This is a genomic window from Proteus sp. G2626, from assembly GCF_009915985.1.
In the GTDB taxonomy this organism is placed as follows: Bacteria; Pseudomonadota; Gammaproteobacteria; order Enterobacterales; family Enterobacteriaceae; genus Proteus; species Proteus vulgaris.
On sequence record NZ_JAABNH010000029.1, the window covers coordinates 346,029 to 461,371 of the forward strand.

111 protein-coding genes and 1 tRNA gene (2 of these 112 cut by a window edge) are annotated in these 115,343 nt (G+C 36.2%); 69 read left to right on the forward strand and 43 right to left on the reverse strand.

What is annotated here, in order from left to right:
• Window positions 1-340, forward strand: the final stretch of a protein-coding gene (locus GWJ05_RS17795) for an amidohydrolase (RefSeq protein WP_036937976.1). It extends 935 nt beyond the left edge of the window; the window shows 340 of its 1,275 coding nt (coding positions 936-1,275); the start codon falls outside the window, past its left edge; the stop codon is at window positions 338-340.
• Between the two features lie 52 nt (window positions 341-392).
• Here the strand turns inward: GWJ05_RS17795 and GWJ05_RS17800 are convergent, their stop codons facing one another.
• On the reverse strand, window positions 393-1,325 hold the full coding sequence (locus GWJ05_RS17800; RefSeq protein WP_036937975.1) for a LysR family transcriptional regulator: 933 nt from the start codon (window positions 1,323-1,325) through the stop codon (window positions 393-395).
• 445 nt (window positions 1,326-1,770) lie between these two features.
• On the opposite strand from GWJ05_RS17800, the gene GWJ05_RS17805 reads away from it, so the two are divergent.
• A complete protein-coding gene (locus GWJ05_RS17805) occupies window positions 1,771-3,267 on the forward strand; it encodes a C69 family dipeptidase (RefSeq protein ID WP_036937973.1) in 1,497 nt (498 codons plus the stop codon).
• A 75-nt stretch (window positions 3,268-3,342) separates the two neighbouring features.
• Here the strand turns inward: GWJ05_RS17805 and GWJ05_RS17810 are convergent, their stop codons facing one another.
• Window positions 3,343-4,239: an AraC family transcriptional regulator gene (locus GWJ05_RS17810; RefSeq protein WP_036937970.1), complete on the reverse strand. Its 897-nt coding sequence runs from the start codon at window positions 4,237-4,239 to the stop codon at window positions 3,343-3,345.
• A gap of 371 nt (window positions 4,240-4,610) precedes the next feature.
• Between GWJ05_RS17810 and GWJ05_RS17815 the strand changes: the two genes are divergently transcribed.
• The 9 genes from GWJ05_RS17815 to GWJ05_RS18635 all read left to right on the forward strand — a co-directional run bounded on the left by GWJ05_RS17815 (window position 4,611) and on the right by GWJ05_RS18635 (window position 14,570).
• Entirely contained in the window at window positions 4,611-4,943 is a 333-nt protein-coding gene (locus GWJ05_RS17815; RefSeq protein WP_161681534.1) for an MliC family protein, read from the forward strand.
• An 845-nt stretch (window positions 4,944-5,788) separates the two neighbouring features.
• Window positions 5,789-6,646 (forward strand): alpha/beta fold hydrolase, encoded by an 858-nt coding sequence (locus GWJ05_RS17820; protein ID WP_036937964.1) that lies wholly within the window; start codon window positions 5,789-5,791, stop codon window positions 6,644-6,646.
• 425 nt (window positions 6,647-7,071) lie between these two features.
• Window positions 7,072-7,284, forward strand: a complete 213-nt coding sequence (gene cspE, locus GWJ05_RS17825; protein WP_036937961.1) for a transcription antiterminator/RNA stability regulator CspE — start codon at window positions 7,072-7,074, stop codon at window positions 7,282-7,284.
• A gap of 466 nt (window positions 7,285-7,750) precedes the next feature.
• On the forward strand, window positions 7,751-8,680 hold the full coding sequence (gene lpxL / locus GWJ05_RS17830) for an LpxL/LpxP family Kdo(2)-lipid IV(A) lauroyl/palmitoleoyl acyltransferase (RefSeq protein WP_036937959.1): 930 nt from the start codon (window positions 7,751-7,753) through the stop codon (window positions 8,678-8,680).
• Window positions 8,681-9,665: 985 nt separating this feature from the next.
• Window positions 9,666-10,424: a class I SAM-dependent methyltransferase gene (locus tag GWJ05_RS17835; protein ID WP_224215450.1), complete on the forward strand. Its 759-nt coding sequence runs from the start codon at window positions 9,666-9,668 to the stop codon at window positions 10,422-10,424.
• 1,280 nt (window positions 10,425-11,704) lie between these two features.
• On the forward strand, window positions 11,705-12,640 hold the full coding sequence (locus tag GWJ05_RS17840; RefSeq protein ID WP_036937957.1) for a 5'-nucleotidase: 936 nt from the start codon (window positions 11,705-11,707) through the stop codon (window positions 12,638-12,640).
• Window positions 12,641-12,898: 258 nt separating this feature from the next.
• Window positions 12,899-13,078, forward strand: a complete 180-nt coding sequence (locus GWJ05_RS17845; RefSeq protein WP_036937955.1) for a hypothetical protein — start codon at window positions 12,899-12,901, stop codon at window positions 13,076-13,078.
• Window positions 13,079-13,877: 799 nt separating this feature from the next.
• Window positions 13,878-14,057, forward strand: coding sequence for a hypothetical protein (locus tag GWJ05_RS17850; RefSeq protein WP_036937952.1), 180 nt, complete (start codon window positions 13,878-13,880; stop codon window positions 14,055-14,057).
• Between the two features lie 414 nt (window positions 14,058-14,471).
• Window positions 14,472-14,570 (forward strand): hypothetical protein, encoded by a 99-nt coding sequence (locus GWJ05_RS18635; protein ID WP_232798949.1) that lies wholly within the window; start codon window positions 14,472-14,474, stop codon window positions 14,568-14,570.
• Window positions 14,571-14,592: 22 nt separating this feature from the next.
• Here GWJ05_RS18635 and GWJ05_RS17860 read toward each other — a convergent pair whose 3' ends face one another.
• The 4 genes from GWJ05_RS17860 to GWJ05_RS17875 all read right to left on the reverse strand — a co-directional run bounded on the left by GWJ05_RS17860 (window position 14,593) and on the right by GWJ05_RS17875 (window position 17,146).
• Entirely contained in the window at window positions 14,593-14,826 is a 234-nt protein-coding gene (locus GWJ05_RS17860) for a DNA polymerase III subunit theta (protein ID WP_036937950.1), read from the reverse strand.
• Between the two features lie 167 nt (window positions 14,827-14,993).
• Window positions 14,994-15,070, reverse strand: a tRNA-Pro gene (locus GWJ05_RS17865).
• 85 nt (window positions 15,071-15,155) lie between these two features.
• Window positions 15,156-16,892: an LPS biosynthesis-modulating metalloenzyme YejM gene (gene yejM, locus GWJ05_RS17870; RefSeq protein ID WP_161681535.1), complete on the reverse strand. Its 1,737-nt coding sequence runs from the start codon at window positions 16,890-16,892 to the stop codon at window positions 15,156-15,158.
• A gap of 26 nt (window positions 16,893-16,918) precedes the next feature.
• Entirely contained in the window at window positions 16,919-17,146 is a 228-nt protein-coding gene (locus tag GWJ05_RS17875; RefSeq protein WP_004247042.1) for a YejL family protein, read from the reverse strand.
• A 154-nt stretch (window positions 17,147-17,300) separates the two neighbouring features.
• Between GWJ05_RS17875 and yejK the strand changes: the two genes are divergently transcribed.
• Window positions 17,301-18,305, forward strand: a complete 1,005-nt coding sequence (gene yejK / locus GWJ05_RS17880) for a nucleoid-associated protein YejK (RefSeq protein WP_036937835.1) — start codon at window positions 17,301-17,303, stop codon at window positions 18,303-18,305.
• Window positions 18,306-18,388: 83 nt separating this feature from the next.
• On the opposite strand, the gene rplY is transcribed toward yejK, so the two are convergent.
• Both rplY and GWJ05_RS17890 read right to left on the reverse strand, forming a co-directional pair.
• Entirely contained in the window at window positions 18,389-18,673 is a 285-nt protein-coding gene (gene rplY, locus GWJ05_RS17885) for a 50S ribosomal protein L25 (protein WP_006537318.1), read from the reverse strand.
• Between the two features lie 144 nt (window positions 18,674-18,817).
• The gene (locus GWJ05_RS17890; RefSeq protein WP_036937832.1) at window positions 18,818-20,581 is read right to left on the reverse strand and encodes a DEAD/DEAH box helicase; all 1,764 of its coding nucleotides are present in this window, start codon (window positions 20,579-20,581) and stop codon (window positions 18,818-18,820) included.
• 194 nt (window positions 20,582-20,775) lie between these two features.
• Here GWJ05_RS17890 and rsuA point away from each other — a divergent pair, with 194 nt between their 5' ends.
• The 3 genes from rsuA (at window position 20,776) to GWJ05_RS17905 (ending at window position 23,569) form a co-directional block, all read left to right on the forward strand.
• Window positions 20,776-21,480, forward strand: coding sequence for a 16S rRNA pseudouridine(516) synthase RsuA (gene rsuA / locus GWJ05_RS17895; protein ID WP_087803581.1), 705 nt, complete (start codon window positions 20,776-20,778; stop codon window positions 21,478-21,480).
• A 37-nt stretch (window positions 21,481-21,517) separates the two neighbouring features.
• Window positions 21,518-22,702 (forward strand): Bcr/CflA family multidrug efflux MFS transporter, encoded by a 1,185-nt coding sequence (locus tag GWJ05_RS17900; protein WP_036937828.1) that lies wholly within the window; start codon window positions 21,518-21,520, stop codon window positions 22,700-22,702.
• Window positions 22,703-23,221: 519 nt separating this feature from the next.
• Window positions 23,222-23,569: a YejG family protein gene (locus GWJ05_RS17905; protein WP_036937827.1), complete on the forward strand. Its 348-nt coding sequence runs from the start codon at window positions 23,222-23,224 to the stop codon at window positions 23,567-23,569.
• Between the two features lie 120 nt (window positions 23,570-23,689).
• On the opposite strand, the gene mepS is transcribed toward GWJ05_RS17905, so the two are convergent.
• Window positions 23,690-24,304 carry a bifunctional murein DD-endopeptidase/murein LD-carboxypeptidase gene (gene mepS / locus GWJ05_RS17910; protein ID WP_036937826.1) on the reverse strand — a complete coding sequence of 205 codons (615 nt, stop codon included), beginning with the start codon at window positions 24,302-24,304 and terminating at the stop codon, window positions 23,690-23,692.
• Between the two features lie 341 nt (window positions 24,305-24,645).
• Complete coding sequence (locus tag GWJ05_RS17915) at window positions 24,646-25,374, reverse strand: phosphatase PAP2 family protein (protein WP_087803577.1); 729 nt, start codon at window positions 25,372-25,374, stop codon at window positions 24,646-24,648.
• A 347-nt stretch (window positions 25,375-25,721) separates the two neighbouring features.
• Between GWJ05_RS17915 and GWJ05_RS17920 the strand changes: the two genes are divergently transcribed.
• Both GWJ05_RS17920 and GWJ05_RS17925 read left to right on the forward strand, forming a co-directional pair.
• Complete coding sequence (locus GWJ05_RS17920) at window positions 25,722-26,033, forward strand: hypothetical protein (RefSeq protein ID WP_036937822.1); 312 nt, start codon at window positions 25,722-25,724, stop codon at window positions 26,031-26,033.
• Between the two features lie 264 nt (window positions 26,034-26,297).
• Window positions 26,298-26,627, forward strand: coding sequence for a hypothetical protein (locus GWJ05_RS17925; protein ID WP_036937820.1), 330 nt, complete (start codon window positions 26,298-26,300; stop codon window positions 26,625-26,627).
• Between the two features lie 140 nt (window positions 26,628-26,767).
• Here GWJ05_RS17925 and yeiP read toward each other — a convergent pair whose 3' ends face one another.
• From yeiP to GWJ05_RS17940, 3 genes are all read right to left on the reverse strand, one after another.
• A complete protein-coding gene (gene yeiP / locus GWJ05_RS17930) occupies window positions 26,768-27,340 on the reverse strand; it encodes an elongation factor P-like protein YeiP (RefSeq protein WP_036937819.1) in 573 nt (190 codons plus the stop codon).
• A gap of 141 nt (window positions 27,341-27,481) precedes the next feature.
• Window positions 27,482-28,723, reverse strand: coding sequence for a tryptophan permease (gene mtr / locus GWJ05_RS17935; protein WP_161681536.1), 1,242 nt, complete (start codon window positions 28,721-28,723; stop codon window positions 27,482-27,484).
• Between the two features lie 291 nt (window positions 28,724-29,014).
• Window positions 29,015-29,431 (reverse strand): nucleotide triphosphate diphosphatase NUDT15, encoded by a 417-nt coding sequence (locus GWJ05_RS17940; protein ID WP_036937817.1) that lies wholly within the window; start codon window positions 29,429-29,431, stop codon window positions 29,015-29,017.
• A gap of 189 nt (window positions 29,432-29,620) precedes the next feature.
• Here GWJ05_RS17940 and fruK point away from each other — a divergent pair, with 189 nt between their 5' ends.
• A complete protein-coding gene (gene fruK / locus GWJ05_RS17945) occupies window positions 29,621-30,559 on the forward strand; it encodes a 1-phosphofructokinase (RefSeq protein WP_036937816.1) in 939 nt (312 codons plus the stop codon).
• Window positions 30,560-30,605: 46 nt separating this feature from the next.
• Here fruK and nfo read toward each other — a convergent pair whose 3' ends face one another.
• A complete protein-coding gene (gene nfo / locus GWJ05_RS17950) occupies window positions 30,606-31,448 on the reverse strand; it encodes a deoxyribonuclease IV (RefSeq protein WP_036937815.1) in 843 nt (280 codons plus the stop codon).
• A gap of 156 nt (window positions 31,449-31,604) precedes the next feature.
• Window positions 31,605-32,699, reverse strand: coding sequence for a YeiH family protein (locus tag GWJ05_RS17955; protein WP_036937813.1), 1,095 nt, complete (start codon window positions 32,697-32,699; stop codon window positions 31,605-31,607).
• A 184-nt stretch (window positions 32,700-32,883) separates the two neighbouring features.
• Between GWJ05_RS17955 and GWJ05_RS17960 the strand changes: the two genes are divergently transcribed.
• The 15 genes from GWJ05_RS17960 to GWJ05_RS18030 all read left to right on the forward strand — a co-directional run bounded on the left by GWJ05_RS17960 (window position 32,884) and on the right by GWJ05_RS18030 (window position 50,490).
• Window positions 32,884-33,777: a LysR family transcriptional regulator gene (locus tag GWJ05_RS17960; protein ID WP_036937811.1), complete on the forward strand. Its 894-nt coding sequence runs from the start codon at window positions 32,884-32,886 to the stop codon at window positions 33,775-33,777.
• A gap of 118 nt (window positions 33,778-33,895) precedes the next feature.
• Window positions 33,896-35,386: an amino acid permease gene (locus GWJ05_RS17965; RefSeq protein WP_036937808.1), complete on the forward strand. Its 1,491-nt coding sequence runs from the start codon at window positions 33,896-33,898 to the stop codon at window positions 35,384-35,386.
• A gap of 567 nt (window positions 35,387-35,953) precedes the next feature.
• Window positions 35,954-36,961 carry a FecCD family ABC transporter permease gene (locus GWJ05_RS17970; protein ID WP_373364690.1) on the forward strand — a complete coding sequence of 336 codons (1,008 nt, stop codon included), beginning with the start codon at window positions 35,954-35,956 and terminating at the stop codon, window positions 36,959-36,961.
• On the forward strand, window positions 36,961-37,743 hold the full coding sequence (locus tag GWJ05_RS17975; protein ID WP_161681537.1) for an ABC transporter ATP-binding protein: 783 nt from the start codon (window positions 36,961-36,963) through the stop codon (window positions 37,741-37,743). Before GWJ05_RS17970 ends, GWJ05_RS17975 begins: the two co-directional genes overlap by 1 nt.
• Before the next feature lie 172 nt (window positions 37,744-37,915).
• Window positions 37,916-39,898 carry a ligand-gated channel protein gene (locus GWJ05_RS17980; protein ID WP_036937803.1) on the forward strand — a complete coding sequence of 661 codons (1,983 nt, stop codon included), beginning with the start codon at window positions 37,916-37,918 and terminating at the stop codon, window positions 39,896-39,898.
• Window positions 39,899-40,663: 765 nt separating this feature from the next.
• A complete protein-coding gene (locus GWJ05_RS18820; RefSeq protein ID WP_072024210.1) occupies window positions 40,664-40,873 on the forward strand; it encodes a hypothetical protein in 210 nt (69 codons plus the stop codon).
• A complete protein-coding gene (locus GWJ05_RS17990) occupies window positions 40,863-42,242 on the forward strand; it encodes an APC family permease (RefSeq protein ID WP_036937800.1) in 1,380 nt (459 codons plus the stop codon). Before GWJ05_RS18820 ends, GWJ05_RS17990 begins: the two co-directional genes overlap by 11 nt.
• Before the next feature lie 564 nt (window positions 42,243-42,806).
• On the forward strand, window positions 42,807-43,358 hold the full coding sequence (locus GWJ05_RS17995; RefSeq protein WP_036937797.1) for a fimbrial protein: 552 nt from the start codon (window positions 42,807-42,809) through the stop codon (window positions 43,356-43,358).
• 58 nt (window positions 43,359-43,416) lie between these two features.
• Window positions 43,417-44,115, forward strand: coding sequence for a fimbrial biogenesis chaperone (locus GWJ05_RS18000; protein WP_036937795.1), 699 nt, complete (start codon window positions 43,417-43,419; stop codon window positions 44,113-44,115).
• The gene (locus GWJ05_RS18005; protein ID WP_036937793.1) at window positions 44,093-44,647 is read left to right on the forward strand and encodes a fimbrial protein; all 555 of its coding nucleotides are present in this window, start codon (window positions 44,093-44,095) and stop codon (window positions 44,645-44,647) included. Before GWJ05_RS18000 ends, GWJ05_RS18005 begins: the two co-directional genes overlap by 23 nt.
• A 10-nt stretch (window positions 44,648-44,657) precedes the next feature.
• Window positions 44,658-45,200, forward strand: a complete 543-nt coding sequence (locus GWJ05_RS18010) for a fimbrial protein (protein WP_161681538.1) — start codon at window positions 44,658-44,660, stop codon at window positions 45,198-45,200.
• An 8-nt stretch (window positions 45,201-45,208) separates the two neighbouring features.
• The gene (locus GWJ05_RS18015; RefSeq protein ID WP_052038523.1) at window positions 45,209-45,901 is read left to right on the forward strand and encodes a fimbrial biogenesis chaperone; all 693 of its coding nucleotides are present in this window, start codon (window positions 45,209-45,211) and stop codon (window positions 45,899-45,901) included.
• Between the two features lie 4 nt (window positions 45,902-45,905).
• Window positions 45,906-46,652, forward strand: coding sequence for a fimbrial biogenesis chaperone (locus tag GWJ05_RS18020; RefSeq protein ID WP_036937788.1), 747 nt, complete (start codon window positions 45,906-45,908; stop codon window positions 46,650-46,652).
• Between the two features lie 50 nt (window positions 46,653-46,702).
• Window positions 46,703-49,288, forward strand: coding sequence for a fimbria/pilus outer membrane usher protein (locus tag GWJ05_RS18025; RefSeq protein WP_231135549.1), 2,586 nt, complete (start codon window positions 46,703-46,705; stop codon window positions 49,286-49,288).
• Window positions 49,289-49,323: 35 nt separating this feature from the next.
• Entirely contained in the window at window positions 49,324-50,490 is a 1,167-nt protein-coding gene (locus GWJ05_RS18030) for a hypothetical protein (RefSeq protein WP_036937782.1), read from the forward strand.
• Between the two features lie 383 nt (window positions 50,491-50,873).
• Here GWJ05_RS18030 and GWJ05_RS18035 read toward each other — a convergent pair whose 3' ends face one another.
• Together GWJ05_RS18035 and GWJ05_RS18040 are read right to left on the reverse strand one after the other, a co-directional pair.
• Window positions 50,874-53,807 carry an autotransporter domain-containing protein gene (locus GWJ05_RS18035; protein ID WP_161681539.1) on the reverse strand — a complete coding sequence of 978 codons (2,934 nt, stop codon included), beginning with the start codon at window positions 53,805-53,807 and terminating at the stop codon, window positions 50,874-50,876.
• 315 nt (window positions 53,808-54,122) lie between these two features.
• Window positions 54,123-55,772 carry an alpha-keto acid decarboxylase family protein gene (locus tag GWJ05_RS18040; protein WP_103004825.1) on the reverse strand — a complete coding sequence of 550 codons (1,650 nt, stop codon included), beginning with the start codon at window positions 55,770-55,772 and terminating at the stop codon, window positions 54,123-54,125.
• 148 nt (window positions 55,773-55,920) lie between these two features.
• On the opposite strand from GWJ05_RS18040, the gene GWJ05_RS18045 reads away from it, so the two are divergent.
• Window positions 55,921-56,808, forward strand: a complete 888-nt coding sequence (locus tag GWJ05_RS18045) for a LysR family transcriptional regulator (protein WP_036937777.1) — start codon at window positions 55,921-55,923, stop codon at window positions 56,806-56,808.
• A 231-nt stretch (window positions 56,809-57,039) separates the two neighbouring features.
• Window positions 57,040-58,809 (forward strand): D-lactate dehydrogenase, encoded by a 1,770-nt coding sequence (dld, locus tag GWJ05_RS18050; RefSeq protein WP_036937775.1) that lies wholly within the window; start codon window positions 57,040-57,042, stop codon window positions 58,807-58,809.
• Window positions 58,810-58,876: 67 nt separating this feature from the next.
• Here the strand turns inward: dld and sbcB are convergent, their stop codons facing one another.
• Window positions 58,877-60,307 (reverse strand): exodeoxyribonuclease I, encoded by a 1,431-nt coding sequence (sbcB, locus tag GWJ05_RS18055; protein WP_161681540.1) that lies wholly within the window; start codon window positions 60,305-60,307, stop codon window positions 58,877-58,879.
• A 576-nt stretch (window positions 60,308-60,883) separates the two neighbouring features.
• Here sbcB and tmaR point away from each other — a divergent pair.
• Window positions 60,884-61,222, forward strand: coding sequence for a PTS system regulator TmaR (gene tmaR / locus GWJ05_RS18060; protein ID WP_036937771.1), 339 nt, complete (start codon window positions 60,884-60,886; stop codon window positions 61,220-61,222).
• A gap of 174 nt (window positions 61,223-61,396) precedes the next feature.
• Here the strand turns inward: tmaR and rne are convergent, their stop codons facing one another.
• Window positions 61,397-64,888 carry a ribonuclease E gene (rne, locus tag GWJ05_RS18065; RefSeq protein WP_161681541.1) on the reverse strand — a complete coding sequence of 1,164 codons (3,492 nt, stop codon included), beginning with the start codon at window positions 64,886-64,888 and terminating at the stop codon, window positions 61,397-61,399.
• Between the two features lie 532 nt (window positions 64,889-65,420).
• On the opposite strand from rne, the gene rluC reads away from it, so the two are divergent.
• Window positions 65,421-66,374 (forward strand): 23S rRNA pseudouridine(955/2504/2580) synthase RluC, encoded by a 954-nt coding sequence (gene rluC / locus GWJ05_RS18070; RefSeq protein ID WP_036937767.1) that lies wholly within the window; start codon window positions 65,421-65,423, stop codon window positions 66,372-66,374.
• Window positions 66,375-66,470: 96 nt separating this feature from the next.
• Here the strand turns inward: rluC and GWJ05_RS18075 are convergent, their stop codons facing one another.
• Together GWJ05_RS18075 and GWJ05_RS18080 are read right to left on the reverse strand one after the other, a co-directional pair.
• Window positions 66,471-66,866, reverse strand: a complete 396-nt coding sequence (locus GWJ05_RS18075; protein WP_087803566.1) for a hypothetical protein — start codon at window positions 66,864-66,866, stop codon at window positions 66,471-66,473.
• Window positions 66,867-66,911: 45 nt separating this feature from the next.
• Window positions 66,912-67,511 (reverse strand): Maf family protein, encoded by a 600-nt coding sequence (locus GWJ05_RS18080; protein WP_036937761.1) that lies wholly within the window; start codon window positions 67,509-67,511, stop codon window positions 66,912-66,914.
• Between the two features lie 141 nt (window positions 67,512-67,652).
• Between GWJ05_RS18080 and yceD the strand changes: the two genes are divergently transcribed.
• From yceD to umoD, 21 genes are all read left to right on the forward strand, one after another.
• Window positions 67,653-68,186 (forward strand): 23S rRNA accumulation protein YceD, encoded by a 534-nt coding sequence (gene yceD / locus GWJ05_RS18085; protein ID WP_036937758.1) that lies wholly within the window; start codon window positions 67,653-67,655, stop codon window positions 68,184-68,186.
• 5 nt (window positions 68,187-68,191) lie between these two features.
• Window positions 68,192-68,362, forward strand: coding sequence for a 50S ribosomal protein L32 (rpmF, locus tag GWJ05_RS18090; RefSeq protein WP_006537252.1), 171 nt, complete (start codon window positions 68,192-68,194; stop codon window positions 68,360-68,362).
• A 24-nt stretch (window positions 68,363-68,386) separates the two neighbouring features.
• Complete coding sequence (gene plsX, locus GWJ05_RS18095; RefSeq protein WP_072024209.1) at window positions 68,387-69,424, forward strand: phosphate acyltransferase PlsX; 1,038 nt, start codon at window positions 68,387-68,389, stop codon at window positions 69,422-69,424.
• Between the two features lie 4 nt (window positions 69,425-69,428).
• Entirely contained in the window at window positions 69,429-70,382 is a 954-nt protein-coding gene (locus GWJ05_RS18100) for a beta-ketoacyl-ACP synthase III (protein WP_036937752.1), read from the forward strand.
• 19 nt (window positions 70,383-70,401) lie between these two features.
• Entirely contained in the window at window positions 70,402-71,334 is a 933-nt protein-coding gene (fabD, locus tag GWJ05_RS18105) for an ACP S-malonyltransferase (protein WP_036937749.1), read from the forward strand.
• 8 nt (window positions 71,335-71,342) lie between these two features.
• Window positions 71,343-72,077: a 3-oxoacyl-ACP reductase FabG gene (gene fabG, locus GWJ05_RS18110; protein ID WP_036937746.1), complete on the forward strand. Its 735-nt coding sequence runs from the start codon at window positions 71,343-71,345 to the stop codon at window positions 72,075-72,077.
• Between the two features lie 157 nt (window positions 72,078-72,234).
• The gene (gene acpP, locus GWJ05_RS18115) at window positions 72,235-72,471 is read left to right on the forward strand and encodes an acyl carrier protein (protein ID WP_004247087.1); all 237 of its coding nucleotides are present in this window, start codon (window positions 72,235-72,237) and stop codon (window positions 72,469-72,471) included.
• Window positions 72,472-72,545: 74 nt separating this feature from the next.
• Window positions 72,546-73,787 (forward strand): beta-ketoacyl-ACP synthase II, encoded by a 1,242-nt coding sequence (fabF, locus tag GWJ05_RS18120; RefSeq protein ID WP_161681542.1) that lies wholly within the window; start codon window positions 72,546-72,548, stop codon window positions 73,785-73,787.
• A gap of 133 nt (window positions 73,788-73,920) precedes the next feature.
• Window positions 73,921-74,748 carry an aminodeoxychorismate lyase gene (pabC, locus tag GWJ05_RS18125; protein WP_036937740.1) on the forward strand — a complete coding sequence of 276 codons (828 nt, stop codon included), beginning with the start codon at window positions 73,921-73,923 and terminating at the stop codon, window positions 74,746-74,748.
• Between the two features lie 17 nt (window positions 74,749-74,765).
• Window positions 74,766-75,788, forward strand: coding sequence for an endolytic transglycosylase MltG (mltG, locus tag GWJ05_RS18130; RefSeq protein ID WP_036937738.1), 1,023 nt, complete (start codon window positions 74,766-74,768; stop codon window positions 75,786-75,788).
• A gap of 2 nt (window positions 75,789-75,790) precedes the next feature.
• The gene (gene tmk, locus GWJ05_RS18135) at window positions 75,791-76,438 is read left to right on the forward strand and encodes a dTMP kinase (RefSeq protein ID WP_036937735.1); all 648 of its coding nucleotides are present in this window, start codon (window positions 75,791-75,793) and stop codon (window positions 76,436-76,438) included.
• On the forward strand, window positions 76,435-77,418 hold the full coding sequence (holB, locus tag GWJ05_RS18140; protein ID WP_036937733.1) for a DNA polymerase III subunit delta': 984 nt from the start codon (window positions 76,435-76,437) through the stop codon (window positions 77,416-77,418). The genes tmk and holB overlap by 4 nt, the downstream gene beginning before the upstream one ends.
• 76 nt (window positions 77,419-77,494) lie before the next feature.
• Window positions 77,495-78,280, forward strand: a complete 786-nt coding sequence (locus tag GWJ05_RS18145) for a metal-dependent hydrolase (RefSeq protein WP_036937729.1) — start codon at window positions 77,495-77,497, stop codon at window positions 78,278-78,280.
• A 42-nt stretch (window positions 78,281-78,322) separates the two neighbouring features.
• Entirely contained in the window at window positions 78,323-78,673 is a 351-nt protein-coding gene (gene hinT, locus GWJ05_RS18150) for a purine nucleoside phosphoramidase (protein ID WP_036937727.1), read from the forward strand.
• A gap of 39 nt (window positions 78,674-78,712) precedes the next feature.
• The gene (locus GWJ05_RS18155; RefSeq protein WP_036937724.1) at window positions 78,713-79,114 is read left to right on the forward strand and encodes a YcfL family protein; all 402 of its coding nucleotides are present in this window, start codon (window positions 78,713-78,715) and stop codon (window positions 79,112-79,114) included.
• A 17-nt stretch (window positions 79,115-79,131) separates the two neighbouring features.
• Window positions 79,132-79,713 carry a penicillin-binding protein activator LpoB gene (locus GWJ05_RS18160; RefSeq protein ID WP_123822024.1) on the forward strand — a complete coding sequence of 194 codons (582 nt, stop codon included), beginning with the start codon at window positions 79,132-79,134 and terminating at the stop codon, window positions 79,711-79,713.
• Window positions 79,691-80,590 carry a phosphotransferase gene (locus GWJ05_RS18165; RefSeq protein WP_161681543.1) on the forward strand — a complete coding sequence of 300 codons (900 nt, stop codon included), beginning with the start codon at window positions 79,691-79,693 and terminating at the stop codon, window positions 80,588-80,590. The genes GWJ05_RS18160 and GWJ05_RS18165 overlap by 23 nt, the downstream gene beginning before the upstream one ends.
• A gap of 38 nt (window positions 80,591-80,628) precedes the next feature.
• Complete coding sequence (nagZ, locus tag GWJ05_RS18170; RefSeq protein ID WP_036937719.1) at window positions 80,629-81,648, forward strand: beta-N-acetylhexosaminidase; 1,020 nt, start codon at window positions 80,629-80,631, stop codon at window positions 81,646-81,648.
• On the forward strand, window positions 81,645-82,184 hold the full coding sequence (gene ycfP, locus GWJ05_RS18175) for an alpha/beta hydrolase YcfP (protein ID WP_036937716.1): 540 nt from the start codon (window positions 81,645-81,647) through the stop codon (window positions 82,182-82,184). Before nagZ ends, ycfP begins: the two co-directional genes overlap by 4 nt.
• A 447-nt stretch (window positions 82,185-82,631) precedes the next feature.
• Window positions 82,632-83,939: an NAD(P)/FAD-dependent oxidoreductase gene (locus GWJ05_RS18180; RefSeq protein ID WP_161681544.1), complete on the forward strand. Its 1,308-nt coding sequence runs from the start codon at window positions 82,632-82,634 to the stop codon at window positions 83,937-83,939.
• Between the two features lie 841 nt (window positions 83,940-84,780).
• Complete coding sequence (gene umoD / locus GWJ05_RS18185; protein ID WP_036937713.1) at window positions 84,781-85,281, forward strand: flagellar biogenesis regulator UmoD; 501 nt, start codon at window positions 84,781-84,783, stop codon at window positions 85,279-85,281.
• 87 nt (window positions 85,282-85,368) lie between these two features.
• On the opposite strand, the gene mfd is transcribed toward umoD, so the two are convergent.
• Complete coding sequence (gene mfd / locus GWJ05_RS18190) at window positions 85,369-88,812, reverse strand: transcription-repair coupling factor (protein WP_036937710.1); 3,444 nt, start codon at window positions 88,810-88,812, stop codon at window positions 85,369-85,371.
• A gap of 193 nt (window positions 88,813-89,005) precedes the next feature.
• Between mfd and lolC the strand changes: the two genes are divergently transcribed.
• The 5 genes from lolC to pepT all read left to right on the forward strand — a co-directional run bounded on the left by lolC (window position 89,006) and on the right by pepT (window position 94,445).
• Complete coding sequence (gene lolC / locus GWJ05_RS18195) at window positions 89,006-90,208, forward strand: lipoprotein-releasing ABC transporter permease subunit LolC (protein WP_087803560.1); 1,203 nt, start codon at window positions 89,006-89,008, stop codon at window positions 90,206-90,208.
• A 40-nt stretch (window positions 90,209-90,248) separates the two neighbouring features.
• Entirely contained in the window at window positions 90,249-90,959 is a 711-nt protein-coding gene (gene lolD, locus GWJ05_RS18200; RefSeq protein WP_036939053.1) for a lipoprotein-releasing ABC transporter ATP-binding protein LolD, read from the forward strand.
• Complete coding sequence (gene lolE, locus GWJ05_RS18205) at window positions 90,959-92,206, forward strand: lipoprotein-releasing ABC transporter permease subunit LolE (RefSeq protein WP_087803558.1); 1,248 nt, start codon at window positions 90,959-90,961, stop codon at window positions 92,204-92,206. The genes lolD and lolE overlap by 1 nt, the downstream gene beginning before the upstream one ends.
• A gap of 84 nt (window positions 92,207-92,290) precedes the next feature.
• Window positions 92,291-93,148 (forward strand): Sir2 family NAD+-dependent deacetylase, encoded by an 858-nt coding sequence (gene cobB, locus GWJ05_RS18210; protein ID WP_036937704.1) that lies wholly within the window; start codon window positions 92,291-92,293, stop codon window positions 93,146-93,148.
• 52 nt (window positions 93,149-93,200) lie between these two features.
• Entirely contained in the window at window positions 93,201-94,445 is a 1,245-nt protein-coding gene (pepT, locus tag GWJ05_RS18215) for a peptidase T (RefSeq protein WP_036937701.1), read from the forward strand.
• A gap of 99 nt (window positions 94,446-94,544) precedes the next feature.
• Here pepT and GWJ05_RS18220 read toward each other — a convergent pair whose 3' ends face one another.
• Complete coding sequence (locus GWJ05_RS18220) at window positions 94,545-95,267, reverse strand: vWA domain-containing protein (RefSeq protein WP_036937698.1); 723 nt, start codon at window positions 95,265-95,267, stop codon at window positions 94,545-94,547.
• A gap of 273 nt (window positions 95,268-95,540) precedes the next feature.
• Here GWJ05_RS18220 and GWJ05_RS18225 point away from each other — a divergent pair, with 273 nt between their 5' ends.
• Entirely contained in the window at window positions 95,541-95,819 is a 279-nt protein-coding gene (locus tag GWJ05_RS18225; protein ID WP_052038520.1) for a hypothetical protein, read from the forward strand.
• A gap of 98 nt (window positions 95,820-95,917) precedes the next feature.
• On the opposite strand, the gene GWJ05_RS18230 is transcribed toward GWJ05_RS18225, so the two are convergent.
• The 8 genes from GWJ05_RS18230 to rluE all read right to left on the reverse strand — a co-directional run bounded on the left by GWJ05_RS18230 (window position 95,918) and on the right by rluE (window position 103,880).
• Complete coding sequence (locus tag GWJ05_RS18230) at window positions 95,918-97,039, reverse strand: ribosomal protein uL16 3-hydroxylase (protein WP_036937695.1); 1,122 nt, start codon at window positions 97,037-97,039, stop codon at window positions 95,918-95,920.
• Between the two features lie 164 nt (window positions 97,040-97,203).
• Entirely contained in the window at window positions 97,204-98,667 is a 1,464-nt protein-coding gene (gene phoQ / locus GWJ05_RS18235) for a two-component system sensor histidine kinase PhoQ (RefSeq protein ID WP_036937692.1), read from the reverse strand.
• A gap of 1 nt (window position 98,668) precedes the next feature.
• On the reverse strand, window positions 98,669-99,343 hold the full coding sequence (gene phoP / locus GWJ05_RS18240) for a two-component system response regulator PhoP (RefSeq protein WP_036937690.1): 675 nt from the start codon (window positions 99,341-99,343) through the stop codon (window positions 98,669-98,671).
• Window positions 99,344-99,561: 218 nt separating this feature from the next.
• Complete coding sequence (purB, locus tag GWJ05_RS18245; protein ID WP_036937687.1) at window positions 99,562-100,932, reverse strand: adenylosuccinate lyase; 1,371 nt, start codon at window positions 100,930-100,932, stop codon at window positions 99,562-99,564.
• A 31-nt stretch (window positions 100,933-100,963) separates the two neighbouring features.
• Entirely contained in the window at window positions 100,964-101,593 is a 630-nt protein-coding gene (hflD, locus tag GWJ05_RS18250; RefSeq protein WP_036937683.1) for a high frequency lysogenization protein HflD, read from the reverse strand.
• A 2-nt stretch (window positions 101,594-101,595) separates the two neighbouring features.
• Window positions 101,596-102,699, reverse strand: a complete 1,104-nt coding sequence (gene mnmA, locus GWJ05_RS18255) for a tRNA 2-thiouridine(34) synthase MnmA (RefSeq protein WP_036937680.1) — start codon at window positions 102,697-102,699, stop codon at window positions 101,596-101,598.
• Between the two features lie 109 nt (window positions 102,700-102,808).
• Window positions 102,809-103,258 (reverse strand): NUDIX hydrolase, encoded by a 450-nt coding sequence (locus GWJ05_RS18260; RefSeq protein ID WP_036937677.1) that lies wholly within the window; start codon window positions 103,256-103,258, stop codon window positions 102,809-102,811.
• A complete protein-coding gene (gene rluE, locus GWJ05_RS18265) occupies window positions 103,251-103,880 on the reverse strand; it encodes a 23S rRNA pseudouridine(2457) synthase RluE (RefSeq protein ID WP_036937674.1) in 630 nt (209 codons plus the stop codon). Before rluE ends, GWJ05_RS18260 begins: the two co-directional genes overlap by 8 nt.
• A gap of 138 nt (window positions 103,881-104,018) precedes the next feature.
• Between rluE and icd the strand changes: the two genes are divergently transcribed.
• Entirely contained in the window at window positions 104,019-105,272 is a 1,254-nt protein-coding gene (icd, locus tag GWJ05_RS18270; RefSeq protein ID WP_036937671.1) for an NADP-dependent isocitrate dehydrogenase, read from the forward strand.
• 109 nt (window positions 105,273-105,381) lie between these two features.
• On the opposite strand, the gene GWJ05_RS18275 is transcribed toward icd, so the two are convergent.
• The 12 genes from GWJ05_RS18275 to GWJ05_RS18330 all read right to left on the reverse strand — a co-directional run bounded on the left by GWJ05_RS18275 (window position 105,382) and on the right by GWJ05_RS18330 (window position 113,514).
• Window positions 105,382-106,515: a site-specific integrase gene (locus tag GWJ05_RS18275; RefSeq protein ID WP_109402771.1), complete on the reverse strand. Its 1,134-nt coding sequence runs from the start codon at window positions 106,513-106,515 to the stop codon at window positions 105,382-105,384.
• Window positions 106,490-106,741 (reverse strand): excisionase, encoded by a 252-nt coding sequence (locus tag GWJ05_RS18280; RefSeq protein ID WP_109850540.1) that lies wholly within the window; start codon window positions 106,739-106,741, stop codon window positions 106,490-106,492. The genes GWJ05_RS18275 and GWJ05_RS18280 overlap by 26 nt, the downstream gene beginning before the upstream one ends.
• Window positions 106,742-106,994: 253 nt before the next feature.
• Window positions 106,995-107,519: a hypothetical protein gene (locus tag GWJ05_RS18285; protein WP_161681545.1), complete on the reverse strand. Its 525-nt coding sequence runs from the start codon at window positions 107,517-107,519 to the stop codon at window positions 106,995-106,997.
• A 76-nt stretch (window positions 107,520-107,595) separates the two neighbouring features.
• A complete protein-coding gene (locus GWJ05_RS18290) occupies window positions 107,596-108,105 on the reverse strand; it encodes a single-stranded DNA-binding protein (RefSeq protein ID WP_161681546.1) in 510 nt (169 codons plus the stop codon).
• On the reverse strand, window positions 108,105-108,716 hold the full coding sequence (locus GWJ05_RS18295; protein WP_161681547.1) for an ERF family protein: 612 nt from the start codon (window positions 108,714-108,716) through the stop codon (window positions 108,105-108,107). Before GWJ05_RS18295 ends, GWJ05_RS18290 begins: the two co-directional genes overlap by 1 nt.
• Window position 108,717: 1 nt before the next feature.
• Window positions 108,718-109,038: a hypothetical protein gene (locus GWJ05_RS18300; RefSeq protein WP_161681548.1), complete on the reverse strand. Its 321-nt coding sequence runs from the start codon at window positions 109,036-109,038 to the stop codon at window positions 108,718-108,720.
• Between the two features lie 168 nt (window positions 109,039-109,206).
• Window positions 109,207-109,371 carry a hypothetical protein gene (locus tag GWJ05_RS18305; RefSeq protein WP_161681549.1) on the reverse strand — a complete coding sequence of 55 codons (165 nt, stop codon included), beginning with the start codon at window positions 109,369-109,371 and terminating at the stop codon, window positions 109,207-109,209.
• Between the two features lie 221 nt (window positions 109,372-109,592).
• Entirely contained in the window at window positions 109,593-110,276 is a 684-nt protein-coding gene (locus tag GWJ05_RS18310; RefSeq protein ID WP_161681550.1) for a hypothetical protein, read from the reverse strand.
• Window positions 110,277-110,364: 88 nt separating this feature from the next.
• Window positions 110,365-110,688 (reverse strand): transcriptional antitermination N peptide, encoded by a 324-nt coding sequence (locus GWJ05_RS18315; protein WP_161681551.1) that lies wholly within the window; start codon window positions 110,686-110,688, stop codon window positions 110,365-110,367.
• 355 nt (window positions 110,689-111,043) lie between these two features.
• Window positions 111,044-111,565, reverse strand: coding sequence for a DUF4411 family protein (locus tag GWJ05_RS18320; protein ID WP_161681552.1), 522 nt, complete (start codon window positions 111,563-111,565; stop codon window positions 111,044-111,046).
• Window positions 111,565-112,731, reverse strand: a complete 1,167-nt coding sequence (locus tag GWJ05_RS18325; RefSeq protein WP_161681553.1) for an XRE family transcriptional regulator — start codon at window positions 112,729-112,731, stop codon at window positions 111,565-111,567. The genes GWJ05_RS18320 and GWJ05_RS18325 overlap by 1 nt, the downstream gene beginning before the upstream one ends.
• A gap of 141 nt (window positions 112,732-112,872) precedes the next feature.
• Window positions 112,873-113,514, reverse strand: a complete 642-nt coding sequence (locus GWJ05_RS18330; protein WP_161681554.1) for a S24 family peptidase — start codon at window positions 113,512-113,514, stop codon at window positions 112,873-112,875.
• 96 nt (window positions 113,515-113,610) lie between these two features.
• Between GWJ05_RS18330 and GWJ05_RS18335 the strand changes: the two genes are divergently transcribed.
• The 4 genes from GWJ05_RS18335 to GWJ05_RS18345 all read left to right on the forward strand — a co-directional run.
• The gene (locus GWJ05_RS18335) at window positions 113,611-113,838 is read left to right on the forward strand and encodes a transcriptional regulator (RefSeq protein WP_004251796.1); all 228 of its coding nucleotides are present in this window, start codon (window positions 113,611-113,613) and stop codon (window positions 113,836-113,838) included.
• Between the two features lie 142 nt (window positions 113,839-113,980).
• Window positions 113,981-114,328: a hypothetical protein gene (locus GWJ05_RS18340; RefSeq protein WP_004247478.1), complete on the forward strand. Its 348-nt coding sequence runs from the start codon at window positions 113,981-113,983 to the stop codon at window positions 114,326-114,328.
• 95 nt (window positions 114,329-114,423) lie between these two features.
• Window positions 114,424-114,597: a hypothetical protein gene (locus GWJ05_RS18465; protein WP_004251793.1), complete on the forward strand. Its 174-nt coding sequence runs from the start codon at window positions 114,424-114,426 to the stop codon at window positions 114,595-114,597.
• Window positions 114,594-115,343, forward strand: the 5' portion of a protein-coding gene (locus tag GWJ05_RS18345) for a helix-turn-helix domain-containing protein (protein ID WP_161681555.1). 18 nt of this gene lie beyond the right edge of the window; the window shows 750 of its 768 coding nt (coding positions 1-750); its start codon is at window positions 114,594-114,596; its stop codon lies beyond the right edge, outside the window. The genes GWJ05_RS18465 and GWJ05_RS18345 overlap by 4 nt, the downstream gene beginning before the upstream one ends.

Consider the following 115,343-nt stretch of genomic DNA (forward strand, 5'->3'; position numbering starts at 1 on the left):
TGGTATTGCATCTGCTTATCATTTAGAAACAAAAATAGAAGTTACTGGTGAAGCGACAAATTTTAGAAATGATCCTGAAATGATAAACCTCATGCAAGCTATTATCGATACACATCCAGAATTACTAAATGTCACATTACCTTTGGGCGGGAGTGAAGATGTTTCACTGATGGTAAGACGAGTACAAGAGCAAGGCGGGAAAGCGATATTCTTTTTAGTGGGAGCAGACCAAAGTGACGGGCATCATAAAGAAAAATTTGATATTGATGAAGAAGCGCTTTCCATCGGTTTAACGCTTTTTACTGAAGGTATTTTATCTATTCTTAATATACCTAATTAATAGGAAGGTCTCTTCTATTTACTAATGTTAAATAGAAAGAGACCATTACTCACTATTTAATGGGAGTTGAAAGTAACGAGGTTTTTGGTTGATGCTCTTTGATGAACTCAATATAGAGTTGAGTTTCATGCTCAATTTTTTTCGATGTAAAGAAACAGATATTACTCATAATTGTTGGTGTAAATTCTCTATAAATAACACCTTCTGTTTCAATAATAGGAAATGAATTAATTAAACTTATTCCTAAACCATTTTTTACAAATGTCATTGCTGTTTCTTGATCAGAGACTTCAGCAATAATGTTAGGTCTAGATTTTGATTTATGGAGCACTCTGTCAATAACAGTACGGCCAATATTGCTTTTTACTAATGCAATAAAAGATTGCTCATGTAAATCATCAGATGTGATCGTTTTTTTTGTACATAGATCATGCATTTTAGGAATTGCGCAAATAATTTGAGTTTCTCTCATTGGTATTTGTGTCAAATTATAATTGCTATTGATCGTCATATTATCAGTAATGGCGATATCAGCTTGCTCTTTTGCTATTAAAGATAGTAGTTGTTCACTCCTTGATATTTCTAAATGAACATTAATTTGGTATTTTTTGATAAAAAGAGCCGTGACTTGATTTATAAATCCATAGGCTAACGTTGGAGGAACTAAAATACGTAAGCTTCGTTTTTTTTCTTGACGATGGAAATGACTTAATCGGTTGAAAGAGTCCGCTATATTGGTGATTTCTTCGTAAAGCAACAATGCATCAGAGTTAGGCACGAGCTTGTTATTTTCACGAATGAATAATTTTTTACCACAACGCTTTTCTATCTGATTTAATGTTTGACTTACTGCGGGTTGAGATATGCCAAGTCGCTCTGCGGCATTAGTTACACTCCCATGATCGATCACAGTTTGTATAATTTCAAGATCGCGTAACGTAGCCCATCCTCCTGACCAAGAGGTTCTTTTTATATCCATTGCCATTGTGTTTTTACTTTTGTCTGTTTATCTTATATACGATTATAGCGTTAATAAGATAATTATTAAATAATAGTTATGAGGAAAAAAATTAATGTTTTTTTATTAACACTGATCATTATCAGATTTAATGTATTGTTGTTATATTTAATATTAAGAATGTTTTTTATAAAAAATGAGTATTTAGATTACATTTATAAAAACACTTAATAACAAGTGCATTGTTTTATTTATATTTAAAATATATCTTTTAATAAATCCTATTGATATTAATATGATGCATTTAGTTAATATTTTTATTTCAAAATATAATGTCCATTGAGATATAAATCACGGTAATGAACACTTTCTCATTGTTAATATTCCAATTTGGGTTATCTATCTAGATTTTTATTTTTTTAAATATTTAATTGATAAACAAATTATAAATAACAAGCAAATGAGGATTTTTATGTCTTTACTCAAAAAAAGTATTATTGCCTTATCTATTAACCTTGCATTGGTTTCTTCTGTTTTGGCCTGCACCACTTTGTTAGCTGGAAGTGAAGCAACAAATGATGGTTCTTTGATTATCGCTCGTAGTGCAGATAGTGATGCATTAAAAGCACAACATTTTGTTATTCATCCAGCTAAATCAAATCAAACAGGAAATTACAGTACAAAAGAACACAATGGCGCTAATAATTTTACTTATCCATTACCAGAAAATGCATTACGTTATACCACTGTTCCTAATTGGAAAACACAGCTACACGGTGCAACAGGATTTAATGAGTTAGGAGTTGGTGTTAGCGGTACAGAATCGATTTTTGCTTCACCTAAAGCACTTTCTTTTGATCCCTATGTTGAAGACACAGGGATAACGGAAGATGATATTCCGGACGTGCTTCTTTCAAGAGCGAAAACAGCTCGTGAAGCGATTGAAGTACTAGGTAGCATTATTGAAACACAAGGTGCTGGTGAAGGGTTTGGTGTTGCCGTTGTTGATAAAAACGAACTTTGGTATTTAGAAACAGGAACCGGACATCATTGGATTGCACAAAAGTTACCTAAAGATAAATATTTTGCGACAGGTAACCAAGGCAGGTTACAAACTTATGATATTAACAGTAAGGATGTTTTAGGCTCTAAAAATTTAGTGGAGTTTGCGGTTGAAAAAGGACTTTATAATCCTGAAAAAGAGGGGACATTTAATTTTTCTAAAGCGTATACCCGTGATGATGAACGGGATCGCACCTATAACGATCCACGGGTTTGGATCATTCAGCAACAATTTAATCCATCATTAAAACAAGCTGTGGATGATGGACGTAATTTCGCCCCTTTATTAACGCCAGAAAAAAAAGTTTCTATTGAAGAAGCTAAAGCTATGCTACGTAACCACTTTGAAGGAACAGAACACGACCCTTATACCAATGGATTAAATGGTCAAGAGCCATGGCGCCCAATTAGTGTATTTAGAACTTACGAGGCACATGTTATGCAAGTCCGCCCTGAGCTTCCTCAAGAAATAGGTGAAGTCACTTATGTAGGGTTGGGTATGGCAGATCTAACTGCATTTGTTCCGTATTACAGTGGATTAAAAGCTTACCCACAACATTATGGCATAGGTACAAATAAAGCGGACAATGATTCTATTTATTGGAAATATCGTAAATTACAAACATTAGTAATGACAGACTATCCAAAGCTTGCGCCAATAGTGAAAAAAGCTTACCAAGAGTGGGAGGAAAAAACAGCATTAGAGCAAAAAGAAATGGAAGCCAAATATCTTGCTATGATTAAAACGGATAAAATGAGTGCGGATAAAATGCTTAATGAATTTAATTTAGGCGTGATGGCGAGTGCTGAAAAATTAACCGAAAATTTAACAAATGAACTATTTACGCTAAAAACAAAAGATATTCAAGATAATATTTTCTTTGCTAATAAGTCTAAAAAAGACTAATAGAAAAATGTTGTTCTAAATACAATATACACGAAAGATCCCAATTTTTTTGGGATCTTTTTCAATGAAAGATTATTAAATGACAGGGATATAGTAGCTAATTTTTTTTAAATATTTCTCGCTTTGATTAAGTAATTTATCGTAACTTACAGATTCTTTTAATGTATATTGTTCAATATCCGGGCCAGGCCTACGCAGTAAATTCATTTTGGGCAATACTTTTGTATATACTGTATAAATAATGTCATCATAACCCGTTAATGAATCTAAAATATCATCCATATCAAAAGTAATAGCCAAGTAATTACCACTAGGTAATTCTAATTGTGACATTGCTGAGATATTGGATGCCGTTGATAGTTTTTCTTTATCAACAGCCGTGCTGTAAATGTACATTGTATCTTCTAATGTACTCGCAGATGCTCTATGTGTTGCATATAATTCAGTGGGTACTGTGTGTATATCTTTCAAAAATTTACGCCAAAATTCCTTTCTGAATTTTTTCTTGTCTGAATTCCACGTTGAAATGGGTTTGTTATACTGATGAGACATACTCGCTAATTTTAGAGAAGGGAAGGTAACAATTTCATAATTAGCGTTAAGTTCAACAGTTTCAAGTGCTGGAAAAATAAGCTCGCTAATATCCCAACCTGTTTTTTTTCTGTATTCGGAAGGCGTGATATTAAACTGTTTTTTAAATGCTCGACAAAATGTTTGCTGAGAGTCAAATCGATATTTCAACGAAATATCTAATAGGCTACAACGCGTTATTCGTAAGGCGTAAGCACCGCAGGATAAACGTCGGGCGAGTATGTATTTTCCTAAAGATATTCCTGTATATGCTTTAAACAAACGCTGAAAATGCCACTTTGTATAGCCTGATTTTTCAGCAATAATATCTAATGATAAGCGTGAATCAAGATTTTGCTCGATCCAAACAATGATATCTTTAACTACATTCTCTTGAAGCATGAATATTCCTACTATTTTTCTCTATCGATATTTTTCAATTAGATCGACTTAATTTATTGAACTACAATAAATTTATAGGTGCTAGGATAATAGCATATCGTATAGCGATAGTGACATTGAATAAAGTAAAATAGGCTGATATTAATGTAAAGTTATGTATTCCAATTTATTTGAATAAAAATGGGGTTTAAATAAAAAATGACCATTGAAATCATTAATCAATGATTGATAATTTTTATTGGGATTAAGGTTTTATTCAAATAAGATTGAATCTTTTTAATAAAATGAGGAGGTATCCTATTTCTTCTTTAAAATAAAAGGTCTATCTTTATTATATTAGTAAACTCAATTGGTTATTTTAGGAGATATAAATGAATAAGTTATTTTCTATTTCTGCTATTGCTTTAGTGTCTTCGTTAATAACAGCTCCTGCTTTAGCAGTTAAAACGGATACTTATAATTGTGAAGGTCAGAAGATTAGAGTTTCTTTCCCTAATGAACAGCTTGCTGTTATGTACTATAGTGATGAAATTATTGTGCTAAAAGAAGCTGTTGCAGCAAGCGGTGCTCGTTATGTTGGCGAGAATTTTCAAATATGGGGAAAAGGAAAAGATGAATTTAACCTCGCTACCATTTCAGAAGATGATGCAGTTAATGGACGTGTTGCTGAAGATAAAGGTCGCACATGTGAATTAGTAAAATAACGTAGTTATCGTAATAATATTTAAAAATTAGAAAATAAAAGAGGGGATTTATTTCTCCTTTTTTATTTTAAGAAAAAGAATAAGTAAATATAATAAAAAAAGAGAAAAAGATTTCTGTATAATGGTTTAAAGTACGTTTATATTAAAAATAAATACCATATAAAATTAGATGAGTTATAAATAGAGTCATATTATGATGGCTAAATATTTTGTTATAACGGTTAAATACATATCTCCGCTCATTACTAATAAAAAGTAGAATATGTGGCTATTCTTTTAGAAAATATGACGGCTAATAAGAATTAAGTAAGTGTTGGTTATATTAAAGTAATGGCTGTTTTAAATGATTATTGTCGATAAAAGAACAGTGAAAATTTAATGTTCAAAGCGAATGATGTTACTTAATCTTGTTATCAATGTGGGGTGCTTTCTACATCAAAAAAAGGATCACCTGTATATTTTAATGGAATAAATGGGCAAGAAAACACATTAAATTGAACCATAGTGTTTACAAAAAAACTGAAGGTAATAGCGAAGTTATCATAACTTTTAGTCCATAAAAATAGATTTAATCGCATCGCTATATTGTGATTTTCATTGTAGTGAACAGTGATAATAGATACTTAACGAATAGGCATAATTTAGTTATAGTGTCTAAAAGCAACATCAAAAACTAGACGTTTTTATTTTTAATACTACTAACAATATTTATCGTGAGTTTATATGAAATCTTGTCCTTAGCTAGTCTCATATTAGTTTTAAAAAACTAAACTTAGAAAAAGACACATCGCTATTTAGTATGATGAGTGTCATGTCATCAAAAAATTAATAAAAGACAAAATCTAATGAAAGTTAAAAACTCAAGAAAATATAATGTATTATTGCCTGATAATAGAATTTTAACGTGGTATGAATCTGGCCCAGAACAAGGTAAACCTGTGTTATTTTGTACGGGGGCGGGTATGAGTGGTGTATTAGGTGTGGATGTCGAATGCCTAAATAAGCTTAATATCCGATTAATTACCCCAACTCGCCCTGGATTAGGTGATTCAACGTTTGATCCTCATAAAACGTTAAAATCTTTTTCTCAAGATATTTTATTTTTATTTGAACATCTTAATCTCAAAAATCTTAATGTAGTTGGATTTTCTCAAGGGGCTGTATTTGCTATGGCACTTTGTGTTTATTGCCATGTTGATAAATTAGTCATTGTCGCAGGACAAGATCAATTTGATTATCCTGATACTCGAAATCAGCTCACAGAAGACGTTGTTAATATGCAACAACAGGCTGTGAATGCACCCGATGCATTAGCCGATTGGATTAAGAAAAATATATCGGCAAATTGGTTGATGAACTTTATTCTAAATTACAGTGCAGCTGTTGATTTAGCTGTCTATCAATCAGCGAATTTTCTTCCTGTTTATCAAGAATGTATGACAGAAGCTTTTAAACAAGGAAACGAAGGATATACTCAAGATCTGCTTATCGCTATGCAGCCATGGGGCTTTTCACCTGAAGATATCAGAACGCCAACCACATTATGGTATGGTATGAAAGATACGAGTACCGTTCATTCTCCTGATTTTGGGACATTATTGCTTCAACGTTTTCCTAATGCACAACGATATTTATGGCCAGAAGAAGGGGGGGCACTTCTGTGGACAAAAACGGAAGATATTTTCTTCGGATTAGTTGATTAAAACGAAGTACTACATTATTGATAGAGTAGATACTGTTTATTTAAAAAATAACAGTATCTGCTGTTTTAAAGTATATTTTGTCGATTTATTTCAATTTTATTAAATAATTTATATTTAAATAAGGTTTTTGGTTGAATGGATAATTATTCTTATATTATAAATTTGTTTCAAGTTAGTGTTTTAACATTTTTTTTTAAATAAATTTGAAAATAATTTGCTATAAACTGAATTATATGACTTAATAGCGCCACTGGTTTGGAAGTACAGACCTATTTATGTTAGTGCAGTTTTAAGTAGTTCACCGTTTAGCGTTATCCCTGATACCTCTTCGTTGCGAATTCCTTCAAATAGTGACCATAAGTAAAAATCCGAAATCAAACCGCAAACACTGCCTTATGGCAAAATAATTAATTAAAGGAAATCTTATGTCTAATACAATGACTGGTACAGTAAAATGGTTTAACGATGATAAAGGCTTCGGTTTTATCACTCCTAAAGACGGTAGCAAAGACGTATTCGTACACTTTTCAGCGATCCAAAGTGAAAGCTTCAAGTCACTGAAAGAAGGCCAAGAAGTTTCATTTTCTATTGAAAATGGCGCTAAAGGCCCTGCAGCAGCGAACGTAATCGCTCTGTAATATTGAGTCATTATTACGGTACATATTGCTTAACGCAGTATCAGTACTGGAAAGACCAATACAAAAACCTCACTTTGGTGAGGTTTTTTTGTATTAATGAAAGGTATTATTCGTTTTAGTATTTATCTGATAATGTTGATTAAAATAATATTATTAAAGTTATGTAAATATTTAGAATAAATAATTTTAATTATTAAACAAAAATTCTTTAATAATTTACTTTATTAGCAAAAAAAATAATTTAAATAATAATAAAAATCTTATAATGCTGAAATAAAGATAGCAAGATATTGCTTTCTCAATGAAAAGAAAGAAGAAATTTTCATTAGAATAGAAAGATATCAGATAAATCATAAAAAATAATTTAAAGAACAAAAAATAAAATTAATATTTAATGACTTATCTTAAAAAAATGCTGTCTAATTCAATGTGGCTTAAATGCTTTTAGTTCTCAAAGGATAAACTAGTGTACGCTAAAAATTTTTTTTCATTGCATCTATTACACCCAAAGTATTTTTTAACTTGGTTTGGTGTTTTTATTCTTTTTCTATTAGTTCAATTACCTTATTCATGGTTACTTTTCTTGGGTAAACGTTTAGGGTTATTATCTCGTTTTTTTGTAAAAAGAAGAGTTTCTATAATAAAGAGAAATTTAGAGTTATGTTTTCCTGATAAAAATCAACATGAAATAAATAAACTTGTCATGGATAACTTATCTTCACTTGGTGTTGCATTATTTGAAACAGGAATGGCTTGGTTTTGGAGTGATCGTCGATTAAAAAATCTCTTTGAAGTACAAGGTATATCCAATTTTACAGATGCTAATGAGAAAAACGCAGGTATTTTATTAATCGGCATACATTCTATGTCGTTAGAATTGGGTGGACGTATTATGGGGCTTTGCTTCCCAGTTAATGCAATGTATAGGCCACATAATAATAAGGCGATGGAGTACATTCAAACTAAAGCGAGATGTCGCTCTGATAAGGGGATGATTGATCGACGTAATTTAAAATTTATGGTTATGGAGTTAAAAAAAGGAAAAGCAATTTGGTTTGCTCCTGACCAGGATTTCGGTTTGAAAGGAACCACTTTTTCACCTTTCTTTTGTGTCGAAAAAACATCAACCTCAAAAGGAGTCGCAATATTAGCCAAATTGTCAGGAGCGCCTTCTTTGACTGTCACGTTAGTTAGAAATGAAAATAAGACAGGTAAGCAATATAGTTTGATTATTGGCAAAGAACTGACTGATTATCCTAGCGAGAACATTCAAAATGATACAGATAGAATGAATAAGTTGATTGAAACAGAAATCATGAGGGCGCCAGAACAATATTTATGGGCTCATAGACGATTTAAAACCCGACCTTCAGGTGAAGCGAGTTTTTACCATTAAGGCTATTTCTGTAGGCAAACAAAAAAAAGACCAACACATTATGTGTTGGTCACAGTAAATACTGGAAGCAATGTGAGCAATGTCGTTGCAAAAAGTTGAGTGAAATACTCAACTATTTACAATCTAAAAGATAATCATTATCAATTACATTGTCAACCCTTACGTTTATATGGATTAAGAAAATGTTGAAATGAGAAATGAAAAAAGGAAAGAATGGCAAGGAAAAAAGAACAGAGCCAGCAGATATAAATCAATTATACCTGCTTAATATATTATGATCATAGTAGAAATATACCATTTATATAAATATAGTAATAAATACTATTGTTCAAAAAAATATATACTCATTATTTACTATTATTTCTAAAATGTTTAGAGATTAATGTTTATAAAATATAGAGTTATAAAAGCCGTTAATCTTAATTATATAATATATCCATTATTGCTAAATTATCCCTAATCCGATTTATCTTCATTGAACCTTTATTTTCACCTAATTTGGTATTAAATATTTCATTAAGTTCAATTTAATGTTCTACTTCTTCCATTTCAACACTATTCCAGCAATTTGTTTTAAAAATATATTCAACCGAGTTAATTATACAATTAGCTTCTACTTAAATATTTATGAATGATTTTTTGAGAGGGTTAATAATAGAACAATAATTGACATTAGAAGCAGTTTATCTAATTTATTGAATTATATTGGTTTGATAAGTTTAAACTTGTTTTTATTAACAAGTTAATCTTATTTTACATTAGTCATATTACTTAATTTTTCAATGATACATTTTGTTGTTAAAATAAAAAATTAATAAATTAAGCTATTTCAGGATGACAAGAAATTTATCAATATATTTTGATGAAATCGCTTCCAAAGAAAAAATACATCTTTATTCGACATCTTTTTAATTTAATGGAGTGTTGATATATTAAATAATCACTTTATCATCAATAGAATAAATCATTAAAGTAAGAGAGTAGAATGTTTATGCAGAGTTATCATTCACTATCAGCCCAAGTTTACCAAATAGATAAACCTATAGGGTGTAGTTTCGGCGATGTAGAATACTATCAAGAACGTCTTAAAGGTGTTAATGGTAAGATCCTAGAGCCTGCGGTAGGAACTGGGAGAATCTTGATCCCTTTATTGAAAGCTGGGTTTAATATAGAAGGATTTGATCTCTCAGATGAGATGCTCTCTTTCTGCATGGAAAATCTAAAAAGTAATGGGTTTTCTCAAGATAAAGTTACTAAAGATAATTTGATGACATTTCATGTTGAGACACCTGTTGACGCAATAATTATTCCAACAGGGACTTTCTTATTGTTAAATAGTGAAGATAAAGCACTACAAGCCCTTCGACAATGTTATAACGCATTGAATTCTGGCGGACGTTTACTTATTGATATTAGTTTGGCACATACTTTTGCTAAAGGTCAAAGTTCTAGCCGACAATTTGAAACGTCTGAAGGGGATTTAATTACTTTACAGATAGTGAATGCCGAAATAGATTACATTAATCAACTAACAGTATCACACCACCGTTATGATAAATGGAGAAATGGCAAAATAATTGAAAGTGAATGGGAAGTGTTCACATTGAAATGGTTTGGTGTGTATGAGTTTAAACGCATACTTAAATCTATTGGTTTTGGTAAAATAACAATCTCTGGTGATTATCAGTATTTATGTGAACCGAATAACGAAACAGAAGTTATTACATTTGAAGCTTATAAATAGACATTGAGTAGAGTTTTGACAACAAGGCCATAAAATTAATGGCCTTTTTTAATTTATATTTTTTATATTGTTGTTATTTTTCAATATGATAAGGTGTTATCTTTGCTATAAGAAAAGAAAGTCAGAGCATGTTTAGTTTGAAAGAAACGGTATCAGGATTAAAGTGTATTATTGAGATAAAAAAAATCCCCGCACTAGGCGGGGAAAATTAAATATCTATCAGTGATGAAATACTAAAACTATAGTAAGGGAAAAAGAGATATCAATCTGTAACAAACTTTAAAAAAATAATAAAGATAAGCAAAAAGTGGAGTAATTCTCTAAAGAGAAAATAATCATTTGAGTTCTTATAATGTCTTGTTTTACCTTGATTTTAAATTTTTAAATTTAGTCATATGAAGAAAACTAATACACATTTAACTATAAAGATTATATACATTTAGTTGAATGTTCTAATAATTATTCCGTTTATTAAAATAACAATATACGTATTTACTATTAGATTAAAATTAAACAATAATTATGACTTATTTAGAATCAATGAGAGTTCGTAGTCTAGCTACTCGCTATCTCAGCTTTATATTAATTTTATTATCCTTTATATATACGCAATATAAAAATAGAGTATTATCACGTAATTGATTGTTTATTCTATTGAATGTAGTTGCCAAAATTTTTTTAGGTTGAATAGAAATTTTATAACAGCTAAAAAAAGACCAACGCTAGGAGAGTTGGTCAATAAATACTAGAAGCAATGTGAGCAATGTCATTGTGAAAAACTAAGTAAAGAACTCAATTATCCACAAGTTAAAAGATAATCATTATCATTTAATATGTCAACCACACTAAGATTGTGGTCATTATTTATTCACACTAAATGTCAACAAAATAACCTACCTGATAGAAACCAATGTGGGTAATTTATCAATAATAACAATAAGATCACTTTTTTCTAATTTGGTATTTATGGTATTTTCAACGCTTTTCATTTTTTTTATTTTATTGATTAAATCCTTAACGTGTCGAGAGCGTAAATGTATAGTTTTCTGAACCATGGGTTTTCTCCTTACCTTTGATGATTTTTGTAATCATAGTAATGATAAACAAATGAAAATGATAATCAATAGTATTTGTGATTTATAGAGTAAAATTAGAGATAAATTCTTAGTAATGACTATAACAGTCTCTTATTCATACTTTATGTGTAGATTTTTTTATCTCTGTTTTATTAAAAAAATGATAATATAAACGATAAAGATCTTTAATTAGGAATTGACGCTATGGCATATGATTTAACAAAAAGATTAGTCATAGGGCTATCCTCTAGTGCGTTGTTTGATTTAGAAGAGTCAGACAATATATTTCGTACTGAAGGCGAGGAAGCTTACCGAAAATATCAACGAGAAATGCAAGATATTCCACTAAATAAAGGTGTTGCATTTCCATTTATCAGTCGGCTTTTAAAGCTAAATAATATTAGAATTGACGACCCTCTGGTTGAAGTTATTTTATTATCTAGAAATGATCCTGATACTGGATTAAGAGTGATGAATTCTATTGAATATTATGAACTAGGGATCACCAGGGCTGTATTTCTTCAAGGAAAATCACCCCATATTTATATTCCAGCTTTTGATATAGAATTATTTTTATCAGCAGATCATGATGATGTTATTCAGGCAATAAAAGCTAATTATCCTGCAGGACAAATATTAGCAGGTCATATTAATGATGATAATGAGGATGAATTAAGAATTGCTTTTGACTTTGATGGTGTAATTGCTGATGATGAAGCTGAGACTATTTACAAAGCATCAGGAAATTTATCACAATTTCATCTTCATGAAGCTAAGATGGTTGATACACCTCATAACCCTGGACCATTAAAGAAATTCTTACTACGTATTTCAGATATTCAAAAACTAGAATTAGAAAAAGTAAAACAAGATCCTAGTTATGTTCCATTACTTAAGATATCTATTGTTACTGCACGAAATGCACCATCTCATAAACGTGTTATTAATACGATGAGAGCATGGGGTATTTCTGTTAATGAAGCTTTTTTTATGGGGGGAGTTGAGAAAGCGAATGTATTAAGAATTTTAAAACCACATATATTCTTTGACGATCAAAAATTACATTTAAAATCCTCATCTGAACTTCCTTCTGTACATATCCCGTTTGGAATTGCGAATAAAAAGATAGATAATAAATAAATTATTATAAAATAAGATGTGCGATATTTATATCATACACCTTTTTTTTATTTTGTCTAATAAGGTCTTTTTAGTGAATATTCTATTTTAATTTTTTTATTTTTGGGCTTTCAATAAAAACAAGCACAAAATTGGATCTATTTTTATAGAAGTAGTATGGTGTTAGCTAATTTATATATATTATAAATTAATGACCGACTTATAGAGGTTTATTTTAAGAGGTTTCTAATCAATTAAAAGTAAATAAGGAAAATTGAAATGGATAATAAACATAGATTTTTTTCTGATGAGATCTGTCCTAAAACTGCATTATATGGTCAATTCTATGGAGATGATCACTATGCCGGACGAGATTATGAGCGAAAGATATATAATGGAAATAAGTTTCCAAAAACTAAAAAAGGATTTTATTTTAAAAAACTAATGAACTTTAAATAATAATAAGTAAGTAATATAAAGTCACTTTAATAAAAGTATAGATTATTTAAATTTATGGATATTTAAAAATAAATTGATGATTGTGTAATTAATGAATTTTGCTATGCTGAAAAATAATAGTGCAGTAAAAATTAAAATGATTATGAACTTTTCAATATTAACTACTTAATAATTTCATCATAAAGGTTTGAGATTTTCATTTGAGTTATTTATATTAGGTGAATGTAATAATCATCGTTTTTTGTTCAATAATATGCAATCATCAACTTCTCTTGATTTTTATTTATATTTTTTTGACGCTTTATTAAAAGTATTGTAATGGCTTTTTCAGTGGTCTTATTCATCGATGATACAATAAATCAAATTTAGGAGATTAAACTAATTTTTATGGATGAGCGTTACTCTCATTAAAAAAATATAATTTGTTATAATAATATTTGGTTTATTGCAAAGAATCATGTTAAATCCATCAATCCAAGTATTTCAACATAGCTATCATATGTACTTTATTTTGTTACCAAGCGAGCTTTTCTTACCATAGCCCATGCGTCTACAGTTTTTTTGATCCAACAAATTGGAATCATGAACGTCAGCATTTGACTTACTGGCATTGTCACCAATATAGAACATAAATAATTTAATTATTATACCTGCTTTTTTATGTGGCTAATGATATATCATTTTTTATACAATCATATTGAGAGCAAGCGTAAAAATGAAGGTAACTAATTGATGAACTAAATTACTTATTTTCACTCTAAATTTTCGCTATTAATTGAAAATATGACTTGGAGTAGATATGCGTTTACTTATACTTTTTTGTGTTTTTTTTATTTCTGCTTGTTCATCAACGGGGTCGATTGAGTCTCAAGAAAATAGAAAACATAAAGAAGATCCATATGCAGATAGTACATTAAATAGTATTAAGGCTAATCAGAATATTTATATTGAGCAGCAACGCAGTAAAGGAAATTTCTGATTTGTTAGAAATCGTTATTTTATTGGCCACTCAGTGGCCATTTTTATCTGTAAGTTATGAAAATTATATGTCATTGTTGATTGTTTTAAGATTATCTATATAAGATTTAGGTGTATTTTCTTATTGATGTTTAGAGAGTTTATCGATTTGAGGCGATAATGAATAGGAAATAATTAATTGATTACATTAAAGCAAACTATAATGTAGAACCTGAGCATTTATGGATTAAATACCCAATTACATCGTTTTTAGACATAAGAGCAATTTGAAATGGTTCGCTGTTATAATTGATATTTTAGAAAATAAATTATCAGGTAATAGTGGTAATAATAGAGTTGATATCATTAATTTAAAAGTTATGCCAAATTTAACGGGATCATTGCGATTAAAAAAGGAGTTTATCCTGCCTATCATATGAATAAGGAGCATTGGATTTCTATTGATTTAGCATCCAAATTTGATGAAAGTGAATTAAAATCTTTAATTGCTGAGAGCCATAAACTAACACAATAAATTAACAATCTTATTAATATAATCACTTCGTTTTCAAATACTGCACAGAATTCCCATCTGGCAACTTCTGACTTCTCTCACGATAAAACGCTAACTGTTCATTAAAGTACGCTCTCAAATGTGCTGGTTGCTGTCTTTCAACTTCGGATGCAACAACTGGCATATTGAGACGTTCTTTATATGCGACACCACTTGCAGATAGATCAACGTTAATCTTGTCTTTTTCTTCCTGAGTTAGCTCAGCTAGATTTTTCATTTGATAAGCTCTATTAATGAATTTGAGGTGAATTATAGCATAGAAACAGGGCGAGAATTGAGCTTTAACTAGGGTAAATACGATGGGAGTTTTACACCAGTTTTACACCAAGCAAATTTTAGACATAAAAAAACCAACCATAACTGGTTGGTTTTTCTAAAGAATTTTGGTCGGCATGATAGGATTTGAACCTACGACCCCCGACACCCCATGACGGTGCGCTACCAGGCTGCGCTACATGCCGTTTGTGTCATGTATATTACTGTTTTTGACCGCTAAAGCAACCCTTTGCGAATTAAGTGGCGTAATTTTATACTTTATTACTAGCTTCAGCGTTCAATAAAGCGTTTTTGTTCGGCAAGAACTTGTAGTAATAATTTTAAATCAGGTTTTGCTGCACTAATTTCTTTTCCTGACTTATCAAATAAAGCATACCGGCCATGTTTATCTATCAGCAAGGTGTTATCTTGTAAAAAGACCACAAATGCTTCGTCATCGCCGGTGAAAATCCATGGATGATTACGGGTGCTTGCAAATAAATCTTCACCTTGTGAATAGTTATCAGCTGGGCTAATAACACGTAAAACATGCTGCATTAAGGTTGTCATGATATCTTGATGACTAGTCATTTTATCAATCGACTGTGGCTTCATGTTCGGCCAGTGTATTATTAGAGGCACTTGTGATTGGTTTAGGTTAAATGTGGTTTTATCAGAAAGCCATTGATTATTTTGTTTTTTATCACCGTCTTGATGATAGCTAGATGTGATAACCACGACAGTATTATCAAGCACTTTGGTTTCTTGCAACGTATTAAAAATGCGCTCTAATTGCTGATTTAATGTAATTTTTTGGGACGCTTTATTAGTATGTCCATCAATTTGTAAGAAAGAGAACCAAGGTGTTGTTTGGTTGTTTTTTATTAGCCAATTACGCCAACTATCGATAGTGGCATCATTGTTACCACTGCGTGATGTTGGAGTAGAGAAATCGGATAGTACGGCTTGTTTAAATAATGGTGTTTGAAAGCCATTTGTTGAGAACATTGCTAGTTGGTAATTTCGGTAATTTAAGGCATCAAATAGTGCTGAATTTTTTCTGCTACTTAATACACTATCTAAATAAGAAGGTGAGATGCCATAAAATAGACCAAATAATGCTGTATCATTATTAATGCCTGATGAATAATGATGTGTAAAATCGAGATTATTTTGTGCGAACTGTTGCAAGCTTGGTAATTCAGGGACCTCCTCATTACCTAAACCATCAACAACAACGACTAGTAAATTATAAGAGTAAGTCTCTTTTGCATAAACTAATGGTGCAAGCGGGTAGGTAATACTTTGTGCCGCAGGGTTACCTTCACTGATTAGACGTTGCTCATATTCTGATTGATTAATAAAACCATGGCGCTCAAGGAATTTACGCGCAGTCATCGGATAGGATAAGGGTAAATTAGCGCGTTGCATCGTAATTGGACGATAAAAATTAGCATCAGCCCAAATTGACATAGAGTGAGATAAGACAAAGCAAGTAATAAAAATGCCAGCCAATGGCTTACCCCATCGCTGACGATTTAAACTACGTAATTTTTGCCAACTCCATGTCGCAAAAAGCATCTCAATAAGAAAGATAATAGGAATACCAATAAAAATAAGTTGCCATTCACGTGCCATTTCACCTTCATCTGGATTAATGACTAAATCCCAAACGAGCTGAGTTAGATGAAGCTGAAATTGCTGGTAAACTGCCATATCAAAGATAAGAATGGTGAGTCCAGCACTGGCGAGAGTACAGGAGATCACTCTAAGTAGCCGTTGAGATACGACCACGAAGGTAAGCGGAAAAAGGACAAGGATATAGATAGCGAAAACAATAAAACTAAAGTGCCCCATCCAACTTACGATAGCGTAAAAGCGACCCGCGAAAGTTGCAGGCCAATCTGAAATAAACAGGTAACGGCTTCCAAGTAATAAGCTTAGAATAATATTAAATAGCGCAAACCAGTGCCCCCAACTGATCATTTGGGATACTTTTTCACGATAGGACTGAGGTTTCGTTACCATGTCTATAAATAATTTTTCTATGTTTATTAGTGAATATTGCCTTCATCAATTGAAGCACGCAATGCGTGAACAAAAGAATCAGCAATCAGCATTCGTTGAGCAGGAGCAATACTTGTATTAATTAAGTTTGTCACCATGTTCCCCAACACCATCAAAGAAAGGTCTGTAGGAGTATGATGTTTTTCAAGAACGCTGACAAGTTCTGCTAATAACTGCTCAACTTGTTCATCACTATAACGGGATTTTTGTGGCATAAAATCAGAATTCCTACTAAATGAATAAAACGCTATATATTACCGTATTACTGGGTCTTTTTCCGCTATTAAATTAATTAATTTTCCCTTGATACTGAAAGTGGGGAGTGTTTGAATACGCGCATGCGAAAGTGAAGGAATAAAGAGGACGACCATGAGTCTAGATATTAGTCAGTTAGTCTTACATCAGCTTATCAAGCGAGATGAGCAGACATTAGAAGTTGTGTTACGTGATTCAGTATTAGACATTGAACCTGTTGTTCAGGAAATGATTGAAGAATTGCATCGTGTTTACAGTGCAAAAAACAAAGCTTATGGTCTGTTTAATGAAGAAAGTGAATTAGCACAAGCATTGCGTTTACAGCGTAAAGGTGAAGAAAACTTTTTAGGTTTTTCGCGTGCAGCAACGGTGAGATTAAAGGATGAATTAGCAAAATATCCTTTCGCAGAAGGGGGAACAGTTCTCTTTTGTCATTATCGTTATTTAGCGGTGGATTATCTTTTAATTGCTGTACTGAGTAGCTGTAATAGTATGTGGGTAAATGACAGCCTTGATGTTTCTTCAACACGTTATTTAGATATTCCTCATGCAGATATTATTGCTCGTATCGATTTAACTGAATGGGAAACAGCGCCAGATTCTCTGCGTTATTTAACATTTCTAAAAGGTCGAGTAGGTCGCAAAGTTTCTGACTTTTTTATGGACTTTTTAGGTGCTCAAGAAGGTTTAAACGCTAAAGTTCAAAATAAAGGTTTATTACAAGCTGTTGATGATTTTTGTGAAGCTTCCGAAATGGACAAGCAAGAACGTCAAACTTGTCGTGAGCAAGTATATAGCTACTGCAATGAGCAATTACAGTCTGGCGAAGAAATTGCCTTAACTCAGCTTGCTGAAGAATTACCGTCTTTGGGGGATCAAAACTTTGCACAATTTACCGAAGAGAAGGGCTATGAATTAGCTGAAACTTTCCCTGCTGATCGTAGTACTTTACGTCAATTAATGAAATATTCTGGTAGTGGCGGTGGATTAACCGTTAATTTTGATGCGAAATTATTGGGTGAAAGAATATTCTGGGATCCCGCAACAGATACACTCACTATTAAAGGTACTCCACCTAATTTGCGTGAACAATTACAGCGTAGAGCATCAGAAAAATAATTCAGTAGTAAAAACAAATAACGCCACATTAAGTGGCGTTACATGCTCGGCGTCCCGAAAAATAAAGCTCGAAGGGTGGCTTATTAAGCGCGCAGGAAGTCAATATGAGTAATTTTTGGCTTATACTCGTGACGTTGCACTGCTTTAACTTTAACTTTAGTTTCTTTACCATCGATTACCAGGTTTACGAAATCAGAATAGAATTCAGATTTGTGTTCTTGGTTGATTACTTCGTTGTGATCTAAATCGATAGCGATTGGCTCTTCATTTCCGCCATAAACGATAGCAGGAAAACGGTTAGCCACACGCAGGCGGCGGCTCGCACCCTTACCCTGCTCTTTACGTACAGTTGCATTAATAGTTAACATCTTTTTTCTCTTATGAAAAAGAAAGAAAATACATACTTGTTACAGGCGACCCAGCAACAAGCTCGAGATTTGGTTTATCTAAAAATAGATAAAGCGGGGCGCATTTTAACGAAAAAGTCCACTAACAGCAAATATAAATCCAGATTAATACAATGTATCTGCTTTTCGATAGCGTCCTGTATAGTCAAAAATTTTATTTCTTATCTTCCAAAAATGCGCTTTTTTACTTTTATGGGCGACAATAAAATCAGGATGACGTAATAAATCGAACTGCTTAATAACATCGTTAGCATTGTGCCAAACAAAAGGAACACCAGGGGCGCGTTGATGTTCTCGTAGAAATTTTAACTCAAAGACTTTACGTTGGGCTGGGGTAGTTAAGTGAAAGCGCTCTGATACTGACGTGCCTTCTTCATCGTAATAATTGATATCTATCCATTCTCCTTTAGTATCATTGCCTGATTGAAATTGCATGCCACCACAGCGCAAAACAAGCGCTCCTTTTAGCTTTAATGCGGCTTTAAGCATATCATCAGGATCAACTAATATTTCATCACAGTGAACACAACGACGCGCCGCAATATCATTTTCTTCATTACAATGAGGGCATAATTTAAAGCGAAAGCGGAACTCACATTGCTGTTTTTGTCCATGTTCATTAAGTTCCCAACCTTGGCAACGTCGACCATAGTGTTCAATAATATCGCCATCAGTATCCACAATTCCCCAAAAAGTATTAGCAAATTGGCAAACAGGGCAGAATACTTGTACAGGCTTACTTTTTGGGTTAGGTTTTTTAGTACCGACCTCAGGAAGATAAAGATCATGAGGATTGCCTGCATAATCCAAAATCAGACATTCGGTTTTTCCTGCAAATAATCTTAATCCACGCCCTACAATTTGTTGATATAAACTGACGGATTCTGTTGGGCGTAAAATGGCAATTAAATCAACATGAGGTGCATCAAAGCCTGTTGTTAGTACCGCAACATTGACCATATAACGCAATTGTTGCTGTTTAAAACGAGAAATCAGCGTGTCTCGTTCATGAGAAGGCGTATCCGCGCTCACTAATGCCGCTTCATCTTGAGGTAAAAGAGAAAGAATTTCTTTTGCATGTTCAACTGTGGCTGCAAATATCATTGTACCACGGCAATTTTTTGCATATTCAATAATCTGTGAAACAATGTGGGGGGTAATACGCTTTTGCTTTTTTATTTCACGATTAAGATCTTCTTCATTAAATATCCCATTTTGGCTAGTTCGGACTTGGCTAAAGTCATATTGCAAAATAGGCATATCTAATCGAATTGGTGGAACTAAAAAATGATTGCTTATCATATAGCGTAAAGGCAATTCATAAATACAATCACGGAAAAAACAGTCTTCATCGCCTCTAATCATCCCGTGATAATGGTATTGATAAATCCAACCCGTAGGCAAACGATAAGGTGTTGCAGTTAATCCTAGGATGCGTAAATTCGGATTAACGAATTGCAATTGTTTAATAACTTGCTGATATTGGCTATCTTTAGACAAGCTTATACGATGACATTCATCGATAATAAGTAGCGAAAAACTATCATTAAACTGTGATAAATTACGCGCAACAGATTGCACGCTACCAAAGATAACTTTTCCACTACTCTCTTTTTGTTGTAAGCCTGCAGCATAAATACCCGCAGATAGACCATAAGCCTCATATTTGTTATGGTTCTGTTCGACTAATTCTTTTACGTGTGCCAAGACTAAGACACGCCCTCGCGCTTTTTTGGCTAGTTCAGCGATAACTAAACTTTTTCCTGCACCTGTGGGTAAGACTATCACTGCGGGTGTGCTGTGTTGACGAAAATAAGAGATCGTCGCGTTAACGGCGTCAAGTTGGTAAGGTCTGAGTGTAAATGCCATAACTCTACATAAGAAATCAAACAGAGCAATCAGCGTAGCATTTTTTTAGAGATAGCGCGAATAAGGCGAGTGGAACTTGATAAGTAAAGAATGTGATAGTTTATTTATAAATTAATTAGTTGTTTTATTGTTAATATTCATTTTTAATAGATACCTCATATCAGATGGTATTCTTCCATTTTTCAGAGAAATTCATGCGATTAGATAAATTTTTATCCCAGCAATTGGGGATTAGCCGTAGCTTGATCCTTCGTGAATTAAGAGCAGGGCTTGTAACAATTGATGGTGAAATGGTGAAAAGCGGTTCGACCAAAATAACACCAGAACAAAAAGTGGCTTATAACGGTAATGTGTTAACCCAGATTTTAGGGCCACGTTATTTTATGTTAAATAAGCCCATCGGTTATGTCTGTTCAACAGATGACCCAGTTAATCCAACCATCCTTTATTTTATTGATGAACCCCTGGCATATAAATTACATGCTGCAGGGCGTTTAGATATTGATACAACAGGGCTTGTCTTATTGACTGACAATGGTCAGTGGTCACATCGTATTACGGCGCCAAAACATCATTGTGAAAAAACGTATCACGTTACACTAGAAGAGCCAATAGCTGAAGGTGTTGCTGAACAGTTCCAAAAAGGTGTGCAGCTAAATGGTGAAAAAGATCTGACTAAACCCGCCAAATTAGAAATTATTACACCTACAGAAGTGAAACTCACTATTAGTGAAGGTAAATACCATCAAGTAAAACGTATGTTTGCTGCCGTGGGTAATCACGTCAGTGCATTACATCGTGAGCGTATTGGGGATATAACATTAGATGAAACTTTAGCTGAGGGCGAATACCGTCCACTAACAGAAGAAGAGATCAACAGCATTCACCTACCTCAATAATTATTATTTATCCTGACGTTTTTGGGAGTTTATCTGCGTGCAACAGCAACGTTCGTCGTACCTTAGTCTCATTTTAATATTGGGACTTATTTCCATGCTTATGCCATTGGCTATAGATATGTATTTGCCAAGTTTACCCACTATTGCACAAGATTTTGGTGTGCCTAGTGGTAAAGTGCAAATGACATTAAGTATCTATATTTTTGGTTTTGCTATTGGGCAATTAGTTTATGGTCCTATGGCGGATAGTTTGGGACGTAAGCCAGTCATTTTGGGCGGTGTGATTGTTTTTGCTTTTGCCTCTAGTGCATGTGCATTATCTGAATCTATAGATATGCTAATTGGCATGCGTTTTCTTCATGGCTTTGCGGCAGCTGCTGCGAGTGTGGTTATTAATGCATTAATGAGAGATATGTTCTCTAGAGATGATTTCTCTAGAAGTATGTCTTTTGTTGCATTAGTGATGACGATTGCACCTTTATTAGCACCATTGCTGGGTGCTTGGGTGATGAATTGGTTTTCATGGCATGCTATTTTTTGGAGTATTGCGATAGCTGCGGTGATTGCAGGTGCATTAATTGCATTTTATATTCCTGAAACCTTGCCCAAAGATCGTCGTCAGCGCTTTAGCCTAAGAGTGACATTTAGCCAATTTATTAGCTTGTTTAGAACACGTCGTGTTCTTTGTTATATTTTGGCATCAGGTTTTTCTTTTGCTGGTATGTTCTCATTCCTCAGTGCAGGGCCTTTCGTTTATATTGAACTACACGGCATTCCATTCGATCAGTTTGGCTTGTATTTTGGTTTTAATATTATCTTTTTAATTGTTATGACAAGTATAAATGGGCGATATGTTCGTCGATTTGGTGCGTTGAAGATGTTGCGCCTAGGCCTAACCATTCAATGCGTTATGGGGATCTTTCTATTGCTAGTTGTTGCTCTTAATTTACATTTCTATTATCTCGTTGTGGGAGTGGCGATGTATGTGGGGGGGATCGCGATGATCACATCAAATGCGATGGCTGTTATTCTTGATGATTATCCTCATATGGCAGGAACGGTTTCCTCTTTAGCAGGAACCGTGCGTTTTGGTGTTGGAGCTTTAGTTGGAACAGCTATTGCTATGTTCCCAGCAAAATCAGAATGGCCAATGGTCAGCGCCATGGCTTTTTGTGTCCTGTTTGCAATGGGCTTTATTTTACTTGCGCGTCGCTACAAATAAGAATATCACGCTATAAATCACAGGAATTTATAGCGTGCCTCTCTTTCTCCCCCTTTTTCCCCCCTAGAAAAACCATATTTTCCTCTGCTGTATTGCTTGAATCGCTTCAAATTAGTACGCTTTTTTGATTTGAATCAATACTTGATGTTGTTATTTTGTTAAATTAAGTGAAATTTATTTTAATAATCATCTATTATTGTTTTGTTGATATGAATCATAGTGATAAAAATGGATGAATTGTTTTACTTGAATACGTAATATTTATACAATTATTTTATATAGTTGATAAAATGTTAAACAAATGAAAGAATAATTGAAGAGAATAATCATCATAGAAATGAAAGCGTACAAACACTAAGCTAAATAAATAGTTTGATACGTCTCTTTGCTTTTGTTGTAAAATAATTGTAATAATTATGTTTTATAATTGGCAGGTTCTAATATGACGTGTGAGCAAGTCAGTTCAAACTCGTATTGATGATGTATTAAATTAACGTGTTGATGAAACAGGATTGATTTGTGGATAATGTACAACTTTCGGTAGTCCATAAGCTGCCGCTGAGTTATCGGTGGCTAGCAGGCTTTGCAGGCACAAGAGTAGAGATACTGCCTGAAAATGAGGCTGGAAAGCAAAATACACTGATTGGCTTAAAATTATTAAGTCACGATGGTATGACACTGGACGAAGCAATACAGAATTTGCGTCAGTATCTGAGTAATCTCCATATTGATAGCGTTGTGATTGAATGGGATGGCGTACCATGCCTTTTCTTATGTAGTGATGATGAATGCGCTGCGTTATGTTGCTTAAAAAATGCAGGCGTGGCCATTGCTGAACCATTTCCTACAGCGTACTCTTATTTATAACATTACTCATTGTTATAAACCAACGTGATAATTATTTGATTTATAATATAAAAAACACTAAAAAAGCCTCATTATCAAATAATGAGGCTTTTTATTTGCAATAAGATATAAGGGAATGAATTATCTTAATACACTTTTTGAAAGGTTGTTGTCAGCAAGAGTCGCATCATTATTTTCGATAACACGTCTTGCCGCATAGAAACGCTTATTCCAGTAGACATTAGACATTTCTGACACTGTCACGCCATTGCTGGTGGATGCGTGTACAAATTTGTCATTTCCAATGTAAATACCAACATGGCGCATAGTGCGACCTGTTTTAAATAGAACTAAATCTCCTGCTTGTAATTTTGATTTATTAACCTGAGTGCCAGAGAACTGTTGGTCTGAGGTTGAGCGAGGTAGTTCTACACCGAATTGTTCAAGGAAAGTTCTTTGTACAAAAGCAGAGCAGTCGATGCCTTTTTTGGTCTCTCCGCCTAAACGATAAGCGACCCCTTTCCAGTCTGCATATTGGTCAAGTATCTTAGATTTTATATCGAGATTCTTCACCAATGATTCAAATTCATCTTGAGATGCTTGGGAAATAGAAGTGCTTGATGATGTATTAAGTGGGGTTGTGTTTGAATTCGCTAAGCGTGAATTTGCGTTCTGTGAGCTACAGGCCGATAGCGTAGCTACAACAATGAACGCCGGTATGAGCTTAAGCATTCTCATATACGGTTTTGTTCTCATTGTGACAGATTTCCCTTACATCCTTACGTGCAGAAGCGCACATGAATTATTCACTAAATAACCAGAGAATATAGTGTAATTTAACTCTGGCAACCCTATTTCGCGAAAAACGTGCTCTAAAGCACGTAAATATCCACATTAAACAATAAATAATGAGGAAACCAGAAAAGTGTACAGAAAGAGACGTTAAATGGCGAGAGAAAAGAGGCTTAATTTACAAAACATTAGATAATAAAGTGCTAATACTTAAAATAGATCTCATTTTGTCATAATAATATCATTTAATTGTCAAAAAAATGACCAAAAGAATAAGTGTAAATATCACACTTATTCTCTTTTAATTAATTAGGTGAGTTTTCTTTTTTATTTTTAAAAGGAAGGGTCTTTTCCAGTTTCCTAATAATAGCATCAGATAATGGTGTTATTAATAACCAACTTGTGGCGATTAACGTTAAAGAAACAGAGCCTACTAAGATATCAGATGCCCAGTGTGCTCCCGCCATAACACGCGGTAGTGAGAATACAACGGTAATAAGAAGTGCGCATAAAAAAGAGCGAAACGACAGATAACGTAATATAAAGCTACAAAAGATAAGTAGCATTAAGCCGTGATCACCAGGAAAGCTGTCACCTGAGGAATCTTTTGTCGGAATACCGGTCACAATACCTACCCTATGTACATTTTCAAAATGAAGTGTCGGACTAGGTCTTTCAATTGGAATATTTTGTCCAATTTGATTGATGAGTACGGCACTAATTACCATCACTAATCCTACAATTATAAGATGGCGTTTGCCCCTATAATCTTTCTTACGAAATGTATGGTAATAAAGTGCGCCCATTGCCAATAAAATAACTAAATCAAACTTTCTGTTATTGATATAAGCAACAAAAGTCGCAAAAAAACTATCAGGTAACAGGTGCTGATTAAAAAAATAAAAAATATGGGTATCAATTGATAGCCATATTCCATGCTGTGCAGGAAGATACCAAGAGAGAAAAATAATTAATCCTGTGAGATTAAGTAAAAAAATAACAAGTGCTTTTTGGCGAAAATTAGAAAGTTTCATAGTAATCAAATGGCAAGTTTTAAGTATTTTTTTGTGATTCTCGTCACAAAAATTCAAAGTTTAATGATAGGACTATAGTCAAAATAAAAAAATATATCTTTGCAATTTATCGCTTAAGTGGATGTTATTTTTTTGTTTCTTTTTTGTTGTACCTCGTTAATCTCTACTTAACCTAAATTTTAGGTGTTTTTTTTTGATAGTCGTAATTTGAGTAATTTATAATTGTTTTCTATTCTTTAATTAAAGATAAAAGTTAAATAAAAAAAGTTACAGGCCGATATTAGTTATGTCTTTAATAACATATTGGCTTGTGACTCCTTACACTCCAATAACAAAGGAGATTCAAAATGAAAAAGATATATATTACAGCTATATGCTTATCTTTATTATTTAGTATTCCATCTTTTAGTAAAGAAAATAAAGTTATTGGTTCTGGAACAATCACGTTTGTTGGTGCAATTGTTGAAGGAAATTGCCTAATGGATATGGATAAAAATACTTTTAAAACAAGTTGTTGGGATGGAAAGGAAATGCAAGAATCTCAATATCAGTTAGAAAGGAATAAGCACTTTAGCTCTAAACTGATTAACAATAAAGGTTCTATGAATATTAAATGGATAAATGATCATTTAGCTATAATGAATATTGTTTATAACTAAATTTTCATTGTTAAAATAGTAAAAATTATAGAGTTAATTAAATATTTTTTAATTCTTCTCTATAGTGTTATTTATTTTTTAAATATTTGGCTTAAGTTTAATCAACGTTGATTTCTTATTTATAAATATCGAGCGTTTATATTTGATAGACATCAAATATTCTTCTCATGTTTATATGAATGTCATATTTTATTGCTATGATGAAAACATGTCGGGTAGGTGTGATCCTCATACCTGCTAGCGCAAACAAGAAGTGAGGTCGTTATGAGAAAATATCTGACCGTAGTATGTAGTCTTCTCGTTTCCAGTTCGATATCATTAGCTTGGGCATCTGATCCCATGCAAACAACAGGACAGATTTATCTGCGGGGGGCGATCGTCGATCCTGCATGTGAGATGAATTTCACATTAGATAAAGCTGAATATCAGTGTTACAAACATAACAAAGTGTTTACATCTACTCAATCCATCGTTCCTGCTTCTTTTAATCAATCTCAACAAACCATTATTTTACCTCAAGATATGGGTAAGGCCGAGATCCGTTGGATGGATAATGCTCAAAAAAATGGCGTTATTGACGTTCAATACTTTTAAAGTATTCGAGGATAGTAGAGAAGGATAACAAAGATAAACAAGTCAAATAATCGTTTGTCACATTGGGTTTCTTACGATTATCTGACCTATTTAAAACAACATTAGCGATGTGCTAATGAGTAGGTTTTTTTGACTATTGATTAGTCAGCTCGGCCCATATAGCGACGTTCAGCAATATGAATACGCACTTTATCGCCAGTAGAAAGATATTCAGGAACCTGAATAACTAATCCAGTTGGTAATGTTGCAGGTTTCGTACGTGCACTTGCTGACGCACCTTTAATACCTGGAACAGTTTCAACAATTTCCATATCAACAGTTTGTGGCAGTTCTAATGCTAAGACTTGACCGTCCATTGTTAATACTTGCATTCCCGCTAAACCTTCTTCAGGAATAAACAGTAATTCATCTTCAATTTGATCTTTTTTGAAGGTATAAGGTGTGTAATCTTCATTGTCCATAAAGACATACTCATCACCATCAATATAAGAAAAACTGACAGCACGGCGAGTTAAGTTGATGGTATCTACCATATCGTCGCCTTTAAAACGCTCTTCCACTTTTTGACCTGTACGGATATCGGTAAAACGCATTTTATACAGAGTACTTGCACCTCGAGCACTTGGTGCTTGAATATCGATATCTTTTACCAGTAATAATTTATTGTTATAACTAACAGCCATACCACGCTTAATTTCATTGGCTTTTGCCATATAAAACCTTCCATTAAATAACATTGACGATAATGGCGACAAAATTACTCGCAGTGTAGAAACTTGGCAAGTTATTCGCACATTTTTTTATAAGATTTTATGAAAAATAAAGCCAGCATCAGCTGGCTTTTAGTGAAGGTATTAACGGTAGATAGAAAGAAGATTAAAGTTTGCTAAAATATGTGCACCAGCATTAATGACGCCAAACAAAATAACAAATCCAATCATAAACATACCACCGGGAGCCTTAAAGCTTTGTGCTTGATGACGTTGGCGGCTGGCCTTTGCCATTAAAGCTGGAATAATTGCAGCCCAAATAGTCGCTGCCAGTCCAGCAAATCCAATGGCATATAAGAAACCATCAGGGAAAATAATGGCTAAAATAGTCGGTGGTATAAATGTCACTAATGCTGATTTTAATCGACCGCTACTATTATTTGAGAATTTAAAGAAATCAGCTAAATAATCGAATAATCCTAATGATACACCTAAGAATGAACTTGCTAATGCCATATAAGAGAATAAGTCTAGTAACAATGATACAGTGGCATTGGCAGTTGTTGAGCGCATTTGTGCCAATAAGTTACCAATATTCCCACCATCAGCAATGACTTGTTTAAAGCCTTCACGAGGAATATTACCTTGTACAACAAACTGCCATAAAATATAAATTGCCAGTGAAATTAATGTACCTATCAGCAAGCTCTTCATGACGGCTTTGCCATCTTTACGATAATACGTGACTAAGCCTGGAATATTGCCGTGATAACCAAATGAGGTCAGTAAGTAAGGGAGTGCGGCTAAAGCATAAGGTAAGTAACTTGCATTATTTTCATTGGTGTTAAATAACACAGGCATTTTTACCTCTGTAAATAATCCACCAATGGCTAAGATAAACGCGATAACCATACCACCAATTAAAATTGTGCTTAATCTATCGACTGCACGTGTTGATAACCAAACAAAGAAAGCAACAATCAATGCAAATACTAAGCCAGCAATAGCTTGTGGTATGCTGATCATCCCTGAAAAATTTTGTACGATAATTGAGCTTCCGGCAGAAATATAGGCGTAAGTTAAAATATAAAGAACAAACGCAATAGATAACCCATTAATGGTACTCCAGCCTTTTCCTAATAAGTCCTTAGTAATGGTATGAAAACTTGAGCCTAAAGGGTAATGAAGGTTCACTTCTAAGATCATTAATCCTGACATAAACAGACAAAACCAAGTATAAATCAATAGAAAAATAGACCCAGTAAACCAGACACCGGAAGTCACAATTGGGATAGAAAACATGCCAGCACCGACGGCAGTACCTGCAATGATCATTGCGCCACCAAGTATGGATGGGCGCTTAGTTATTGATGTGACTTCTGACATAAGATGTCCTTATAAAATTGACTCAGTGTACTAGCTTGATAGTGTGAAGAATACACGTTTGTGCACAGAGTGTAAATAGAGGTTATTGTGCTATATAAAAGAAAAAAGTGAGCAAAAATAATACAATAGAAGAATGTGATTATATAAATCAATAGATTAGTGTAGGCATTATCAGAAATAATAAAGAAATAGAGTATTAAATAAGTTTCTATTTCAAGCAAAAATAGAAGAAGAAACCATTATTCTGAACGAAAAATATTCAGAATAATGAAGATGATAGGGGACTTTTAATTAGTCTTGGTAAAACTGTTTATTTTTCCATAATGCAATAGAATTACGGCTGGCTTCAAAATGAGGTTCAGGTAAATCATTAGGTGAACACCAACGGATTTCAGAACATTTGTCTGGTTCCATTAATTTGGGCTCATCACCTTGGTATTGTGCAATCATGCAAATAGAGACAGTGTGTTTACCTTCTAATCGGTAAGTTTCTAGATTATTGCTAATACCAATTACTTGAGGTGATGTAATAGTAATACCAATTTCTTCTTCTATTTCACGAATGGCGCATTGTTCAAAGGTTTCGCCATCATCAACATGACCACCAAAAATTGACCAATAAGGCGCGTGTTTTCCACAACGTTTTCCTAATAACACATCCCCTTTTTCATTTACGATAATTACACCAACACCAACCACGACTGACATTCTAGACTCCTTGCTTTTTTATATAGTTATCAATAATGGATAAAATAAGTCGTTTTTTATGGGCACTATTGTCCTTGCTGGATAGCGAGAGTGCAAGAATAACCGACGCAATTTCACTGAATTAAAGGTTAATTAGTGCTATATATAGCCCCTAAATATTCATAATAAAAACGATTGGAGAGTAAAGACATGAGTCGCCGTGTCGCTACGATCACTTTAAATCCCGCTTATGATCTTGTTGGTGCTTGTTCTACGATTGACGTAGGTGGTGTTAATTTAGTCCGAACAGCTGGGCTTAATCCTGCGGGTAAAGGTAATAATGTTGCGAAAGTCTTACGTGATTTAGGAATAGATGTTACTGTCAGCGGATTTATGGGACGCGAAAATCAAGAAGCATTTCAGCACTTCTTTAGTGAAAATGGGATGGCTAACCGCTTTTATCTTGTCTCCGGCCGCACACGCATTAATGTGAAGTTAACTGAAGGAAAGGGGCAGGTTACTGACTTTAATTTTTCAGGATTTACGGTATCACCACAAGACTGGCAACGCTTTGCAACAGATTCACTTAATTGGCTAGGGCATTTTGATATGGTGGTTGTTAGTGGTAGCCTACCTAGTGGTATTGATCCAGACGCTTTTACTCAATGGATGATTAAATTAAGACAATTGTGCCCCTGCATTATTTTTGATAGTAGTCGAGATGCGTTAGTGGCGGGATTGAAAGCTGCGCCTTGGTTAATAAAACCGAATCATCGTGAGTTGGAAGCATGGATTGGGCATTCATTGACTGAAATGACGGATATTATTAAAGTAGCTCATCAATTGAGAGATAAAGGTATTGCACATGTCGTTATCTCATTAGGTGAAAGAGGTGCTTTATGGGTAAATGCATCGGGTGCTTGGCTAGCTAACCCCCCACATTGTGATGTAATAAGTACAGTGGGAGCTGGTGATTCTATGGTTGCAGGATTAGTTTATGGTTTATTGATGAGCCAAACTAGCGAGCATACTTTGCGTTTGGCAACCGCTATTTCTGCGTTATCGGTGAGTCAGCCTGATGTGGGGATCAAAGATAGAAGTCAAATTGCACAGATGATGACTAAAATTGAGTTAACACCGATTAAATAAAGTTATTTGCGGTTTATTTTAAAATAAACCGCAAAGTAAACTAAGTTTATGCTTGCTGTGATTTTAACCACGCGATTTCATCAGGCCAAATATCAGGGTTAATGGTTTCCAAAATCAGTGGAATACCATCAAAACGTGTATCTTGCATAATATAGCTGAAAGGAACTTTACCTATATTGCCTTCACCTAAGCTATGATGACGGTCAACTCGACTTGCTAGTTCGCTTTTTGCATCATTTAAGTGCATTGCTTTTAAGTATTGAAAACCGACAATGCTTTCAAATTCAGCAAAGGTTTTTTCACACTCTTCGCGGGTCCTTAAATCATAACCAGCAGCGAAAGTGTGGCAAGTATCAATACAAACACCTACTCGAGATTTATCTTCAACACCTTCAATAATCGCAGCAAGATGTTCGAAACGATAACCTAAATTTGTACCTTGCCCTGCCGTGTTTTCAATCACTGCGGTAACGTTTTTGGTTTTTTCTAAAGTGATATTAATGGATTGGGCTATTTTTTGTAGGCATTTATCAACATCGATCTTATTTAAATGGCTACCTGGATGAAAATTAAGTAATTCAATACCAAGTTGTTCACAACGTTGCATTTCATCTAAAAAAGCCACTCTTGATTTCTCAAGTGCTTCTTCTTCAGGGTGGCCTAAATTAATTAGATAACTGTCATGGGGTAAAATTTGAGAAGGGCCATAACCATAAAGTTCACAGTTCTTTTTAAATTTATCAATAACTTCTGTAGATAATGGTGCGGCTTTCCACTGGCGCTGGTTTTTAGTAAAAAGGGCAAACGCAGTGGCTTTGATTTCATGTGCGCGTAATACCGCCTGATCGACGCCACCAGCAGCACTGACATGTGCGCCAACAAATTTCATGACTTCTCTCCTTAGATTTATTTCACACCACGATAACAAAATTACAGAGGTATAACATCATATTGAGGTGATAAAAGCAAAAAAGCGCAACTAAAAAGTTGCGCAATAATGAAAATACTTCTCAAGGCGAAAATAAATGGGGCGTCACATGTTATCTCAAGACATCAGCGCCGATTGAATAAATATATTGATAACAGCGCCACCAAGGGTTAGCCAGAAAAATAGAAATAAAGCTAATAATAGTGGCTTAACGCCAGCTTGGCGGATGGCACTAATATGCGTTGTTAAGCCTAACGCAACCATTGCCATTGCTAATAAAATAGTATCTATGGTCACAATGTAACTAACAATAGACGCAGGAATTAAATTTAAAGAGTTAAAGCCAGCCATTAAAATAAAGAATACCGCAAACCAAGGAATAGTTATTGGACTCTTCTCATTATCTTGTGCACCAGTGTTGGCTGTACTTTTCTTTTTACTTAAATATGTTGAAAGAATAATTAAAAAAGGCGCTAACATCATTACGCGGATCATTTTACTGATCACTGCTGCATTTTCAGCATCAGGGCTAATTGAATGTCCGACTGCGACTACTTGAGCAACTTCATGAATCGTTGATCCAGAGAAAATACCAAAGGTTTCTTCTGTAAATGGTAGCCAACCTGCAAATGCATTTAAGTGATAAAACCAAGGATAAAGGAAAATACCAATAGTACCGAAAATGACGACGGTAGAAACCGCGACAGCAACTTGGCTTGCTTGTGCTTTGACGACGGGTTCCGTTGCCATAACAGCTGCTGCACCACAAATACTACTACCTGCACCAATTAAGATCACGGTCTGTTCATCTAAGCCAAAATATTTTCGACCAATCCACATTGCAATAAGAAAAGTCGATGTCAGCATAATTGCATCTATAATTAAACCCGTTGCACCCACATCGGCAATTTGCTGAAACGTCAGCCGAAAACCATACAAAATAATACCTGTGCGTAATAAATAATGTTTAGCAAATTTGACGCCTTCATCACTATACGGTTTGGCAACAGGATAAAAAGTATTACCTACAATAATGCCGAAAAGGATCGCCAATGTTAAGGCGCCTAAACCCATACTCGAAAACCAAGGAATATCACCAATATAAATGGCAAGCGCAGTTAATACACCTGTTAGTAATAAACCAGGAAGCCAGCGGTAAACTGGAGTAAAACATTTTTTCGCCAATGTAATAGATTGACTTTGCTCTGACATAGAAAAACCTTGCTTATATGAATTTTGCATAAGCATATAACAATCAATCTTATTTATTAAACTCATTATTTTTATAATAATAACCACTAAAACTAATATAGGTGTATTTTATTAAATGTATTTGGTATGTTACTGGTTTGTGGATAGTATGTTATTTCAATGACAGCTCAAAGGTGGAATGGATATGCGAATTACGTTGCGGCAACTGGAAGTCTTTACTGAAGTTCTCAAGAGTGGTTCTACAACGCAAGCATCACAACAGCTTGCTTTATCTCAATCTGCTGTCAGTGCTTCTTTAACTGATCTTGAAAGCCAATTAGGGGTTCAGCTTTTTGATAGAGTGGGAAAACGTCTTGTCACAAACGAACATGGGCGATTACTTTATCCCAGAGCATTATCTTTACTTGAACGTGCGACGGAAGTTGAGCAACTGTTCCAAGCTGGAAATGGTGCTTTACGTATTGCAGCAAGTACCACAATAGGCAATTACATTCTTCCACAAATGCTGGGTAACTTTCATCGTAATTATCCTGATATTCCCTTAGAGATGAGTATTGGCAATACCGAAGAAGTCGTTAAACTCGTGAGTGAGTTTCGGGTCGATTTAGGGCTTATTGAAGGGGCTTGCCAAAGTTCTGAGCTAATTAGCCAAAAATGGCTTTTAGATGAAATGGTTATATTTTGCTCTCCTGATCACTCCTTAGCGAAAGCATCAAAGATAACATTAGCTGATTTGCAATCTGCGCCTTGGATCTTGCGAGAAAATGGTTCAGGCACACGAGATGTACTTAATCACCTTCTTTTTGCTTCTTTACCGGGGTATCGCATTGAAATGGAATTAGGTAATTCAGAAGCGATAAAACACGCAGTGATGTATGAAATGGGAATTAGTTGTTTATCTCGTCGAGTGATTGAAGAGCAAATTAATAACGGCTCATTAAAAGAGATAAAAGTAGAAGGATTGACATTACAACGTACCTTATATCTGGTTTACCACCGTCAAAAACATGTCTCAGATGCGCTGAAAAAACTGCTGGCATATTGTAATGCTGAACACTTAATCAGCAATTTTTCATAAATTGCTAATAATTGACGCCCGATTATGAAGGTATCTTATAATCATGGATCCTTGCTATTCACGAACGACAGATTTGCTACAATCTTTGTCAGAAAAGTGAATATAAAAGTGGAATGTTATGTCAGAACAACAAAAAAGTGCTGCTAAGTCGGGCGCAGTACAGCAAACTTTGCGCCGAGAATTAAAGGCGCGACATTTGGCGATGATCGCTATTGGTGGTTCAATTGGTACAGGGCTTTTTGTCGCATCAGGTGCTACTGTTGCTCAAGCTGGACCAGGTGGGGCATTACTCTCTTATGCTCTAATTGGGCTGATGGTTTATTTTTTAATGACAAGTCTTGGTGAATTAGCCGCATTTATGCCTGTATCTGGCTCTTTCTCAACTTACGGTTCTAAGTATGTAGAAGAAGGCTTTGGTTTCGCATTAGGTTGGAACTATTGGTATAACTGGGCAGTCACGATTGCTGTTGACCTTGTTGCTGCACAATTAGTGATGCTTTATTGGTTCCCTGATGTTGATGGTTGGATTTGGAGTGCTTTATTTCTTGGCGTTATTTTCTTGCTTAACTATATTTCTGTAAAAGGATTTGGTGAGGCTGAATATTGGTTCTCTTTGATCAAAGTTTCCACAGTGATTATCTTTATTGTTGTAGGTATTGCGATGATCACTGGCATTATGAAAGGGGCTGAAAACGCAGGTTGGCATAACTGGGAAATTGGTGATGCACCTTTTGCGGGTGGGTTTGCTGCTATGATAGGCGTGGCAATGATTGTCGGTTTCTCATTCCAAGGTACAGAATTAATTGGTATTGCAGCAGGGGAATCTAAAGATCCAGCTAAAAATATTCCCAAAGCTGTGCGTAAAGTTTTCTGGCGTATTTTGCTGTTTTATATCTTTGCTATCTTAATTATTAGCTTAATTATTCCTTATACTGATCCAAACTTACTACGTAATGATGTTGGCGATATCAGCGTTAGCCCATTCACGTTAGTCTTTAAAAATGCTGGATTATTGTCTGCAGCTGCAATTATGAATGCTGTCATTTTAACTGCGGTACTTTCTGCGGGTAATTCCGGCATGTATGCCTCAACACGTATGCTGTTTACACTAGCAAGAGAAGGTAAAGCTCCAAAATGCTTTGGTAAACTGTCTAAGAATGGCGTACCACGTAATGCACTTTATGCAACAACCGTTGTTGCGGCTCTGTGTTTCTTAAGCTCAATGTATGGAAACCAGACTGTCTACTTATGGTTATTAAATACATCAGGGATGACAGGTTTTATTGCATGGTTAGGTATTGCGATAAGTCATTATCGTTTCCGTAAAGGTTATGTTGCACAAGGACGCGATTTAAATGATTTACCTTATCGTTCTGGTTTCTTCCCAATTGGTCCAATTTTTGCCTTTGTCCTGTGTTTAATTATTACATTAGGTCAAAATTACCAAGCATTTTTGGAAGATACGATTGATTGGTATGGTGCTATTGCAACCTATATTGGTATCCCATTATTCTTGTTAATCTGGTTTACTTATAAAATTGTGAAGAAAACTCGTTTTATCCGTTATAACGAAATGGAATTTCCAACGCATATTACGAATAAAAAATAACCTATAAATCAATAAAGTAAGGCGCTCGTTTTGTGATCATAGTCACATTTAAACGAGCGCTTTTTTATTTTTTTAATCTAACCGTTATAGAAAATATACAAAAACTCTAATTATATTAGCAATCGCATTGATAATTATTATTGTTTGCTTTATTGTTATCATATATTTCATTTGCTGATAAATAAAATAACAGCGTTATTGATTGTAAATATTATGCTCAATGTAATAAGTCGGATAATAATTAATCCTTATATCTCTCAATATTTCAGAGCAAAAACTTATCGTAATGTAATAAATTACACAACGAATGTATTTCACAGTATAATAATTTGGCGACTCATTTCTTTGTTAGATAAATCGTCCCGGATTGATAATTTGCTCCATAGCAATAAAAAGTATTTGATGAGTTGTACGGCATGTTTTTGTCTTCATAAAGCACAGGCAAAGACAGAAAAAGATAAAAAAAGACTGGGTACAACAATTGATATGAGCATTACGTCACAGCGACTTACCGCAGAAGAACTAGCAAAAAGCACATCAGATAACGTGAAAGCGCATTATCGAAAAATGATGAGTCAGCGTATGTTATGGCTAGGGGTTATCGTTTTAATTATTTGTGCTTCAGTCGTGTTGGATTTCACGATGGGGCCTTCCGGTTTATCACTGGATAAATTATTCACAACACTTTTTCAACCTGAGCTTGTTGATGCAGGTTCAAGAGTGATTGTATGGGATATTCGCTTACCTTATGCCTTAATAGCTGTGGTGGTAGGTATGTCGCTAGGGTTAGCGGGAGCAGAAATGCAGACCATTTTAAATAACCCTTTAGCGAGCCCATTCACCTTAGGTTTATCAAATGCAGCATCATTTGGTGCGGCATTGGCTATTGTGTTAGGTATTGGTATTCCAGGTATTCCTGACCAATGGTTTATTTCAGTCAATGCCTTTCTTTTTGCGTTGCTATCCGCCTTGTTATTAGACGGGATGACTCGTTGGACTCGCGTTCCGACATCTGGTGTTGTGCTCTTTGGTATTGCCATGGTGTTTACTTTCAACGCGTTGGTTTCAATGATGCAATTTATTGCGACAGAAGACACTCTTCAAGGGCTTGTTTTCTGGACAATGGGAAGTCTAGCACGCGCAACATGGATAAAGCTTGGTGTTATGACAGGGGCTTTTTCTGTCATTATGGTAATTTCATGGCTGAATTCATGGAAATTAACTGCATTACGATTGGGTGAAGACAGGGCGATTAGCTTTGGTATTGATGTAAAACGTTTAAGATTAGGCTCATTGTTGCGTATCAGTATTTTAACAGCGTTGGCGGTTGCTTTTGTTGGGCCAATTGCTTTTATCGGATTAGTTGCCCCACATATTGCTCGCATGATGTTTGGAGAAGATCACCGATTTTATTTACCAGCAAGCGCATTAATCGGTGCTTTAGTTTTATCATTGGCGTCAATTGCTTCTAAAAATTTAATACCTGGTGTCATTATTCCGGTCGGTATTGTGACATCATTAGTGGGGGTGCCATTTTTCCTCAGCATGATTTTACGTCATAGAGGGAATATCTAATGATTGAAGGGTTAAAAATTCAAGACTTTAGTGCAGGTTATGCTAGGCATCTTATTATTAAGTCACTTGATATAGATCCCTTACCTAAAGGAAAAGTCACCGTATTATTAGGGCCAAATGGGAGTGGAAAATCAACATTATTAAGAGCGTTAGCGGGATTAAATAGATCATCAGGTGTTGCTAGCTTAGATGGCGATGATTTGACATCAATGAATTTTGTACAACGTGCGCAAAATGTTGTCTATTTACCACAAACATTACCTGCTGGTGTTCATTTACACGTTTTAGGATCCATTATTGTCGCTCAGCGTGCTTCAGGTGGATTACATAATGAACATAGTGAAGCACAGGTCATACACTTATTACGTCAATTAGATATTGAGTATTTAGCTTTACGTTATTTAGATGAATTATCGGGTGGTCAAAAACAATTAGTTGGGCTTGCACAATCATTAATTAGACAACCCTCTTTATTATTATTAGACGAGCCCTTAAGCGCATTAGATCTTAATTACCAATATCATGTAATGAATTTGATCGTAAAAGAAACACATCGGCGAAATATTATTACTATTGTCGTGGTTCACGATATCAATATAGCCTTACGATATGGTGAATATGTATTAATGCTAAAACAAGGGCAGTTAATTGCGCAAGGCACACCTGATAAGGTTATTACGGCGCAAAGCCTTGCTGATGTTTATGGCATTCAAGGTCGATTGGAATATTGTTCACAAGGAATGCCTCAAATTATTATTGATGGTTTAGTGGATAAAATATAGAGAAGTAAAAGAGAAAATGAAGTAAATATAGGAATGCAGTAAATAGGGATATAAAAATAATATTAAAATAACGAAGGGTAATTAAAATTATTAATTACTCTAATTTCTGAGCAATTGTCGATCTGTCCATCTATATAAAATGTAAAGAATATATATTCTTGGAGAATCGGGAATGGTAGTGTTAAATAAAAATAAAATCGCGCTTAGTGTTGTTGCTGCAATTGCATCTAGTTTTGTTATGACTGCAACAGCAGAAAATGTAGAAAAATTACTTGTAACAACCGCTTCTGGGTTTAAACAAACAGTTGAAGATGCACCCGCGTCAGTTTCTGTTGTGACACGTGAACAATTAGAAACTAAGTCTTATCGTGACGTGACAGATGCGTTAAAAGATGTTCCAGGCGTATTGGTAACAGGTGGTGGAAGTAGTTCCGATATCAGTATTCGTGGTATGGATCCAAAATATACTATGATCTTGGTTGATGGTAAGCGTGTTGCCTCGCGTGAGACGCGTCCTAATAGTGATAACTCAGGTATTGAACAAGGCTGGTTACCGCCTTTACCTGCCATTGAACGTATTGAAGTTGTACGTGGCCCAATGTCTTCTTTATATGGTTCTGATGCGATGGGTGGGGTTATTAATATTATTACTCGTAAAGCACAAAAAGAGTGGAACTTTAGCCTACGTGCAGACAGTACTATCACAGAGCGTAAAGATTCAGGTAACACCAATCAAGGAAGTTTTTATGCTGGTGGCCCATTAATCGATAACGTATTAAGTTTGAAAATTCAAGGTCAATATTCACATCGTAGTGAGGATAAAATAGTCAATGGCTATAATCGTCAAATCACTGCAACAGGTGGTGGTACTTTAAGTTGGACGCCTGATGAAAAAAATACGATTGATTTTGAGTTTAAGAAAGATAATCAACACCGCGACTCACGTGTTTGGCATTCAAAATCAGGGTTACCTAGTCGAGGCAAAGCACCTGAAAGTAGCTTTACTGACTATGAGTTAACTCATTATGCGTTAACTCATGATGGTATCTATGATTTTGGTACAATGAATACTTACGTTCAACGTGATGAAAGTCGCAACCCATCTCGCAAAATGGATTATGACGATACTACGGTACGTAACCAAACCGTCTTTATTTTGGGTGACCATACATTAAGTGTGGGGGCACAATATCGTTATGAAGAATTAAAAGATGAAGGCAATAAGTTAAAAGGTAGCAATAAATTAGATCGTTATAGCTGGGCACTATTCGCTGAGAATGAGTGGGCAATGACCAACGATTTCGCCTTAACCGGTGGCTTGCGTATGGACAAAGATGAAAACTTTGGTACGCACTGGACACCTCGTGTTTACGGTGTGTGGCATATGGCAGATGAGTGGACACTAAAAGGTGGGGTATCTACAGGTTATCGCTCACCGGATTTACGCCAAGCAACAAATACGTGGGGACAAGTTACGGGTGGTGGGCGCTTAGACGGTGTTATTTTCGGTAATGCTGACTTAAAACCAGAAAAATCAGTAACTGAGGAAATTAGCCTGATCTGGGATAATCGAGATAATCTAACCGCAAGCCTTACTGTTTATAACACTGATTTTAAAGATAAAATTATGGAAAGACGTGTTTGCGACAAAGATTCATCGAGAAAATGTGAGGCAAGTGATGGTTTTGGTCATGTCTATGATTTCGTGAGCTCACGTGAAAACGTTGATAAAGCCAATATGCGTGGTATCGAGGTTACAGGAAACTGGACGATTTCCCCTGAATGGAATTTAGCAGCTAATTACACTTTCACAGATTCAGAGCAGAAGAGTGGGGCATTTAATGGTAAACCTCTAAATAAACAGCCTCGCCATATGGCAAACGCAACTTTAAATTGGGAAACTACGCCAGAAATGGAAACGTGGGCGCGTATTAACTTCCGTGGTAAAACCTCGGATTACTTATCACGCACCTCAATGGCGAAAGGTACACCTTCTTATGCATTTGTTGACATTGGTACTAGTTACAGCTTAACCAAACAGCTTAATGTGATTGGTGGTGTCTATAACGTGTTTGATCGTCGTATTAATTATGAAAACTTTAATACTACATTAGAAGGCCGTCGTTACAATATTGGTTTGAATTACAACTTCTAATTTATTACCCTCAGTTTGTGTCATTAAGACTCCACTTGTTGGAGTCTTTTTTTATCACTTATTGTTTTTTATTTGTTCAGAATTAAGATTGGAAAAATTAAATATTGGGGGTTACATTTGGCTCAATAAATTATCTTATCAACTGTTTTATTCTGACTGTTTGATTGTTACTTCTACGTATTATCTGTCATTTTTTTCTTAATTCATCCTCTTGCTTTTTATTTATGTAAAACAGGTTATTAAAAAACAAACACTTTTTATTAAAAGTCGGTCTTTTTATATAAACAAGTGTTTGTTAGCAATTTATTAACATTAATCTTATTAATGTATTTTATATGTCTTATTTTTGTGGATTGGTATTGATTTAGATTTTATTTTATTTTTTATTGTTATTTATCAGCTTGTTGAGTGTTTTTTGTTTGAGTGAAATTCTGTTTTTTTGAGTATTTATATCTTAATCTTTGTGATAAAAGCACACCTATTGTTAATTAAATGTAGCGTTATAGGTTGACATAGTTTGCGAATTGAAAAGATCGTAAAAAAAGGGGGCTTTTTGATGAAAATGTATTGCTATTTAAGTCTGAGACGTGCAAAATGCGCCCACTAAAAATATGACTGATGCGTTTAAAGTGCATCGGTTTTTTTTTGCATTTTTACTTATTACTACACCAAGAGGTCAGATTCACTTGAGTCTGAATAGATAACATAATTTGATTAGCAGCCAGCCCCTTAGAGAAAGGGTTGTCGTGATAGAGGAATGCTAATATGGTACAATTATTCTCTTTCGCAGTCGGGCCAAACGGTACCTGCGGTAATGATGACTACGGAGCACGGCGTCTCCTAAATACATACACATCCTTAAAAACTTCATTCTATTCTGTTTATAGGCAGATGCGAAGTCTTCCCAGTAACTATCGGTTGAGTTTATTGAATACTCAAACCGAAGTTATGGGAGGGTTCGCGAATGTCAGATAACGTCATCTCCTCTATCGGCACTAACCAAACCGGTGCTAACAATCGCGTTCAACTACGTAAGACATTGACCCTAATGCAGGTAGTCATGATGGGGCTTGCTTTTTTACAGCCTATGACTATTTTCGATACATTTGGCATCGTTTCTGGCATTACTAATGGTCACGTAGCAACATCGTATGCAATAGCTTTAGTTGCAATTTTATTTACCGCGGTAAGTTATGGGAAATTGGTTAAGCGTTTTCCATCAGCTGGCTCGGCATACACTTATGCTCAAAAATCCATGAGTCCATATGTCGGCTTTATGGTAGGTTGGTCTTCTTTATTGGACTATCTATTTATGCCAATGATCAATATTCTATTGGCGAAAATCTATTTACAAGCAATATTCCCGGGCGTTGAACCGTGGATCTTTGTATTTGGCTTAGTGGCTTTAATGACGTTCTTTAACCTACGTGGTATTAACGTTGTTGCTAACTTAAATACAGCAATTGTTATTGTGCAAGTTGCAGTAATGGTTGTGTTTGTAGGGTTACTTATTCACGGCGTATATAACGGGGAAGGTGCAGGGGAGTTATGGACCTTTAGACCGTTTGCATCTGTGGATGCTGAATTAATACCTATGATAACCGGAGCCACAATACTTTGTTTCTCATTCTTAGGTTTTGACGGTATCAGTACATTGTCAGAAGAGACACCAAATGCAGGTAAAGTTATTCCTAAAGCGATTTTCTTAACAGCGCTGATTGGTGGGATCATTTTTATTGCAGTTTCTTACTTTTTACAACTGTATTTTCCTGATATTTCACGATTTAAAAACCCAGAAGAGTCACAACCTGAAATAATGTTGTATGTTGCTGGTGCTTTATTTCAGTCCATTATTTTAGTGTTCTCTTGTGTAACTGTATTAGCATCAGGTATGGCAGCTCATGCTGGTGTTGCTCGTTTACTTTATGTAATGGGACGTGATGGGGTATTCCCAGAGAAGACATTTGGTTACGTACATCCTAAATGGCGTACACCTGCATTTAACGTGCTATTAGTTGGTTTCTTAGCGCTAGGTGCTGTGTTCTTTGATTTAGTAACTGCAACGGCGTTAATTAACTTTGGTGCGTTAGTTGCGTTTACTTTCGTGAACTTGTCTGTTATTTCACAGTTCTATATTCGCGAGCGCCGTAATAAAGGGGTAATGGATCACATTAATTACCTGATATTACCGATTATTGGTGCCGCGACAATGGGCGTCTTGTGGATAAACCTTGAACCTGGTTCTATGGAATTAGGACTTGTTTGGGGGGCAATAGGTCTTCTTTATATGGTATGGATCACTCGTCGTTTCCGTCGCCCAATGCCACAAATGCCAGAAAAGTAATATCCTAAAAATTGAAATAATGATAAATGAAATGGCCTCAGTAATGAGGCCATTTTTTTTACATTAGATAAACAAGAATAGAATACATTAGGCTAATAAATAACCAATGGTTGATTTGCACACAATGAAATTAAGTGTATTTACTTATTTAAATAAAAAAATTTAAAAATAATTTTATGTGGAATATAAGTTTATTCTTAAGTGTTTATATCTAAGTGTTTTTACCTATTAATATTAAATTAAATATTAATTTGAATATATCTATATATATGAAAAATAAAGTCTATATATTTTAAATATATCCTTTATTTTTAAAGTATTATATTGATGCTCAATTAAAGATTAGGCATATATCCTAAAAATAAAGAAATTACTTTATAAATAAAGTTTTTTGAATAATTATCTTTTCGCAATTTAAACACACTCCATGAGTAAATTTAAATTGTTGTGCTACTCTTTAAGGGAATTAGAAAATATAGTTTCTTAAATTTTATCCAATAAGATAATTAAGAGAATATAGCTAATTTCAATAGGCGATTTATTTAAAAAACGAAAGGTAACAATATGTCTTTAATTAAGAAAGTTGCTCCGTTTATCGTGTTGTCTGGATTTATGGTTGCAGGCAATGCTTTTGCTGTAACACAGGGTACAACTGTGTCATTCGAAGCATTAATTCGTGCCGCAAGTTGTGATGTTTCTTCAACAACAGAAGGTTCTAGAATTGATTGGGGAACTTTTACGAGTGATGAAGTCTCTGGTAAAAACGTCGGTGATCAATTAGGAGATAACAAGACGTTTAATTTAGAGCTTTCTAATTGTACAGCAGCATTAGCAGCTGATGGAACAATCAATCTTTATGCTCGTGGTAATAAATCAAACTTTGATTCTGAAATGTTTGCTAACGCAACAGCAGCTTCTTTAGCTGTAAAATTGTTAGCAACAGCAAGTAATACTTTAGTTAAACCAAATGTTGAAACAGGTCTGACATTAGGACAAGAGATCATTAAAGACGGCACTGGTCGTATTCCGATGACTGCTGGTCTGTATTTAACAAATGGTGCAGTAACAAGTGATGAATTAAAAGTACCAGTTACTTTTACTGTTGCTTATAACTAATATTACTTAATTTTTAGAGGCTCTATCTAATAGAGCCTCTCATTAAAGAAGAAATATAATGATTAAAGTTACAAATAGAATCAGAAAATTTTTTGTTATTTTACTAATGATTATATCTCCACTTGCTTATTCCAAAGGTGTGGGTTTAAACGCTACACGTATTATTTATCCTGAAGGTGAAAATAGTGTAGGTGTTATTGTTCGTAATGAAGAGCCAAAAATAAATTATTTGGTACAAACTTATATTTCCTCTGATGAAAACCCTGTTGTATTTCAAGTCACGCCACCTCTTTTTAGAATTAATAGTTTATCAAGGCATGAAGTGAAAATTTATATCATGAGTAATTCTTTACCGAAAGATAGAGAAAGTATTTTTTATTTTCATGCAAAGATGATCCCTGGACAAAACAATAATTCTGACACAGCGGGCTTAAGTGTGGGATTTGATAATGTCATAAAACTTTTCTACCGACCTAAAAACTTACCGATGACATCAGAGGATGCGCAAAAGAAATTAGGATTTAGTGTGGAAGGAAAGCAATTAAAGGTAGTCAATAATTCTCCTTATTACGTCAATTTTGCTGGGTTTTCTGTCAACAATATAAAGCTAGATGTTAGTTTGGCCAATAACAATGCCATGATCGCGCCTTATAGTTCGATAAAATATGCCTTACCTATAGGGGTAAGTAAAGGAAGTGTTCAATGGCGTACAATAGATGATTTAGGTGGATTTAATGAACATAAAGCCACATTTTAAGCCAATTGTGTTGGGCGCATTATTAGCCTGTGTTTCTTTTTATGGGCATAGCGCTGTTGATGATTCTGCGGTTGTCATCGTAAAAGGCTCAGTAACAAAAGGTACATGTGCTTTTACTTTATCAGACCAAACGGTGAAATTTTCTCAATCAACGTTAATGCAAAATGTTGATGAAATAGGTGTAAAAGAAGAAAACAAAATACCTTTTTCTGTTAACTATCTTTGTCAAGATTATGTTGATGAAACACCTGATATGGAAGTTGTTATCAAAGCGGGATCAGGAACAGAAATTGCAAATAACAAAATATCACCGGTGAATAATCCAACCAATGCAAGTTTTGCTTTGTACGATTGTAAAAACGGTCATTGTTCTTTAGTTAATTTTAATGCCGGGACAAGTTCTGTTTTTATTACAACTGGAAACGGTAATAAAAATAAAGATTTTGAAGTAGAGCTCGTTAAGAAAGACGGTTCAGCGGTTAATCCTGGCACGCTAAAAGCAATATTAGCATTAACACTTATACAACCTTGAGAAAGTAAATATGAATATATTTCTATTGAAAAGGAATTTGTTAAGTTTATTTATTACACCTGCACTCTTTATCAGTTTTAGTGCTCAAAGTATTGAATTTGACTTTAACATGATTATTGATAAACAAACTTGTAAGCTCTCTGTTTCTGGTACAAGTAACAATGAAGTTGATTTTGGCAGTATTCAATCGAATAAAATTAAAAATAATCTTATAGAACCTATACCGATAAAGGTTTTACTGAGTGACTGTAAAACAAATGACTTCTTTGATACTTATGTGACGATGAAGGCAAAAAGTACTTTAAATACGGTTACTTTTAATGATGATCTCACTAAAAGTTTTGGTATCAGAGTATCGAATAAAAATAATGTCGCTCAATCTAATCTTAATGCGGATTTTTTTAAATCTGAAGATACTGTTTGGGATAACATTAGTAAAGATCAGTTAGAAAAAACACTTTATACCTATGTTAAATGCAAAGATCCTGCAACTTGTGATCCTGAAGCCGGAGAGTTTTCAGCAACGTTAACTTTTTCGTATATTGTTGATTAAGATATTATATGAATAATTTTATTATAAAAATTTCTATTATTTTAATATTGGCTTTTACTTATTTTAATGCTAATGCTCAAGGGGTTAGTTTAGGCAAAACACGAGTTATTTTTACCGAAGGTAGTTCAAGTGAAAGTATATATATTTCTAATGATGATAATCAGCCTTATTTAATACAAGCTGGCGTTACTGAGAAAATTGATGGAAATTTATCCTCTAATTTTATCGTTACTCCTCCGGTTTTTCGTTTAGAAAATAAAAGTGTATCATCTTTACGTATTTTATTAAAAGATACTCAATATTTACCCAATGATAAAGAGTCACTCTTTTATTTGAATACAAAAATTATACCTTCCACTAAACGACCTAATGAAGGTGAGTCACAGGAATCAAAATTAGTATTAATAACTAATTTTGTGATTAAAGTTATTTATCGCCCTGAAAATATAGCAAGGCCTTCAGAACAAGATTACAAAAAAATCCTTCTTAAAGAAAAAGAAGGAAAATGGTTTTTAGATAACCCAACGCCATATTATATGACATTAACATCAATTAAAGTTGATAATAAAAAATATAATAGAACTTTCTTGTTAGCTCCTTATAGCAAGACCGAATGGGCGGAACAATCAATAAAAGAAGCTAGTTGGCATATAATTAACGACTATGGTGAGTTATCAAAAGAATTCAAATATAAGGGATAATGAGATGAACATTTTGAATAGTCGTATTTTTTTTATTACTACTTTGATATTAGGTTTTTTTTATTGCCAATTAGCATGGTCTGCTAATAATGCATTTGAATTTTCATTACAAAGAATGACATATAATGAAGGTAGTAAAAGCATCTCTATCGGTTTAAGAAATAATGAAAAAAAAGCATATCTTATTCAAGCTAGTATGAGATGGTTAGATGAATCCACAGGATTACAATTAATTGATAAAAAAGAGAATCCTCCTTTTATTCTAACTCCATTGTTACAAAAAATAGAACCTGAAGAATACTATGAATGGGTAATTAAATTTACGGGATCAGAAAGTAAATTACCAACAGATAGAGAGAGTGTTTATATTGCTCAATTTCGATTAATCCCATCGACAGCTGAAGAAACACCGAATGTACAGATGAACTTTATTAGGGCATTAAACTTTAAAGTATATTATCGTCCAAAATCTCTTGAAGGTATAAAAATAAAAGATGCAGAAAAAAAATTATCAATGTTGGTTGATGGTAATAAAATAATCGCTAGAAATGATTCACCCATTTATCTTGCCTTTAACACAATAAAGATAAATGGAAAAGAAATCGAACTGCAAGAGTTGTCGAAAAATGTTCCTCCTTTTGGCACACAAGAATATTTATTTTCAAATGAAAAAAATATTACATCTATTCATTGGCAAGTATTAGATGAGTTTATGTTTCCATTAGATGAAAAAATGAAAACAGTAAATTAATAGTTTTATAAAAGTGTATTTTTATAAAGATAAATATTAAGAGTGTAAAAATGAATAAATCAATGACAATGTTTAGATATAGTTTTTTTACATCACTTTTTTTGTTCTCATTTCATTCTTTTGCAGAAGATTATTTTGATCCCGCATTACTTGATGGACAATTAGGTACATCTGCAAATGAAATTGATTTAAGCCAGTTTTCACAAAAGGATGCTTTACCTGAAGGTAAAATATCTTTATTAGTTTATGTCAATGGTAATAATACGGGTGAGATAATTATTGATTTAATAAAGGGGCCTAATAACAAAGTAGTACCTGAAATTACGCGAGAGTTATTAGATGAATTAGGTGTTAATACTAAAGTAATACCTGATTTGAACACATTAAAAAATGATCAAGTAATTTATGATATTACTGAATATATACCTGATGCATCAATAAAAGTAAATTTATCAGAACTAAAATTAATTACTAGTTTTCCTCAAATTGTGATGTCTAATGAGGCTGTTGGTTATATTGACCCCGCCTCTTTTGATAGTGGTGTTACGGCTATGTTTATTAATTATATGCTGAGCGGGGGACACTCTTCTAACGACAGTCATTTCGATAAAATTAATAATAATGGAAAACAAAAAAATGATAACTTCTTTGCTCAATTAAGAGCGGGGTTTAATCTTTATGATTGGCGTTTACGCTCGACAATGACACAGACATATACTCGAAATTCAAATAATACAGAGACTCAAAGTAATAATAGTAATAAATTTTCTAATACATATCTTTCTCGTAATCTTTACTCTTTACGTTCGGAATTTATTATTGGTGAAACTACAACAGGAAATGATGTCTTTGATAGCATTCCAATGAAAGGAATACGTTTAGTTTCTAATGAACAAATGTTGCCGGCCAGCCAGCAAGGTTTTGCTCCTGATGTGAGTGGTATTGCTCAATCTAATGCTCAAATTACTATCCGACAAAATGGGAATGTCATTTATCAAACTTATGTTGCCCCTGGTGCATTTAAAATAACCGATCTTTATGCTAGTGGTTCGGGAGGGAACTTAGATGTCACAGTGAAAGAAGAAGATGGTTCAGAAAGGACATTTACAGTTGCTTTTTCATCATTACCCGTAATGTTAAGGCCAGGTGGTTGGAAATATGAAATTAGTACTGGGCGATTTGATGGTGGCACAACGGTTGGTTCTAAAAAAGCAGATTTTCTGCTTGCCAGTGGTATTTATGGTTTACCTCATGATGTCACTCTTTATGGTGGGTTATTAGGTGCGAAAGATTATTACGCTATTTCTTCTGGGATAGGAATTTCATTAGGTAATTGGGGTGCTCTGTCTACAGATATTACACATGCTCATGCTGACTTTAATACAATAGGCTCCCAAAATGGGCAATCTTATCGATTCCGTTATTCTAAGAATATGACTACTACAGGAACCTCTGTTGACTTAACGGCATTACGTTTTTCAACTAAAGATTATTACGATTTTAATCAATTTAATACTGAAGATTATCGGTTAAAAGACGGTACTTCACCGTGGTTAGGTGAACGAGAAAAAAGTCGTTTTACAACGTCATTATCACAATCATTAGGTCAGTACGGTAGTATTTATTTATCTGGTAGCCGTTATAATTATTGGGAACAAGATAAGAATGTTACTCAACTTACCACGGGTTATAACGGAAATATTCGTGGTATTAATTTTGGCGTTAACTACAGTATTGATAGAATAAAATCAGATGATAGTTGGCCTGAAAATAGGCAAATTAGTTTTAATGTGAGCGTTCCATTTAGTGTGTTTAGTAATTCGCCTGCGCTCAACAATTTTAATAGCACTTACATGATAAACCATGATAATAATGGAAGAACTAACCAGCAAGTTGGATTATCTGGTAGTGCATTTGATAACTCCTTATCTTATGGTATTTCTCAATCTTGGGCTAATCAAGGTCAATCTAATAATGGCTCAGCATATGCTAATTATTCAGGTAACTATGGCACATCCTCTCTAAATTATAATTATTCAAGTGACTATTATAATGTTAATGGCAGCATGAACGGTGGTTTACTTTTACATTCAGGTGGTTTATTGCTGGGTAGAAGTATGGGCAATAGTATGGCTATTGTTGAAGCACCTGGAGCAAAAGGAACTGAATTAAGTTCAGGAAATGGTGCGATTAATGGACAGGGATATGCGTTATCACCATATCTTACAGAATATCGCCAAAACACAATTGCATTAAATGTAAATACATTGCCTGATAATACGACTCTACAATCCACATCTCAAAATGTCGTTCCGACAAAAGGCGCTATTGTTAAGGTTGCCTTTAAAACAAAGATTGGCTTCCAAGCTATTTTAAATCTTTCTCAAAATAAAAGTGTTGTCCCATTTGGCGCTATTGCGACGTTAATTGATGCTGATAATCCTAATGATTTGAATACAGGTATTGTTGGTGAAAATGGCCAGCTTTATATGAGTGGGCTTCCTGATAATGGTAAGCTGTTAGTGAAATGGGGTAATAAAAACCAGCAAAGCTGCAACGTTTCATATAGTGGCTTAAGTAATATTGAAGTCAATAGCAAGCAACCAATAAGAATTTTATCTCTTTCTTGCCAATAAAAAATAATCCTTATTTTATAGGTGGATGCATAACAATGAAAATGCGTAATTTAATGATGGCATCACTAACTTCAGTATTAATGACTTCGTCATTTAATGTTTTAGCTGGAACAGATAGGGGTGCTATGACATTAAGCTTAACTGGGGTGATTGATATGAATATTAGCCCCACTCAAGTTCAATATATAAATGGTACATTGACTGGGACTAGTAGTTTTCCTGGGAGTCCTGTTTATGATATTAGCAGTAACTCTTCTTGGGATACTAAGTATGCGATTATTTCTTTAAGTCAGTCAAAAACGAGATGTGATGCCACATTTGTTTCTAAAATTCCTGGGCAAACTAATAAATACGGTCTAAAACTAACGCATTCCAATAATACAAATACGGCAGTTTATGTAACACCACAATTTAACTTCAATGTCAGTTTATCTAATTTTAGTTCTAATTATCAAAGTGCTTATTCGGGGCAATTTTTTCAGGTGAATAGTAGTCTTGTTGATAAAGAATCATCTAGCATTAATGTATGTTTTGTGCCACATAATTATGCAACGACAACAGTTCCTGGTGGTGGCTCAAAAGTTGTTAGTGTCACAACACCAAGTTCATTTCCTGTTTATATTGATGCTAATTTAACGCCAGGTAAGTTAACGTATAAAGGCACTCCGTTTTATGTAGGTAGTTTTGGTCGGAGTGCTAGTGGGGACTTTTTTGCACAAGTTAACGTAATTGCAGATGTAACAGTAAAACGTTCTTGTGCTGTTACTGGTGTATCTAATCAACAAATTAATGAAAATATGACATTTACGAATGAAGTTATTAGAGATTCTGTATTTACATTATCCTGTGGTGGATTAGGCAACCCTGTAAATATGTCAGCGGTGATTAAAGAGGGAAGTTTAGATCCCAGTAATGTAAATAAATTAGTCTTAGCTCCTATTAATGGTACTGTATCTAACAAAAAACCTTGGGTGATAGGATTGCCTTATAAGCAAACTTCAACACCGAATTTAAAATGTGCTGATGAAAATAATAACAATCTATTAAAGTTCAATAATACCGATCTCGAACTAAGTGGAACCAATATGGGGAATAATCAACCTGATATATTTGGTATTAAATGGGCTCTTTGCAAACCAGATGGCACAAAAGCGGGTGAATATCGCGGAAAAGTGGATGTAAATATTTTTGTTCGCGGATAAAGATGATGGTTTAAAAAAAGGAAAAGTGGATCTTAGGATCCACTTTTTTTATGAAAGATATTTTTATTTCTATTTATTTCATTTATGATTTTATTTTATCTTAAATAAATATTTCAATAGTAAATTATTTTAACTCAAGTTTTTTAAACTAAATTTAGTCTTCTACCTAAATTGCTTTATTCGTTCTCCGCATAACGGATAATCAACTATCCGGCTTGGTGAATAAGAGGATAATTTTAAACTCTCATAATATGTAGCAACTTATCATTGCGGATCAGTTATAGGTAGTTAGAGTTAAGAATTCCTCAATAAGAGCCTCATTCCTATAAACTATCCGCGTTGAATACTTCACTTTATTATGAGGGAGTGTTAAAAAATCCTAATCAGAAAGAGATAGATACTTTCATATCAATGCTATTATCTTGCTGATTTTTTGCTGTTAATCCACTATATCCGATTGATAATTTTGATATTTCATTGATTTGGATTGTTGTTCCTGCTTTAACCACAAGAGCATCCCGTGCCGTATCAACGCTATTAGCAGTAAATGTTGGTTGGGTATTAGTGAAACGTAAATTGATACCTCGTTCCATATCGTGGTATTGGTGTAACCAACCTAGTTCGCCATACAGAGAAACATTAGATTTATTGTTAAGTTTCCACTGGTTATTTAAACGTAACCCTGTAGTAGATGTGGTTGAATTTAAACTTTGTGAATGGGCTTGTAAGGCTGCACGGCCTCCTTGCTCGTTAATGGTAGCGTTTTTTGTTTTGGCGTATTCTAAATTAACAAACGGCTCTAATTGTGTGTCCGAAAGAGTTATTGGATAAGCCACTTCGATAAATATCTGGTTGGTGTTCCCATTGTAATTAGCCGTATTTTTATCTGATTGCGCGACGTAATTGAGCGTTTTTGAGGTATGGACACGATGAAACGTATTCGATACACCTGCACGTAGCGTGATACGGTTAAAATCATAACCACTATAGAGTGATAAGTGGTAGTTTTCGCTATTTGCGTGACTGTTATAACCTGAAAGAGAGGTTTTGGTGACCCCCGCTGCTACACCAAGTAGCATTTTATCGTTGTTAAAACGCTGATCCGCACCTAATAGTACACCATAGGCAGAAGCATCATAGCTATTCGCATTACCATCACTTGAGCTATCTTCCCAATTATAAAGGACTTTAGCCCAGACATTGCCTTTATTGTCTGTACTTTCTTTTTCGCTATTAAGTATTTCTGCGTTTTTAACCTGAGAGAGGAGTGTTTCTTTTATTTGCCGGCTACCGTTAAGTTGATTAGATAAAACATCGGCATGAATTTGACCAGTTAATTCATTAAAGGCATTGCGGACATCATTTTTTAGATCCATTCCGACAATGCTTTCATAGACAGGATGCCCAGAAGGTAATGCATCTATTGCATTGGCAATAGATATTTGGTTTTTTGTTTTTGCCAAGCTTGAAAAAGCAGTATTATTTCTTCCGATATTTAATATTACTGCATTCTGATCGTAATATAGTGTTGTTCCTAAAAAAAGATAGTTTGGATTAACATCAGCGAATTTACCATTAATACCTTTATCCGCCATTAAAATAGTATATTTCGTGTTATATAGACTCTGAACATTGTCTTTTGTGAGGAGGTTTTTATTCTTTTCAAGAGATACATTAACTGTACCTCCATTAAGTATCACTGTGCCGAGGCTCGTTATTTTATCGCTATCACCTTGTGAATTGACTTCAACCAGATAGTGGCTATCAGAATTAAAGAGCACAGTATCATCTATATTAATCGTACCAATTGAATAGCCTGGTGCTACGATACCTCCTGAATTCACTTCTAGTTTCTTAATTTTCCCTTTACCAGTAAGTACACCCTTGTCATTGATATTGACCTGAGAATTTATGCTCCCATTATTTAATAGTAACGTTCCTTTATTAATATCCAGTAAAGAATTTAATTTTCCTTCAAGTAACAATGTACCACCATTGATGGAAGAATTTTTTGAATAGTGATTTTCGCCTATAAGTAGTAAATTTCCCTGATTAACCTCGACGCCTGCAAAATGGTTATTGCCAGATAAGATCAATGTGCCATCGCCTTGTTTGATTAATTTACCAGGCCCACTAATATCATTTTTCCATTCATCAAGTTTACCAAACTCAGCGAAGTCAAATTTATTATTTGTTTGATTAACAATAAAATGATTATAGAAATATGAAGGCCCATTATAGGCTTTAGGAAGATTAATTAATCCCCAGCTAGAATCTGGATCATTTTCGTTTGAAGCCCAGCCAGCCAAAGAATTACTAGGGTAGGCTGTGCTCGCTAAAATAGATTGTCTCTGCTCTTTGGTTAAATATGCAAAACGTAAACGTAGTAAATTGTTGGCTGAACTGGGTATTTTATTGGGGAAAATTATCGGTAAAATTTCAGGATCTTTTATTCCATAATAACCTGCTTCATCGTTAGTTATTTTTTTCGGTGTGGTTAAACAATTTAGGCTTTTACACTGATTAGCGACATTCTGGCGGACTTCTTTGGCAAGTTTAACAAAAGTTCGAGTAGTGTCATCATCTGCAAGCATCTGTGATAACAGGTAATAATTTCCTATTCTCGAAGCGATGGTATCTGTTGCAAAGTGTGCCCCTACGATAACTCGACTTTCACCATATTCTATTGCTCGGGCAAACATTTCACTGCCCTTTTCAGGGAATAATATGGATAAAACCGTAGCTTGCTTATATCCGTTCCATGTATGTCCACTTGGGTAAGATGAACCTGTTATATTGGTATAATTGTTAAGATAATTACCTTCCTTATCAATAACTTGATAAGGTCTGCCACGTAAAAAAAGTTCTTTTAAGATAAAATCTATCGAGCGTGCTCTTTTTTTGTTTGGATCATAAGCATATGTACCTGTGTTATGTAATATTTTCAGATCTTGGTAAGCTTGAATATCGCTAAAATTGATCGACTTGGCGTTATCGCCAAATAAAATATTGGCATAGGTATTAAAAACATAAGAATGGCTCTGTGACTTATCAGCTTCGGCCAGTTCTCTCCGTTCACCAGTGATAGCTTGATAATTATTGCTTATTATTCTATCTAGTTCGGCTGTTTTTGACTCATTTTCAGGGGGAATTGTGATGACACCATTTTTGATCTCTTCCAGCCAATTATTGCGTTGGTCTATAATACGTTGTTTGGTTGCTAAAATATCTGTTTCAGACCATGATGAATTTGAAAAAAGTAAAAAAAAGAAGCTTAACGAGGTAGGTATTACAATGTTTTTCATAAAATAAGCCATAGTCTCCAAAAAGTTTGGAGCTAATTTATATTATTTATGTTTATTTTTTATGACAGGGTATTATATTAAGAGATATATTTAAAGTTGGTTTTAATTTATTCATTAATAATGTTTTGATTATTTTCTACTACAATATACGATTATTTTAATGCGATATGATAAATGTGAGGATGAAACATTGGCATGCTCTATATATTTAAAATAAAAATTAGAACATGCCAATCATTTAATTTATACCTAACTTAATAAATGAAGGTTATCTAAGATTTTATCCATTTTTTTATAATACTTCATTTATCATTTTATTCATTTATTTTAGAATGAATATAACGAACTTTTAGATTCTTTTAATTTTTTTGCTAATTCAGAAGATTCATATCGCTCTGTTACTATTTCGATGTAAGAGGCATTTTCTGTTGATTCGGCTACTTCAAGTGCCTTATTTAACTCATCTATCGTTGTAACTTTCACACAATGCCAATCTTTGGCACCGAAAGCTTTAGGTAATTGATGATAATTCCATTGAGCAAGATCGTTATAATAGGCTTCAGGATAATCACATAATAATCGTTCAATTAAATAACCATCGTTATTTAAAACAAGAATAATCGGTTTTAATCTAAAACGAACAAATTGACTTATTTCTTGTACGGTTAATTGATGTGAGCCTTCACCTGTAATTAAAATAACTCGTTTATCCGGCGCGGCAAGTGCAGCACCAAATGATGCGGGTGTTGCCCAACCAATAGAACCCCATAATGTTTGGTTATGGAACTGAGCACCTTCTGGTAATAGAGCAAAGCCTAATCCCATTGATGATGTGCCTGTTTCAGCAATAATAATATCGTTAGGTCTAAAGAATTTCTCTAATCGAGGATAGAGATATTGCGCTGTAACTTTACCGTTATCAGATAAAATTGCTTCTCCTAATCCCTTGACTTTAATCTGATGATAAGTTTTATTCGGTAATCGCTTTGTTAGTTCAGAGAGAATATCTTCCATATAAACAGAAGAATAGATAACGGAATCAATTTCAACATATTTTGGCATGATGTTGATAAATTGTTCTGGTTTAATATTGGCAGTGAAACTCCCTGCATTAAAGTCGGTCATCATTGCTCCGATCCCTAACACATATTCACTATTTTCGACAAATTCTCTGACATCTGGCGTCATTAATTGTCCATCATACATCCCAACATATTGAGTATTAGATTCATTTAATATGCTTTTATCCATAAACATAGTGGCATAAGGTAAACCTGTTTTATCAATAAAAGCTTGGACATTATCTGATAACCCTAAACGTGTGGATAAAATACCGGGTAATACGCAGATATTATTGCTTTGTGTAAGCTTATCAATAATCAGTGATACCACTTTTTCTAGTATTTCTTTATCACTTATTGGTTTTTTCTGTGTGGTAACAGAGGTGTTTTCTATCACTGGCATCACTGCATAATCAGATGGTAAACCAATATAAACAGGACGACGTTCTTTTAATGCTGTCGCAATTAAACGTTCCATTTCAGCGATGCAATTTTCTGGCGTTAATATTGCATGAGCACAAGCAAGACGCTGAGCTAATTGATAAAAAATATCAAAATCACCATTACCTAAGGTATGGTGAACAAGGCGTTTACTTTTTTGCACACCACTTGCTGGCATCCCAACTAAATGAAAAATAGGCAGATTTTCTGCATAAGAGCCAGCAATAGCATTAATCGCACTTAATTCTCCAACTCCAAATGTGGTTGATAACGCAGCCATACCTTTAATTCGAGCATAACCATCAGCAGCATAAGCAGCATTTAATTCGTTACAGTTACCAATCCAACGTATATGGTTGCTATTACAAATCGTGTCTTCTATAGGAAAAGCGTAATCACCGGCAACACCAAAAACATCACTTATACCTAAGTCATATAATCGGTTTAGCATATATTCAACAACAGTCTTATTCATATTATCTCCAGAATATCCAAATAATAATCTGTAAAAATAGTATTATTCATTTATATTATGCTTAATGTTTTACCGCGGATATAAATCAATATGAAATGGTTTATTATTATTGATGGTATAACTAAATGTAATAAGGTAAATATTACTAATGGATATTCGTACATTACGTTATTTTGTTGAAGTCATTCAATTAAATGGTTTTAGCCGAGCTGCTGATGCTCTATTTATTACTCAGCCTGCAATTAGTCGTAGCATTAAAAAATTAGAAAATGAATTAGGTGTTATTTTATTGGTAAGAGAAGTTGATGGCGTAAGATTAACTGATGATGGCGCGATACTTTTTGAACATGCAAAAAAGATACTCGCACAATTTAATAGTATGAATAAAGCCCTTCAGGACAAGTCAGGAGCATTAACAGGAACATTAAATGTGGGATTACCTCCGGTAATAGCTTCGACGTATTTTGCCGATATTATTATGGCATTTAGTTCTCTACACCCTCAGGTTGAACTGAAAATATTTGAATTGGGAACTAAACAAATGGCAGAAGCGATGGTTGAGGGAAAAGTAGAAACAGCGGCCGTGGTATTACCTTTTAATAATGACATATTTGAATTAACGCCTTTTTCAAAAGAAAGTCTGATGCTATTAGTGTCTCCATCACATCCTTTAGCCATCAAAAAAGAAGTGCATTTTAAAGAGTTAATAAGTGAGCCTTTTATTTTTTTCTCTGAAGATTTTCGCATTAATGATTTAGTTTATAGCGCCTGCGGTATTTATAATACAAAGCCTATTATTGCAGGACGTAGTAACCATTTAGATTTAATTATAGCGATGGTAAAAGCGGGTGTAGGTGTAACACTACTGCCTGGGAGTATGTGTAATAAAAATCCCATTGATGACTTAATCGTGCTTCCTGTTGTTGAACCGACATTGTCATATCAATTAGCATTAGCAAATAATAAAAGTAGTTATAAAAGTCGAAGTTGCCAAGCATGGGATCGGTTAGCAAGAGAAAAGCTAATAATAGAATAAAATAGTAAATTAAGGTTTATCTATATTCTATTTAAGAAATAAATATCAAAAATATTTTTTAATAGCAAAAATAACTGAACATAAAAATGTCATTTTTTTCGGAAATGTGGATAGCAGTATAAAAGCAGTTATATAAATGATAAGTTTATATTTTGCACGTAGTCTTATGAGTAATAATAAAAACGAGCAAAATACAAATTAATCAGACAAGACAGGAATAGGATAGGGAACATGAATGAAAGTAATAGCTCTGTAAATCAACATTTTATTCGTAAACTTGAAAGTATTGTTGGTAAAAAACAGGTATTAACACAAGCACATAAAACAGAACGTTATCGTAAAGGCTTTCGTTCGGGACAAGGCAAGGCATTAGCGGTTGTATTTCCTGCCAATTTATTAGAACAATGGCGTGTTTTTAAAACCTGCGTTGAAGCTGATAAAATTATTATTATGCAAGCAGCGAATACGGGATTAACAGAAGGTTCGACGCCTAATGGTGATGATTATGATAGAGATATCGTGATTATTAGTACATTACGCCAAGATAAAATACAAGTTCTTTCAGAACATAATCAAGTTATAGCCTTTCCTGGTAGTACGCTGTGGCATTTAGAAAAAGTATTAAAACCATTAGGGCGTGAACCTCATTCTGTTATTGGCTCGTCTTGTATTGGTGCTTCTGTTATTGGTGGGATCTGTAATAACTCCGGCGGAGCTTTAGTTCGTCGAGGGCCTGCTTACACTGAATTATCGCTTTATGCACGAGTTAATGAAAAAGGTGAAGCTGAATTAGTTAACCACTTAGGTATTGATTTAGGTGAAACCCCAGAAGAGATTCTAACGAATTTAGATAATCGTCATTACCACGAGAAACAAATACAAGTGACAGAAAAATTAGCGTCTGATCATGAATATCATGAACGTGTTCGTGATGTTGATGCCAATACGCCTTCTCGATTTAATAATGATGAACGTCGTTTATATGAAGCTGCGGGGAGTGCAGGTAAATTATCTGTGTTTGCGGTACGATTAGATACATTCCCTGCGGATCATCGCACCCAAGTCTTTTATATTGGCACTAATAATCCTGATGAACTTGAAGATATTCGTCGCCATATTTTAAGTCATTTTAAAAAGCTTCCTGTTGCAGGAGAGTATATGCATAGAAGCTACTATAAAATGGCTGAAGTATATGGAAAAGATACATTTTTAGTGATTGATAAATTGGGCACAGATAAAATGCCAACTTTATTTGCCGTGAAAGGGCGAGTAGATGCGGTATTAAATAAAGTGCCTTTTTTGCCTAAAAACATGGCGGATAGAATCATGCAGTTTATGAGCAAATTATGGCCAGCTCATTTACCTGAGCGTATGACAGATTTCCGCGATAAATATGAACATCATTTAATGTTAAGAATGGCTGATGACGGTATTGAAGAGGCATCTAGCTATTTAAAAGAATATTTTAAACAAGCTTCGGGTGATTATTTTGAATGTACTGAAGAGGAAGGTAATAAAGCATTCTTACACCGTTTTGCTGCCGCTGGTGCTGCTGTTCGTTATCATGCTGTTCATGTGAATGACGTTGAAGATGTCTTGCCATTAGATATTGCATTGCGTCGTAATGACAAAGATTGGTTTGAAAAATTACCACCAGAAATAGAAAGTAAATTACTTTATAAACTCTATTGTGGTCATTTTATGTGTCACGTTATGCATCAGGACTACATTATTAAAAAAGGTGTTGATGCGAAGGCGCTAAAAGCAGAAATGTTAGCGTTATTAGATAAACGTGGAGCAGAGTATCCCGCAGAGCATAATGTAGGCCATCTGTATTATGCAAAGCCACAATTAAAAGCGTTCTATAAACATAACGATCCGACCAATAGTATGAATCCAGGCATAGGTAAAACCTCGAAATTAAAATATTGGGGAGAAGAGTGCGGATGTGGGCAGGCTCACGCTGAGGTTAAAACTGAACGTATTGAAATCAAAAAATAATTGTTTTATATCGTGTTTATTAAGTTAAAAAGAGAGGCAGGATAAAACCTGCCTTTTGTCTTATTGTCTAACTCGCAATATCTTGAGCATATAAATAAAGCTCTTGTAGTTGTTTTAGCTTCTCTTCGTTATCGCTATATTCTTCTGCTAAAAGCTGGATCGTATTGATATATTCAGTCAGTTTTTCTGGCGTTAACATCTCTTTTCTATGAGCTAACCAACGTTGTTGCTCATCATCGTTGAGAGTGGAAGGATAATTTCTCGCACGATAGCGGAAAAATAGCGGTTCCATTCTTGCATCTTCAAACGTTAAATCTAAAGCGGGTAAATTTTGGGGCGGTGTTGAGCGGATAATGTCCATTGCACTACGGTCGTTATCACTAAAAAAGCCATTATAAATTTGAGAGTCAACATCATCAGAAACAACAAAAGGGGATTGTTGAGCGAAGAGTTCCACGACTTTATTGCGTATTTCAGGATGTGAAAATAAAATGGCTTGGTTATTTAAACAAGCATCAACATCTAAACCTATTCTATCTGCATCTTGTGGTCTTAATGTATTTTGTGGTGCCACAATAGGGCATTTATTAATATGCAGTAATTTAATTGGAACAGGTGGTTCATCAACGGACAATTCACTGCGTGGCGTATATAAACGCTCACGTAATTGGTCTGATGTTAAGGTTAATAGCGGGGATATATCCGCAGATAAATCACACACAATAACCGCATTACGATTATCAGGGTGCCATGCCAATGGCGCCACAAGGCTTAAATTTGAGCGTGCTGCTCCAAACATACCTGAAACATGAACAATTGGCGTCATTGCAGGAATATCAATTAGTGCCTGTACTTTGCGCTTATCACGTAAATTAAAAAAATAATCAAACATACGCGGTTGTGCTTGTTTTAATTGTTTTGCCATCGCAATGGTGGCATAAACATCGGACATTGCATCATGCGCATTCTCATGAGAGATGCCATTGGCTTTGGTTAATAGCTCCAGACGAAAGCTTGAGAAACCGTCTTCATTTTCAGGCCAAACAATACCTTCTGGGCGTAGTGCATAACAGGCGCGTAAAACATCGAGCAAATCCCACCGAGAATTCCCTTTTTGCCAACTATAGGCATAAGGATCATAAAAATTACGATAAAAGATATTACGGGTTACTTCATCATCAAATCGAAGGTTGTTATATCCCATAATGCAACTATTAGGCTGACTAAACGCTTGATGAATTTGACGGGTAAATTCAGCTTCGATTAACCCGTTTTTTAACGCAATTTGTGGGGTTATTCCCGTTATCATCACTGCTTCAGGGTGAGGTAAATAATCGTCATTAGGTTTGCAATAAATCACGAGAGGATCTTCAATAATATTGAAATCCATGTCAGTTCTTATACCTGCGAACTGAGCAGGGCGATCTAGCGCTGGGTGTGTACCAAAAGTTTCATAATCATGAATATAAAATGTGGGCATTTTCGCTGAATTAGACAAGGTTTCCTACCGTAAATTTATTTGCTTATTGAGTTAAATTTTAAGTGAGATTTAAAAGTATTAACCCTTGCACTATTTAGTTGCGTTGGGTTTAAACATTATATATCTCTGTTTCGAGAGTGATGTGCCCCAAGCATAAAATTGCTAGCAATGCTCAATCGAGACATGGTAAACCATAATATAATAAACGTGAAATGTCATATTAAAGAGGATTCATGTCGAGCTTAATAATGAGCCTTTATATTTTTTCGCTCTCGCCAAAGAATTGCATACCAAATAAGGAGATTGATAGCAGTCTTCTAGACGATTTTTTCAATCCGCTATATGGATTTCAAGTTTGTAATAGAGGGGAGAGTAAAAATAAAATGAGACACTTTTACTCTTTCTACTGCATGATGTTATAGGATAAAAGATATGACTTAAAAGTTTTAAAATGACTGGCAGATAGACTGAAAGTATAAGGGATAATCACTCTTTTCAGTAATAATTGTAAACTTTGCTTGTTTATTGACACGATTAAGCGATAATCTTAAAGAGAGCTATTTATCTTAAATATCAATTGTAAAGGTGTAGGAAATGGATAACGCAAACAAGCCGTCTTTCCAAAACGTACTGGAGTTTGTGCGTATGTATCGTCGTAAAAACAAAATCCGTCGTGAGATCACTGACAATGAGAAAAAGATCCGTGATAACCAAAAACGTGTTCTTTTATTAGACAACTTAAGTGAATATATTAAACCAGGTATGTCTATCGAAGATGTACTGGGTATTATCGCAAATATGCGTAGCGACTATGATGATCGTGTTGATGATTATATTATTAAAAATGCAGATCTATCTAAAGAACGCCGTGAACTTTCTAAACAGTTAAAAGCGATGGGTGAAATTAAAAATCTTCCAGATCTAAAAGACTGATTGTTTTACTAAGCAAAATTCAGCCTCTGAATAGAAAATTCAGAGGTTTTTTTTATCTTATTTTTAGCACAATACGTTTTACTATTTTGATTCATTTAGTTAAAAAAAGAACCCACTAAAAGTGAGTTCTCAATTTAATAGTATTATCAAGATATTCTTAATAATGCCTTATTATCAATCTTGACTTTCCGTTTTCGTCATCACTGATGAAGCTTGGTTGGTAGAACAATGTCCACCAGCACCAGTCCGGCCTTTCTTATCAAAAGCAGGACGAGCTTCCCATGCTTTGATTTCAACCGCGACAGTGGCTTCATCAGATGCTGGTGCTTTCGTCATCGGTGCGCTTGCGTGTAGTTGGCGTACCACTGGTTCTTGACGAATAATAACGGTTGTCGGTTTGCTTTCTTTTACTGTTTCCGCTTTTGCTACAGGCGCTGAACTTACTTCTGACTGGCTTTCAGTCATAGCATCAACGATAGGCTCAGCAACAGTTTCAACATCACTTTCTTTGTGTTGTTCAACCGTTTTTTCGGTTTCAACAGGAGTGACAACTGGCTCTGGAGTAGACGTTTCACGCACTTCGCGTTCTATTGATGCTGGTGCAATAACCTCTTGTGCTACTTCTTCAGCCACCTCTGTACTTGTTTCCGCTTGTTGTGAAGCTTCATGCATATAAGCCTCAGTTGTGTTTAATACCGCAGAAATATTTTCTTTACGAGTGACATGTTCTTCGGTATTCACATCATTGATAACGTTGTCGACAACACTTTCTTCAACTTGATTTTCAATGATGTTATTCGCTACTGTTGGCGCTGATTGTGGCTCTATTGCAATAATTTCAGCAACAGCATCCGTGGTTGATTCACTACTAACAGTCACCGTGTAGGTTGATTCTGTAGTATCAGCTTGTTCAACTTTTGTAACAAGGGTTTCTGAAACTGCAGGAGCGATAGCGACCATTTGAGGATCAGCATGAGTAATGATGTTCTTTTCAACAAAACTCTCATTGTTGTTTTCAACATTATTCTTAATAATTGGAGCATCACTTACTGGTGTTACGGGGTAACTAATACATACTTTACCAGAAGCGAGTTCAGGTGATGCAACAGCCATGGCTAGAGGCATTGGTGACACGGTTAATGTACGTTCATCACGATAACGACGGCGACGTTGGCCACTGACACGTAAATGGCGAGGTGAACGGCGAGAACGACGAGGCATGACATTATCTTGCCCGTTGTTATCTTCAGTTTTATTGTCCTCTTGTGCTTTAGGTGCTGTATCTGGTAGAGCTTTTGCCGGTTGTGCCTCATTTGTTTCAACTTTTGCTATTGCAATAGCTTTAGGCGTTGTTTTTTCTGTAGGCGCAATTTTAGCTGGTGCGATAGCAACAGGCGGTTCTGAAATAGCCTTTTCTGTTGTTGCAACTGTTGCAACTGGTGCAATGGCTAACGGTGTATCGCTATCAGTAACACGTACAGATTGCGTTAATTGACGACGATTACGACGTTGCATAACAGGGCGACGAGGTTCTTCTTTCTTCTCATCAGCATTGTCTTTTTCAGTCGTATTTTTTTCACTAAGTGCAACTTGTGCTTTCGCAGCTTCCTGTTGTTGCTGACGTTTTTCTTCTTGGCGACGACGTTGTTCTGCGCGTTGTTCACGGCGTTGTTGGCGGCGCGCTTCACGTTCTGCAATCTCTTGTTCACTACTGACTTCAGTTGCTGGAGTCGGTTGTGGTTTTTGATTACGATTCTTACGATTCTCTTCGCTATTCGCGTTATCGCGATTACGATCGTTATCACGGTCGCGACGATTGTTGTTACGTCGATTGTTGTTATTACGACGTTCACGACGGTTATCTGTATTTTCTTTTTTGGTTTCCTGTGGTTTTTCTTGAGTTACCGCAGGTTCTGGTTCGTTACCAAATAAGTTAGAGAAGAATTTTGCAATAGAAGCAAAGAAACCTGTACCTTGAACTTGGGCTTGCTCTGATTTAACAGGCTTAGTTTGAGGCTGAGGAACTTTTTTACTTTTCGTTGTTTCAGTTGTGTTTTCTTCTTGTAATCCAAAGGCTGAAATAGCAGGTTGTTCAGGTGCTTTACGTTCTGTAGCAACATCGTCTTCAGCTTCATTTAACTGACTTTCGTGGAATTGCGCTAAGTTGTAGCTTAGAGACGTAATTTCTTCGCCCTTACGCACACGAATAACAGAGAAGTGAGGAGTTTGCATTTGGTCATTAGGGACAATAACCACTTTAACGTTAGATTGACGCAGTTCAATATCTGTTACTGCTTTACGTTTTTCGTTAAGCAAATAAGAGGCGATTTGAACAGGAACAATTGCATGAACTTCATGGGTATTTTCTTTCAGTGCTTCTTCTTCAATTAGACGTAACACAGAAAGTGACAGTGATTCGTTATCACGAATAGTGCCTGTGCCTAAGCAACGAGGACAAACATGATGGCTTGATTCACCCAATGAAGGACTTAAACGTTGACGAGACATCTCTAATAAGCCAAAGCGAGAGATGCGCCCAATTTGAATACGGGCACGATCTTGGCGTACGGCCTCACGCATTCTATTTTCAACTTCACGTTGGTGGCGTACTGGCGTCATGTCAATAAAGTCGATAACAATTAAACCACCGAGGTCGCGTAAACGTAATTGGCGTGCAATTTCGTCAGCTGCTTCTAAGTTAGTATTGAATGCTGTTTCTTCGATGTCACCACCACGAGTTGAGCGCGAGGAGTTAATGTCAATCGCCGTTAATGCTTCTGTAGTATCTATAACTAATGCACCACCAGAGGGTAAGCGAACTTCACGTTGAAACGCAGACTCGATTTGTGATTCAATTTGATAATGGCTAAATAATGGAACTGCGCCAGTGTAATGGCGAATTTTGCTAGCAAAATCACCACGTCCAATCGCTTCAATATGGCTACGCGCCATTTCAACGACTTTTGCGTTATCAATTAATATCTCACCAATATCAGGACGTAAATAGTCACGGAATGCGCGAACGATTACGTTGCTTTCTTGATGAATTAAAAAAGGTGCAGGGCGATTCTCTGCTGCTTTTTTAATGGCATCCCAGTGCCTTAGGCGATAGCTTAAATCTTGTTGTAGTGCTTCAGCAGATTTACCGACCCCTGCAGTACGTACAATTAGACCCATGCCATCTGGGATCTCAAGACTTGATAAGGCTTCTTTAAGTTCTGTACGGTCTTCACCTTCGATACGTCGAGAAATACCACCTGCGCGAGGATTATTTGGCATTAACACCAAATAGCTCCCTGCAAGGCTGATAAAAGTGGTTAATGCTGCACCCTTATTACCACGCTCTTCTTTATCAACTTGAACAATAACTTCCTGGCCTTCTTTCAAGACATCTTTGATGTTAGGACGACCATGGGAGTGATAATTACTAGGAAAATATTCGCGGGCTATTTCTTTAATAGGAAGGAAACCGTGGCGTTCCGCACCATAATCAACAAAAGCGGCTTCTAAGCTGGGTTCAATTCGAGTGATTTTACCTTTATAGATATTCGCTTTTTTCTGTTCATGACCGGGGCTTTCGATATCCAGATCGTACAAGCGTTGCCCATCAACAAGGGCAACACGCAACTCTTCCTGCTGAGTTGCGTTAATTAACATTCTTTTCATATTGTGACTTACTCGTTATTTTCACGTTTTATAATGTGCCACCAACATACGTAATTACACTATTGATAACCGATGACCTCGTGTCTTTTACAAATGCGTCAACCTCACGGTTGTCGATTGTATAGAGGTGCAATATCTCGGTGAGTCTGATTTTCAGTTCAAAAATTCAGCACTCTTTAATTGAACACAATGTTTCAACTCAATAAGCGATGTATTTGTGGCATACTAAATTGTTTGATTTTCGACTATGTCTTACGCCATTGCTGCATTTTGAAAATCAAACAAACAAAATTTTCATAAATATACCTGATAAACATAATCAGGAGAGTCTGCATTATTCCATTGGTGTTAGGGTTATAGCAAGATGACTTTTCTGCTTTGGTGACTTTTTCTGTATAAATATGAGAGATTAGCTAATGTTTCGTCTTTTTCCCATTATTCAGGTTAAAATAGACGACAGAATTGATGTTATTTTGTGCACCATAAAGTTGTTTGTTATTTTTATTTTTAAGAGAGCCAAAGAATCGCCACTATGAAATCATTTAATCAAGTTCAGTTCGTCACCATTGATGGCGATGAAGCAGGCCAGCGTATCGATAATTTTTTACTGGCACGCTTAAAAGGTGTACCAAAAAGTATGATTTACCGAATTATCCGTAAAGGGGAAGTTCGGGTTAATAAAGGGCGAATTAAACCTGAGTACAAATTAAATGCAGGTGACAGTATTCGTATTCCACCTGTGAGAGTAGCAGAAAAAGAAGAAATTGCCGTATCGCCAAAGTTAGACAAAGTTTCCGCATTAGCCAATTGTATTTTATATGAAGATGATCATTTGATGCTGATTAATAAACCATCTGGTACGGCTGTGCATGGTGGTAGCGGTTTAAGTTTTGGTGTCATTGAAGGTTTACGTGCATTACGCCCAGAAGCCCGTTTTTTAGAGCTTGTGCATCGCCTTGATAGAGATACCTCTGGCGTATTGTTAATTGCGAAAAAACGATCAGCTCTGCGTGCTTTACATGAGCAGTTACGTTTAAAGCAGATGCAAAAAGATTATTTAGCTTTAGTTCGTGGTCAGTGGCAATCGCATACTAAAGTGGTGCAAGCGCCATTATTGAAAAATATTCTTCAAAGTGGTGAGCGTGTAGTAAAAGTGAGCAATGAAGGCAAACCTTCAGAGACGCGTTTTAAAGTGGAAGAGCGTTTCGGATTTGCCACTTTGGTGAAAGCAAGCCCAGTAACAGGAAGAACACACCAAATCCGTGTACATACATTACATGCAGGTCATCCTATTGCTTTTGATGATCGTTATGGTGATCGTGATTTCGATGCACAATTGGTAGGAACAAAACTCAATCGTTTATTTTTACACGCGAGTTCTTTGACATTCACACACCCTTCAACGGGTGAACAGATGCGGATTGAGGCACCCATGGATACCTCATTACGCCATTGTTTACAGGTATTGCGTAGTCAAAAATCTTAAATTCTTATTTCGGCAAAAAATTCGAATTCCCAATACGTCCAGTTAATTGGACGCATTGGGGCTTAAAACCATATGGAGCGGTTAATAAGAATACAATTAACCCTCTATTTTTGTCATACATTGCTCAACGATGTTATCAATATTCCACTCTTTAGGCAGTGATTTTGAACCATTTTTGCGCATTTCCATATCAACACGAATAAATTCAGTAATGCCATAATTTTTGATAATGCTGTCGTAGGTGCATCCACACACTTCTGTAATTTGAGGAATAAGTGCATCATCAGTAATGCCGGATCCTAATATGCAACTGCTGACAAAGTTCTTTTTGAATGAAGATGTGCTGTCATCTTTTTTATTCGAAATTACACTGTCTTGGACAATATTGTTGGCATTAGTTGTTTGAGCGGTTTCTGTGTCTTTTTCATCAGAACAACCCGCTAATGCTGTTGCCATCACTAACGCTATCAAGACGGATGTTAGTTTATTCATAATACGTTTTATCGCTACATAAGATTAAAAATAAGATGATCGGGTTTATTTTTGATCATCAGAGAAAAATAATGGGTTTATTCTTTGCGAGAGTAACATTTTATTCAATCGGATAAGTGGCAAACCAATTAAAGAATTTGGATCATCGCCTGCTAGTTTATCAAATAGAGTAATACCCAGCCCTTCAGATTTAAAACTTCCAGCACAATTGAAAGGCATTTCTTTATTTAAATAACTGATAATTTCATCATCGGTTAAATGACGAAAGTAAACTTGAAATAATTCACAATGCGTTTGGTGTTCTAAATTTAGGCTATTATATACAGTTAATCCAGTATAAAACGACACACATTGCCCTGATGCTTGTTTTAATTGTGCGAAAGCATTATCAAAATTATAGGGTTTACCTGTGATTTTTTTATTTAATACACAAACTTGATCGGCGCCAATAATAATGTGATGTGGAAATTTTGCTTGTAAAGCGCTGGCTTTTTCATAGGATAAGCGAGTGACAAGATCCTGAGCACACTCAGTGGGTATTGGGGTTTCGTCAATATCGGGAGATGCCTGTATAAAGGGCATTCCAAGCTTTTTTAGCAACTGAGCTCGAAAGGGTGAAGTAGACGCAAGAACGAGTGGCAACATATTTTTTTTAAAATCCGTAGCAAAATGATGCCTGACATTCTAAACTATGCGCCGCTGATAAAGCGAATTTTGGTGGAAAGGTGTAGATAACCCGCCTTTTTCTTTGACTATATTCCATTACAAAGATAATATGCGCGCCTTATGCAAAAGGTAAAATTACCCCTGACCATTGATGCGTTGCGAGCAGCTCAAAAGAATTTAGACTATGACGGTCATTATTCTCCAGAGCAAGTAAGCCGCTTAGCTGAATCGGTGGTCAGTGTGGACAGTAATATTGATGTGGCTTTATCATTTGATATTGACCATCAACGCCTTGCCGTGATTAAAGGACATTCCGATGTGGATGTGACTTTAGAATGTCAACGTTGTGGTGGCCATTTTCCTTATCATGTTCACGCAACATATTGTTTTAGCCCTGTTGTCAGTGATGAACGGGCCGAGGCATTACCGGAAGAATATGAACCAGTCGATGTAAACGAATTTGGTGAAATAGATTTGCTGGCAATGATTGAAGATGAAATAATCCTCAACTTGCCGGTGGTTCCGGTACATGATTTTGAACACTGTGAAGTGTCCGACGCGGATATGGTGTTTGGTGAACTCCCTGAGGAATTATCAGAGAAGCCGAATCCATTTGCCGTATTAGCCAGTTTAAAGAAAAGTACTAAGGAGTAAGGTCAATGGCCGTACAACAAAACAAACCAACTCGTTCTAAACGCGGTATGCGTCGTTCTCATGACGCGCTGACAGTAACTCAAGTTTCAGTTGACAAAACTTCTGGTGAAACTCACCTGCGTCACCATGTAACTGCTGACGGTTACTACCGTGGTCGCAAGGTTATCAACAAGTAATTAGCTTTATAGCTCGTTGATACCTTGACAAATCTAACCATAGCGTTAGATGCGATGGGCGGGGACTTCGGTCCTCGCATCACAGTGCCTGCTTGTTTGCGGGCGCTGGCATCTAATCCTCATTTAAAAATATTGCTGGTAGGTCAACCAGACGCTATCTCTCCTTTGCTTGCAGATCAAAATGCTGAGCTAATTTCCCGTTTACACGTTATACCCGCTGAACATATTGTCGCCAATGATGCTAAACCTTCACAAGCTATTAGAGCAAGTAAAGGTACATCAATGCGAGTGGCGCTTGATCTCGTGAAAACAGGTGAAGCACAAGCCTGTGTAAGCGCTGGTAATACTGGCGTATTAATGGGATTAGCAAAACTGCGACTGAATGCTATTGATGGAATTGAACGTCCTGCACTGGTTTCGGTATTACCTAACCAGAAAAAAGGTAAGACTGTCGTTCTTGATTTAGGCGCGAACGTTAACTGTGATAGCCAAATGTTGGTACAGTTTGCGGTGATGGGCGCAGTTATGGCAGAAGAAATTGCAGGAATTAGTTCACCTAAAGTGGCACTTTTAAATATTGGTGAAGAAGAGAGTAAAGGGTTAGATAATATCCGCGAAGCCGCTACGGTATTAAAGTCGACACCTAATATCAATTATATTGGTTATGTTGAAGGTAATGAATTACTGACAGGCAAAACGGATGTATTGGTGTGTGACGGCTTCGCAGGTAATGTCTCCCTTAAAACGATGGAAGGGGTTATTCGGGTTTTCCTTTCATTGATTAAATCTTCTACTACTGAAAATAAAAAAACGTCGTGGTGGATAAAAATATTGAAGAAATGGTTACAAAAACGGCTAATTAAGCGTTTTGGACACATGAACCCCGACCAGTATAACGGTGCTTCTCTGTTAGGATTACGCGGTATCGTCATTAAGAGCCATGGTGGCGCAAATGAAAGCGCGTTTACAGCAGCAATAGAACAGGCTGTTCATGCCGTTGAGCGAAAAATCCCAGAACGGATCGCTTCTCGACTGACAACAGTATTACCCAAGAGCGATTGATAGAATGTATACAAAAATCTTAGGTACTGGTAGTTACTTGCCTGTACAAGTGCGAACTAATGCCGATTTAGAAACAATGGTTGAAACGTCTGACGAGTGGATTGTTACCCGGACAGGTATTCATGAACGTCGGATTGCAACAGAAGAAGAAACTGTTGCGTTGATGGGAGCAAGTGCGGCTGAAAAAGCATTAGAAATGTCTGGTATTGATAAGCAAGACATTGGGTTGATTGTTGTTGCCACAACATCAGGCTCACATGCATTCCCAAGCGCAGCATGTCAGATTCAAAATGCGTTAGGTATCAATGATTGCATCGCTTTTGACGTTGCTGCAGCATGTTCTGGCTTTGTTTATGCATTAAGTATTGCAGATCAGTTTATTAAAGCTGGTTCTGTTAAGCATGCTCTTGTGATCGGTGCTGATAGATTATCCCATGCGTTAGATCCTAACGATCGTGGCACCATTATTTTATTTGGTGATGCGGCGGGTGCAGCAGTTGTGGGTGCGTCAGAAGACGAAGGTATTATTTCTACACATTTACACTCTGATGGGCGTTTCGGTGATTTATTAGCATTACCTTATCAGCGTAAAGAAAATGAAGATTTACCTGCTTACGTTACAATGGCAGGAAATGAAGTATTTAAAGTCGCAGTTCGTGAACTTGCCCACATTGTGGATGAGACACTCGAAGCTAACAATATTGATAAATCTGAACTGGACTGGCTTGTGCCTCATCAGGCAAATTTAAGAATTATTTCAGCGACAGCGAAAAAGCTGGATATGACAATGGATAAAGTAGTGGTGACATTAGATCGCCACGGCAATACGTCAGCAGCATCAGTCCCAACAGCATTAGATGAAGCTGTAAGAGACAATCGCATTCAACGTGGTCAGTTAATCTTGCTGGAAGCGTTTGGTGGTGGTTTTACTTGGGGTTCTGCACTTATCCGTTTTTAATATTATCAGGAAAATAAACATGACTGATTTTGCAATGGTTTTCCCTGGACAGGGATCGCAAACTGTTGGAATGCTTGCAGAACTTGCCGAGCAATATCCAATAGTGACTGAAACATTTGCTCAAGCATCTGATGTATTGGGCTACTCTCTTTGGGATTTAGTTCAAAATGGCCCTGAAGATGAGTTAAACAAAACATGGAAAACACAACCCGCATTATTAGCCGCCTCGGTTGCTGTTTGGCGTGTATGGCAAGAAAAACAAGGCAAAATGCCACAAATGATGGCAGGTCACAGTCTTGGTGAGTATTCTGCTTTAGTGTGTGCGGGTGTTATTGATTTCACCGCAGCAATTAAACTAGTAGAATTACGCGGTCAACTGATGCAAGAAGCTGTACCAGCAGGTACAGGCGCAATGTATGCGATTATCGGTTTAGATAATGACGCTATTGCAAAGGCATGTGAAGAAGCAGCCCAAGGGCAAGTTGTTTCGCCTGTAAACTTTAATTCACCAGGTCAAGTGGTTATCGCTGGTAATAAAGAGGCAGTAGAACGTGCTGGTGTTTTATGTAAGGAAGCTGGCGCTAAGCGCGCGTTGCCATTAGCGGTAAGCGTGCCTTCACATTGTGCTTTAATGAAACCAGCAGCTGATAAGCTAGCGATTGCATTACAAGAAATTGAATTTAAACAACCTGAAATACAGGTCGTTAATAATGTTGATGTGAAAGCACAAACTGATGTTAATGCTATCCGTGATGCGTTAGTTCGCCAGCTTTATAATCCAGTTCGCTGGACTGAAACGGTTGAACTTATTGCTGAAAAAGGTATCACACAGCTATTAGAAATCGGCCCAGGAAAAGTATTAACTGGTTTAACAAAACGTATTTCTAAAGAAATGAACGCTGCAGCAGTTAATGATATTGCGTCATTAAATGCTGCATTAGGAAATGACTGAGGGATCTCATGGGATTTGACGGAAAAATAGCGCTAGTTACTGGTGCAAGCCGTGGCATTGGCCGTGCGATTGCAGAAGATTTAGTTGCGCGCGGTGCGACCGTAATTGGTACAGCAACGAGTGAAAACGGTGCGCAAGCTATCAGCGAATATTTAAGCGGTAAAGGTAAGGGTTTTGTGTTAAATGTCACAGAAAACGACTCTATCGAAAAATTTTTAGCTGAAGTGCGTGCTGAATTTGGCGAAATTGATATTTTGGTCAATAATGCAGGTATTACTCGTGATAACCTGTTGATGCGCATGAAAGATGATGAGTGGCAAGATATCATCAACACAAATCTTTCATCAGTCTTCCGTCTGTCTAAAGCAGTTATGCGTGCTATGATGAAAAAACGTTATGGCCGTATAATTACCATTGGTTCTGTTGTTGGAACTATGGGTAATGCAGGACAGGCAAACTACGCGGCGGCAAAAGCGGGTGTGATTGGTTTTAGTAAATCATTAGCACGCGAAGTTGCTTCCCGGGGCATTACGGTAAATGTTGTTGCACCTGGTTTTATCGAAACTGATATGACAAGAGCATTAACAGATGACCAAAGAGCAGGTATTTTATCTCAAGTTCCTGCTAACCGTTTAGGTGATGCCAAAGAGATTGCCAGTGCTGTAGCCTTCTTAGCTTCTGATGAAGCAAGCTATATCACGGGTGAAACATTGCATGTCAATGGTGGCATGTACATGATCTAATTATGGGGACGTCTTTATATTTGCTTTTTGCGTACAATATAATGCAAAATATAGCGAATAAAGTAGTCCACACAGTCGGGATTGGTTAGATCTTTTCCTGTATTTATAAACTAAGAAAATCATCGCGCAAGCGAGTTTTGATAGGAAATTTAATAGTATGAGCACTATCGACGAACGCGTTAAGAAAATCATTGTTGAACAACTGGGTGTTAAAGAGGAAGAAGTTGTAAATTCAGCTTCATTTGTTGATGACTTAGGCGCTGATTCTCTTGACACAGTTGAGCTGGTAATGGCTCTGGAAGAAGAATTCGATATCGAAATCCCAGACGAAGAAGCAGAAAAAATTACTACAGTTCAAGCTGCTATTGATTACGTTGAAAACGCAGGTAAATAAGCTTGCTAATCTAGGCGGTCACTCGACCGCCTATATTTTTAATCCTAAACTTTTTCCCTCCTTGGAGGATAAGCGTGTCTAAGCGTCGTGTAGTTGTGACCGGACTAGGCATGTTATCTCCTGTCGGTAATAACGCAGAAGCTTCTTGGGAAGCAGTGTGTGCCGGACAGAGTGGTATCGGCCTTATCAAAGATTTTGACACCAGTCATCATGCGACTAAATTCGCAGGATTGGTAAAAGATTTCAATCATGAAGATTATAATCTTTCGCGTAAAGAGGCGCGTAAGATGGATCTTTTCATTCAATATGGTATTGCAGCCGGTGTGCAAGCCATTGCGGATTCAGGTCTTGAAGTAACAGAAGCCAATGCAAGTCGTATCGGAGCTGCTATTGGTTCTGGTATTGGTGGCTTAGGCCTTATCGAAGAAAATCATACATCCATGATGAATGGTGGTCCTCGTAAAATTAGCCCATTTTTTGTACCTTCAACCATCATTAACATGGTTGCAGGACATTTAAGCATTATGTATGGCCTTCGTGGCCCTACAATCTCTATCGCCACAGCGTGTACTTCAGGTGTTCATAATATAGGACATGCTGCACGTATTATCGCTTATGGTGATGCTGATGCAATGCTGGCGGGCGGTGCCGAAAAAGCAACCACACCATTAGGGTTAGGTGGCTTTGGTGCTGTTCGTGCATTATCAACACGTAATGATAATCCTCAAGCGGCTAGCCGTCCATGGGATAAAGATCGTGATGGTTTTGTATTAGGTGATGGTGCTGGTGTTCTGGTTCTTGAAGAATATGAACATGCTAAAAACCGTGGCGCTAAAATTTATGCTGAAGTGGTTGGTTTTGGGATGAGTAGCGATGCTTATCACATGACTTCACCAGCAGAAAATGGCGAAGGCGGTGCGCTGGCGATGACAAATGCACTGAAAGATGCGGGTATTGCCTCATCAGAAGTGGGTTATATCAACGCACATGGTACATCAACGAATGCAGGCGATGTTGCTGAAGCACAAGCGGTAGAAAACGTATTTGGTAAAGGCACAGATGTATTAGTTAGCTCAACAAAATCTATGACAGGTCATTTATTAGGCGCTGCTGGAGCTATTGAGTCTATCTTTACTATTCTTTCTCTACGTGACAAAATCGTACCTCCAACTATTAACCTCGATAATCAAGACGAAAATTGTCATCTTGATTTTGTTCCACATAAAGCACGTAAAGTTGAGAACATGGAATATGCTCTGTGTAACTCATTCGGCTTTGGTGGTACTAATGGTTCAATTCTCTTTAAGCGCGTTTAAACCGTTTTTTGCAGAAAGTTGAAAAATACTTAAAGGCCCAGGATTATTCTGGGTCTTTTATTTTGTCCTTTTACTGCCAGTTGCTTTATCATGTGCAGGTTGATATCAATAACATAGATGTAGGGTGTGTTAGATGCATTGGGTAAATGGACAACAGCAACAAAATGTAGATGCCAGTGACCGAGCGATACAGTTTGGGGATGGTTGCTTTACTACTCTTGCGATTGAACAGGGTAAACCTTTTTTATTACCCGAACACCTTAACCGTTTAAAAGAAGGCTGTGAGGCTCTTTTTCTTCCTCATCCCAATTGGCCCGATTTAGAAAATCACATAATAAATATTGCCTCAGATACCCAGGCGAAAGGTGTTATTAAAATTATCATCAGTCGCGGTTATGGGGGGCGTGGTTATTCTTCAAATGGATTTATGACACCGACGGTTATAACATCACTGTCATCCTATCCCTCACATTATTCTCATCAGCAAAGTGAAGGTATATCACTTAGCATCAGTCCTGTTACTTTAGGAAAAAATCCTCTATTGGCGGGAATTAAACACTTAAATCGTTTAGAGCAGGTTCTTATTAAGCATCATTTAGAAAAAACAGAATTTGATGATGTTTTGGTGTGTGATAATGAGGGATATTTAGTTGAAGCAAATGCAGCAAATCTTTTTTGGCGCAAAGGAAATACACTTTTCACACCGGATCTGAGGGATTCCGGCGTAAAGGGCATAATGCGTCAATCAATTATTCAATTAGCTAAAAAACTGAATTGGAAAATTGATATCGTAAAAGAGAAACCGGAAACCCTTTATCAAGCAGATGAAGTTTGGTTAACAAATAGCTTAATGCCGATACTTCCTGTTTCACGTATCACTTTTTCGGATGATAAGTGCTATCAGTATTCAACTAGAGAGTATTATCATGTTGTTTTACAACACTGTTTGTCACTTAAATAGAACTTGATGAGTTATAAATGAAGATAAAAAAAATAGTATGGATAGTTTTTTTTGCCTTACTAATTAGTATCGGTGCAATTGCGTTGTATATGATGCAACATCTTCGTGCTTTAGAAGAAAATGTTGTTGTAAAGCAAGATGAAATGCTACTCACAGTGCCAGCAGGAACAGGGCGCGTTGCCATGGAACAACTGCTTATAAAAAATAATCTACTCAACAAAGGCGATTATTTTCAAGTTTTACTAAAAATAAAACCAGAGCTTAGTCAATTTAAAGCAGGTACATATCGTTTAACAAAAGGTATGTCTTTGCGTGATGTTTTGTTGCTGATCAACAGTGGTAAAGAAGCCCAATTTACCATCCGTTTTATTGAAGGGAGTCGTTTAAAAGATTGGCAGTCTATTTTTGAGCAAGCCCCCCAACTTACGACTATTGCACATACAATGGATAGCGATAAATTACGTGAAGAGATAGGGATAAAACCCGAGATGGCTAACCTAGAAGGTTGGTTTGCACCAGATACATACCATTACACAGCGGGTACGACAGATGTCGCAATTTTAAAACGCGCCTATCAACAAATGGAAAAAACATTAGAAGAAGAGTGGATTAAACGAGATAGAGGTCTACCGTATAAATCAGCTTATGAAATGCTTATCATGGCATCAATTATTGAAAAAGAGACGGGGATTGAGGCTGAAAGAACAAAGGTCGCGTCTGTATTTATTAATCGATTAAAAGCCAATATGCGATTACAGACCGATCCTACTGTAATTTATGGTTTAGGTGATAAATATCGAGGTACGATTTATCGTAGTGATTTAAATGGTTATACCCCTTATAACACGTATCAAATTGATGGATTGCCACCAACACCAATTGCGATGCCAGGGGTCGCCTCAATCAGAGCCGCTGCACATCCAGCGGATACGCGTTATCTCTATTTTGTTGCAGATGGAACGGGTGGTCATAAATTTTCAACCACACTCAATGAACATAATAAAGCCGTCGCACAATATCGACGCTTACAACAAAGATAATTATGAACAACAGTAAATTTATTGTAATTGAAGGATTAGAAGGCGCGGGAAAAACCAGTGCAATTCAAACCGTTGTTAATACATTAAAAGAAAAAAATATCACCAACTTAGTCTTTACCCGTGAACCAGGAGGCACGCCTCTTGCTGAAAAACTACGTGAACTTATTAAGCAAGGAATCGAAGGCGAAAAAGTGACAGATAAAGCAGAACTGTTAATGCTATACGCAGCGCGTGTTCAGCTTGTTGAAAATGTGATAAAACCAGCATTAGCAGAAGGTAAATGGGTGATTGGCGATCGACATGATCTCTCTTCCCAAGCCTATCAAGGTGGTGGACGTGGTTTAGATAAAGATCTCATGCTATCACTTCGCAATACGGTTCTTGCCGACTTTCGTCCTGATTTAACGTTATATCTTGATTTAGATCCCGCCATTGGACTTGCAAGGGCGCGAGCTAGGGGGGAGTTAGATCGGATTGAAAAAGAGTCAATGGACTTCTTTTATCGCACTCGTGAACGGTATCAAGCATTGGCTCAAGGTGACGATTCTATTATTACAATAGATGCATCTCAAACTATCGAGAAAGTTCAAGCCGATATCCGCCAAACACTGACTACATGGCTAGCTCAGCAGGAAAATAAAGCATTATGAATTGGTATCCTTGGCTAAATCAGGCATATCGGCAACTTATTAGCATGTATCAAGAAGAGCGTGGCCATCATGCTCTGCTTTTACATGCGATCGAAGGCATGGGAGCAGACGCGCTTTCTTATGGATTAAGTCGTTGGTTAATGTGTCAGAATAAACAGGGATTAAAAAGCTGTAATGAGTGCCACAGTTGTCGCTTGATGCTTGCCGAAACACACCCGGATTGGCACCTTTTACAAAGTGAAAAGGGTAAGACATCTATTGGTGTGGAAGCCGTTAGAAAAGTGACAGAAAAACTAGAGCAGCATGCTCAACAAAGTGGTGCAAGAGTTGTGTGGATCAAAGAGGTTGAAGCGTTAACTGAAGCGGCTGCAAATGCATTATTAAAAACGTTGGAAGAACCGCCTAAAAATACGTATTTTTTACTTAATTGTCAGCAACCTGAAGTTTTATTAGCCACATTGCGTAGCCGCTGTTTTTATTACCATTTAGTGGCTCCTGATCATCAACATGCATCATATTGGATACAACAACAGCTACCGAATGTACCTTATGCTAATAGTGTAACTGCGTTAAATTTATCGCAGAATGCACCAATAGCAGCACTCTCATTACTGAAAGAAGAATGGCAAGAAAGAGAGACTTTTTGCCAAGTGTTATATTCGAGTTTGCAACAACGTGATTTATTTGGATTTCTTCCACAACTAAATCAAGATAATGCAGAGCGTCGCTTGTATTGGTTGTTATCGCTTTTACTTGATGCTTTAAAGTATCAAACGAATGCACAAGGCTATTGTATTAACCAAGATCAACAACCTTTAATTATGGCGTTATCACAATGGTCTTCAAATATCTTGTTAACCATTATTGATGGATGGAAACAATGTCGTTATCAGTTAATGACCATTCCAGCCTTAAATAAAGAATTATTATTGGCAGAACAACTGCTAGATTGGGAAAATCAGTTAGTCACACAACATTAATAGCTACATAAAATTAATTGTGATTTAGCTGTAATAGAAACACCTATAAGTTATATCAGATAAATGAGAGTAAGTTATGTTTTTAGTTGATTCACACTGCCATCTCGACAGCTTAGATTATGAAAAACTACACAAAAATATTGATGATGTTGTCGAAAAAGCACAGCAGCGTGATGTTCAATATATGTTAGCTGTAGCAACAACGTTACCGGGGTTCAAAAAGATGCGTGAACTTATTGGCAAACGTGACAATATTGCATTCTCTTGTGGTATTCATCCCTTGAATTTAGATGAAGGTCATGATGTTGAAGAGCTCGCGCGCTTAGCGGTTGCGCCTGATGTAGTTGCTTTAGGCGAAACGGGGTTAGATTACTATTACCAACAAGAAAATGCAGCATTGCAACGTGATATTTTTCGTGAACATATTCGCATTGGCCGACAAGTCAACAAACCTGTAATCGTGCATACACGCAGTGCTCGTGAAGATACGTTATCGATTTTAAAAGAAGAAAAAGTGCAAGAGTGTGGCGGTGTGTTGCATTGTTTTACTGAAGATAAAGAAACCGCAACTGCATTACTTGATCTTGGAATGTACATCTCTTTTTCAGGCATTGTGACATTTAGGAATGCGGAACAAATTAGGGAGGCTGCACGTATTGTCCCTCTTGATAGAATTTTAGTTGAAACAGATTCCCCTTATTTAGCACCAGTTCCTCATCGCGGAAAAGAAAATCAACCTGCTTATGTCCGTGATGTTGCAGAATATATGGCTGTATTAAAAGGGGTGAGTGTTGAAGAGTTAGCGCTACAAACAACGCGCAATTTTGCTAAGCTCTTTCATATTCAAAACTTACCTGCTTAATTGATTAATCAGGGATTAAAACAAATAATTAAGGTGATGGAAATGGCAGAAGAAACAATTTTCAGTAAAATTATTCGTGGTGAAATTCCCGCTAACATCGTTTTTCAAGATGAGACTGTCACTGCATTTCGTGATATTTCGCCTCAAGCACCCACACATATTTTGATTATTCCTAATAAACTTATTCCTACAGTAAATGATGTTACAGTTGAAGATGAACAAGTGTTAGGACACCTATTTGTTGTTGCCGCTAAAATTGCTCAACAAGAAGGTATTGCAGAAGATGGTTATCGCCTAGTGATGAATTGTAATAAACATGGTGGGCAAGAAGTTTTCCATATTCACATGCATTTATTGGGTGGCAGACCATTAGGGCCATTATTAAGCCAATAATCGACATGATACTAAAAGCGAAATAACAGGAAGTAATACATGATAAGACAAGGTAAGGCTATTTACTCGTTACTTATCGTTATGTGTATGACGACATTGCTCTCTGGGTGTTTATCATCTCATTCAGATAATAAACTCTATTTTAATCGTCAACAGGCCATTATTATGGAACCTTCTGTCTTAGTTGTGGGGATTGTTGCGGGACAACCAACCCTTGAACACCATGCTAACGGTACAAGAGCGACTGTTATGCTGTCGAATACACAATCGTATCCTGTTTCAATTCGCTATCGCTTTTACTGGTATAACGAACAAGGACTTGAAGTATCTCCTGCTGGACATGTAAATGATGTGACTATTCTTGGTGATGGAGATACTGAAATTAGCGCCGATGTTCCAGATAAAACCATTAGTTATGTCAGAGTTTATCTCTTTACTTAGGATAAGGTAACGCGAGTATGAAAAGACTTTTATTTGTGGCGATCGCTGTGTTTTTATTAGCAGGTTGTCCGTCTATGTTGCCACAACAACCGCCTGTACCAGTAGAGCCGGTTACACCGACTGAGCCTGTTGAGCCACCTAAACCAATAGAACCACCGATTGAAGTGGTGCCGACACCACCAAAGATCACCCGTATTAATTGGAGCGCGGTGGTAACACCTTTAATTAGAGAAATGGCAGTCACTGATGACTTAGAAGCGGGTAAGTTAATCGTTATTGATAATGTCAAAAATAACTCTGGCGGAAACATCCAAGCGGTAAATGCAACCAATACAATTATAGAATCTGTTAATAGTATTAGTGCGTTACAAACTGTGCCTTATACGCAAATGATGTCAGCTCGAAAAGCGCTTGGTTTATCAGGAGAAGACCGTTTAGGTCTTCGTAGTGCCGCAATTGGATTAGCTCGTCATTTAAAAGCAGATTATATTTTATTCTCAACAGTTGATGGCAAAAAAGATAACCGCGTTATTAGCATGCAGTTAATGTCGGTTTCTTCTGGCGAAATTCTTTGGAATGGACGCAATAAGATTGAGTGATCAGTATGACTTAAGTTTGCTTAATGCCTTGCAAAGGCTTTTTCCTGCAACGGCATTAAGTCAATGGAGAATAACAGCATTAACGGGGTTGGGAGGTGGCTCTTTTCGTGTTCAATATGCTGATATTGATTTGATTGCTCGCTACTATGGGGATGAAAGAAAAGGACTTTATGTACACGGAAGAAAAGAGTATGCCATTCTAAAACAGCTTTCAGACTCTGATTTATCACCTAAAGTTGCAACATGCTATGGAGAATGGTTTTTTCTTCATTGGTTACCCGGCGAACACCTTTCTCATCAATCTCTTTTTAGTACTTATTTGAAGCCATTAGCGGAAAAAGTAGCAACGTTACATCAACAAACTCCGTTAGGCTTTCCTCTTGACTTAAATCATGAGTTATCCCTTTATTGGCAAAGAGTCGATAGAAAACGGTTATCTGCTAAATGGCTACGTTTACAACAATATTTTTTACGCCAACCTCGATGTAATCTCATAAAATACGCGCCAGCTCACATGGATTTGCATGTTGAGAATATTCTTCTTAGTGATTCAGGTATAAAATTTATTGATTGGGAATATGCTGCAGATATTGATACAGCTGATTCATTAATGACGTTCTTTGCCACAAATCAACTGAATGAAACGCAACAAATGGCATTTTTGGATTATTATTGTTCGTATCATTGTCATTATACAGAGCAGAAAGAGGCTGACTCTTATTCTGTCAGAGAATTAAGAGCACGTATTCTTTCAAGGGAATCATTCATTTTTTATATGATGCTAATGTGGTATGAAGTCCGTTGGCAACAAACAAAAGATGGATCATTTTTAATGATGTCTGAACCTTTACGTCGCTATTTTAGTCTGACGAATTAAAGACATTATCTTGTCACAATTACAAAGAGAGGAATGTTATGGGTCCAGTAATGCTTGATGTTGAAGGATATGAACTCGATAGTGAAGAGCGTGAAATTTTAAAGCATCCTCTTGTCGGTGGATTAATCCTTTTTACCCGCAACTTCCACGATGCAGAACAATTAAATGAATTAGTTCGCCAAATTCGTGATGCATCTCATGAACGTCTGGTGATTGCCGTTGACCAAGAAGGTGGGCGAGTACAACGTTTCCGAGATGGTTTTACACGGATACCTGCGGCACAATCCTATGCAGCATTAAATGAAAGCTATCAAGCGAGTCATTTAGCACAAGAAGCGGGATGGTTAATGGCATCCGAAATGATTGCTATGGATATTGATATTAGTTTTGCGCCTGTCCTCGATTTAGGCCATAACTGCATTGCGATAGGGGAGCGCTCTTTCCATGATTCTCCTGAAATTGCCATGACAATGGCAGAAAGTTTCATTAAAGGCATGCGTTCTGCAGGCATGAAATCAACAGGTAAACATTTCCCGGGGCATGGTGCTGTAAGAGCTGACTCTCACAAAGAAACTCCGCGTGACGATCGCTCTTTAAATGATATTCGCCAACGTGATATGTCAATTTTTAAAGATTTTATTCAGCGTCAATTGTTAGATGCAATTATGCCAGCTCATGTTATCTATTCTCAAGTTGATGAACGTCCAGCGAGTGGCTCATCCTACTGGTTGAAATCAATTTTACGTGAACAACTCGGCTTCCAAGGTGTTATTTTCTCTGATGATTTATCTATGGAAGGTGCTGCTATAATGGGAAGTTACGCAGAAAGAGCACAGCGCTCCCTTGATGCGGGTTGTGATATGCTTTTAGTGTGTAATAACAGAAAAGGGGCAGTGAGTGTGTTAGATAACCTGTCCTCAGTCAAAGCAGAACGCATTTCCACATTGTACCATCACCGAGGTCGTTACACATTGAGTGAGCTACAAACCTCTGATCGTTGGAAAAAAGCGAATCAGTTGCTGACCCAATTACAGGAGCAATGGCAGGAGCGCGCATGATTATATATTTACATGGTTTTGATTCCACAAGTCCTGGAAATCATGAGAAGGTTTTACAGCTACAGTTTATTGATCCTGATGTTCGTTTTCTCAGTTACAGCACCTTGCATCCTCGTCATGATATGCAACATTTGCTGAAAGAAACGGATAAAGTGATTAAATCCACTAAAGAGCCCGTATTAATTTGCGGTGTTGGATTAGGGGGATATTGGGCAGAACGTATTGGTTTCTTATGTAATATTCGTCAGGTAATGATTAACCCTAATCTTTTTCCTTACGAAAACATGACAGATAAAATCGATAGACCTGAAGAATATTTAGATATCGCAACGAAATGTATTAAAGATTTTCGTTCTAAGAACAAAGACAATGCATTAGTGATATTATCCCGCAATGATGAGATTTTAGATAACCAGCGCTCTGCTGATGAATTATCACCTTATTACACTGTGATTTGGGATGAAGTCCAGACGCATAAATTTAAAAGTCTTTCTGAGCATCTGTTTAAAATTAAAGCGTTTAATAGCAAAATTTAAGACTAAAATTGTTTCCAAAAATGGGTGGGTTTTCCATCCATTTTTATTGTCTCCCGCATAATATTTTTATCTCTTCTTGTCCCTTTTGGCTTTAGTGCAATTGGCTTAAGATGACCTGTTCATTATCTGCTCATCACATTCTGTTTTCATCGCTTTAACTTCACTTTTTATCCTTAATAGTTTGTATTTATTTAAAAAATTTAGTCTTAATGTTTTTTTTAGTTGTTTATTAATCAGAAAAAGGCGCATTGCTCTCGATTTTTTCAAAAAAGAGATATGAATATTCAACTATTTTTGATATAAATCAACTTTGGTATGACCATCTTTCCAATTAACTTGTTTGAAAACAAAAATAGCAGCCGAAACGATTTAACTGTCGTTATATAAGTAGATTTCACTAAGGCTATTTAAATAACAACAGTAAATATCTTTATGGAGTGACGTTAAATGTCATTAACAAAAATTATTATTGTCGGTGGTGGCGCGGGTGGCTTAGAACTTGCGACTAAATTAGGCAATAAATTAGGTCGCAGCAAAAAAGCCGAAATCACCTTAGTTGATCGTAATAATAGCCATCTATGGAAACCATTATTACATGAAGTGGCTACAGGCTCTTTAGATGATGGCGTTGATGCGTTAAGTTATTTAGCACACGGCTATAACCATCATTTCAATTTTCAATTAGGTTCACTCACCGGACTTGATCGCGAACAAAAAAATATTACATTAGCGGCTATCTATGATGAAGACCAAGAATTACTCGTCCCCGAACGTACGCTTGATTATGATATTTTAGTTATGGCATTAGGCAGTAAATCGAATGATTTTGGTACACTAGGCATTAAAGAAAACTGTATTTTCTTAGATAGCCCACAACAAGCACATCGTTTTCATAATGAAATGCTGAATTTATTCTTAAAATATTCAGCTGACGCCAATGCACAAGCCGAAGATCGTAAAGTGAATATCGCTATTGTTGGTGGGGGAGCTACAGGGGTTGAACTTTCTGCTGAATTACATAATGCAGTACGCCAGCTAAATAGTTATGGATTAAAAAAATTAGCGCCATCAGCGTTAAATATTACTTTAGTTGAAGCGGGAGAGCGTATTCTTCCTGCATTACCTGTGCGTATTTCGAGCGCAGCACATCATGAGTTAACAAAATTAGGTGTACGAGTTATGACCAAAACAATGGTCACAAGTGCAGATGAAGGCGGATTAAACACAAAAGAAGGTGAGCATATTGATGCTGACTTAATGGTGTGGGCGGCTGGTATTAAAGCACCTGATTTTATGAAAGATATTGCAGGCCTAGAAACTAATCGCATTAATCAATTAGTTGTAAAACCAACCTTACAAACGACCGTCGATGAGTCTATTTTTGCTATCGGTGATTGCGCATCTTGCCCTAGAAAAGAAGGTGGTTTTGTTCCACCAAGGGCACAATCAGCACATCAAATGGCAAGCCGTTGTTACAGTAATATTTTAGCAATGTTAAAAGAAAAACCATTAAAAGATTATGTATTTACCGATCACGGTTCATTAGTTTCTCTATCTAAATTCAGTACGGTAGGGAGTTTAATGGGAAATTTGATGAAAGGTGACATGATGATCGAAGGACGGATCGCTCGTATTGTTTACATCTCTTTATATCGGATGCATCAAATTGCGTTACATGGTTACATCAAAACAGGGCTTATGATGTTGGTTGGTTCTATCAATCGAGTGATTAGACCCAAGCTAAAACTTCATTGATTTATCTTTTGCTTTTCTGATAAGACAAAAGTTATCTTTTTAAACCCTCGTATTATATGAGGGTTTTTTATCTATTTTTTCTTTTAAATTAAATAATTAAATTAGAATATCTAAATAAGATAAATAATCTTAGCATAAATGACTAGATGATTTATCTGTTTATATCAAAAATAACGAATAACACTAAAGCTCAATAAGACAATGGTAAATATAATTTTATCATTAAGGTTAATGAGTAATATTAAAGATAAGATCTATTTTTGATTATTATGCTAAATTATTTAAGACTTTTCTTAAATAAAAAATGATGTTTAATTCATTAATTTATCAAATAAAGTGTTATGGTATTTCTCTGATTTGCATTTAAAACACAATAAGTGAAAAGCATTAGTATAAGCTTAACATGTTATTTTTATTAAAATTTAATTCAATGAAATATTTTCATAAATCTTAAAAATAGATTTTTAAATATGAATTATCACTTATTTTTAAGCAACAATTGTTAACCTCGTGTTATCATAATGATGTATTATAAATAGTATAACGGTTTAAATTTTTTCACGAAAATAAATTAAGAACTCTCTTAATATAATAGATAATGCTTAAAAATATGATGAGGATTTATTTAATTAAGTAATTAAAACAGAAATAAGTGGTGTATTTAACATGTCATAAATACGTAGTTTACTTATTATGTTAATCAGCATGGATGTTGAATTAAGCTGTCAGATAGAGAATTCATTTATTGAATAATAAATAAATTAGCCAGTTATCGTAAAATAGTGGCTTTTTATTGAGCATCTGTAGCAATTAAGGACAAAACAAATAAAAAGGGGTAAAAGTGAGTGTTGATGTCAGAAAGTACACACTGATAGGACTAGTCGTTGTATTAGCTATTCTTTCATTTATTGTATGGAGGTGGGTATTTCCCCAGCCTCAATTCGCTCATGTCGTTTCCGCTACACCGATTAAATCAACGGTTTTTGTGACAGAAGAGTATTGTCATCGAATCGGTTTACCAACGCCTTTTACTCCAGAAAAATTGTCACGATTTCATCCGGCAGAGCAAGAATGTCGCGTGTTTTATATGATTGAAGCACTTAATAACAGTAATATTGCAAATTTTCCTTATCCTCAATTCAAAGAATGTATTCCGATTTATCGACAAGAGCGCAGAATTGTGGGCTATGATGTGCTTTACACTATTGATGGAACACCAGGTAAAGTGCGCACTACCTTTAAGCCTGGCGAAGTTATTGCTTTAGATGCTGATGGCAGGCTGATTTTGGCACAAGAACCTTATTGTTCAATGAATGAAAAAGTTCCTTGCCGTACAAACTAATACTAATAATATAAAAAGGCGTAAATGAAGAGGCTTTATTCCTTCATCACGCCTTTTTATTGACTTAAATAGCGGTGAATTCGACTGCTATTTTATCTTATGATCATCAAATGCACTTAACATATCATCAATGAAAGTGAGTCGTTTTTCACGTTCAGCTAAATTAGTAATAAACTTCAATTTAGATGGGCCGTCTAAGCGAAAAACAGCGGGTTGTTCTTGGAGTAAGCTAATTAAATAGCTCGGATCAACCTTGTTCTTCTCACCGAATTCAATAAACCCGCCTTTATCATGCGCTTCAATACGTGTAATACCTAAGCTCATTGCATTTAAACGAATAGCGGCATTACGCAATAAATAACGACCAGCATCAGGCAATTTACCAAATCTATCAATCAATTCTGCTCTTAAATCATTAAGTTCATTTAAATCAACCGCACTTGCAATTCGTTTATAGAATGAGAGTCTGACATTTACATCTGGAATGTAATCATCTGGTAATAAAACTGGCATTCTTAATTCAATTTCAGTTTGCTGATTGGTGAGATCTTCAAGTGATGGCTCTCTGCCTTCTTTTAGTGCTTCTATGGCGCTTTCTAGCAATTCCATATAAAGAGAGAAGCCTACCGTATTCATTTGGCCACTTTGTTCTTCTCCGAGTAACTCGCCCGCACCCCGAATTTCCAAATCGTGAGTAGCCAACGCAAAACCAGCACCTAGATCTTCCAGTGAAGCAATCGCCTCTAAACGTTTATGAGCATCTTTTGTCATGGCTTTAGGATGTGGCGTTAACAAATAAGCATAAGCTTGGTGATGAGAACGACCTACACGACCACGTAACTGATGTAATTGCGCTAAACCAAAGTGATCGGCTCGCTCAATAATAATGGTATTTGCACTTGGTATATCAATACCTGTTTCGATGATGGTAGTGCAAAGTAACACATTAAAACGCTGATGATGGAAATCATTCATCACTCGCTCAAGTTCACGTTCACGCATTTGCCCATGCCCAATCCCAATACGAGCCTCAGGAACGAGTGTAGCCAGTCTCTCACGCGCTTTTTCGATATTTTCAACATCGTTATACAAGTAATAAACTTGTCCACCACGTAATGTTTCACGCAAGATAGCTTCGCGTACCACTAAATCATCATATTCCCGTACAAAGGTTTTTACGGATAAACGGCGTGCGGGTGGTGTTGCGATAATAGAAAGATCACGCATACCACTCATGGCCATATTTAATGTACGAGGAATTGGGGTTGCTGTTAGTGTCAAAATATCTACATTAGCACGCATAGCTTTAATCCGTTCTTTGTGACGAACGCCAAAGCGATGCTCTTCATCAACAATGAGTAGCCCTAAATCTTTCCAGTGAATACTCGGTTGTAATAATTTGTGTGTACCAATGACAATATCAATAGTACCTTCAGCCAGTTTCTCTGTGATTTGTTGCTGTTCTTTTGCGCTACGAAAACGCGAAATCATCTCAATATTAACGGGCCAATTGGCGAAACGATCGCGAAAATTATCGAAATGTTGCTGAGCTAATAGAGTGGTTGGTACTAAAATCGCAACTTGTTTATTATTGTTAACCGCAAGGAATGCTGCGCGCATTGCCACTTCTGTTTTACCAAAACCCACATCACCACAGACTAATCTATCCATTGAAATGGCCTGGCACATATCACTTAATACGGCGTTGATTGCTATTTCTTGATCGGGAGTAGTTTCAAAAGGGAAACTTTGTCGGAACGCGTGATACTGCTCTTTATCCATTTTAAAGGCAAAGCCTGTTTTTATTTCGCGTTGCGCATAAACATCTAACAGCTCTGCCGCAACATCACGGACTTTTTCAGCCGCTTTTTGACGCGCTCTTACCCACGCATCCCCCCCTAATTTGTGTAAAGGGGCATTTTCATCAGCACCACCAGAATAACGACTGATTAAATGTAATGATGAAACAGGAACATAAAGTTTGTCGTTACCTGCGTAACCTAACATTAGGTATTCTGCTTTTACGCCACCTGCTTCTAAGGTTGTCATACCTTGATAGCGTCCAACACCGTGTTGAAGATGCACAACAGGCTGACCAATACTTAATTCGGCAAGGTTACGAATTAAGGTATCGGTATTAATTGCTCTGCGATTGTCTTGACGGCGACGATTAATACGTTCACCCAACATATCGCTTTCACAGATCAAGGCTAATTGGCGATGGCTATCAATAAAGCCGTGTTCAGCTGCGCCAATAATAAAATAAGCCCCTTTTTCTTGGGCATCTGATAACTCAACGATCTGTTTTGGGGCTATTTTTATACGTGATAATAGTTCTTGTACTGTTTCGCGTCGGCCTTCACTCTCAACAGAGAAAATAATACTACCTGAAAATTGCTCTTGGAATCGACGCAGATTATCTAAAGGAGATTTACTTTGCGCGTTAATCGATAAATCAGGAAGTGGTTGATAACCTAAATTAGTTTGTCCTGCTTTTTCTGGCAACGTGTCTGTTTTAAGTTGAATTCGTGGCCACTGTTTGAGCGCTTGATTAAACTTATCAACATTGAGCCAAATATCATCAGGAGGGAGCAAAGGCCGCATTGGATCAACGCGACGACTTTCAAAACGTTGGTTGATGTCTTGCCAGAATTTATCAGCGAAATCTTGTAGATCTTGCGTCACTATTAGGGTGTTTTGGGGAAAATAAGCAAATAAGTTAGATAAAGGCTGTTCAAAAAATAGTGATTGCCAATATTCAATCCCAGTTGGCAGTATGTGTTTACTGACTTGTTGATAAATATGTTCAGGATCACGTCTTACATCGAAGCGCTCACGCCACTGACTACGAAAGAGCTCAATTGCATTGGCATCAGTTGGGAATTCATGTGCAGGCAATAAATTGATTTGCTCCACTTCTATTAATGTTCTTTGAGTATCGACATCAAAAGTACGCAGGCTATCAATTTCATCATCGAAAAAATCAATACGATAAGGGAATTCACTTCCCATAGGAAATAAATCAAGCAATGCACCACGTGTTGCATATTCTCCATGCTCTAATACTTGCTCTACATGGCGATATCCTGCTTCATCGAGTGTTTTACGCAAATTATCACGAGAAAGTATCTCTCCTTTTTGCATTACCAACGCATGACTTGCGAGATAATCCGTAGGGCAGACTTTCTGCATTAACGTATTGACGGGTAAGATTAAAATTCCCTTGAGAAGTGATGGAATACGGTATAGCGTAGAAAGACGGTTTGAGATAATTTCTTGGTGAGGTGAAAAACTGTCATAAGGCAGAGTTTCCCAATCCGATAATGTCTCTACTGGATAATCACAAAACTGACGGATTTCATCTTGTAAACGTAATGCATTTTGCATGTCACGAGTAACAAGAACGACTAATCCAGAATGACGTTTGATGATCTCTGCACATTCTAGAGCACAAGCGGCACCAGTCAGTTGACCGAGCTGGCGAGTATCCCCTTGTTTTATAGGAAGTTGATAACGATATTCTGAGGACATAAGCGTGTAATGTGAACTCTTTGTTGTAGTTAACTCCCAACACATCTTCAGCGTACTCGCTAAAGCTTAAACTGGCGGGCAGGTTAAGATAAAAGAAAAACCACAGTTTGGGAATAGAGTGGTTCCATTCAGTAAGACTACCCTTTATTATCCCTGAACACTTCGCATTAGCAACAGGAACAGCACAGATTTCATGTACAATTCTGTCTCATTTTATATAGGGCTCCGTTATATGCGGGGTCGCGCGGTCGATAAGTTCGGTCGCTTCGTCTCATGGCTATCTGCTTTAGGGATCATGTTAGGTGTCGCAGCGCTTATCACTGTGACTTCTGTTATGAATGGCTTTGAACGTTCATTGCAAGAAAGTATTCTTGCTTATCTTCCACAAGCCATAGTGACATCACCTAACGGGCAACTACCCCGACAATCAAATATAGCCGAAAATTTACTGACGCGAGAAGGTATCATAAACGTTGTTCCTTTAGTAGAAAGTGATGTTGTTTTGCAAAGTAAAGACAATATCAGTGTTGGCGTTATGTTAGGGATTGAGAAAGCACAAGATGAGCCATTAACAAAATATATTCGTTATGGTGATTTCTCTATGCTTAAATCGGGTGAATATGGTGTGATCTTAGGAAGTGGCTTAGCTAAACAATTGAAAGCAAAAGAAGGGGATAAAATTCGCCTGATTGTGCCAAGTGTAAGCCAACTAACCCCGATGGGAAGATTACCCAGTCAACGATTATTTACTGTTAAAGGTATTTTCCAAAGTGGTGGAGATGCTGACGCCTCTCAAATTTTAGTTAATCAACAAGATGCGGCACGTTTAATGCGTTATCAACCAGGAAATATTACTGGGTGGCGTCTTTTCTTTTCTGATCCTCTCAATATTGAAAAATACAGTACTCAGCCTTTAGCTAAAAATTTAAGTTGGAAAGATTGGCGTGAACGTAAAGGTGAATTTTTCCAGGCAGTTAAAATGGAAAAAAATATGATGGGATTATTATTAAGCTTAATTATTGCTGTAGCTGCTTTTAATATTATTACCTCACTTTCTTTATTAGTTATGGAAAAACAAGGGGAAGTGGCTATTTTGCAAACCATGGGGTTAAAACGTTCTCAGATTATGTCCATTTTTATGTTGCAAGGTGCTGGGGCTGGCATACTAGGTGCTGTTGCGGGGGGGCTTCTAGGGGCATTGCTCTCAAGCCAGTTAAATACCATTATGCCAGCGGTAGGACTTATTCCACAAGGCGTCGAATTACCTGCCACGCTTGATTGGGGACGGGTATTTATGATTGGCTTTGCCGCTATTGTGATTTCCCTTTTATCCACTTTATACCCGTCTTGGCGGGCCGCGACTATTCAGCCAGCAGAGGCGCTACGTTATGAGTAATTCTTCTATTAATAAACAGCCAATGGCATCAGAAAAAAACATGCAAATTGACAAGAATTGTTTATTGGATTGTCACGCCCTGTGTAAACAATACCAAGATGGTACAATTTCAACGCAAGTACTGAAATCGGTTTCATTTAAAATGGAAAAAGGTGATTTTTTAGCTATCGTGGGTAGCTCCGGTTCAGGTAAAAGTACCTTATTGCATCTATTGGGTGGTTTAGATTCACCTACATCGGGCGAAGTCTTCTTTGAGGGGCTGTCGCTCAATACATTATCTTCCTCAGAAAAAGCCGACTTGCGTAATACACAACTGGGTTTTATTTATCAATTTCACCACTTATTACCTGATTTCACTGCCCTTGAAAATGTGGCAATGCCATTAATGATTGGTGGGATTAACGTGGCAAAAGCGAAAGAGAAAGCGATGTCTTTACTTGAAGCCGTCGGTTTAAAAGCGCGCGCTCATCATCGTCCTTCAGAGCTTTCAGGTGGTGAAAGACAACGTGTTGCGATTGCAAGAGCATTAGTTAATGATCCGGCATTGGTACTTGCAGACGAGCCAACAGGCAACCTTGATCAGAAAAATGCCGAAGGGATTTTCGAGCTATTGATTAAGTTAAATAAAGAAAAGCAAACCGCTTTTCTGGTAGTGACGCATGATTTATCACTGGCGGCTCGTTTTCAGCGTCAACTAGAAATGAAAGATGGTCAATTACAGCCACAAAACGCGATTTCAGGAGTGAAATAATGGCGCAATTGCCACTTGCATTAGTGACCGCTTTACGTTTTTCAAGAGGGCGAAAACGTGCGGGAATGGTTTCGTTAATCTCGGTTATTTCAACATTGGGTATTATGCTTGGTGTTGCCGTTTTAATTATCGGTTTAAGTGCTATGAATGGATTTGAACGCGAATTAAAAAACCGTATTTTATCTGTCGTCCCTCATGGTCAAATTTATTCTGTTGAACAGCCATTTGTACAATGGCAATCGGCATTACCTCGGATTGAAAGCACTCCAGGTGTTGTTGCCGCTGCACCGTATATCTTATTAACGGGATTATTAGAGAAAGGAACTGAACTAAAAGCAGTGAGTGTTATGGGAGTATCCCCTGAAAAACAAAGTGATATCAGCTTATTGCCTCGTTATGTACAAAATAATGCATGGCAAGATTTTCGTGCAGGCAAGCAACAAATTATTGTTGGGCAAGGTGTTGCAGACGCATTAAAAATAAAACAGGGTGATTGGTTAACGGTATTAATCCCGAATAATGATGATCCTACTAAGCTATTACAGCCTAAACGTATCCGTTTACAAGTGAGTGGCATATTTAAACTGAGTGGTATGCTTGATCACCAATTAGCGTTAGTGCCTTTAGCTGATGCTCAGCAATATATGGATTATGGACAAGGCATTACAGGGATTGAAGTGAAAACAGTTGATCCATTTTTGGCTAATGAAATCATCCATAATGCGGGTTTAAACAGCAAAGAGTATGTTTATGCGAAAAGTTGGATAAGTGACTATGGCTATATGTATAGTGATATTCAAATGATCCGCAGCATTATGTATTTATCCATGATTTTAGTGATTGGTGTGGCTTGTTTTAATATTGTTTCAACGTTAATTATGGCAGTAAGAGATAAAAGCAGTGATATTGCTATTTTACGTACACTAGGTGCACGAGATAGCCATATTCGTAATATCTTTTTATGGTACGGCTTATTATCAGGCATGATTGGTTGTATTGCCGGTGTTATTTTTGGTGTAGCAGTGGCTTACAATTTGACACCTTTAGTCTCTGTTATTGAATCATTAACAGGGCATAGTGTACTTTCAGGTGATGTTTATTTTGTCGATTTTCTCCCTTCAGAAGTGCATTTGATGGATGTTTTTTCTGTATTTATCACTACTGTGATCTTAAGTCTGATAGCAAGTTGGTATCCAGCTCGTCGAGCCACTAAACTAGATCCTGCAAGAATTTTAAGTGGACAATAAGTTTATTGACATACAAAGAAGAAAAAACACTTAAAATAGTGAAGTTAGAAACGCGATATTTAAACTTGAAAACCAAGGATTGTAATGATGAAACTTAAACTTCGTCATCGTCGGCTTAGGAAGTTTCGTAAGATTAAAAGTTTACGTAGACAACATTCACGTTGTCGTTATTTTCATCTCACCCATAAAACGGAACATGAAATGAATTTACCCAAAGTTGTCGTATTAACAGGGGCTGGCATTTCAGCTGAATCAGGAATTAAAACATTTCGTTCAGAAGATGGATTGTGGGAAGAACATCGCGTTGAAGATGTTGCAACACCTGAAGGTTATCAACGCAATCCGCAATTGGTTCAGCAGTTTTATAATGAACGCCGGCGCCAATTGCAACAACCTACAATTCAACCGAATGAAGCACATTATGCATTAGCGAAACTTGAGCAACGCTTAGGTAAAGATCACTTTCTTCTTGTAACACAAAATATTGATAATTTACATGAAAAAGCGGGTAGTCAGCATATTTTGCATATGCATGGTGAATTGTTAAAAGTTCGTTGCCCACAATCCCGCCAAGTTTTTGAATGGAAAGGTGATTTAGACATCACAGATCACTGTCATTGTTGCCAGTTTCCATCGCCACTACGTCCGCATATCGTCTGGTTTGGTGAAATGCCTATTGGTATGGATGATATTTATCGTGCTTTGGCTGAGGCTGATATTTTTATCTCTATTGGGACTTCAGGTAATGTCTATCCTGCTGCCGGTTTTGTTCATGAAGCAAAACTGACGGGAGCGCATACTGTTGAGTTAAATCTTGAACCTAGTTTAGTTGAAAGCCAGTTTGAAGAGAAACATTATGGACCAGCAAGTCAGGTTGTTGATGAATATGTTCATAAATTGTTTGAATTAATTAATGATCCTAAAGCTGATTTGACGCAATAATTATTTTATAGAGTTCCCTATTATTGTTCTTAGAGAGATCTTAGGGGGCAAAATGGATAAATTATTAGAACGTTTTTTTGAATACATTAATTTTGATACTCAATCAAAACCATCTTCAAAAATGTCGCCAAGCAGTGATGGCCAGCTAAAACTGGCTAAGGCATTGGCACAAGAATTAAAAAAACTGGGTTTTTCTGACGTAACACTCAGTGACAAAGGATGTGTAATGGCAAGTTTGCCATCCAATGTCTCTTGGCCAGTGCCTGTTATTGGTTTTATTTCGCATCTTGATACAGCTCCTGATTTTTCGGGCAAGCATGTAAAACCACAAATTCTTGAAGATTATCGTGGTGGTGATATTGCATTGGGTATTGGTGATGAAGTGTTGTCACCCGTTATGTTTCCAATACTGCATTCCATGATTGGTAAAACATTAATTACGACAGACGGTAAAACCTTATTAGGTGCTGATGATAAAGCGGGTATCGCTGAAATTATTACCGCCATGGTACGTTTAAAAGAAACGAACCGACCTCATGGTGATATTCGTATTGCGTTTACACCAGATGAAGAAATTGGTCGTGGCGCACATTATGTTGATTTAAAAGAATTTGGTGCAAGTTGGGCTTATACTGTTGATGGTGGTGGTGTCGGTGAATTAGAGTATGAAAACTTTAATGCCGCATCGGTGAATATTAAAATTGTTGGTAACAATGTTCATCCTGGTAGTGCAAAAGGGGTAATGGTAAATGCATTAGGATTAGCGTCTCGTATTCACCAAGAATTACCTGTCGATGAAACACCAGAAAATACTGACGGCTATGAAGGTTTTTACCATCTACAAAGTATTAAAGGTACGGTAGAAAGAGCGGAAATGCATTATATTATCCGTGATTTTAACCGTAATTTATTTGAAAAACGCAAACAGAATATGATTGCGATTGCTGAAAAAGTAGGTAAAGGCTTACACCCGGATTGCTATATTGAGCTGACTATTGATGATAGTTATTACAATATGCATGACAAAGTTGTTCAATTCCCACATGTTATTGAAATAGCAAAACAAGCGATGATTGATTGTGATATTGAACCTAATATTAAGCCTATTCGCGGTGGTACAGATGGCGCGCAGCTTTCTTATCGTGGACTTCCTTGCCCTAATATTTTTACCGGTGGTTATAATTTTCACGGTAAGCATGAATTTATCTCTTTAGAAGGAATGGAAGCCGCAGTGAGTGTGATCATGCGCATTGCGGAAATAACAGCGGAAAGAGAAAAGGCAAAAGTGATTAGCTAATGACTGATAGATTTTGTTATATAAGATAAAAATAATAGCCGAAATATCGGCTATTATTTTTTAGTTATATTTCTTAATTATATTGTTAACTGAGATGATTTATTTACGCTCTTTATAATCTTGCTCAACAGAAGATTTCCAATCTTCATTTAACTCTTTACCTTCAATCTTAGACTGAACGGCTTTATTAACCGATTCGTAGGCATTTCCATAACCTTTAGCATCTTGAATATATTGAGTTGAGTTAGACGATTTAATACCAATACTTTCCGCAGCACTTATCGCATCAAAATTAGCGCCTAAAAAGATAAACTCCCAACCTTTCTCTTTTTCTGCTGAAGTAATTAATGATTTTACTTTTTCTAGCGAATATTCACGGCTACTATTTTCTTCACCATCAGTTATGATCACCATCATGACATTTTTATAAGGTGAATTTGGTTTATTTTCTTCCGTGATCGCATTTCCAACTGCATCTAACAATGCAGTATTGCCTGATGCAAAATAATCATTAGTAGTTAAATCTTCTATCTTATTAATATCAATTCGGTTATGTAGTTTTTTAGCCTTACTGTCAAATAAAATCGTGGTTATATAAACTTTCTCAGGGCGATTTTTATTTTCAGCTAAAATGGTATTAAATCCACCAATAGTATCTTTTTCATATCCTTGCATTGAACCACTTTTATCTAACACAAAAATGATATCCGTTTGTGCTGGTGGTGCTTTCACATTGGCTATTTCTGCTGTTTCTGCAAATACCATGGACGGTAAAATAAACGCAGCAATTAAAACAATAAATTTTTTCATAGACGACTCCATTGTAGAAAAAAGAAGTAAAGTGGTGAAAACCTAGCCTTACCTTAAAGGAAATTAATAAGATAAAATAGGAGAACTGACTGAAAAATAGACGGAGTGTTAATATATGAACGCACTTAATTAAAAATAGAATGATTTTATAATAATGGGCTTACATATTATTTAATATTAAAATTTCAATATAGGCTTAAAATTAATAACTCCTTGATAAATTAACTTTATTAAATTTATCTTATAATCACAATGAAATTTATAAATATAATATAAGGATATTGAATGGAAACCATAGCAGGAAAATTATTAAAACCGGTAACAGAAGCTCAACTAAATTCTCATAAAAAGGAAATGATTAAAAAATCTGAGCAACAATCATTTATTATTATTTTTAGCTATTTTCTAATAACTTTTTTAATTTTATTTTCTCTTTATGTGACAAATAGCAAACATACATTATTACTTTTTTTCTTACAAAGTACATTTTTTGTTGTTATTCCTTTTTTCTTCCGTAATACAAGAGTTCTTTTAAAAGAAGCAATAAATTATTTTATTCGCTAAGTTTGAAAATAAGAGATATTTTAAAATATATAATAATAAAAAAGCCCTGCCATTAACATGGTAGGGCTTTATAACTTATCATTGAAGATTAGTGATAATTAATCTTCAAAATACCAATAACCTTGATTAACTAAGTGTGTTAATAAACGTACAAATTTTGGATCAGACAGCGCCTCACCTAAGTGTTGTTTATCAATATAATCATATTGGCAAAGCGCATCAGCTGCTTCAATATGAGCAGTATCTATTAATTCGCCATTTACAAAACAGCTATCGCCAACACGCAGTGCGCGAATACCATTTAAACGATGAAGTTGTTCACCTTGTTGCAGTAAATCATGAATTTCTGCGCTTTCATATAAAGGCTCAGGAACAGCGAGATCGAGTTCATGGCGAGATTGAGAAATAAATTCACCAAACCAATGGCGGAATACTTCGGGTTGAGCAAGTAAATCTTCCATCATTTCATGAAGTTTATTTAACTCTTGATGTTGTACTAATGCTGGATTTTCACGCTCGGTTAAATCAGGATCACTATAACGATAGCTACCTAAATCGTTAGCTAACACATAGTCAGCGAAGCCACTGAAAAGTTCACGGGCATTAGGAGCCCTGAAACCAACAGAGTAGTTAAGTGATTCTTCAATCGCATAGCCTTCATGTGGGAATCCAGGTGGGATATAAAGAATATCACCGGGTTCTAATTCTTCATCAATAATTGCGTCAAAAGGATCCACTTGAAGTAAGTCAGGGTGAGGGCAGTGTTGTCTCATCGGGATTTTTTCACCCACACGCCAACGACGACGACCTTGTCCTTGAATAATAAAGACATCATATTGATCGAGATGTGGGCCTACACCACCACCAGGAACAGAATAAGAGATCATTAAATCATCAATGCGCCAATCGGGTAATACACGAAATGGCTTCATTAATGCCGCACTAGGGAAATGCCAGTGATCGACAGCTTGTACAAGCAAAGACCAGTCTTTATCACCAAGTCCCTCGAAGTGCTCAAAAGGCCCATGTTTGACTCCCCATTGTCCGTCTTGACAGCTAACAAGACGGCTATCCACTTCATCTTCCATTGCAAGACCAGCAAGTTCGTCAGGAGATAAAGGATCAACAAAACGTGAGAAGCCGTTTTTAATTAATAAAGGGCGTTTTTGCCAATGGCTTTCGAGAAATGATTGCCAATCTAAATTAAGTTTATAGTCCATTGTGTATATCCTGAATTCGGGAAGCCTGAAGTCATAATATAATGAATTCTAACTTCCTGCTAAACATTCCTTTGAGCAATGTGAGTAATAACGATTAACACAAGAATAAGTGGACAGTTATCATACATAAAGATGATGTGGGGTAGTGATTTATTCAGGATAGTTTATTCACGTTCTGTTGTGAGTTGTTGTTCTGCGAACGTGACTGTAATACGGGCTCCTCCTAAAGGGCTGTCAGTCATTGTAATATCACCACGATATTGCTCAATAATATCAATCGCAATGGATAATCCTAAACCTTGTCCTGGGCGTAAAGTATCTGCTCTTGTTCCTCGTTGGAAGATGACTTCTCTTTTTTCAGGGCTGACGCCGGGGCCATCATCATCAACAATAATTATTACACTATTTTCATTATTACTTACATTGATTTCAACAAATTCTAGACAGTATTTACAGGCGTTATCAAGAATATTACCCATTACTTCCATAAAATCATTTTTTTCACCTAACCACATAATTTCAGGTGAAACATTGAGTGTTAAATCAACACCTTTTGATTGGTAAACTTTACTTAATGCACTACAAAGATTATCTAATAATCCTGACAGTGAATGGAGTTTTCGTGTGGTAATGTCGTGATCACCATGAATCGATGCTCGGTGCAGATAATAACCAACTTGTTGTGAAATTCGTTCTATTTGATCAAGCATGATAGGTTCAGCTTGCTCTATCGTCATTTGCTTACCTGATCGCAAAGAGCGTAATGTTGATTGCAACACGGCAAGTGGTGTTTTTAAGCTGTGGGTAAGATCAGATAAACTTGTGCGATATTTACTGTAACGGCTTCGTTCATTACGCAATAACACATTTAAATTTCGGACTAAACCTTTTAATTCTGTTGGTGGGTTTTCATCTAAATCATTACGTGTCCCTTTTTCTAATGCGCTGATTTGTTCAATTACTTGCTTTATAGGTCGTAAGCTCCAATGGGCAGCTAACCAAATTAAAGGCACAACTAAGAATAAATTAGCGAGAATAATATATAAAAACCAGTCCCAAACTTGACTGACTTTTTGCATACGTTGGGGGATAGGATCGATAACAGCGATTGCCATATAAGGCATATTATCTGCTGCAGGATAATGGTTAATCACCACGGAGTGAGTTAAAAATTCATTGCTTGAATATTCTTCAAGACGTTTAAGATAAACACGATATTGAGGTAACTGTTGTAACATTAAACGGGTTGTTTTGACATCAACCAAAATCTCAAATAAACCTTCTTCATGGCGCCATTTATGCTTAATACTATTTGGAATCGCTTTGGGTAAATCGGAAGGCGTCCATAAGACGTTGCCTTTATCATCAAAAATGATGACCAGCGACGTATTGTTATTATTCAGGTTTGTTGGAAATTCAATATTCAGCTTGCCCTTATTCCACTGCGCTAAACTGTAATACAGATTACTTTGACTGCGCATTAACATAAAAGTGGTTTTATCAACGCTCACGATAGAACCGACTATGGCTACCAACCCATAAGAGAGTGTAAGTGCCAAAATAATGGCACTGGTCGCTAGTAAAAATCGTGTTCGTAATGAAAAAGGGGAACGCTGTTTTTTTTGCATATTAAGGTTTCATATCAAAACGGTAGCCTTGTCCGCGTACTGTTACAACAACATCATCAGGGTATTTTTCTAAGATTTTTTTACGTAATCGCCCCATTAATACATCAATAGTGTGGCTTTCTTTTAATTCGGCATCAGGATATAACTGGCGCATTAATGCATCTTTGCTAACGACTTTATTTTGATTGCGCATTAATGTTTCTAAGATCGTATATTCAAATGCTGTTAATTTAATTTGCTCGCCTGAAATCATGAACTCTTTACGTGACAAATCCAACTCGAAAGGCTCAATAGAGAGAGTTTGTGATGCAATTCCCATGTTTCTTCGCATTAATGCCTGAATACGAGCAACAATTTCCTCAAAATGAAAAGGTTTTGTCACATAATCATCAGCACCTGCATTTAATGCGGAGACTTTTTCTTGCCAACTTTCACGTGCAGTTAACACCATGATGGGCAACGTGACATTATTTTCTCGCCATCTGCGAATAAGGCTAATACCATCTTCATCGGGTAATCCTAAATCCACAATGGCAACATCTGGTGTACCTTCTGTTATAAAACTATCAGCTTCTTTGGCATCTTCTGCTGCATCAACTTGATGACCGGCATCACGAAACTGCACGGATAAGTGATGACGAAGTAAAATATTATCTTCAATAATTAAGATCCGCATAATTCCTCCTTGAGTACAATCGGCCAAGATACACCGTTGTAAAATAAATATAGGAAATGATAGTTAGTTAATCAGATAAAAATATTAGGTTATCATAGACAATCTATTGCTTAAAAAATACTGTAGCTAGCAATGTGTTTAAGTTGCAGATAGTTTTCTTCGTTTTTTGTTATAAAAAAAGGCAGAAATTATCTGCCTTTGAGAGGGAGGGAGATAAATTAGTTTAATTTATCAACAAACTGAGTTGCAAAACCAATATAACTTTCAGGTTTCATCGATTTTAAGCGAGTTTTTTCATCTTCAGGTAGTTCTAAACCATCAATAAAAATAGCCATATCTTGCTCTGTGATACGTTTGCCACGAGTCAATTCTTTTAGTTTTTCATACGGTTTTTCAATGCCATAGCGACGCATTACAGTTTGAATTGGCTCAGCTAACACTTCCCAGTTACAGTCTAATTCTTCGCGAAGATGTTTTTCATTTACTTCAAGCTTATTGAGACCTTTAATGGTCGATTGATAAGCAATTAATGCATAACCAATACCTACACCTAAATTACGTAGAACGGTTGAATCTGTTAAATCACGTTGCCAACGAGAAAGCGGTAACTTACTCGAAAGATGTCCCATAACGGCATTGGCTAATCCTAAGTTTCCTTCCGAGTTTTCAAAGTCAATAGGATTCACTTTATGTGGCATCGTTGATGAACCAATTTCACCGGCAATGGTTTTTTGTTTAAAGTGATTTAGTGCGACATAACCCCAAATATCACGGTCGAAATCGATCAAAATTGTATTGAAGCGGCTAATGCAATCAAAAAGTTCCGCAATATAATCATGCGGTTCGATTTGTGTTGTGTATGGATTCCATGTAATACCTAATGAAGTCACAAATTCTTCACTAAACTGGTGCCAGTTTACTTCAGGGTAGGCGGCTAAGTGTGCGTTATAGTTACCGACAGCACCATTGATTTTACCTAAGATCTCAACTTGTGTAAGTTGGCGATATTGACGTTCCATACGATAAGCAACGTTAGCAAACTCTTTACCCATTGTTGAGGGGGTTGCAGGTTGACCGTGAGTACGAGAAAGAAGAGGTAAATCACGGTATTCTTGTGCCATTTTACTAACAGTATCAATAAGTTCACGCCATGTTGGTAGCAAAATCTCTTGGCGAGCTGTTTCTAGCATAATGGCATGAGACAGATTATTAATATCTTCTGAAGTACAAGCAAAGTGAATAAACTCAGAAACCTGATGTAATGCAGGGATGGTCGCCACTTTTTCTTTTAAGAAATATTCTACAGCTTTTACATCGTGGTTAGTGGTGCGTTCGATGGTTTTAATACGTGCTGCATCTTCTTCATTGAAGTTAGCAACTATCGCATCAAGGTAATCGTTTGCGTTTTTTTCAAAGGCAGGAACTTCTTTAATGTCGGCGCAAGATGCCAGCTTTTGTAGCCAGCGAACTTCTACCTGTACACGGAATTTCAGAAGACCGAATTCACTAAAAATAGAACGTAACGACGAAGTTTTACTACCGTAACGACCGTCAATCGGTGAAATCGCTGTCAGCGAAGATAATTCCATTGTTGGCAACTCCCAGGTTGAATTTAAAGTATTAACATTGAGCGAGAAAATCATCAGCTTGTCGGATAATTGTCTTTTGATGTAATAAAAAATCAAAGCGACGACCACCCACTTGACGCCAGAGCACGGCACTACGAATACCCGTTAATAATAACGCTCTAACTTTAGCTTGAATAATTGGGTTTTTTAACAGTTCGATAGAGCCATGAACTTGAATGCGAGGGCCTACAGGACTAACCGCATCAACATAAACGCCAGCGAGTGCATTAAATACACCTTCGGACATAGGTTCAAAATAGCTTTTTTGACGCTCTAATTGAGAAATTTTTTGTGATAAACGTGAACTATAATCATCATTTCGTCCGATTAAGCGTTCTAAGTTGATTAAACCTTGTTGATAAGTCATCAACTCTAGCGTTAATTTTTCTCTTCTTACTGCCTGATGAATAGCTTTCAGTGTTTGAAAGCCTAATTTTAAATGGCTAATTTGATTACCATAAACATCAAGTGTTGATGTGGGATTGAGATTAAAAATACTGTTAACCATCACTTCAACATCATTTTCGTTCGCACTACCTTGGTAAGCAATTTGTTGAACGAGACGACTTGCTTGGCAGATGCCTGCCAATGCAAGTGTTATATCACGAAAATCTTTAGCCACATCTACTCCTGAATACGTGTTTCAATGATCCCGCCACCTAAACAGACTTCGTCTTGATAAAAGACGGCTGATTGTCCCGGCGTTACAGCAGCAACGGGATAATCAAAGCGGACTTCAATTTTATCTTCACTTAATGGCGTTACTGTACACGCAATATCAGGTTGGCGATATCGTGTTTTAACAGTACAGCGAAACGCCCCAGTCATTGGCTCTCTTGATACCCAATGTAATTGTTGAGCAATTAAGCCGACAGACATTAATCTTGGGTGTTCATGACCTTGTGCCACAACAAGAATGTTGTTTTCAACATCTTTATCAACAACATACCAAGGATCATCGCCACCGTCTTTTGTTCCACCGATACCTAAACCTTTACGTTGACCTAATGTGTGATACATCAATCCTTGGTGTTCACCAATAGTTTCACCATCAACTGTGATGATAGGGCCAGGTTTAGCCGGGAGGTAACGTGATAAGAAATCGGTAAATTTACGCTCACCAATAAAACAAATACCCGTTGAGTCTTTTTTCTTCGCTGTTGCTAATTCAAGTTTTTCAGCGATTTTTCTAACTTCAGGCTTTTCCATCTCACCAACAGGGAAAAGACTTTGTGCGATTTGCTCGTGACTTAATGTGTATAAGAAATAGCTCTGGTCTTTGTTATTATCGACGCCACGAAGTAATTGGCTTTTGCCATTGATATCACGACGGCGAACATAGTGGCCTGTTGCGATATAATCAGCACCTAAATCTTCTGCCGCATATTCTAAAAATGCTTTAAATTTTATTTCTTTATTGCACAGAATATCGGGGTTTGGAGTGCGGCCTGCTTTATATTCAGATAAAAAATGTTCAAAAACATTATCCCAATATTCAGCAGCAAAATTGATGGTGTAAAGCTCGATACCAAGCTTATCGCACACGGCTTGTGCATCAGCAAGATCCGCTGATGCTGAGCAATATTCTGTATCGTCGTCTTCTTCCCAGTTCTTCATAAACAGACCAACGACCTGATATCCCTGTTCCTTAAGAAGATAGGCTGAGACGGATGAATCTACGCCACCGGACATTCCCACGATGACTTTTTTTTGGCTGTTATCTGACATGACTGGATCTCACTGCGGAAAAATAAGCGCCATACTTTACCATATCACTGACACAGGTGCATCAAGTGTTGCTCTGTTTTTGATGCTTTGTTTTCCCATTTTCTGTTATTTAATTAAAGGGTGCACCAAAGCCACTTAAAATAGAAAGAGGGTAGAGTTCACCTTGTTGATAACATAACAGGCTTTCTCTCACTAAAGGTGAACGTAATTGCTGGCTTTGAATAATGTCATCTGCGCTAACCCAATGACAACAATTGATATCGCTATCATTAGGGTGAGTTTCAACTTGTTCTTGAGCCTCAATTAAAAAGAGGAACCGTAAAAAAGGCGTTTTATCAGGGGCAATCCATTGATGTAATTTAAGGAAATATTGAACAGGAAGTGTTAATCCTGTTTCTTCCCATAACTCACGTTGAACAGCTTGAATAAGTGTTTCATCAGCTTCAAGGTGGCCAGCAGGTTGATTCCATGTTGCTTTGCCATTAACGGTTTCTTCAACAACCAGAAATTTATTTTTTGCATGAACAATACATGCGACAGTCACATGAGGTTTAAACAAAATCAATCTCCTTCCATTCACCAGGTAATAGATTATCCAGCGTAATATTTCCCATACTAAAGCGGATCAAGCGTAATGTAGGGTAACCAATATGAGCCGTCATTCGTCTCACTTGACGATTTTTACCTTCAAATAAGGTGATTTTTAGCCAAGTTGTCGGAATAGTTTGGCGTTCTCTAATCGGTGGATTTCTCTCCCATAGCCATTCGGGTTGTTCAACTATTTCGACTTGTGCAGGTAGTGTTTTGCCATCTTTAAGGTCTAATCCTTCTCGAAATTGTTGTAATGCTGTTGTACAAGGAACGCCTTCTACCTGAGCATAGTAGATTTTTCCTGTTTTTTTACCCGGTTGCGTTAATTTTGCTTGTAACTTCCCATCATTTGTTAAGACTAAAAGCCCTTCGCTATCTCTATCTAGACGCCCTGCAGCATAAATATCACGAATAGGAATAAAATCTTTTAGTGTTTTTCTACCACTTTCATCAGTAAATTGGACTAGCACATCAAAGGGTTTATTAAAGATAACCACTTTACGCTCACCTCTTAGGCGTGCTGGTTTTCTTTGTGTTGAAGGGGCATGATGTTTTCTTGTTTTAATCGAGCTTTTAAATTGATTTGTCATAGCTAATTTTTGTAAAAAATGGGAGATTGATTATACCTTAAAAGAGAAGCGATTGGCGTTAGCTGAATAATCAAGTAGTATTGACAGGTCTCTTACAAAAAATTAACAAAGCGTGCGCTTACATGAAAGGAGAGGTAAATGGAAAGCAAAGTAGTTGTTCCGGCTAATGGCGCTAAAATTACACTAGATGCTAAAGGTAAGCTTGTTGTTCCCAATAATCCGGTTATCCCTTATATTGAAGGGGACGGTATCGGTATCGATGTCACGCCAGCAATGTTAAAAGTTGTTGATGCAGCCGTTGAGAAAGCTTATGGCAAAGAACGTAAGATTGAATGGATGGAAGTCTACACCGGTGAAAAATCTACGCAGGTGTATGGTAAAGATGTTTGGTTACCAGAAGAAACCTTAGATCTTATCCGTGAATATCGTGTTTCTATTAAAGGTCCTCTGACTACCCCAGTTGGCGGTGGTATCCGTTCATTAAACGTTGCATTACGCCAACAACTTGACCTCTATATTTGCCTACGCCCAGTACGTTACTACAAAGGTACTCCAAGCCCAGTTAAACACCCTGAACTGACTGATATGGTTATCTTCCGTGAAAACTCAGAAGATATTTATGCGGGTATTGAGTGGAAAGCTGGCTCAGCAGAAGCAGATAAAGTCATTAAATTCTTGCAAAATGAAATGGGTGTTACCAAAATCCGCTTCCCTCAAGATTGTGGTATTGGTATCAAACCTTGTTCAGAAGAAGGGACTAAGCGCTTAGTTCGTGCAGCGATTGAATACGCGATTGATAATGACCGAGATTCAGTCACGCTGGTACACAAAGGTAATATTATGAAATTTACCGAAGGTGCCTTTAAAGACTGGGGTTATGAATTAGCACGCGAAGAGTTTGGTGGTGAATTATTAGATGGTGGCCCTTGGGTTAAAATCAAAAATCCAAAATCAGGTAAAGAGATCATCGTTAAAGACGTTATCGCTGACGCATTCTTGCAACAGATTCTGTTACGTCCAGCAGAGTATGATGTAATCGCATGTATGAACCTTAATGGTGACTATATTTCCGATGCATTAGCGGCTCAAGTTGGAGGTATCGGTATTGCACCTGGCGCAAATATTGGTGATGAGTGTGCTTTATTCGAAGCAACACACGGTACAGCACCTAAGTATGCAGGACAAGATAAAGTTAACCCTGGCTCAATTATTCTTTCCGCGGAAATGATGTTACGCCACATGGGTTGGACAGAAGCTGCTGACTTAATCATTAAAGGTATGGAAGGCGCGATTGCCGCTAAGACCGTAACTTATGATTTCGAACGTCAGTTAGAAGGCGCTAAACTGCTGAAATGTAGTGAGTTTGGTGACGCGATTATCAAACACATGTAATTATTGATTTGATAAATAGTTAACGGGAGCTTATTGGTTCCCGTTTATTTTTTGTACTATAAAATTCTTCCCCAAAATATCCCCAAAACTCTTCCCCAAAACTGTTCAATTAAACAGCAATAATTTGCCATTCTTTGCCTCTATCATCGTGGTATTTATCAGTCATATTTTGTGTTTTATGCCCCAATAATTTTTGTGTATTAATTCCTTGCTCACGATAAAGTCGCTCGGATAAAGATCGTTGTTCATGGAAAGTTGGTGCAGTACCTTTTTCCCAAGTTAACCCACATTTATCTCGTGCTTTTTTAAATGTTGTGGTTAATGTATTTGGTGTGACTTGTTCGCCACGTTTCGCCTGTGCGGTGGTATGCCGATAATGCACTAGATATTTACTCACAACCGCATCACGACATTGAGCAACGACATCCCTTAAAGAGAGATTGATAGCTTCACATTTTAGCGAGAGAGGGATGGCTAACTTACTGCCCGTTTTCTCTTGCTGTATATGTAACATATCATCCCAAATATCAGAGAATTTCATTTTACAGATATCACCGATCCGCTGACCTGTGGTTAAGGCCAGCAACATGCCACATTGCAGATAAGGAGGGTGATTTTTAGCTTGCTGGTAAATAGTGCGCCATTCTTCCAATGTCATGCGTTCTCTTTTCACTCTGTTCCGTGGTTGTTTAGTTGCTTTCGCAGGATTGTAACCAGGCGGAACATAGCCAGCATGTTGAGCTTCTTTAAATACATCAATAAGCACCATGCGAACGACTTGAGCCATTCTTGAATGTCCTAATACTTTGATGGAATCTATTATTTCAGCAATATCTAAAGCGGTTATCTCTTTTAATATTTTCGTACCACAATACTGACGGAATAAATTAATAGGTTTCATTTTTTGTCGATAAGAATTAATTTTTAATTCACCGATATCTAATCTTTCTTTTTGAATATCTAAATATTTATCCATCCATATATCGACAGATATTTCAGACTTATTTGTCTTAATTTTTGATAACCGTTCATTAATACTTAATAACTGTCGAGTATGTTGTTCAGCAATAATTGTATTGGCTTGAATGGCGGTTTCTCTCGCTTCTTGCTCGTCGGTGCCCAAGCTATGAAATTTACCAGTGATGGGATGTTTATATTGCCAATAAATTTTGCCGTTACGTTTATCTAGCTTTCGATATAGATTAGGGATGATAATTTTATGGGTTCGTGGTCGGGCAGCCATCTGTAATTATCCTCTTAAGTCGTTCCGTTGATTTAGTAGGAATTTGAGGGAGAGACAGATAGCCCACATAACGAGCTTCTCTATCAACCATCCACTTGCGGCCAACTTTCATTGCAGGTGGTGCAATAAGGTTATTCTTTGCGTATTTTTGTAATACCGTTATACAAGGAGAAGCATCTCCAAATTCCAACCTTGCCCACGCTTCAAGAGTCACCATTCTTGACATGTTTTTCTCCATACTGCCGTATACAGTTTAAATAGACATTTATTGATTCTCTTTTTAAAACGTTACCCTTTGTGTCTTGTCATTTTCTCCTACATGTTGAATAACATTGATTTTTCATTTGTTAAATCTAAAATTTGTTTAGTTGGTATTTGAGTTTCACTCCATTTAAATATTAATGTTTCATTAAGTTTTAGTACCCCTCCTAGATTTTAGTCATAAAAAACACGCTAGTGCGGGGCTTAAATTTTAATTTTTACTTTGTAAATCCTATGAATGATATTATTAAATATAATAGCGTAATAAAAAATATAGAGGTAAATATATAAGTCCAAAATCTATAGATGAATTCTCCTTTCTTAACTCTTTTCCATTCACTTTTTAATACGGCTGCTGATTTATCAGTGAGATCATTTTCGTAGCACTCAAAAAGACCTATTTTAGGTATATGTATTAATTGTGATTTAATTGATTCAATGATGTTTATTAAATCAATTTCAGCTTTATTGGGTTTCGACGTATTTATTCTTAGATACACTTCTGATATTGATTCTTTTACATTAGCCTTTTGATGCATTATTTCCTTTTCAGGCATCTCTTTAATATGCATTTCTTGGAGTATGAACATATTTTTATTTAACTTAACTAGTGCAGATCGTAGGTCATTTATCCATAACTGCCTAAACTCAGAAATTTTACCTTCTTTTGAAATAACAAGACCAACGATAGAAACGACTCCAGCTAAAATAGCGACAATAAAAGTTATTAATTCGGCAGACATATGTTTTATCCAGTTTATCAATTAAAGTAGAAATAATACTGACATCCATGTGATTAATCCACCGCCATAACATTGTCTAAATTATATTAATCAAATATCGTGGATACATAAGTCCAATCGGCGCAAAAGGAATATCATCATCAAAGTCCATTGGGGGTTCATTATGTTTAGGAGATTGTTGAGGACTCCATCCGTGTTGATGAGGTGATGGTTGTGATTTCCGGCTTCCTGCCTGATTGTTGTTACCTAACATTTGCATTGAGCCATTAATATTTACTACAACTTCCGTGCTGTATCTATCTTGTCCATTTTGATCTTGCCATTTACGTGTTTGTAATTGGCCTTCGATATAGACTTGTGAACCTTTACGCATATATTCTCCAGCGATTTCGGCAAGTTTTCCGAATATCACAACTCTATGCCATTCAACACGTTCCTTGGTTTCACCTGATTGTTTATCTTTCCATGAATCGCTGGTGGCTAATGTAATATTAGTAACTGCATCGCCATTTGGGAGGTAACGCATTTCAGGATCTTGGCCTAGATGTCCTATCAATAAGACTTTGTTTACACCTTTACTTGCCATTACATCTTCTCCAATTCTGATTTTCTGATGTTATATACTTCCTTTGCTTTCGATTGTTCAGGCGTTTTTCTGAGTAACTTCCATGTTTCACCAAATTCTTTTTTCAAAATATTGAGATCTGTAATAGCCATTGCTGAATTAGTAAAATCTTTCAATATTTGATCTGGTGTTCTCGGTGCTGCATTGTGGACTTCTGCATCCGCATCGATTGCTGTTTCTTCGGTTGGTATACAAAATGTTTGGAAAGCTGCGTATTTATATGCAATAGACATGGCTTTATTTGTGGCTTTGTCTCCGCTATCCATCGCTTCACCATAAGTCACAACTGTGTGTTTACTTCCGTCTTCAACAGAAACAAATTCAAACTCAGCTTTCACTACGACATAGAATAACAAGCCACCTCTTTGTGTTTGTCTTTCCGTGACGGTACGTTCAATGATCCGTGGAAGAATCAGCAATCCATGCTTAACTAGAGCAGGGGCAAGGGCGTTATATACCGCGTCAATTCCTCTGAACATAAATCCTTGTTGCTGGTTTACACTTCCTTTTTTAATGCCCGTTTCAGCCATTTCTCTGGCAACATTACTAATAGCTTTGTATACAGCAGTCATATTAATCCCCTAAATATTGACCTTGACGGCGATCACTTCCGTAGTAATCGACTTCAAATTTATTACTAGGTACATATGTCCTTTTTGAATCTCGTTGGGCTCGAATATACTCAGGAAGAGGAGGATGATTTTTCGATGTATCCAAGTTTATGTGTAGCAGTTCCATTGCTAATCTTTTTTCCCTATCTGGCACACTTGTATTCGGCAATTGACCGTCAATCATTGCAATAGCTTGAGCTAGAGTTTCCTCTCTGTTTTTTGCTAATGACGGAGATGCTAATCGAGGGTATTTATCTGAAGGGTAAGAGTTAGAAACGTTCATTGAAAATTTCCTGCAAAATCATTTAAAGGTAATGACAATCCCTGTTGTCCTAGCATTCCCGTTTGATACATGAATTCATCGTGTTCGAGTTCCTGCGATTCTTTACGCCTCCTGCCTCAATACTAAGCTGGCTACTTTCTTCAAATTCCATGACTGTTTTGCCGTCTATTATCCGAATTCCGTTCGAGTAGCTGTATGAAATTTACATAAATCCTCCTGATAACTTTCTTTGAGTAGTTCCATTGCTAACCACCAGATATCCTCACATTTCTGGCGAATAGCTACCTGCGCCTGAGCTTGCGCTAGACGGAAAATATCTTGGTCAATTTTCATAATTTACCTTACGATAATTAGACTTAATGAAATGACTGCGAATAGAAGTAGGGCGCTGAATATAGTGTCTATGTTCATGCGAGGAGCTCGCTATTGAGATAGCGATTATTATTGGTTGAAAGTATTTTGGCGTTGGTGCGTAAAAGTATCTGTATTCACACAACCGAGGTAAAAGAAAGGGCTGTGTAATTAGCCCCTTAATTGAATATGTTTTATTTAAATTAATAACGCCGTAATTTAACTGTCCCGTTTGAAATACCTAGCGAACTTAAATCCCAGCATGATTCTGCTACCTGAACAACATACCGCCTTACATAAGGCGGTATTCCATCAAGAGAGTTAACCCATTCATTGATGTGTTCTTTGCTTACTTTATCTCTCTGTGCCTTACCTGATTCTCTGCAGACCATTCTTGCCAAGGTGTCAGCACCACCCTTATCATATTGGTACATTCCCTGGAGAACGTTATAACCCATGTTTAACTGCTGGGCTGCTGAATCTATTTTCTCACCTCTTACGCACTCTGGATTTTTCATACATGCCTCTCTGCGCAGATTTTGTTCTTCTAGTTGTTTCTTTTTCTTATCCGCCAATTCCTTGGCTTTCATTTCCTCTACCCCATTATTGTAATTAATTAGCCACCTCTTGAAGTAGCATTTAGAATTCCATCGGCATGACAATGTTTCTGGTTTTATCAGTTCACTACCGTAAAGGTCTAAATATTTCTCTCTGAGAGTCGCAACGCTTTCTGAGTTACCACTTTTGAGCTTAAATTTATCCTCTCCCATTTTAGCAAATTGAGCCTCTTCGCTATTAGGTGCCGTTATTGAGCACCCAGCAGGAAATAAAAAAGAAGCCGCCAAGAGTGCTTTTAGTAATCGTGATGCAGTAGTTTTTTTGTTCATTTATCTACCTGGTAATTTCATTATCGTCAGTAGATAAACTTTACTATGGCATCAAAGTAAATCCAATCAAACCATAAGGTAATTTGATTTAAGCCCTAACTGTCACTCTAAACTTACTGTTTGGCTGTTTTGTTTTAACTCTTGAAAATACTGCTACATTAGGTAAGCAACAGTTATCTACTGATGGTTTGAATTTAGGTTCAATACTTCTAGTCACAGGAATGTGGCTCAGTGATAATGTCTTTTCAACGCGGTTTAGTTTTTTAGTTTCTAGTTGAAATATTGAGTCTAGTTGCATCTCAATATCTTTAATTGCAATGGCTTCTACTTTCCGTCTGGCATGACGTCTATTTGCAGAGTTACCACGTAAAAAGTCTGGTTTGCGTGATTTCTTCACTTTTATAGTTGCCATATATCCTCCAAACAGTTGGCTTTAGTGATTGGTGATAAAATAATGAAACACCAATCCGAAAACCTTCTGAGAAGGTTGACGCTTTATCAGCGTCGCCGTTCTGGTAGCTAATACACAGCTCGCCACCATCGTTGTTAAAGAACATCAACGTGCTGTGTTCCGTTGATGTTCTTAGTTTATTAAATACTAAAATATGGGTCAAGCATTTACTAAACTCTGTTTAGCTAATGGTTAACAAAACCATGAATGTTAAGCAAATTTATTTGTAAAAAATCGCAGATTGTAATGCCGAACACTTATTTTGAGGAGAGGTGTGCACAAAAAAGCCCTCGTAAGGAGGGCGCTAGGTAGGTTATTAAATACTGTTTTTCCAATTTGTTCTAAAGTCCAACTCTCTTATCATAGTGTAAACATTACAGCACCGAACCCCCATTGCTTTACAAACATCAGGAACCTTTCTGTTGGCTCTAATTTTGCTAGGGCTAGATGTTTCATTACTTACAATAATTCTGTTGTGAGGAGATGACATTGCATAAGATATTAAAAAAGGATCTTGCCCTATTTTTTCTAATTCAATATCAGTAAGATCGTTGGCATATCCTTCTCTTAGAACTTTATTTAGATTAGTTATATTTAAATCTTCATTTAATTGCAGTATGGACTTATTCGATTTGTCATGAACCCATTTTGCATGTTCATCTTTATCGCCACCTTTAACTTCATTTATAATTTCGGTAGGTAATTTCACATTATTATTTTGTGCGTGAAATAATATCCACTCCCAAAATTCAGGAACTCTATTTAAAGGATAATAAAAAGAATTGGCGTGTATAACAATATTGGCATCAATAAGGTATAAGAGTCCATTAGTATTCATTATAATCCCACCAATTCAATAACATTTCCTGAGCTTACGCCTAAAACTTTGCTAGCTTTAGTTTCTGTTAGCACCCCGTCAATAATGGATCTTTTGACCAAATTAGATAAAGCTTTTCCTACTTTATGTCTTTTGGTTGGGTAATATGCTCCACTAGATTTCCCACTATTATTTTCTTCTTTACTGGCAAGCCATTTCTTTAGAAAAAAATCGGATATGTATTCCCAATTATTTTTATCAATTTTTCCTTGAGTGAATAATCTATATGCAATCATTGATGAACTAACATTGAATTTAATACTTAGTTCACTGATATTTTCCACTAAAGCATCCATTGGTAGACTATGGATATCACCTATAGATTTAAATTCATCATCAGATATTAGCACCTGGCTAGCAATATCATTACAGTATTTCTCAACCAGATTATCAATACTTGCATTACTGATCCCAGTATTGCCTATAAGTAGGTGGACTAACTCATGAAGCAATGTGAAACACCAAGCGTATTTTGAATCATTATCATTAATAACAATAAAAGGAGCTATAGGGTCAGATAGAGCAAAACCTCTAAAATAATTAACAGAAATGTTACTATGATGGCTTCCTAAATTTCCAATCAGCAAAACAAATATGCCATTGTCTTCTATTGCATTTCTTAAAAAGTTAAATGCGGAATGGGCGTCTTTTTGTTTTCTGTATGTGGAGATATCTATTTTGAAAGTATCAATAACGAAAGATGCGGCCTCACTTACAGTCGTGTCATTTTTTAATGTGCCTATAAATGGTAAAGAGATCGCTGAATCGCTATCTATCAGTGCCTCTTTGACAATCTTTTGCCTTACATGTACATCTCTTATTAATGTGTTGACAGTTGCATTTTCTAGTGGGTCTGGAGCATTATAAAGTGTACGAAAATCATCGCCTTTATTTGCAATAACAGGTGGTTTTTCTAGGTAAAAAGATATTAGTGGTCTATGGTAGACTTTAGCAAAATTACCCAGCTGATTTTGAGTTGGCACTTTTTCACCTAACTCAAACATCATCAACACCTCTTCCGGAGAAAAGCGGGCACTCTTCAAGCCCAGCTTTTTAGCTGCTTCATGCAAGTTTAAACCTGCCTGCTCTCTTGCCCATTTTAGCATTTTAGGATTCGGTGATGACATAATAATTTCCAAAATAACAACATGTTACATGCAGATGTGATATTCTAATTCACTTAATTTAACTAATGTCAATATAGCAGTTGTTTTTTTAAATATCCACTTACCATATCACACCGCACTCTAAAACATGTCTTAAGGCCATTAAAATAATGCTCTGTCTGTTTTTTCACAGATATCAATAAACTTGATAGGCTTCACTATAGCGGCGACATAATGAATGGTATCTACTTGATCTGGTGATAACGTTATTGGTTTATGTGAGTTGTTGATACTGGTGAACTGATAGTCGCCATCTCTAGTCTTATTAAAGATTTTTATCATGTTGTGACCATCAATCGTGCGTACAAATACCTCGTCACCTGTTTTTACTGATGTATTCGGTTCAACGACAACATACTCACCTGATTGAATGCGAGGCCACATGCTGTCACCTTTAACTTTAAGCCCGTATGCATCAACATCATCACTGTATATTTTTAACCATCCACTATGGGCTTCAATCATATCAACAGCACCATCGACACCTAGAAATGCTTCGCCACGTACTTTGACTAAACCTGATGGTACTTTACCTATGAATTCAACCTCATCATCCTGAATATCTTGGGTATCCAGATAACCAATAGGCATCCCATAGTCTCTTTCTAGACGACGAGCTGCCTTCTCTCCAAACGATGATTTACCACTCATCAGTTGAGATATATAGCTTTTCTCTTTAGTGGGCAGGGTTTTACCTTTAAACCACTGTGAGAGTTTTATTTGTCTTAATTTTTTTATTTCCATATCTTTATTTTGATTAGTAATGACTAAACAAGCAAATACTTGACGTTGGGTTTAGTGTTTAATAAACTCCATGTTTGAAACTAATGGAGAGTAAATATGGAGTTAAAAAAATATATAGATTCACTTGAGTGGGGGGGTGCTAAAGAATTAGCTGACCAATTGGGTGTTTCGAAGTCTTTCCTTTCTCAAATGGCATCTGGTGTTAGTGCTATTTCTCCTAAGCGTTGTGTTGAAATTGAAATAGCAACAAATGGTGCAGTTACACGCAGAGATTTAAGGCCAGACGATTGGTATAAAATTTGGCCTGAATTAGAAACTGCATAGTTTTATTCGCTCTTTAACAATCGCAGTTTTTGACTGCTACGGAGTCGCTGATAAAGCGACAACTCTTCCCCCAATATCAACTCATACGGAATGAGCCACGGATCATTATTGTCCCTTAGTTAACTCATAAGGACTTTAAACAATGGAATGCGCAAATACACGCAAACAATTCAATCAATTTATCTCTAATCACCTAATCGCTTCAGCATTGCAAGCATTGAGAAATAAAACTCAGTCTGCTGTGGCTAGAACGTTAGGTGTTCATGATTCAACAATCCTACGTCGAACAGAAAAATATCCTGAAATATGCGAAACACTTGTCGCATCGGGAATTATTGATTTTGTGATGGAAGGAGAACGAAAAATCTCAGAAGAAGAGTACCGATTTTTGTGGAAACAAATGGGTGAACTTTCTCAAATGAAAATAAAAGAAAACGCCTCGATTGCGGCAACAAACGAGGCGTGTTGTTCAATGGAATTCACCATTTAACGTACAAATATACTGTATCAATATCCAGTTTTTATCACAAGGGGAAACTTCAGTTTCCCTTTTTTGATACAGCTTTGGAATGGAGAAATTATACCATGAGACAAAGAATAAATCATGAATTTAATGGCTGTGATGAGCATAAAAACATCATGAGAAATAGGCTATTACAAGAAATAACCCCACTGGGTTGTCAGCGTTTAAAGGAAGCACTGAAAGACGCAAAGTTAAGGAAAGCACATCGGGATAAGTTATTAGGAGAGCGAAAATGAGTATGCTTCTAATGGCAAAAGCCATGCAATTACAGGTGGGGAGTACAGCACAAAAAATGGTGCTACTCAAACTTGCCGATAATGCCAATGATAAAGGTGAGTGCTTTCCTTCTTATGAGACTATTGCGCGTCATTGCGAAATTAGTCGTCAAAGTGCGATAAACCACATTAAAAGTTTATGTAAAAAAGGGTTTGTTCGTAAAGTTACGCGAAAAACAGATAAGGGGCATACTTCCAATTTATATATTCTGGATTTGGAGGCTAAATCTCTTGATGAGGGTAGTCAAAATACAGTACCACCTAGTCAAAATTCTGTACCAGAAGTAGTCAAAGAATTTGACCACGGTAGTCAAACGGTTGGACTAGGGGGTAGTCAAAAATTTTTACCCAGAACCAGTAAGTCTTTTAACCAGTCAATTAACCTTAAAAAACTATCGTCTGACGACTTGAAACCTGCAAAGCAGATTTCGGTTAATCGACAAACTAACATTCCTTATCAGGAAATCATGCAAGCCTTCAACGAATCAGCAGGGGATAGATTACCCAATGCCGAATCACTGAATGACAAACGCAAAAGAGCAATATCCAAATTCCTGAAAGAACTTAAAGAGCCCACAGTCGAATCAGCTAAAAATTATTTTGATTATTTTATGGAAACGGCAAGTGCTTGGTACTTCGGAGAAAATAATCGGGGTTGGCGAGCGAATTTTGATTATTTACTTAGACCTGAGACGGTACTCAAAACA

Bases quoted from the DNA above. Each gene is read 5' to 3' on its own strand.
- GWJ05_RS17800 (WP_036937975.1), bottom strand. From the start codon at position 1,325: ATGGCAATGGATATAAAAAGAACCTCTTGGTCAGGAGGATGGGCTACG.
- GWJ05_RS17805 (WP_036937973.1), top strand. From the start codon at position 1,771: ATGTCTTTACTCAAAAAAAGTATTATTGCCTTATCTATTAACCTTGCA.
- GWJ05_RS17810 (WP_036937970.1), bottom strand. From the start codon at position 4,239: ATGCTTCAAGAGAATGTAGTTAAAGATATCATTGTTTGGATCGAGCAA.
- GWJ05_RS17815 (WP_161681534.1), top strand. From the start codon at position 4,611: ATGAATAAGTTATTTTCTATTTCTGCTATTGCTTTAGTGTCTTCGTTA.
- GWJ05_RS17820 (WP_036937964.1), top strand. From the start codon at position 5,789: ATGAAAGTTAAAAACTCAAGAAAATATAATGTATTATTGCCTGATAAT.
- cspE (WP_036937961.1), top strand. From the start codon at position 7,072: ATGTCTAATACAATGACTGGTACAGTAAAATGGTTTAACGATGATAAA.
- GWJ05_RS17835 (WP_224215450.1), top strand. From the start codon at position 9,666: ATGTTTATGCAGAGTTATCATTCACTATCAGCCCAAGTTTACCAAATA.
- GWJ05_RS17840 (WP_036937957.1), top strand. From the start codon at position 11,705: ATGGCATATGATTTAACAAAAAGATTAGTCATAGGGCTATCCTCTAGT.
- GWJ05_RS17845 (WP_036937955.1), top strand. From the start codon at position 12,899: ATGGATAATAAACATAGATTTTTTTCTGATGAGATCTGTCCTAAAACT.
- GWJ05_RS17850 (WP_036937952.1), top strand. From the start codon at position 13,878: ATGCGTTTACTTATACTTTTTTGTGTTTTTTTTATTTCTGCTTGTTCA.
- GWJ05_RS18635 (WP_232798949.1), top strand. From the start codon at position 14,472: ATGAATAAGGAGCATTGGATTTCTATTGATTTAGCATCCAAATTTGAT.
- GWJ05_RS17860 (WP_036937950.1), bottom strand. From the start codon at position 14,826: ATGAAAAATCTAGCTGAGCTAACTCAGGAAGAAAAAGACAAGATTAAC.
- yejM (WP_161681535.1), bottom strand. From the start codon at position 16,892: ATGGTAACGAAACCTCAGTCCTATCGTGAAAAAGTATCCCAAATGATC.
- GWJ05_RS17875 (WP_004247042.1), bottom strand. From the start codon at position 17,146: ATGCCACAAAAATCCCGTTATAGTGATGAACAAGTTGAGCAGTTATTA.
- yejK (WP_036937835.1), top strand. From the start codon at position 17,301: ATGAGTCTAGATATTAGTCAGTTAGTCTTACATCAGCTTATCAAGCGA.
- rplY (WP_006537318.1), bottom strand. From the start codon at position 18,673: ATGTTAACTATTAATGCAACTGTACGTAAAGAGCAGGGTAAGGGTGCG.
- GWJ05_RS17890 (WP_036937832.1), bottom strand. From the start codon at position 20,581: ATGGCATTTACACTCAGACCTTACCAACTTGACGCCGTTAACGCGACG.
- rsuA (WP_087803581.1), top strand. From the start codon at position 20,776: ATGCGATTAGATAAATTTTTATCCCAGCAATTGGGGATTAGCCGTAGC.
- mepS (WP_036937826.1), bottom strand. From the start codon at position 24,304: ATGAGAACAAAACCGTATATGAGAATGCTTAAGCTCATACCGGCGTTC.
- GWJ05_RS17915 (WP_087803577.1), bottom strand. From the start codon at position 25,374: ATGAAACTTTCTAATTTTCGCCAAAAAGCACTTGTTATTTTTTTACTT.
- GWJ05_RS17920 (WP_036937822.1), top strand. From the start codon at position 25,722: ATGAAAAAGATATATATTACAGCTATATGCTTATCTTTATTATTTAGT.
- GWJ05_RS17925 (WP_036937820.1), top strand. From the start codon at position 26,298: ATGAGAAAATATCTGACCGTAGTATGTAGTCTTCTCGTTTCCAGTTCG.
- yeiP (WP_036937819.1), bottom strand. From the start codon at position 27,340: ATGGCAAAAGCCAATGAAATTAAGCGTGGTATGGCTGTTAGTTATAAC.
- mtr (WP_161681536.1), bottom strand. From the start codon at position 28,723: ATGTCAGAAGTCACATCAATAACTAAGCGCCCATCCATACTTGGTGGC.
- GWJ05_RS17940 (WP_036937817.1), bottom strand. From the start codon at position 29,431: ATGTCAGTCGTGGTTGGTGTTGGTGTAATTATCGTAAATGAAAAAGGG.
- fruK (WP_036937816.1), top strand. From the start codon at position 29,621: ATGAGTCGCCGTGTCGCTACGATCACTTTAAATCCCGCTTATGATCTT.
- nfo (WP_036937815.1), bottom strand. From the start codon at position 31,448: ATGAAATTTGTTGGCGCACATGTCAGTGCTGCTGGTGGCGTCGATCAG.
- GWJ05_RS17955 (WP_036937813.1), bottom strand. From the start codon at position 32,699: ATGTCAGAGCAAAGTCAATCTATTACATTGGCGAAAAAATGTTTTACT.
- GWJ05_RS17960 (WP_036937811.1), top strand. From the start codon at position 32,884: ATGCGAATTACGTTGCGGCAACTGGAAGTCTTTACTGAAGTTCTCAAG.
- GWJ05_RS17965 (WP_036937808.1), top strand. From the start codon at position 33,896: ATGTCAGAACAACAAAAAAGTGCTGCTAAGTCGGGCGCAGTACAGCAA.
- GWJ05_RS17970 (WP_373364690.1), top strand. From the start codon at position 35,954: ATGATGAGTCAGCGTATGTTATGGCTAGGGGTTATCGTTTTAATTATT.
- GWJ05_RS17975 (WP_161681537.1), top strand. From the start codon at position 36,961: ATGATTGAAGGGTTAAAAATTCAAGACTTTAGTGCAGGTTATGCTAGG.
- GWJ05_RS17980 (WP_036937803.1), top strand. From the start codon at position 37,916: ATGGTAGTGTTAAATAAAAATAAAATCGCGCTTAGTGTTGTTGCTGCA.
- GWJ05_RS18820 (WP_072024210.1), top strand. From the start codon at position 40,664: ATGGTACAATTATTCTCTTTCGCAGTCGGGCCAAACGGTACCTGCGGT.
- GWJ05_RS17990 (WP_036937800.1), top strand. From the start codon at position 40,863: ATGTCAGATAACGTCATCTCCTCTATCGGCACTAACCAAACCGGTGCT.
- GWJ05_RS17995 (WP_036937797.1), top strand. From the start codon at position 42,807: ATGTCTTTAATTAAGAAAGTTGCTCCGTTTATCGTGTTGTCTGGATTT.
- GWJ05_RS18000 (WP_036937795.1), top strand. From the start codon at position 43,417: ATGATTAAAGTTACAAATAGAATCAGAAAATTTTTTGTTATTTTACTA.
- GWJ05_RS18005 (WP_036937793.1), top strand. From the start codon at position 44,093: ATGAACATAAAGCCACATTTTAAGCCAATTGTGTTGGGCGCATTATTA.
- GWJ05_RS18010 (WP_161681538.1), top strand. From the start codon at position 44,658: ATGAATATATTTCTATTGAAAAGGAATTTGTTAAGTTTATTTATTACA.
- GWJ05_RS18015 (WP_052038523.1), top strand. From the start codon at position 45,209: ATGAATAATTTTATTATAAAAATTTCTATTATTTTAATATTGGCTTTT.
- GWJ05_RS18020 (WP_036937788.1), top strand. From the start codon at position 45,906: ATGAACATTTTGAATAGTCGTATTTTTTTTATTACTACTTTGATATTA.
- GWJ05_RS18025 (WP_231135549.1), top strand. From the start codon at position 46,703: ATGAATAAATCAATGACAATGTTTAGATATAGTTTTTTTACATCACTT.
- GWJ05_RS18030 (WP_036937782.1), top strand. From the start codon at position 49,324: ATGAAAATGCGTAATTTAATGATGGCATCACTAACTTCAGTATTAATG.
- GWJ05_RS18035 (WP_161681539.1), bottom strand. From the start codon at position 53,807: ATGGCTTATTTTATGAAAAACATTGTAATACCTACCTCGTTAAGCTTC.
- GWJ05_RS18040 (WP_103004825.1), bottom strand. From the start codon at position 55,772: ATGAATAAGACTGTTGTTGAATATATGCTAAACCGATTATATGACTTA.
- GWJ05_RS18045 (WP_036937777.1), top strand. From the start codon at position 55,921: ATGGATATTCGTACATTACGTTATTTTGTTGAAGTCATTCAATTAAAT.
- dld (WP_036937775.1), top strand. From the start codon at position 57,040: ATGAATGAAAGTAATAGCTCTGTAAATCAACATTTTATTCGTAAACTT.
- tmaR (WP_036937771.1), top strand. From the start codon at position 60,884: ATGGATAACGCAAACAAGCCGTCTTTCCAAAACGTACTGGAGTTTGTG.
- rne (WP_161681541.1), bottom strand. From the start codon at position 64,888: ATGAAAAGAATGTTAATTAACGCAACTCAGCAGGAAGAGTTGCGTGTT.
- rluC (WP_036937767.1), top strand. From the start codon at position 65,421: ATGAAATCATTTAATCAAGTTCAGTTCGTCACCATTGATGGCGATGAA.
- GWJ05_RS18075 (WP_087803566.1), bottom strand. From the start codon at position 66,866: ATGAATAAACTAACATCCGTCTTGATAGCGTTAGTGATGGCAACAGCA.
- GWJ05_RS18080 (WP_036937761.1), bottom strand. From the start codon at position 67,511: ATGTTGCCACTCGTTCTTGCGTCTACTTCACCCTTTCGAGCTCAGTTG.
- yceD (WP_036937758.1), top strand. From the start codon at position 67,653: ATGCAAAAGGTAAAATTACCCCTGACCATTGATGCGTTGCGAGCAGCT.
- rpmF (WP_006537252.1), top strand. From the start codon at position 68,192: ATGGCCGTACAACAAAACAAACCAACTCGTTCTAAACGCGGTATGCGT.
- GWJ05_RS18100 (WP_036937752.1), top strand. From the start codon at position 69,429: ATGTATACAAAAATCTTAGGTACTGGTAGTTACTTGCCTGTACAAGTG.
- fabD (WP_036937749.1), top strand. From the start codon at position 70,402: ATGACTGATTTTGCAATGGTTTTCCCTGGACAGGGATCGCAAACTGTT.
- fabG (WP_036937746.1), top strand. From the start codon at position 71,343: ATGGGATTTGACGGAAAAATAGCGCTAGTTACTGGTGCAAGCCGTGGC.
- acpP (WP_004247087.1), top strand. From the start codon at position 72,235: ATGAGCACTATCGACGAACGCGTTAAGAAAATCATTGTTGAACAACTG.
- pabC (WP_036937740.1), top strand. From the start codon at position 73,921: ATGCATTGGGTAAATGGACAACAGCAACAAAATGTAGATGCCAGTGAC.
- mltG (WP_036937738.1), top strand. From the start codon at position 74,766: ATGAAGATAAAAAAAATAGTATGGATAGTTTTTTTTGCCTTACTAATT.
- tmk (WP_036937735.1), top strand. From the start codon at position 75,791: ATGAACAACAGTAAATTTATTGTAATTGAAGGATTAGAAGGCGCGGGA.
- holB (WP_036937733.1), top strand. From the start codon at position 76,435: ATGAATTGGTATCCTTGGCTAAATCAGGCATATCGGCAACTTATTAGC.
- GWJ05_RS18145 (WP_036937729.1), top strand. From the start codon at position 77,495: ATGTTTTTAGTTGATTCACACTGCCATCTCGACAGCTTAGATTATGAA.
- hinT (WP_036937727.1), top strand. From the start codon at position 78,323: ATGGCAGAAGAAACAATTTTCAGTAAAATTATTCGTGGTGAAATTCCC.
- GWJ05_RS18155 (WP_036937724.1), top strand. From the start codon at position 78,713: ATGATAAGACAAGGTAAGGCTATTTACTCGTTACTTATCGTTATGTGT.
- GWJ05_RS18160 (WP_123822024.1), top strand. From the start codon at position 79,132: ATGAAAAGACTTTTATTTGTGGCGATCGCTGTGTTTTTATTAGCAGGT.
- GWJ05_RS18165 (WP_161681543.1), top strand. From the start codon at position 79,691: ATGGACGCAATAAGATTGAGTGATCAGTATGACTTAAGTTTGCTTAAT.
- nagZ (WP_036937719.1), top strand. From the start codon at position 80,629: ATGGGTCCAGTAATGCTTGATGTTGAAGGATATGAACTCGATAGTGAA.
- ycfP (WP_036937716.1), top strand. From the start codon at position 81,645: ATGATTATATATTTACATGGTTTTGATTCCACAAGTCCTGGAAATCAT.
- GWJ05_RS18180 (WP_161681544.1), top strand. From the start codon at position 82,632: ATGTCATTAACAAAAATTATTATTGTCGGTGGTGGCGCGGGTGGCTTA.
- mfd (WP_036937710.1), bottom strand. From the start codon at position 88,812: ATGTCCTCAGAATATCGTTATCAACTTCCTATAAAACAAGGGGATACT.
- lolC (WP_087803560.1), top strand. From the start codon at position 89,006: ATGTACAATTCTGTCTCATTTTATATAGGGCTCCGTTATATGCGGGGT.
- lolD (WP_036939053.1), top strand. From the start codon at position 90,249: ATGCAAATTGACAAGAATTGTTTATTGGATTGTCACGCCCTGTGTAAA.
- lolE (WP_087803558.1), top strand. From the start codon at position 90,959: ATGGCGCAATTGCCACTTGCATTAGTGACCGCTTTACGTTTTTCAAGA.
- cobB (WP_036937704.1), top strand. From the start codon at position 92,291: ATGATGAAACTTAAACTTCGTCATCGTCGGCTTAGGAAGTTTCGTAAG.
- pepT (WP_036937701.1), top strand. From the start codon at position 93,201: ATGGATAAATTATTAGAACGTTTTTTTGAATACATTAATTTTGATACT.
- GWJ05_RS18220 (WP_036937698.1), bottom strand. From the start codon at position 95,267: ATGGAGTCGTCTATGAAAAAATTTATTGTTTTAATTGCTGCGTTTATT.
- GWJ05_RS18225 (WP_052038520.1), top strand. From the start codon at position 95,541: ATGGAAACCATAGCAGGAAAATTATTAAAACCGGTAACAGAAGCTCAA.
- GWJ05_RS18230 (WP_036937695.1), bottom strand. From the start codon at position 97,039: ATGGACTATAAACTTAATTTAGATTGGCAATCATTTCTCGAAAGCCAT.
- phoQ (WP_036937692.1), bottom strand. From the start codon at position 98,667: ATGCAAAAAAAACAGCGTTCCCCTTTTTCATTACGAACACGATTTTTA.
- phoP (WP_036937690.1), bottom strand. From the start codon at position 99,343: ATGCGGATCTTAATTATTGAAGATAATATTTTACTTCGTCATCACTTA.
- purB (WP_036937687.1), bottom strand. From the start codon at position 100,932: ATGGAATTATCTTCGCTGACAGCGATTTCACCGATTGACGGTCGTTAC.
- mnmA (WP_036937680.1), bottom strand. From the start codon at position 102,699: ATGTCAGATAACAGCCAAAAAAAAGTCATCGTGGGAATGTCCGGTGGC.
- rluE (WP_036937674.1), bottom strand. From the start codon at position 103,880: ATGACAAATCAATTTAAAAGCTCGATTAAAACAAGAAAACATCATGCC.
- icd (WP_036937671.1), top strand. From the start codon at position 104,019: ATGGAAAGCAAAGTAGTTGTTCCGGCTAATGGCGCTAAAATTACACTA.
- GWJ05_RS18275 (WP_109402771.1), bottom strand. From the start codon at position 106,515: ATGGCTGCCCGACCACGAACCCATAAAATTATCATCCCTAATCTATAT.
- GWJ05_RS18280 (WP_109850540.1), bottom strand. From the start codon at position 106,741: ATGTCAAGAATGGTGACTCTTGAAGCGTGGGCAAGGTTGGAATTTGGA.
- GWJ05_RS18285 (WP_161681545.1), bottom strand. From the start codon at position 107,519: ATGTCTGCCGAATTAATAACTTTTATTGTCGCTATTTTAGCTGGAGTC.
- GWJ05_RS18290 (WP_161681546.1), bottom strand. From the start codon at position 108,105: ATGGCAAGTAAAGGTGTAAACAAAGTCTTATTGATAGGACATCTAGGC.
- GWJ05_RS18295 (WP_161681547.1), bottom strand. From the start codon at position 108,716: ATGACTGCTGTATACAAAGCTATTAGTAATGTTGCCAGAGAAATGGCT.
- GWJ05_RS18300 (WP_161681548.1), bottom strand. From the start codon at position 109,038: ATGAACGTTTCTAACTCTTACCCTTCAGATAAATACCCTCGATTAGCA.
- GWJ05_RS18305 (WP_161681549.1), bottom strand. From the start codon at position 109,371: ATGAAAATTGACCAAGATATTTTCCGTCTAGCGCAAGCTCAGGCGCAG.
- GWJ05_RS18310 (WP_161681550.1), bottom strand. From the start codon at position 110,276: ATGAACAAAAAAACTACTGCATCACGATTACTAAAAGCACTCTTGGCG.
- GWJ05_RS18315 (WP_161681551.1), bottom strand. From the start codon at position 110,688: ATGGCAACTATAAAAGTGAAGAAATCACGCAAACCAGACTTTTTACGT.
- GWJ05_RS18320 (WP_161681552.1), bottom strand. From the start codon at position 111,565: ATGAATACTAATGGACTCTTATACCTTATTGATGCCAATATTGTTATA.
- GWJ05_RS18325 (WP_161681553.1), bottom strand. From the start codon at position 112,731: ATGTCATCACCGAATCCTAAAATGCTAAAATGGGCAAGAGAGCAGGCA.
- GWJ05_RS18330 (WP_161681554.1), bottom strand. From the start codon at position 113,514: ATGGAAATAAAAAAATTAAGACAAATAAAACTCTCACAGTGGTTTAAA.
- GWJ05_RS18335 (WP_004251796.1), top strand. From the start codon at position 113,611: ATGGAGTTAAAAAAATATATAGATTCACTTGAGTGGGGGGGTGCTAAA.
- GWJ05_RS18340 (WP_004247478.1), top strand. From the start codon at position 113,981: ATGGAATGCGCAAATACACGCAAACAATTCAATCAATTTATCTCTAAT.
- GWJ05_RS18465 (WP_004251793.1), top strand. From the start codon at position 114,424: ATGAGACAAAGAATAAATCATGAATTTAATGGCTGTGATGAGCATAAA.